Annotated in this window: 103 protein-coding genes and 1 tRNA gene (1 of these 104 cut by a window edge); 64 read left to right on the plus strand and 40 right to left on the minus strand. The window is 72.5% G+C overall.

Features of this window, described 5'->3' with window-relative positions; all coding sequences use genetic code 11:
- Positions 1 to 95: 95 nt before the first annotated feature.
- Together ACQ1X7_RS17860 and ACQ1X7_RS17865 are read right to left on the minus strand one after the other, a co-directional pair.
- The gene (locus ACQ1X7_RS17860; protein WP_432479585.1) at positions 96 to 1,610 is read right to left on the minus strand and encodes an endonuclease/exonuclease/phosphatase family protein; all 1,515 of its coding nucleotides are present in this window, start codon (positions 1,608 to 1,610) and stop codon (positions 96 to 98) included.
- 182 nt (positions 1,611 to 1,792) lie between these two features.
- A complete protein-coding gene (locus ACQ1X7_RS17865) occupies positions 1,793 to 1,960 on the minus strand; it encodes a hypothetical protein (RefSeq protein WP_432479586.1) in 168 nt (55 codons plus the stop codon).
- A gap of 246 nt (positions 1,961 to 2,206) precedes the next feature.
- Here ACQ1X7_RS17865 and ACQ1X7_RS17870 point away from each other — a divergent pair, with 246 nt between their 5' ends.
- The 3 genes from ACQ1X7_RS17870 to ACQ1X7_RS17880 all read left to right on the plus strand — a co-directional run bounded on the left by ACQ1X7_RS17870 (position 2,207) and on the right by ACQ1X7_RS17880 (position 5,560).
- Positions 2,207 to 3,460: an HNH endonuclease gene (locus tag ACQ1X7_RS17870; protein WP_432479587.1), complete on the plus strand. Its 1,254-nt coding sequence runs from the start codon at positions 2,207 to 2,209 to the stop codon at positions 3,458 to 3,460.
- A gap of 31 nt (positions 3,461 to 3,491) precedes the next feature.
- On the plus strand, positions 3,492 to 4,406 hold the full coding sequence (locus ACQ1X7_RS17875) for an FAD-dependent oxidoreductase (protein ID WP_432479588.1): 915 nt from the start codon (positions 3,492 to 3,494) through the stop codon (positions 4,404 to 4,406).
- 74 nt (positions 4,407 to 4,480) lie between these two features.
- Entirely contained in the window at positions 4,481 to 5,560 is a 1,080-nt protein-coding gene (locus ACQ1X7_RS17880; protein WP_432479589.1) for a sensor histidine kinase, read from the plus strand.
- Here ACQ1X7_RS17880 and ACQ1X7_RS17885 read toward each other — a convergent pair.
- Together ACQ1X7_RS17885 and nucS are read right to left on the minus strand one after the other, a co-directional pair.
- The gene (locus tag ACQ1X7_RS17885) at positions 5,520 to 5,861 is read right to left on the minus strand and encodes a DUF952 domain-containing protein (RefSeq protein ID WP_432479590.1); all 342 of its coding nucleotides are present in this window, start codon (positions 5,859 to 5,861) and stop codon (positions 5,520 to 5,522) included. The genes ACQ1X7_RS17880 and ACQ1X7_RS17885 overlap by 41 nt on opposite strands.
- Positions 5,862 to 6,548, minus strand: coding sequence for an endonuclease NucS (gene nucS, locus ACQ1X7_RS17890; protein WP_432479591.1), 687 nt, complete (start codon positions 6,546 to 6,548; stop codon positions 5,862 to 5,864).
- 174 nt (positions 6,549 to 6,722) lie between these two features.
- On the opposite strand from nucS, the gene ACQ1X7_RS17895 reads away from it, so the two are divergent.
- Entirely contained in the window at positions 6,723 to 17,675 is a 10,953-nt protein-coding gene (locus tag ACQ1X7_RS17895) for a putative Ig domain-containing protein (protein ID WP_432479592.1), read from the plus strand.
- Positions 17,676 to 17,764: 89 nt separating this feature from the next.
- Entirely contained in the window at positions 17,765 to 19,546 is a 1,782-nt protein-coding gene (locus tag ACQ1X7_RS17900; protein ID WP_432479593.1) for a 3-hydroxyacyl-CoA dehydrogenase family protein, read from the plus strand.
- 12 nt (positions 19,547 to 19,558) lie between these two features.
- On the opposite strand, the gene ACQ1X7_RS17905 is transcribed toward ACQ1X7_RS17900, so the two are convergent.
- Positions 19,559 to 21,973, minus strand: coding sequence for a LuxR C-terminal-related transcriptional regulator (locus ACQ1X7_RS17905; protein ID WP_432479594.1), 2,415 nt, complete (start codon positions 21,971 to 21,973; stop codon positions 19,559 to 19,561).
- 222 nt (positions 21,974 to 22,195) lie between these two features.
- Between ACQ1X7_RS17905 and ACQ1X7_RS17910 the strand changes: the two genes are divergently transcribed.
- From ACQ1X7_RS17910 to ACQ1X7_RS17925, 4 genes are read left to right on the plus strand one after another with little or no spacing between them, the layout of a single operon-like run.
- The gene (locus ACQ1X7_RS17910) at positions 22,196 to 22,369 is read left to right on the plus strand and encodes a hypothetical protein (protein WP_432479595.1); all 174 of its coding nucleotides are present in this window, start codon (positions 22,196 to 22,198) and stop codon (positions 22,367 to 22,369) included.
- A 47-nt stretch (positions 22,370 to 22,416) separates the two neighbouring features.
- Entirely contained in the window at positions 22,417 to 23,169 is a 753-nt protein-coding gene (locus ACQ1X7_RS17915) for a hypothetical protein (RefSeq protein WP_432479596.1), read from the plus strand.
- 42 nt (positions 23,170 to 23,211) lie between these two features.
- On the plus strand, positions 23,212 to 24,021 hold the full coding sequence (locus tag ACQ1X7_RS17920; RefSeq protein ID WP_432479597.1) for an endo alpha-1,4 polygalactosaminidase: 810 nt from the start codon (positions 23,212 to 23,214) through the stop codon (positions 24,019 to 24,021).
- A gap of 9 nt (positions 24,022 to 24,030) precedes the next feature.
- The gene (locus ACQ1X7_RS17925) at positions 24,031 to 24,819 is read left to right on the plus strand and encodes an alpha/beta fold hydrolase (RefSeq protein WP_432479598.1); all 789 of its coding nucleotides are present in this window, start codon (positions 24,031 to 24,033) and stop codon (positions 24,817 to 24,819) included.
- A 13-nt stretch (positions 24,820 to 24,832) separates the two neighbouring features.
- Here the strand turns inward: ACQ1X7_RS17925 and ACQ1X7_RS17930 are convergent, their stop codons facing one another.
- Complete coding sequence (locus tag ACQ1X7_RS17930) at positions 24,833 to 25,366, minus strand: CGNR zinc finger domain-containing protein (RefSeq protein WP_432479599.1); 534 nt, start codon at positions 25,364 to 25,366, stop codon at positions 24,833 to 24,835.
- 39 nt (positions 25,367 to 25,405) lie between these two features.
- Here ACQ1X7_RS17930 and ACQ1X7_RS17935 point away from each other — a divergent pair, with 39 nt between their 5' ends.
- Positions 25,406 to 26,356 (plus strand): EamA family transporter, encoded by a 951-nt coding sequence (locus tag ACQ1X7_RS17935; protein ID WP_432479600.1) that lies wholly within the window; start codon positions 25,406 to 25,408, stop codon positions 26,354 to 26,356.
- A gap of 12 nt (positions 26,357 to 26,368) precedes the next feature.
- Here the strand turns inward: ACQ1X7_RS17935 and ACQ1X7_RS17940 are convergent, their stop codons facing one another.
- The 4 genes from ACQ1X7_RS17940 to mce form a co-directional block, all read right to left on the minus strand.
- Positions 26,369 to 27,481, minus strand: a complete 1,113-nt coding sequence (locus ACQ1X7_RS17940; RefSeq protein ID WP_432479601.1) for an AI-2E family transporter — start codon at positions 27,479 to 27,481, stop codon at positions 26,369 to 26,371.
- Between the two features lie 5 nt (positions 27,482 to 27,486).
- Positions 27,487 to 28,770, minus strand: a complete 1,284-nt coding sequence (locus ACQ1X7_RS17945; RefSeq protein WP_432479602.1) for a hypothetical protein — start codon at positions 28,768 to 28,770, stop codon at positions 27,487 to 27,489.
- A gap of 117 nt (positions 28,771 to 28,887) precedes the next feature.
- Positions 28,888 to 30,228, minus strand: coding sequence for a crotonyl-CoA carboxylase/reductase (ccrA, locus tag ACQ1X7_RS17950; RefSeq protein WP_432479603.1), 1,341 nt, complete (start codon positions 30,226 to 30,228; stop codon positions 28,888 to 28,890).
- 90 nt (positions 30,229 to 30,318) lie between these two features.
- Positions 30,319 to 30,756: a methylmalonyl-CoA epimerase gene (mce, locus tag ACQ1X7_RS17955; protein WP_432479604.1), complete on the minus strand. Its 438-nt coding sequence runs from the start codon at positions 30,754 to 30,756 to the stop codon at positions 30,319 to 30,321.
- Between the two features lie 136 nt (positions 30,757 to 30,892).
- Here mce and ACQ1X7_RS17960 point away from each other — a divergent pair, with 136 nt between their 5' ends.
- The 9 genes from ACQ1X7_RS17960 to ACQ1X7_RS18000 all read left to right on the plus strand — a co-directional run bounded on the left by ACQ1X7_RS17960 (position 30,893) and on the right by ACQ1X7_RS18000 (position 40,003).
- Complete coding sequence (locus tag ACQ1X7_RS17960) at positions 30,893 to 32,089, plus strand: acetyl-CoA C-acetyltransferase (protein ID WP_432479605.1); 1,197 nt, start codon at positions 30,893 to 30,895, stop codon at positions 32,087 to 32,089.
- A 6-nt stretch (positions 32,090 to 32,095) separates the two neighbouring features.
- Positions 32,096 to 33,061: a methylmalonyl Co-A mutase-associated GTPase MeaB gene (gene meaB, locus ACQ1X7_RS17965; RefSeq protein WP_432479606.1), complete on the plus strand. Its 966-nt coding sequence runs from the start codon at positions 32,096 to 32,098 to the stop codon at positions 33,059 to 33,061.
- Between the two features lie 88 nt (positions 33,062 to 33,149).
- Positions 33,150 to 34,268: a glycosyltransferase family 4 protein gene (locus ACQ1X7_RS17970; RefSeq protein ID WP_432479607.1), complete on the plus strand. Its 1,119-nt coding sequence runs from the start codon at positions 33,150 to 33,152 to the stop codon at positions 34,266 to 34,268.
- Between the two features lie 83 nt (positions 34,269 to 34,351).
- Positions 34,352 to 36,400, plus strand: a complete 2,049-nt coding sequence (locus tag ACQ1X7_RS17975; RefSeq protein ID WP_432479608.1) for a sensor histidine kinase — start codon at positions 34,352 to 34,354, stop codon at positions 36,398 to 36,400.
- An 84-nt stretch (positions 36,401 to 36,484) separates the two neighbouring features.
- Positions 36,485 to 36,655, plus strand: a complete 171-nt coding sequence (locus ACQ1X7_RS17980) for a hypothetical protein (protein WP_432479609.1) — start codon at positions 36,485 to 36,487, stop codon at positions 36,653 to 36,655.
- A gap of 77 nt (positions 36,656 to 36,732) precedes the next feature.
- Positions 36,733 to 37,191: a PH domain-containing protein gene (locus tag ACQ1X7_RS17985; protein ID WP_432479610.1), complete on the plus strand. Its 459-nt coding sequence runs from the start codon at positions 36,733 to 36,735 to the stop codon at positions 37,189 to 37,191.
- A gap of 9 nt (positions 37,192 to 37,200) precedes the next feature.
- Positions 37,201 to 37,689, plus strand: a complete 489-nt coding sequence (locus tag ACQ1X7_RS17990) for a MarR family winged helix-turn-helix transcriptional regulator (protein ID WP_432479611.1) — start codon at positions 37,201 to 37,203, stop codon at positions 37,687 to 37,689.
- Between the two features lie 7 nt (positions 37,690 to 37,696).
- Positions 37,697 to 38,245, plus strand: coding sequence for an MmcQ/YjbR family DNA-binding protein (locus ACQ1X7_RS17995; RefSeq protein ID WP_432479612.1), 549 nt, complete (start codon positions 37,697 to 37,699; stop codon positions 38,243 to 38,245).
- A 39-nt stretch (positions 38,246 to 38,284) separates the two neighbouring features.
- The gene (locus ACQ1X7_RS18000; RefSeq protein WP_432479613.1) at positions 38,285 to 40,003 is read left to right on the plus strand and encodes an acyl-CoA mutase large subunit family protein; all 1,719 of its coding nucleotides are present in this window, start codon (positions 38,285 to 38,287) and stop codon (positions 40,001 to 40,003) included.
- A 12-nt stretch (positions 40,004 to 40,015) separates the two neighbouring features.
- Here ACQ1X7_RS18000 and ACQ1X7_RS18005 read toward each other — a convergent pair whose 3' ends face one another.
- On the minus strand, positions 40,016 to 40,786 hold the full coding sequence (locus tag ACQ1X7_RS18005) for a sulfotransferase domain-containing protein (protein ID WP_432479614.1): 771 nt from the start codon (positions 40,784 to 40,786) through the stop codon (positions 40,016 to 40,018).
- 98 nt (positions 40,787 to 40,884) lie between these two features.
- Here ACQ1X7_RS18005 and ACQ1X7_RS18010 point away from each other — a divergent pair, with 98 nt between their 5' ends.
- A complete protein-coding gene (locus ACQ1X7_RS18010; RefSeq protein WP_432479615.1) occupies positions 40,885 to 41,835 on the plus strand; it encodes a tetratricopeptide repeat protein in 951 nt (316 codons plus the stop codon).
- Here the strand turns inward: ACQ1X7_RS18010 and ACQ1X7_RS18015 are convergent.
- The 9 genes from ACQ1X7_RS18015 to ACQ1X7_RS18055 all read right to left on the minus strand — a co-directional run bounded on the left by ACQ1X7_RS18015 (position 41,832) and on the right by ACQ1X7_RS18055 (position 53,884).
- Positions 41,832 to 42,161: a universal stress protein gene (locus tag ACQ1X7_RS18015; protein ID WP_432479616.1), complete on the minus strand. Its 330-nt coding sequence runs from the start codon at positions 42,159 to 42,161 to the stop codon at positions 41,832 to 41,834. The two genes, ACQ1X7_RS18010 and ACQ1X7_RS18015, sit on opposite strands and share 4 nt — an antisense overlap.
- Positions 42,158 to 42,427: a hypothetical protein gene (locus ACQ1X7_RS18020; protein ID WP_432479617.1), complete on the minus strand. Its 270-nt coding sequence runs from the start codon at positions 42,425 to 42,427 to the stop codon at positions 42,158 to 42,160. Before ACQ1X7_RS18020 ends, ACQ1X7_RS18015 begins: the two co-directional genes overlap by 4 nt.
- A 32-nt stretch (positions 42,428 to 42,459) precedes the next feature.
- A complete protein-coding gene (gene ppdK / locus ACQ1X7_RS18025; RefSeq protein WP_432479618.1) occupies positions 42,460 to 45,159 on the minus strand; it encodes a pyruvate, phosphate dikinase in 2,700 nt (899 codons plus the stop codon).
- A 46-nt stretch (positions 45,160 to 45,205) separates the two neighbouring features.
- Positions 45,206 to 45,976 (minus strand): NUDIX hydrolase, encoded by a 771-nt coding sequence (locus ACQ1X7_RS18030; RefSeq protein WP_432479619.1) that lies wholly within the window; start codon positions 45,974 to 45,976, stop codon positions 45,206 to 45,208.
- Positions 45,973 to 46,311: a hypothetical protein gene (locus tag ACQ1X7_RS18035; protein ID WP_432479620.1), complete on the minus strand. Its 339-nt coding sequence runs from the start codon at positions 46,309 to 46,311 to the stop codon at positions 45,973 to 45,975. The genes ACQ1X7_RS18030 and ACQ1X7_RS18035 overlap by 4 nt, the downstream gene beginning before the upstream one ends.
- A gap of 182 nt (positions 46,312 to 46,493) precedes the next feature.
- Positions 46,494 to 48,686 (minus strand): 1,4-alpha-glucan branching protein GlgB, encoded by a 2,193-nt coding sequence (gene glgB, locus ACQ1X7_RS18040; protein WP_432479621.1) that lies wholly within the window; start codon positions 48,684 to 48,686, stop codon positions 46,494 to 46,496.
- On the minus strand, positions 48,686 to 50,083 hold the full coding sequence (locus ACQ1X7_RS18045; protein ID WP_432479622.1) for a maltokinase N-terminal cap-like domain-containing protein: 1,398 nt from the start codon (positions 50,081 to 50,083) through the stop codon (positions 48,686 to 48,688). Before ACQ1X7_RS18045 ends, glgB begins: the two co-directional genes overlap by 1 nt.
- Positions 50,080 to 51,855, minus strand: coding sequence for a maltose alpha-D-glucosyltransferase (gene treS, locus ACQ1X7_RS18050; protein ID WP_432479623.1), 1,776 nt, complete (start codon positions 51,853 to 51,855; stop codon positions 50,080 to 50,082). Before treS ends, ACQ1X7_RS18045 begins: the two co-directional genes overlap by 4 nt.
- 1 nt (position 51,856) lies before the next feature.
- A complete protein-coding gene (locus ACQ1X7_RS18055) occupies positions 51,857 to 53,884 on the minus strand; it encodes an alpha-1,4-glucan--maltose-1-phosphate maltosyltransferase (protein WP_432479624.1) in 2,028 nt (675 codons plus the stop codon).
- Positions 53,885 to 53,993: 109 nt separating this feature from the next.
- Here ACQ1X7_RS18055 and glgP point away from each other — a divergent pair, with 109 nt between their 5' ends.
- Entirely contained in the window at positions 53,994 to 56,573 is a 2,580-nt protein-coding gene (glgP, locus tag ACQ1X7_RS18060; RefSeq protein ID WP_432479625.1) for an alpha-glucan family phosphorylase, read from the plus strand.
- Between the two features lie 186 nt (positions 56,574 to 56,759).
- Here the strand turns inward: glgP and glgX are convergent, their stop codons facing one another.
- Positions 56,760 to 58,901: a glycogen debranching protein GlgX gene (gene glgX, locus ACQ1X7_RS18065; protein WP_432479626.1), complete on the minus strand. Its 2,142-nt coding sequence runs from the start codon at positions 58,899 to 58,901 to the stop codon at positions 56,760 to 56,762.
- 97 nt (positions 58,902 to 58,998) lie between these two features.
- Between glgX and ACQ1X7_RS18070 the strand changes: the two genes are divergently transcribed.
- From ACQ1X7_RS18070 to ACQ1X7_RS18085, 4 genes are all read left to right on the plus strand, one after another.
- On the plus strand, positions 58,999 to 59,787 hold the full coding sequence (locus ACQ1X7_RS18070; RefSeq protein ID WP_432479627.1) for an enoyl-CoA hydratase/isomerase family protein: 789 nt from the start codon (positions 58,999 to 59,001) through the stop codon (positions 59,785 to 59,787).
- A gap of 42 nt (positions 59,788 to 59,829) precedes the next feature.
- Entirely contained in the window at positions 59,830 to 60,201 is a 372-nt protein-coding gene (locus ACQ1X7_RS18075; protein WP_432479628.1) for a hypothetical protein, read from the plus strand.
- A gap of 156 nt (positions 60,202 to 60,357) precedes the next feature.
- Entirely contained in the window at positions 60,358 to 61,143 is a 786-nt protein-coding gene (locus ACQ1X7_RS18080; RefSeq protein ID WP_432479629.1) for an electron transfer flavoprotein subunit beta/FixA family protein, read from the plus strand.
- Positions 61,144 to 61,168: 25 nt separating this feature from the next.
- Positions 61,169 to 62,128 carry an electron transfer flavoprotein subunit alpha/FixB family protein gene (locus ACQ1X7_RS18085; protein WP_432479630.1) on the plus strand — a complete coding sequence of 320 codons (960 nt, stop codon included), beginning with the start codon at positions 61,169 to 61,171 and terminating at the stop codon, positions 62,126 to 62,128.
- A 75-nt stretch (positions 62,129 to 62,203) separates the two neighbouring features.
- Here ACQ1X7_RS18085 and ACQ1X7_RS18090 read toward each other — a convergent pair whose 3' ends face one another.
- Positions 62,204 to 63,760: a hypothetical protein gene (locus ACQ1X7_RS18090; protein WP_432479631.1), complete on the minus strand. Its 1,557-nt coding sequence runs from the start codon at positions 63,758 to 63,760 to the stop codon at positions 62,204 to 62,206.
- Positions 63,761 to 63,887: 127 nt separating this feature from the next.
- On the opposite strand from ACQ1X7_RS18090, the gene ACQ1X7_RS18095 reads away from it, so the two are divergent.
- From ACQ1X7_RS18095 to ACQ1X7_RS18145, 11 genes are all read left to right on the plus strand, one after another.
- Positions 63,888 to 65,144, plus strand: coding sequence for a glutamate-5-semialdehyde dehydrogenase (locus tag ACQ1X7_RS18095; RefSeq protein WP_432479632.1), 1,257 nt, complete (start codon positions 63,888 to 63,890; stop codon positions 65,142 to 65,144).
- A 43-nt stretch (positions 65,145 to 65,187) separates the two neighbouring features.
- Positions 65,188 to 65,328, plus strand: coding sequence for a hypothetical protein (locus tag ACQ1X7_RS18100; protein ID WP_432479633.1), 141 nt, complete (start codon positions 65,188 to 65,190; stop codon positions 65,326 to 65,328).
- Positions 65,329 to 65,369: 41 nt separating this feature from the next.
- Positions 65,370 to 65,954 carry a nicotinate-nucleotide adenylyltransferase gene (gene nadD, locus ACQ1X7_RS18105; protein ID WP_432479634.1) on the plus strand — a complete coding sequence of 195 codons (585 nt, stop codon included), beginning with the start codon at positions 65,370 to 65,372 and terminating at the stop codon, positions 65,952 to 65,954.
- Positions 65,951 to 66,328, plus strand: a complete 378-nt coding sequence (rsfS, locus tag ACQ1X7_RS18110; protein WP_432479635.1) for a ribosome silencing factor — start codon at positions 65,951 to 65,953, stop codon at positions 66,326 to 66,328. The genes nadD and rsfS overlap by 4 nt, the downstream gene beginning before the upstream one ends.
- Entirely contained in the window at positions 66,318 to 66,971 is a 654-nt protein-coding gene (locus ACQ1X7_RS18115) for a histidine phosphatase family protein (RefSeq protein WP_432479636.1), read from the plus strand. Before rsfS ends, ACQ1X7_RS18115 begins: the two co-directional genes overlap by 11 nt.
- A gap of 32 nt (positions 66,972 to 67,003) precedes the next feature.
- A tRNA-Ala gene (locus ACQ1X7_RS18120) sits at positions 67,004 to 67,079 on the plus strand.
- Between the two features lie 601 nt (positions 67,080 to 67,680).
- Positions 67,681 to 69,135, plus strand: coding sequence for a basic amino acid/polyamine antiporter (locus ACQ1X7_RS18125; RefSeq protein WP_432479637.1), 1,455 nt, complete (start codon positions 67,681 to 67,683; stop codon positions 69,133 to 69,135).
- Between the two features lie 21 nt (positions 69,136 to 69,156).
- The gene (locus tag ACQ1X7_RS18130; RefSeq protein WP_432479638.1) at positions 69,157 to 70,410 is read left to right on the plus strand and encodes an arginine deiminase; all 1,254 of its coding nucleotides are present in this window, start codon (positions 69,157 to 69,159) and stop codon (positions 70,408 to 70,410) included.
- 28 nt (positions 70,411 to 70,438) lie between these two features.
- Entirely contained in the window at positions 70,439 to 72,070 is a 1,632-nt protein-coding gene (locus ACQ1X7_RS18135; RefSeq protein WP_432479639.1) for an alpha/beta hydrolase, read from the plus strand.
- A gap of 46 nt (positions 72,071 to 72,116) precedes the next feature.
- Positions 72,117 to 72,488 carry a hypothetical protein gene (locus tag ACQ1X7_RS18140; protein WP_432479640.1) on the plus strand — a complete coding sequence of 124 codons (372 nt, stop codon included), beginning with the start codon at positions 72,117 to 72,119 and terminating at the stop codon, positions 72,486 to 72,488.
- Positions 72,485 to 72,883 carry a hypothetical protein gene (locus tag ACQ1X7_RS18145; RefSeq protein WP_432479641.1) on the plus strand — a complete coding sequence of 133 codons (399 nt, stop codon included), beginning with the start codon at positions 72,485 to 72,487 and terminating at the stop codon, positions 72,881 to 72,883. Before ACQ1X7_RS18140 ends, ACQ1X7_RS18145 begins: the two co-directional genes overlap by 4 nt.
- Here the strand turns inward: ACQ1X7_RS18145 and ACQ1X7_RS18150 are convergent.
- Complete coding sequence (locus ACQ1X7_RS18150) at positions 72,876 to 73,643, minus strand: SDR family NAD(P)-dependent oxidoreductase (protein ID WP_432479642.1); 768 nt, start codon at positions 73,641 to 73,643, stop codon at positions 72,876 to 72,878. The two genes, ACQ1X7_RS18145 and ACQ1X7_RS18150, sit on opposite strands and share 8 nt — an antisense overlap.
- A gap of 136 nt (positions 73,644 to 73,779) precedes the next feature.
- Here ACQ1X7_RS18150 and ACQ1X7_RS18155 point away from each other — a divergent pair, with 136 nt between their 5' ends.
- The 5 genes from ACQ1X7_RS18155 (at position 73,780) to ACQ1X7_RS18175 (ending at position 78,282) form a co-directional block, all read left to right on the plus strand.
- Positions 73,780 to 73,920 (plus strand): hypothetical protein, encoded by a 141-nt coding sequence (locus ACQ1X7_RS18155; protein ID WP_432479643.1) that lies wholly within the window; start codon positions 73,780 to 73,782, stop codon positions 73,918 to 73,920.
- Positions 73,917 to 74,510, plus strand: a complete 594-nt coding sequence (locus tag ACQ1X7_RS18160; RefSeq protein WP_432479644.1) for a GNAT family N-acetyltransferase — start codon at positions 73,917 to 73,919, stop codon at positions 74,508 to 74,510. The genes ACQ1X7_RS18155 and ACQ1X7_RS18160 overlap by 4 nt, the downstream gene beginning before the upstream one ends.
- Before the next feature lie 48 nt (positions 74,511 to 74,558).
- Complete coding sequence (locus ACQ1X7_RS18165; protein WP_432479645.1) at positions 74,559 to 77,381, plus strand: ATP-binding protein; 2,823 nt, start codon at positions 74,559 to 74,561, stop codon at positions 77,379 to 77,381.
- Positions 77,382 to 77,392: 11 nt separating this feature from the next.
- Complete coding sequence (locus ACQ1X7_RS18170) at positions 77,393 to 77,734, plus strand: antibiotic biosynthesis monooxygenase family protein (protein WP_432479646.1); 342 nt, start codon at positions 77,393 to 77,395, stop codon at positions 77,732 to 77,734.
- A 62-nt stretch (positions 77,735 to 77,796) separates the two neighbouring features.
- Positions 77,797 to 78,282 carry a hypothetical protein gene (locus ACQ1X7_RS18175; RefSeq protein WP_432479647.1) on the plus strand — a complete coding sequence of 162 codons (486 nt, stop codon included), beginning with the start codon at positions 77,797 to 77,799 and terminating at the stop codon, positions 78,280 to 78,282.
- A 37-nt stretch (positions 78,283 to 78,319) separates the two neighbouring features.
- On the opposite strand, the gene ACQ1X7_RS18180 is transcribed toward ACQ1X7_RS18175, so the two are convergent.
- Positions 78,320 to 79,429: an aminomethyltransferase family protein gene (locus ACQ1X7_RS18180; protein ID WP_432479648.1), complete on the minus strand. Its 1,110-nt coding sequence runs from the start codon at positions 79,427 to 79,429 to the stop codon at positions 78,320 to 78,322.
- Between the two features lie 248 nt (positions 79,430 to 79,677).
- Here ACQ1X7_RS18180 and leuS point away from each other — a divergent pair, with 248 nt between their 5' ends.
- The gene (leuS, locus tag ACQ1X7_RS18185; protein WP_432479649.1) at positions 79,678 to 82,161 is read left to right on the plus strand and encodes a leucine--tRNA ligase; all 2,484 of its coding nucleotides are present in this window, start codon (positions 79,678 to 79,680) and stop codon (positions 82,159 to 82,161) included.
- A 4-nt stretch (positions 82,162 to 82,165) separates the two neighbouring features.
- Here the strand turns inward: leuS and ACQ1X7_RS18190 are convergent, their stop codons facing one another.
- On the minus strand, positions 82,166 to 83,143 hold the full coding sequence (locus tag ACQ1X7_RS18190; RefSeq protein WP_432479650.1) for a GNAT family N-acetyltransferase: 978 nt from the start codon (positions 83,141 to 83,143) through the stop codon (positions 82,166 to 82,168).
- 103 nt (positions 83,144 to 83,246) lie between these two features.
- On the opposite strand from ACQ1X7_RS18190, the gene ACQ1X7_RS18195 reads away from it, so the two are divergent.
- The 4 genes from ACQ1X7_RS18195 to holA all read left to right on the plus strand — a co-directional run bounded on the left by ACQ1X7_RS18195 (position 83,247) and on the right by holA (position 88,248).
- Positions 83,247 to 84,113 (plus strand): DegV family protein, encoded by an 867-nt coding sequence (locus ACQ1X7_RS18195; protein ID WP_432479651.1) that lies wholly within the window; start codon positions 83,247 to 83,249, stop codon positions 84,111 to 84,113.
- Between the two features lie 80 nt (positions 84,114 to 84,193).
- Positions 84,194 to 85,069, plus strand: a complete 876-nt coding sequence (locus tag ACQ1X7_RS18200; RefSeq protein ID WP_432479652.1) for a helix-hairpin-helix domain-containing protein — start codon at positions 84,194 to 84,196, stop codon at positions 85,067 to 85,069.
- A gap of 4 nt (positions 85,070 to 85,073) precedes the next feature.
- Positions 85,074 to 87,257 carry a ComEC/Rec2 family competence protein gene (locus ACQ1X7_RS18205; RefSeq protein WP_432479653.1) on the plus strand — a complete coding sequence of 728 codons (2,184 nt, stop codon included), beginning with the start codon at positions 85,074 to 85,076 and terminating at the stop codon, positions 87,255 to 87,257.
- Positions 87,258 to 87,267: 10 nt separating this feature from the next.
- Entirely contained in the window at positions 87,268 to 88,248 is a 981-nt protein-coding gene (holA, locus tag ACQ1X7_RS18210; RefSeq protein ID WP_432479654.1) for a DNA polymerase III subunit delta, read from the plus strand.
- Between the two features lie 58 nt (positions 88,249 to 88,306).
- Here the strand turns inward: holA and rpsT are convergent, their stop codons facing one another.
- Together rpsT and ACQ1X7_RS18220 are read right to left on the minus strand one after the other, a co-directional pair.
- Positions 88,307 to 88,567 carry a 30S ribosomal protein S20 gene (rpsT, locus tag ACQ1X7_RS18215; protein WP_432479655.1) on the minus strand — a complete coding sequence of 87 codons (261 nt, stop codon included), beginning with the start codon at positions 88,565 to 88,567 and terminating at the stop codon, positions 88,307 to 88,309.
- A 127-nt stretch (positions 88,568 to 88,694) separates the two neighbouring features.
- Positions 88,695 to 89,645 (minus strand): hypothetical protein, encoded by a 951-nt coding sequence (locus ACQ1X7_RS18220; protein WP_432479656.1) that lies wholly within the window; start codon positions 89,643 to 89,645, stop codon positions 88,695 to 88,697.
- 38 nt (positions 89,646 to 89,683) lie between these two features.
- Between ACQ1X7_RS18220 and ACQ1X7_RS18225 the strand changes: the two genes are divergently transcribed.
- Complete coding sequence (locus ACQ1X7_RS18225; RefSeq protein ID WP_432479657.1) at positions 89,684 to 90,316, plus strand: TMEM175 family protein; 633 nt, start codon at positions 89,684 to 89,686, stop codon at positions 90,314 to 90,316.
- Between the two features lie 7 nt (positions 90,317 to 90,323).
- On the opposite strand, the gene ACQ1X7_RS18230 is transcribed toward ACQ1X7_RS18225, so the two are convergent.
- Positions 90,324 to 91,247: a DMT family transporter gene (locus ACQ1X7_RS18230; protein WP_432479658.1), complete on the minus strand. Its 924-nt coding sequence runs from the start codon at positions 91,245 to 91,247 to the stop codon at positions 90,324 to 90,326.
- Between the two features lie 104 nt (positions 91,248 to 91,351).
- Here ACQ1X7_RS18230 and lepA point away from each other — a divergent pair, with 104 nt between their 5' ends.
- Positions 91,352 to 93,220 (plus strand): translation elongation factor 4, encoded by a 1,869-nt coding sequence (gene lepA / locus ACQ1X7_RS18235; protein ID WP_432479747.1) that lies wholly within the window; start codon positions 91,352 to 91,354, stop codon positions 93,218 to 93,220.
- A 2-nt stretch (positions 93,221 to 93,222) separates the two neighbouring features.
- Here the strand turns inward: lepA and ACQ1X7_RS18240 are convergent, their stop codons facing one another.
- Positions 93,223 to 93,678: an XdhC family protein gene (locus tag ACQ1X7_RS18240; protein WP_432479659.1), complete on the minus strand. Its 456-nt coding sequence runs from the start codon at positions 93,676 to 93,678 to the stop codon at positions 93,223 to 93,225.
- 39 nt (positions 93,679 to 93,717) lie between these two features.
- On the opposite strand from ACQ1X7_RS18240, the gene ACQ1X7_RS18245 reads away from it, so the two are divergent.
- From ACQ1X7_RS18245 to ACQ1X7_RS18255, 3 genes are all read left to right on the plus strand, one after another.
- Entirely contained in the window at positions 93,718 to 93,843 is a 126-nt protein-coding gene (locus tag ACQ1X7_RS18245; RefSeq protein WP_432479660.1) for a hypothetical protein, read from the plus strand.
- 99 nt (positions 93,844 to 93,942) lie between these two features.
- A complete protein-coding gene (locus ACQ1X7_RS18250; protein ID WP_432479661.1) occupies positions 93,943 to 95,352 on the plus strand; it encodes an APC family permease in 1,410 nt (469 codons plus the stop codon).
- A gap of 77 nt (positions 95,353 to 95,429) precedes the next feature.
- Entirely contained in the window at positions 95,430 to 96,794 is a 1,365-nt protein-coding gene (locus tag ACQ1X7_RS18255; protein WP_432479662.1) for a DUF222 domain-containing protein, read from the plus strand.
- A gap of 227 nt (positions 96,795 to 97,021) precedes the next feature.
- On the opposite strand, the gene ACQ1X7_RS18260 is transcribed toward ACQ1X7_RS18255, so the two are convergent.
- Complete coding sequence (locus ACQ1X7_RS18260) at positions 97,022 to 97,171, minus strand: hypothetical protein (RefSeq protein ID WP_432479663.1); 150 nt, start codon at positions 97,169 to 97,171, stop codon at positions 97,022 to 97,024.
- Positions 97,172 to 97,411: 240 nt separating this feature from the next.
- Here ACQ1X7_RS18260 and ACQ1X7_RS18265 point away from each other — a divergent pair, with 240 nt between their 5' ends.
- The 3 genes from ACQ1X7_RS18265 (at position 97,412) to ACQ1X7_RS18275 (ending at position 99,095) form a co-directional block, all read left to right on the plus strand.
- Positions 97,412 to 97,678, plus strand: a complete 267-nt coding sequence (locus ACQ1X7_RS18265) for a hypothetical protein (protein ID WP_432479664.1) — start codon at positions 97,412 to 97,414, stop codon at positions 97,676 to 97,678.
- Between the two features lie 334 nt (positions 97,679 to 98,012).
- Positions 98,013 to 98,549 carry a hypothetical protein gene (locus tag ACQ1X7_RS18270; RefSeq protein ID WP_432479665.1) on the plus strand — a complete coding sequence of 179 codons (537 nt, stop codon included), beginning with the start codon at positions 98,013 to 98,015 and terminating at the stop codon, positions 98,547 to 98,549.
- A 126-nt stretch (positions 98,550 to 98,675) separates the two neighbouring features.
- Positions 98,676 to 99,095 carry a nuclear transport factor 2 family protein gene (locus ACQ1X7_RS18275; RefSeq protein ID WP_432479666.1) on the plus strand — a complete coding sequence of 140 codons (420 nt, stop codon included), beginning with the start codon at positions 98,676 to 98,678 and terminating at the stop codon, positions 99,093 to 99,095.
- A 37-nt stretch (positions 99,096 to 99,132) separates the two neighbouring features.
- Here ACQ1X7_RS18275 and ACQ1X7_RS18280 read toward each other — a convergent pair whose 3' ends face one another.
- From ACQ1X7_RS18280 to ACQ1X7_RS18290, 3 genes are all read right to left on the minus strand, one after another.
- Positions 99,133 to 99,498, minus strand: a complete 366-nt coding sequence (locus tag ACQ1X7_RS18280; protein WP_432479667.1) for a hypothetical protein — start codon at positions 99,496 to 99,498, stop codon at positions 99,133 to 99,135.
- A 69-nt stretch (positions 99,499 to 99,567) separates the two neighbouring features.
- Positions 99,568 to 99,750 (minus strand): hypothetical protein, encoded by a 183-nt coding sequence (locus tag ACQ1X7_RS18285; protein ID WP_432479668.1) that lies wholly within the window; start codon positions 99,748 to 99,750, stop codon positions 99,568 to 99,570.
- Between the two features lie 117 nt (positions 99,751 to 99,867).
- Positions 99,868 to 100,335: a nitroreductase/quinone reductase family protein gene (locus tag ACQ1X7_RS18290; protein ID WP_432479669.1), complete on the minus strand. Its 468-nt coding sequence runs from the start codon at positions 100,333 to 100,335 to the stop codon at positions 99,868 to 99,870.
- Positions 100,336 to 100,378: 43 nt separating this feature from the next.
- Here ACQ1X7_RS18290 and ACQ1X7_RS18295 point away from each other — a divergent pair, with 43 nt between their 5' ends.
- The 5 genes from ACQ1X7_RS18295 (at position 100,379) to hemW (ending at position 105,157) form a co-directional block, all read left to right on the plus strand.
- A complete protein-coding gene (locus ACQ1X7_RS18295) occupies positions 100,379 to 101,092 on the plus strand; it encodes an aminoglycoside phosphotransferase family protein (protein ID WP_432479670.1) in 714 nt (237 codons plus the stop codon).
- Positions 101,074 to 101,304, plus strand: a complete 231-nt coding sequence (locus tag ACQ1X7_RS18300) for a hypothetical protein (RefSeq protein WP_432479671.1) — start codon at positions 101,074 to 101,076, stop codon at positions 101,302 to 101,304. Before ACQ1X7_RS18295 ends, ACQ1X7_RS18300 begins: the two co-directional genes overlap by 19 nt.
- Positions 101,305 to 101,326: 22 nt before the next feature.
- Positions 101,327 to 101,977 carry an MOSC domain-containing protein gene (locus ACQ1X7_RS18305; protein ID WP_432479672.1) on the plus strand — a complete coding sequence of 217 codons (651 nt, stop codon included), beginning with the start codon at positions 101,327 to 101,329 and terminating at the stop codon, positions 101,975 to 101,977.
- Between the two features lie 95 nt (positions 101,978 to 102,072).
- Positions 102,073 to 103,890, plus strand: coding sequence for an AMP-dependent synthetase/ligase (locus tag ACQ1X7_RS18310; RefSeq protein ID WP_432479673.1), 1,818 nt, complete (start codon positions 102,073 to 102,075; stop codon positions 103,888 to 103,890).
- Positions 103,891 to 103,945: 55 nt separating this feature from the next.
- Positions 103,946 to 105,157, plus strand: coding sequence for a radical SAM family heme chaperone HemW (hemW, locus tag ACQ1X7_RS18315; protein ID WP_432479674.1), 1,212 nt, complete (start codon positions 103,946 to 103,948; stop codon positions 105,155 to 105,157).
- An 8-nt stretch (positions 105,158 to 105,165) separates the two neighbouring features.
- Here the strand turns inward: hemW and ACQ1X7_RS18320 are convergent, their stop codons facing one another.
- The 4 genes from ACQ1X7_RS18320 to ACQ1X7_RS18335 are packed head-to-tail and all read right to left on the minus strand — an operon-like array spanning position 105,166 to position 107,591.
- On the minus strand, positions 105,166 to 105,576 hold the full coding sequence (locus tag ACQ1X7_RS18320; protein ID WP_432479675.1) for a DUF4870 domain-containing protein: 411 nt from the start codon (positions 105,574 to 105,576) through the stop codon (positions 105,166 to 105,168).
- Complete coding sequence (locus ACQ1X7_RS18325; RefSeq protein WP_432479676.1) at positions 105,573 to 106,436, minus strand: DUF3097 domain-containing protein; 864 nt, start codon at positions 106,434 to 106,436, stop codon at positions 105,573 to 105,575. Before ACQ1X7_RS18325 ends, ACQ1X7_RS18320 begins: the two co-directional genes overlap by 4 nt.
- Before the next feature lie 52 nt (positions 106,437 to 106,488).
- Positions 106,489 to 106,692: a hypothetical protein gene (locus tag ACQ1X7_RS18330; RefSeq protein ID WP_432479677.1), complete on the minus strand. Its 204-nt coding sequence runs from the start codon at positions 106,690 to 106,692 to the stop codon at positions 106,489 to 106,491.
- A gap of 47 nt (positions 106,693 to 106,739) precedes the next feature.
- Positions 106,740 to 107,591, minus strand: a complete 852-nt coding sequence (locus tag ACQ1X7_RS18335; protein ID WP_432479678.1) for an MBL fold metallo-hydrolase — start codon at positions 107,589 to 107,591, stop codon at positions 106,740 to 106,742.
- A gap of 78 nt (positions 107,592 to 107,669) precedes the next feature.
- On the opposite strand from ACQ1X7_RS18335, the gene hrcA reads away from it, so the two are divergent.
- The 3 genes from hrcA to ACQ1X7_RS18350 are packed head-to-tail and all read left to right on the plus strand — an operon-like array spanning position 107,670 to position 110,642.
- Positions 107,670 to 108,674: a heat-inducible transcriptional repressor HrcA gene (gene hrcA, locus ACQ1X7_RS18340; protein WP_432479748.1), complete on the plus strand. Its 1,005-nt coding sequence runs from the start codon at positions 107,670 to 107,672 to the stop codon at positions 108,672 to 108,674.
- A 40-nt stretch (positions 108,675 to 108,714) separates the two neighbouring features.
- Positions 108,715 to 109,890, plus strand: a complete 1,176-nt coding sequence (gene dnaJ, locus ACQ1X7_RS18345; RefSeq protein ID WP_432479679.1) for a molecular chaperone DnaJ — start codon at positions 108,715 to 108,717, stop codon at positions 109,888 to 109,890.
- 11 nt (positions 109,891 to 109,901) lie between these two features.
- Positions 109,902 to 110,642 carry a 16S rRNA (uracil(1498)-N(3))-methyltransferase gene (locus ACQ1X7_RS18350; protein ID WP_432479680.1) on the plus strand — a complete coding sequence of 247 codons (741 nt, stop codon included), beginning with the start codon at positions 109,902 to 109,904 and terminating at the stop codon, positions 110,640 to 110,642.
- A 4-nt stretch (positions 110,643 to 110,646) separates the two neighbouring features.
- Here the strand turns inward: ACQ1X7_RS18350 and ACQ1X7_RS18355 are convergent, their stop codons facing one another.
- The 3 genes from ACQ1X7_RS18355 to ACQ1X7_RS18365 all read right to left on the minus strand — a co-directional run bounded on the left by ACQ1X7_RS18355 (position 110,647) and on the right by ACQ1X7_RS18365 (position 112,974).
- Positions 110,647 to 111,258: a hypothetical protein gene (locus ACQ1X7_RS18355; protein WP_432479681.1), complete on the minus strand. Its 612-nt coding sequence runs from the start codon at positions 111,256 to 111,258 to the stop codon at positions 110,647 to 110,649.
- A 118-nt stretch (positions 111,259 to 111,376) separates the two neighbouring features.
- Positions 111,377 to 112,417, minus strand: coding sequence for a Gmad2 immunoglobulin-like domain-containing protein (locus tag ACQ1X7_RS18360; protein ID WP_432479682.1), 1,041 nt, complete (start codon positions 112,415 to 112,417; stop codon positions 111,377 to 111,379).
- On the minus strand, positions 112,414 to 112,974 hold the full coding sequence (locus ACQ1X7_RS18365) for a SigE family RNA polymerase sigma factor (RefSeq protein ID WP_432479683.1): 561 nt from the start codon (positions 112,972 to 112,974) through the stop codon (positions 112,414 to 112,416). The genes ACQ1X7_RS18360 and ACQ1X7_RS18365 overlap by 4 nt, the downstream gene beginning before the upstream one ends.
- 78 nt (positions 112,975 to 113,052) lie before the next feature.
- On the opposite strand from ACQ1X7_RS18365, the gene ACQ1X7_RS18370 reads away from it, so the two are divergent.
- Together ACQ1X7_RS18370 and ACQ1X7_RS18375 are read left to right on the plus strand one after the other, a co-directional pair.
- On the plus strand, positions 113,053 to 113,421 hold the full coding sequence (locus ACQ1X7_RS18370; RefSeq protein WP_432479684.1) for a histidine triad nucleotide-binding protein: 369 nt from the start codon (positions 113,053 to 113,055) through the stop codon (positions 113,419 to 113,421).
- A gap of 64 nt (positions 113,422 to 113,485) precedes the next feature.
- Positions 113,486 to 113,677: the 5' end (the start) of a PhoH family protein gene (locus tag ACQ1X7_RS18375; RefSeq protein ID WP_432479685.1), read on the plus strand. Its footprint extends 849 nt past the window's final position; 192 of the gene's 1,041 nt are visible here — the first part of the coding sequence; it begins with the start codon at positions 113,486 to 113,488; its stop codon lies off the right edge, out of view.

A 113,677-nucleotide genomic window follows, 5' to 3' on the forward strand; every position in this document is an offset into this window, starting at 1 on the left:
TGCTCCCGTCGTCGGTCGGACCCTGATGTCCGCCCCTACCTACGCTACGAACAGCAGTCGCCCGACACGACACCCACGTGCGAAGGAGGTGCGATCTACTCCACCGACAGGTCGACGTGCCCCGCGGAGGTGTACTGATCGGAGAGCAGGTAGTGGATCCGGTAGTCGCCGGGGGGCAGCGGCCAGGGACGCCCCTGGGAATCGGGCCCCATCGTCATCGCCCCGAAGACCGTCGGGGGGAGCGCGCCCGCGTCGTGACCGCCGGTGTAGCCCCACAGCAGGAATTCGTCCTTCCCGGGGTCGGCCGCGTCCGCCCGATACACCCCGATCCAGTCCCAACGATTGGCAGGGCCGTCGTCCCACGTCACCTCGATCGGTTCACCCACGGCGTACGTCGGCGCGTCGGTCGAGAGGGTCACGTCCTCGTCCTCCGAGCGCACCCAGAAGGAGTTGCGTTCGAGCTCGGTCCCGTCCGCGCTCGACAGGACGACGTCGTAGCCGGCCGGGTCGAGGGCCCCGGTGTCGAACGACGTGGTGCCTGACTCGCCGGTGACGGTCACCGAGGTGAGCACGTCACCTGGTGTCCCGCCCTCGGGGAGGATCGAGATGGTGCTCTGCTCGCGCCCGGGTGCGTGGTGGAGAACGCCGAGCTCCTCGCCCTCGGTGAGCAGCCTGCGGTCGAGCGACAGCGTCTGTCGCAGCTCCACCGGCGTCACCTCGAACGTCGAGAGCACGGCACGGTGGTCGGACGTCCACGGCTCGTACTCGCGGTCGACGTCCGGCCCGCCGACCTCGCCGACGAGCTCGCTGGACTGCGTGACCGACGGTCCGCCGGCGTACAGGAAGTCGATCCGGTCCCCGAAGCCGCCCTCTGTGAAGTCGGGGTTGCCGTGGGTGAGCCCGGGGTTCTCCACCGGGTCGGGATGGACCTCGCGGAAGGTGTCGCGCAGGCCGATGTCGAGCAACGTCTCGCTGACCGGCCACGGGATCGCCTCCGTGACGCCCTTCCGCATGCCGACCGTCTCCTCGGTGTAGTCCAGGCTCGAGGGTTGGTCGAGGTCCCCGGTGAGGAAGACCGGGTAGCCCTCGTCGAGCAGGGTCTTCATGCTCGGGGTCAGCACCTCGATCGAGCGCGTGCGGACCTCGTCCTCGGATGCGAGGACGTCTGCCAGGGGCATCCCCTCCCGGTAGAGCCTCGGCCCGTACCTCACGTAGTCGAGGTGCGTGTTGAACATCGCCACGACGTGGCCCGGTTGCACCTCGATCAGCGCGTACAGGCCCTCGGCGCCCGAGGGCTCGTGGATGGGGTACTTCGACAGCAGCTGGAGGCCGAGGTTGTAGTAGGCGTAGCCGGTCTTCTCAGCGATCTCGGGGAGACGGTCGTACGACTCCAGGACCCCCACGACGTCGGCGTCGACGTCCTCGATCACCGCGTCGGTGGACCGGTCCCCGCTGTACTCGATGTTGTAGGTGAGGACGCTGAGCTCCATCTCCTCGCCTGTCGCCAACGCCGTGCGCTCGCGGTCGTCGGGCGAGTCGGTGCCGTCGGCGTTCGTGCACGCGGCGAGCACCAGTACGGCGAGCGTGGTCGCCGATGCTGCACCCAGCACGCGGAGCGAGCTCCGCCGCCGTCGCGGGAAGCAGGACAACGGGTGCTCCTCGGCTCGTGCCTGCCCGCGATCGTGGAGTGTCCCCAGGCGAGTTCATCCTAGGAACTGCCGGTGGCCGGGAGCCAGGGCTCGCCGGGCCAGCCGTGGTCGTGCGGATCTGCCCGGCAGCCGCCTCAGCCGGGTCAGCGGGGCTCGACGAGCGCTTCGACGTCGATGTCGTGCCGGGCCAGGAGGCCGCGATCCTTCTCCGTGTCGAGCACCTCTGGAAGGCGGTCCTCCACCTCCCACGCCTTCTCCAGGTCGCCCTGCCTCACCAGCGACTCGATGAGCTCCTGTTTCTGCAGCAACACGTGCCGAACCTCCTTCGCTGCGGGTCGTCCGGGCCCGCACCGAGCGGCCCTCGGTTCCGGGTGACCGCCACGCACGTCCGCCTTCCTCCTTCATTCGACCGTCCCTGGCACGGCCAGAGAATGGGTTCTGCCACCCATTTCCGCGGTGGACCTCGGGCTGCCTCGGGGTGGGGGCGCGCTCGGACGCTCTCCACAGGTGGCCGGCGACCCGTTGCGGTGTCAGCGGCGTGGCGTAGAATCGAACACATGTTCGACACAATCGAGACGGAGGTGCTGGTGCGGCTGACGGCCGCGCTGGCTGCAGATCCGGCGTGCTCGGACGACGCGGAGCGGGTGGAGCAGATCCGGGCCCTGGAGCAGCTCACGTGTGCGGCCGAGGCCCGGCAGGCGGCGCTCGCGGTCGAGCTGACCGAGAGCCGGGGCACGGCGCTGGAGCTCGCGCTGGCCCGCCGCGAGTCCCACCACCGCGGCCGTCAGCACCTCGGCCTCGCGCGGGTGGCGTCGCGGGAGCTTCCACACATCTGGGCGGCGTGGCGAGCCGGGCGGGTGAGCGAGTGGCGGGTGACCCTGGTGGCGCGGGAGACCGGCTGCCTGAGCCTGGCCGATCGGCAGCGGATCGACGCCGAGCTCGCGGCCGACCCGGGTCGGCTGGAGGCGATGGGAGACCGGGAGGTGGTCGGGTTCTGCCGGTCCCGCGCAGCAGCCCTCGATCCGGCCGCTGCGGTGGCGCGCCGCCGCAAGGCCGAGTCCGAGCGGTGCGTGACGATCCGGCCGGCGCCGGACTGCATGGTCTACCTGACCGGCCTGCTGCCCGTCTCAGAGGGGGTGGCGGCCTACGCGACGCTGGTCCGGGCGGCCGACAGCGCGAGGGTGGCCGGCGACCCACGGACGAGGGGCCAGGTGATGGCCGACACCCTTGTGACCGCGGTCAGGGGTGCCTCCGGACCCGCCGAGCGGCAGGGTCCGGCCGCGACCATCAACGTCGTGATGACCGACCGGACCCTGTTCGGCACCGCCGACGACCCCGCCTGGGTCGACGGCTACGGAGTGGCCGATGCCGACCTGGCCCGGGAGCTCGCCCACGGTGACCGGGTGTGGCTGCGACGGATGTTCGCCGACCCCGAGGGCGGTGAGCTGGTCGCGATGGACTCCCGGTCACGGATCTTCCCGGCCGGGCTCAAGAGGCTGATCCGGTTCCGCGACCAGTCCTGCCGGACCCCCTGGTGCGACGCCCCGGTGCGTCACACCGACCACCTCCTGCCCCGCGTGGACCACGGTGCGACCTCCCTCGGCAACGGCCAAGCGCTCTGCGAGGCCTGCAACCAGGCCAAACGGACGACCGGCTGGATCGCCCGACCGCGCCCCGGCCCCGGTCACACCATCGAGACCACCACCCCCTCCGGCCACACCTACCGGTCCCGCGCGCCCGCCCCACCCGGATTCCGCACGACGACCAGTCGGGCCGAGCTGACCTTCCGCGAGGTCGCCCTCGCCGGATGAGGTACGGCGCGCCGTCCGGCAGAATCGCGGCGTGCGGGTGATCGTGGTGGGTGCCGGGGTGGTGGGCCTCTCGTGCGCGGTGCGGCTGCTGGAGGCGGGGCACGACGTCGCCGTCCTCGCCCGGGACCTGCCTCTCGAGACGACCTCCAGCGTCGCGGCCGCGCTCTGGTACCCCTACCGGGCCCTCCCGCAGGACCGGGTCACCGCCTGGTCCGCCACCAGCTACGACGTGCTCCGCGACCTGGCGGCCGCCCCCGAGACCGGCGTCGTGCTGCGCCACGGGACCGAGGTGTTCCGCGAGGCCCAGTCCGACCCGTGGTGGGGCGCGGCGGTCCCGGACCTGCGCCGCGAGACGGACCTGCCGGCGCCGTACGTCGACGGCTGGAGCCTCGCGGCGCCTGTCGTCGAGATGCCGGTCTACCTCGCGTGGCTGGCCACCCGGGTCGTCGACCTGGGCGGGTCGGTCACCCGGATGGCGCTGGCCGCCCTCCCGCCCGGCGGCGACCTGGTCGTGAACTGCGCGGGCCTCGGCTCCCGACGGCTGGCCGACGACCCGACGGTGGTGCCGGTCCGCGGCCAGGTGGTGGTCGTCGGGCAGGTGGGCCTGGACCGGTGGTGGCTGGACACCGCCGCGCCGACGTACGTCGTGCCTCGGTCGCGGGACATCGTGGTCGGCGGGACCGACGAGGTGGGGGAGTGGAGCCGGACCCCGTCACCCCGTGCGACCGAAGGCATCCTGGCGCGGGCGACCGCCCTGGTGCCGGACCTCGCCGGTGCGCCGGTCCTGCACGCGCGGGTGGGGCTGCGGCCGGTGCGACCAGAGGTCCGGCTGGAGCGCGTGGACCGGGTCGTCCACTGCTACGGGACGGGCGGCGCGGGGATCACCCTGAGCTGGGGACTGGCCGCCGATGTGACGTCGATGGCCGCAGCGTCCACGAGTGGGTAACACCGTGTGCACGTGATGGGAACGATCGCCGGGATCGGTCGTGCGCCGGGCCTGCGGCTTCCTACGCTTCACCGGTGCCCATCCTGTCCGACCCCACGCCGGAGACCTGTCCGGGGATCGTGGACGCCGTCCCCGACGCCCTCGTGGTGGTCGACGACGCCGGAGTCGTGAGGTACGCCAACGCGCGTGCCCAGACCTTCTTCGGCATCGCGCTTCGCGAGCTCGTGGGCCGCAGCGTCGGCCCCCTGGTGCCGGGGCTCGACGTGGCGGTGCGGCAGGCGCTGGCCGAGTCCAGGCCCGACGAGCGGCTGGAGCTGAGCGCGGTCGTCGACGAGGCGGGCGAGCACCCCGTCGAGGTCTGGCTGGCGAGGGTCGCGGTCGGTTCCGACGAGATGGTGACCGTGTCGATCCGCGACGACTGCGAGCAGCGTTCGCTGCGCGAGGCGTCGACCCGGATGCGGGACGAGCTGTTCGCCGCCGTCTCCCACGAGCTCCGGACCCCGCTCACCTCGATCATCGGCTCGACCGAGCTGCTGGCGGAGATGGACGACGTGTTCCTCCCCGAGCGGGCGGCCCGGCTGATCCGCGTCATCGAACGCAACGCCGAGCGCGAGCTGCGCCTCGTCGAGGACCTGCTCACGCTGGCCTCGATCGGCGCCTCCACGCTCACCGTGCAGCCCGCCCCGACCGACCTGGCGGCGATCGCCGACGCGGTGGTCGCGGCCCACCAGGCGACCGCGGCGGAGGCCGACGTCGAGCTCCGCTGCTCCTCACCGGGGGAGGTGTGGGTGCAGGGCGACGCCCACCGGCTCCAGCAGGCCGTCTGCAACCTGGTCGGCAACGCCCTCAAGTTCACGCCAGCCGGCGGGCTGGTGACCGTCGCCCTCGACAGCGAGAGCCAGCACGGCGCGCTCGTCGTCGAGGACCAGGGGGTCGGGGTCTCCGCGGAAGAGCTGCCGCTGCTCTTCGAGGGACTGTTCCGTGGCACCCACGCGGTGGCGGCCCACCTGCCCGGGGCAGGCCTCGGGCTCCCCATCGTCAAGGGCATCGTGGAGGCTCACGGGGGCGAGATCGACGTGCAGAGCCAGCACGGTCACGGCACCCGGGTGCTGGTCAGGATCCCGCTCGCCGCGACGGAGCGGTCACCGGCCTGACGCCGACGACGGCCGCCGGGTCGAGCGCGCCGTACACGTGCGGGTAGGCCTCCCCGGTCCCCGACACCGCCTCCTCCACGACGTCGACGCCGAGCAGGTCGGTCTCGATCTCCAGCAGCACCAGGGGCTCGGCGCAGTCGGCGTGGTAGCGGGCCAGCACGTCCTCCCACTGGTGCGCGTGGCTCGCGTGCAGGAACCCCTCCTCCTCGAGGGTCACGCCGTACGTCGAGGTGGTGTAGCTGCCGGACGAACGGGCCGCCTCCCAGTCGGCGGCCGTGGCGACGTGGAAGATCCGGCTCACTCAGAACAACCGGGTCGAGGGGTCGTCGAGGCCGCGGAGCGCGTCGTAGTCGACGACGGCGCACGCGATGCCGCGGTCGCTGGCCAGCACCCGCGCCTGCGGCTTGATCTCCTGGGCGGCGAAGATGCCGCGTACGGCGCCCCTCCGGGTCAGGGCGGGGTCGCGGTTGAGCAGGTCGAGGTAGCGGGTGAGCTGCTCGACGCCGTCGATCTCGCCGCGCCGCTTGATCTCGACGGCCACGCTCACCCCCGTCGCGTCCCGGCACATCAGGTCCACCGGTCCGATCGCGGTGGGGAACTCGCGGCGGACGAGCGTCAGGCCGTCGGCCAGCGTCGCCGGGTGCTCGGCGAGCAGCTCCTGGAGGTGCTTCTCGACGCCGTCCTTCTGCAGCCCCGGGTCGACGCCGAGGTCGTGGCTGGAGTCGTGGAGCACCTCGTCGATCAGGATCCGCAGCGTGTCGTCGGACTTGGCGCCGGTGACGGTCCACTCGACGGCGCCCTCGTCGGTCACGCCCTCGCGCACCGTGCAGGGCGGGGACATCCAGTTGAGCGGCTTGTAGGACCCGCCGTCGGAGTGGACGAGGACCGAGCCGTCGGCCTTCACCATCAGCACCCGGGTCGCCATCGGGAGGTGCGCGGTCAGCCTGCCGGCGTAGTCGACCTGGCAGCGGGCCACGACGAGTCTCACGGAGTGGAACCTACCTCCTCGGGCGACCCCCCGCGCTCCGGGGGACTCATCCACAGAACGGTAACCAGACGTCAACAAAGGTTGCCAACGTCTACTAAACCGGCCGATCGCGTGTTCGACTTCGGCCGTCCGGTCGTGGGGGCCGGACTCATCACGTTTCGTGGGGGACTCAACGTGAATCCGCGCATCTCGCGACTGCTCATCTCCGTGCTCATCGGTCTCGGTCTCGTCGTCTCGGCGACGCCGCCGGTCCAGGCGGCCAACGACCGGCCCGTGATCCGGGCCATCGCCGACCGGACCGTGTCGGCCAACGACACCGTCCGCATCACGCCACGTGTCCGCGACGACGGCCCGGACGGCCGACTCCGGTTCGCGACGACCAGCCGGCCGAGCTGGCTCCGGGTGAACCGCCGTACGGGGGTGCTGCGTGGCACGGTCCCGGTGAGTGCCATGGGGCGCACGTTCCGGGTCGCCCTGCGCGTCTCCGACGGTCGCAAGCGCGACACCGAGGTCTTCAGGATCCGGGTGCGCGCCAACCAGCGGCCCACTCTGGACGAGCTGCCCGCCCAGCAGGTGGAGGTCGGTGACGACGTCAGCTACCGGCTGCCGGGCCGGGACGCCGACGGGCCCCGGGCGCTCCGCTACGACGGCAACGGGATGCCGGCCTGGCTCTCCCTCGACCGGGTGACCGGCCAGCTGAGCGGCACCGCGCCCGAGGACGCCGTGAACCGCGAGTTCACCCCGACCTTCCGCGTGCAAGACGGCCGCAAGACCTCTCCCGAGCGCACGCTCGAGATCACCGTCGTGGAGTCGACCGACAACTCCGTACCGACCGTGGCCGACCAGGAGCTCTCCGTGGAGGAGGGCCCGGCCGGCACCGAGGTCGGCACCCTCGAGGCCGACGACTCCGACGGTGACGACCTCACCTGGAGCCTGTCCGGTGTCGGCTCCGCCGACTTCACCGTCGACTCCGAGACGGGTGTCGTGACGGCTGCGGCCGACCTCGACCACGAGGACCGGGACCGCTACGACCTGCAGGCCGTCGTCTCCGACGGCACCGCCGACGCGACGGCCGACCTGGTCGTGCTGGTGACCGACGTCGACGAGCCTCCCGTCGTCACCGCGCTGCCCGACCGCACCGTGCCGGAGGACGCCCAGATCGTCCCGGTGATCGACGTCGAGGCCACCGACCCGGAGGGTGCCGACGTCACGGTCACCGTGACCGGCCTGCCCGCCGGAGTGTCCTACAACGACAACACCGGCGCGATCCAGGGTCGCCCGTCGCTGCCCGGGACCTACTCGGTGACGGTCTCCGCCAGCGACGGCGCCCTGCTGGGTGGCGAGAACTTCGAGCTCGACGTGACCCCGGTCAACGACGCGCCGGTCATCGCCAACCAGGACATGTCGGTCGCCGAGGGTGCCCAGGACGACACCGTGGTCGGAACCCTGGTCGCCACCGACGAGGAGGGCGACGACCTGACCTTCGCCGGCGGCACCGGAAGCTTCTCGGTGGCTCCCGACGGCGAGGTGAGGGTACGCGACGCGAGCGTGCTCGCCGACGGCGGTGGCCCGTTCACCGTCCCCGTCACGGTCACCGACGGCGACCTGACGGCCAACGCCGTGCTCACCGTGACCGTCGCGGACGTCGACAACCCGCCGGTCGCCGACGACGAGACCTTCGAGGTCGACGAGGACGCGGTGACCGGCACGGTGGTCGGCTCCATGAGCGCGACCGACGCCGACGGCGACAGCGTCTCGTGGGCGATCACCGGTGGCAACGCCGGCGGCGCCTTCGCCATCGACGCGGCGACCGGCGAGATCACCGTCGCCGCCGCCCTCGACCACGAGCAGACCGACACCTACGAGCTCGAGGTCGAGGCGTCCTCCACCACGCTCAGCGACACCGCGACCGCGACGGTCGAGGTCACCGACGTCAACGAGGCGCCGTCCGTCGCGCCCCTCGACGACGTGACCACCGCCGAGGACGCTGACCTGACGGCGATCGAGGTCGTCACCAGCGACCCGGAGGACGACGACGTGACGGTGTCCGTGACCGGGCTTCCGGTGGGCGTCACCTACGCTCCCGGACCGGGCACGATCGCCGGCACGCCCAGCGAGTCCGGTGAGTTCACGGTCGTCGTGACCGCCGACGACGGTGAGCTGTCCGCGGTCGAGGAGTTCGTGCTCGAGGTGACCCCGGTCAACGACGCCCCCGTGCTGACCTCGGTCGCCGACGTCACCCTGGAGGAGGACTCCGAGCTCGACCCGGTCCAGCTGGCCGCGACCGATGCCGACGGCGACGAGCTGGTCTACGAGCTCAGCAGCCTGCCGGCCGGCCTCGTCTTCGATGCCGACCAGGCCCGGATCACCGGGACCCCGACCGTCAGCGGGACCTACGTCGTCACGGCCACCGTCCGCGACGGCAACGGCGGCAGCGACCAGGACGAGTTCACGATCACCGTGACCGACGTCAACGACGCGCCGGTGGCCGGCCAGCCCGACCCCGCGCTCGTCTCGCTGGTGCAGGACGCCGACGTCGAAGTGGACGTCGAGGTCCCCGCCACCGACGAGGAGGGCGACCCGCTCACGTTCAGCGCCAGCGGGCTTCCCGCCGGCGTGACCGCCGAGGGCACCGAGACCGGTGTCGCGCTCGGTGGGGCGGCGACCGAGGCCGGCGAGTTCGAGGCCACCGTCACCGTCGACGACGGTCGGGGCGGCAGCGACACCGCCACGTTCGACGTGACCGTGGAGGAGGCGGCCGCCGACCCGTGCGCACCGCTCTCGACCCTCGAGTGCTCGGAGGTGCCGGTCTCCCTGCCCTTCGCGCTCGACTTCGACGGCACCGAGGGCGGGCTCGCCGACACCGGCTTCACGATGGTGGACCCGCCGTCGCTGCGCAGCGGCGTCGAGCAGGCGCCCGCGCCCGCGACGCCGTCCGTGGACGACGTGCCGGGCTACGAGCCGGGCCTGCTGACCGTCGACCAGGGCCGGCTGACGGTCACCGCGACCAAGGGCATCCAGTACCGCGCGCCGGGTCAGACCCCGGCGGCGACCATGCCCAACGCGCAGCTGAACGCGCTCGGGGTCGGCGTCGCCGGCTCGGAGGCCGGCTACGACCTGTCGACGACCGTGGTCGCCCCGACCTTCCCGGGTCCGGACAACGGTGCGCAGCAGGGTGGCCTCTGGTTCGGGCTCGGCGAGGACGACTACGCGAAGGCCGTCGTCAGCCGGGTCAGCGGGACCACCAACAAGGTCCAGCTGCTCACCGAGATCGGCGGTGTGGCCACCCCGGGCACGACGTACGAGATCAACAGCGCCCCGTTCCCGTCCGGCACCGACGTCACCCTCGACCTCGAGGTCGTCGACGGTCCGGGCGCGGGAGCCACCGGCGGCACGGTCCAGGTGTACTACCGGGTCGGCTCGGGCCAGCGCACGCTGCTCGCCGACGTGGCGACACCCACGCGGACCTCGCTCGCGGTCCCGCAGGAGTGGTTCGACGGCACGGCCGTCGGGAGCGAGGAGCAGCAGTCCTTCGCCGGGCTGTTCGCCACCAAGCGGAACGCGCAGCCGAGCCAGCAGCAGCAGGTCGCCTTCGGTGACTTCGCGGTCGACGCCCACCAGGTGCCCAACCGCGCGCCCGTGGTCGCGCCGGTCGACGACCAGTCGGCCGTCGAGGAGGAGGCGTTCGGCCCGGTCGAGCTGAGCGCCACCGACGCCGACGAAGACGAGCTGACCCTCGAGTCCGACCTCGACGTGGAGGGCCTGACCTTCACCGACGAGGGGGACGGGTCCGGCGCGATCGAGGGCACGCCCGCGGCCGGTACCGCCGGGACCTACGACGTCACGGTCAGCGCCGACGACGGCGAGGCCACCGGGTCCACCAGCTTCACGCTGGAGGTCGAGGCGGCCGGGGAGCCGGAGGCGCCGTGCGCCCCGATCAGCACCGACGGCTGCAGCACCGTCCCGGTGAGCACGCCGTACGCGCTGACCTTCGACGGGACCGAGGGTGGTCTCGACGACACCGGGTTCACGATGGTCGACGAGCCCTCGGCCCGGTCCGCCGTGGACCAGGCACCCGCGCCGGCGAGCCCGACGCACCCGGAGGTCCCGGGCTTCGAGCCGGGCCAGGTGGGCGTGGCCGGCGGTGACCTCGTCATCAACGCCACCAAGGGCATCGCCTTCCGCAACCCCGCTGGCAGCGTCGGCACCAACTCCCAGCTCAACACGATGGGCGTCGGTCTCGAGGGAGGGGCCGAGGGGCACGAGCTGCGCACGACCGTCGTGGCTCCGTCGTTCCCGAGCAGCAGTGGCGCGGCCACGTCGCAGAGCCAGCAGGGCGGGCTCTGGTGGGGCCTCGACGAGGACAACTTCGTCAAGCTCGCCGTCGTGCGGGTGACCAGCACGACCAACAAGGTGCAGCTGGTGAAGGAGGTCGGCGCGACCGCCACTCCGGCGACGACGTACGAGCTCAACTCGGCGCCGTTCCCGTCGGGCCAGGACGTCGAGCTGGTGCTGGACATCGACGCCTCGGGGGACACCCCCGTCGTGAGCGGCTCCTACCGGGTCGGGGCGGGTCAGCTGACCCAGCTCACCGACAGCGCCAACCCCGCCAGCCCGGAGCTGCCGCTGCCCGACGCGTTCGTGGACGGTGCCGCGCTGCCCGCCGGTGGCGGTGACCCGGTGGTCTTCGGTGGGCTGTACGCCACCAAGCGCAACGCCGCCGCGGCCGACCAGGTTGACGTCCGCTTCGCGTCCTTCGCCGCGGACACCACCGGCGGCTCCGAGGAGCCGGGGGAGCCGTTCGAGCCCGTCGACCTGCGCGTCAACTTCCAGTCCGAGGCGGCACCCGTGCCCTCCGGATTCCTGCGTGACTTCGGCCAGGCGTACGGCGAGCGGACCGGGGCCGACCAGGGTGACGGGTCGCTGCGCTACGGCTGGGTCCGGGCGAGCAGCGAGGAGACGCTCTCGCTGGTCGGCAACGGTCGCGACCGCGACCGGGCCGGGATCGCCCAGGAGCTCGACACGGTGCTGCACATGCAGTACGGCGACGTCCCCAATGGCAACTGCACGCCCTCCAGCAGCAACGTCTGCGAGGACGGCGACTGGCAGCTCGCGGTCGAGGACGGCACCTACGAGGTGACCGTGGCGGTCGGCGACCAGCAGGGAGCGACGGCGTACGACTCCCAGCACGCGATCAACCTCGAGAACCAGGCGCTGGTCGAGCAGTTCCAGGCGACCGCCGGCGAGGAGTACCGCACCGCCACGGCCCGCGTCGGCGTCGTGGACGGCGAGCTGACGGTGTCCGCGCAGGGCGGCACCAACACCAAGATCGCCTGGGTGCGCGTCCGTTCGGCGAGCACCGACGAGGCCGACCCCTGGCCCTTCATCGTCGACGTCCGGCCGGGCAACCGCTCCACCGGTGCGCTGCGCGACGAGGGCATCGCCACCGACCTGCACCTCGTGGGCACGACGGCCGACCCCGGTCCGGTCGACGAGTCCACCGTCACCACCGACACGGTCCGGCTCTTCAAGGTGCTGCCGGGCGGAGCCGCGGTGGCCGTCCCGGGCAACGCGAACACCTCCGGCGGCGGCGACACCATCAACTTCCAGCAGGCGGAGGCCCTCGACGCCAACAGCACCTACCGCTTCGTGGTCGACGGGGTCGAGGACGAGCTCGGCAACGAGTTCGTGCCCTTCACCTCGGTGTTCACCACCGGCACCACGACCGGCGGCGGGGGCGGTGATGAGTTCAGCCCGGTCACCGGGGTGAGCTTCGAGAAGGTCGACACCGGCAAGAACGGCCGCTACTTCGCCTCGCTGGTGGTCCACGAGGGCTACCTGTGGGCGACCACCATCGGGCAGGGGATGTTCCGTTACCCGATCAACGCCGACGGCACGCTCGGTGCCGAGCAGACGATCAACGCCTTCGCCGGGCGCGCCGCGGTGGGCCTGGTCTTCGACCGCGAGGACCCCGACGTGGCCTGGGTGACCAACGCGACGGCCAACCTGGGCAACGAGTCGGCGACCTTCGGCTCCAAGCTGACCCGCGTCGACTTCGGCAGCAGCGTCGCGAACCCGACGCTGACCGACGTCTTCGTCAACCTGCCGCGGTCGGCCAAGGACCACCTCTCCAACTCGCTGTCCTACGGTCCCGGGGGCGACCTGTACTTCCTCCAGGGCTCCAACCAGGCCGCCGGCGACCCCGACGGCGCGTGGGGCAACCGGGGGGAGACGCTGCTCAGCGCGGCGCTGCTCACCTTCGACCCCGACGAGGTCTGGGCGCAGGTGCAGGCGAACGGCCCGATCAACGTGCAGACCGTCGACAAGGGCGGCCCGTACAACCCGTTCGCGGCCGGTGCCCCGCTGAAGATCTATGCCACCGGCATCCGCAACGCCTACGACCTGGTCCACACCGACAACGGTCGGATCTACGTGCCCACCAACGGCACCGCCAGCGGCGGCAACAGCCCCGGGGTCACGGCGAACGGCGGCACGCTGACCCGGACCGGCCAGGTCCCGGGCCAGGACGTCACCGACGTCTGCCGGACCCGCCGGATCGACGGGACGCCGTACACCGCTCCGTCGGTGCCCGCGGTGACCAACCACTCGACGCAGCGGGACTTCCTGTTCGACGTGGAGCAGGGCGGCTACTACGGCCACCCCAACCCCAGTCGCTGCGAGTGGGTGCTCAACAACGGCGGGCTGCCGGAGGGTGCCGGGTCCAACGGGTCGCAGTACCCCGCGACCGTGCAGCCGGACCGCAACTACCGCGGGTGGGCCTACGACTTCGAGTTCAACAAGTCGCCGAACGGCGTCATCCAGTACCGCTCGTCCGCGTTCGGCGGGAAGCTGAAGGGCCGGCTGATGGTCGTCCGCTTCTCCAACTTCGACGACATCATCACGCTCCAGCCCGGCAGCGACGGCGAGGTCCTGGGCGGGCAGCCCGGCAGCACCATCGGCGGCTTCTCCGGGTTCGACGACCCGCTGGACATCGTCGAGGACACCGACACCGGCAACCTCTACGTCAACTCCTACGACCAGTCCGGCGGGGCGCCCAAGCTCTACCTGCTCCGGGTGCCGTCGGGTGAGCAGGCGGCCTCGCTGGAGTCGAGCACCGAGCGCCTGGTCGCCAACCAGCCGGTCGCGGCCGGCTCGCGCGGGATCGGGACGGTGACCTACACCAACACCGGCCAGCAGGACGCGACGGTCACCGGCGCCTCCCTCGGGGGTGCGGGTGCGGCGGCGTACTCCCGCACGGTCGACCGGTCGCTCCCGGCGACGGTGCCGCCGGGCGGTTCGATCTCGGTCACGGTGTCGTTCGACCCCTCGGCCGAGGGCGTGGCCGCGGGACAGCTGACCCTCACCACCAGCACGGGCAGCGTGGCCCCGGTGGCGCTGCGCGGGCTCGGGACCGAGGGCGAGGGAGGCTCGCTGGAGCCGTCCCTGCAGTACGTCCTCGACACCCTGCAGCTCGGCATCGACACCGGTGACGACAACGACGCGACGCCCGAGGTCCACTCGAACAGCGTCCAGCGGGTCTCGCCCACCCTGGGCGACGCCCTGGACGTCGAGACCTTCGAGCGCTCCTCCGACGGGCCGGTGACGGTCGAACCGCTGGCGGCGTTCGGCCCGGGCAACAACGACCCGGTCACCCAGGTGTCGTGGTACGGCGCCGACGCGCCGGGCGAGCCTTCGGCCCTGTTCTCGGTCGGCAACAGCCCCGCCCGGAACGCCCAGACGCTGCTGCCGACCACGTCCGGCGCCACCCAGTTCGACCCCGGGCAGGAGAGCTTCGGCTTCGTGTCGCGGTGGCCGTTCTTCGCCAACCGGATGGTCTACAGCCAGGACTCGCTCAACACCTTCACCGGCGCCATCGGCAACCACGTCCGGGTCTACCGGCTGGTCGAGGACGGCGCGACCGTCCCGAACGCGTACGTCGTCGCGACCGAGGAGCACACCTCCGGCTGGGACTACAACGACGTGGTGTTCGTCGTCCGCAACGTCCGGCCGGCGGGGGAGGAGCCCGAGCAGCCGCCGGGCGACGCGATCAAGGTCAACTTCCAGAGCGAGACGGCTGCGGTCCCCTCGGGCTACCTGCGCGACTTCGGGCAGGGGTACGGCGCCCGGAGCGGGGCCGACCAGGGCACCGGGCTGACCTACGGCTGGATCAACGCCCAGACCGGCGCCGCAGAGGGCCGGGTGGGCACGGGCCGGGACCGCGACCTCAACCCCGACCAGCGCTTCGACACGCTCATGCACATGCAGTACCAGCAGCAGGGGAACCCCAACTGCACCGCCAACAGCTGCACCACGGGTGCCTGGGAGCTCCAGGTGCCGGACGGGAGCTACCAGGTGACGGTCGGCGTGGGTGACCCGTCGACCAACCAGGACCCCGAGCAGCACCAGGTCCGGGCCGAGGGCGTCCCGGTGCTCGCACAGCCGCACGTTCCGAGCGGAGCCGCGGGCACCAGCGGGCACCACGCGCAGGCCTCGCAGGTGGTGTCGGTGACGGACGGTCGGCTCACCATCGACCCGACCGGCGGCCTCAACACCAAGATCGACTTCGTGGAGGTGCTCCCGGTGGAGGGGGGTGGCGGTGACACCGTCGCCCAGGTGAACTTCCAGCCAGCCGCGGCGGCGACCCCGTCCGGGTGGTCCGCCGACACCGGCGCCCTGTTCTCCGAGGGACGCGGCTACGGCTGGGTCCGCACCGAGGGCGGCGCCGCCAAGACGGCCGACACCCGTCAGCGGACCACGGGCGACCCGCTCGACAGCACCCTCGTCCTCGTCGACGACAGCGAGGTCACCACGGTGGTGGACGGTGAGTGGGAGCACGCACTGCCCAACGGCACCTACACCGTGACCGCGTCGGTGGGTGACCCCGACTACGCCGACTCCACCCACGGCCTCTCGGCCGAGGGGATCCCGCTGGTGACCGGCTTCGTCCCGTCCGCACCGGGCGACTACGACGTCGCCTCGGCGACCGTGGAGGTCACCGACGGGCGGCTGACCGTCGCGTCGACCGGCACCAACACCAAGCTCCAGTGGCTCACCATCGCCTCGGGCTCGGGCGTCGACGCGATCGCGCCGACGGTGGCCCTCGACGTCACCGGCGTCACCGGGCCCGACGGGTTCCTCAACCAGGCGACGGTCACCGCCGAGGTCGCCGACGCGGGCGGCTCGGGCATCGAGTTCGTCGACTGGAGCCTGGACGGTGAGGAGATCGAGCGCCCGCAGGGCGACTCGCTCGTGGTCGACGAGCTCGGGAGCCACTCCGTCGAGGTCACGGCCACGGACGCCGCCGGCAACGAGACGACCGAGGAGACGTCGTTCGAGGTCGTCGAGGGCGCGGTCTCCCGGATCGCGATCGCCAACCAGGACGCGCAGCGGGTCGGCGGCCAGCCGGTCCCGGGCATGGCCGACGACTTCCTGGTGATGCACCACCTCGCGAACGTCGACACCGGCGGCACCCATCCCCTGGCCGTGACCCACGACGTCGCGACCCTGAGGATCACCAACTCCGACCCCGCCGAGGACCTCGTGGTCTCGGACCTCGAGCTGGGTGCGCCCGTCGACCCGACCCAGGGCGTGCGGGCCAGCACCACCAACTTCACCCTGCCGGGCGTGCAGCTCCCGCTCCGGATCGAGCCGGGCCAGTTCCATGACCTCGAGGTGGACTTCGGTGGCTCGGGCTCCCGCGGCATCTACGGGGCCACGCTCACCATCGAGAGCAACGCCGCCAACGCGCCCGCCCTGCCGGTCCAGCTGCGCGGCTTCTGGCAGCCGCAGCCCGAGGGTGGCACCGAGCCGACCATGACCCAGGTCGCACGGACCTTCGGGTACACGACGGCCATCGGTGAGCCGCTCGAGGACGAGTACGCCGGCCCGCTGCAGGGCGACGAGGTCAGGTCGCTGCTGTGGAAGCGCCTCGACCCGTCCCAGCCCGTCACCGCTCGCCAGCTGACGGCCCTGCACGGGTGCTGCACGGCGGAGGACTCGATGGGCAGCCCGGTGTCCGGAGCCCACGACGGCGCGTGGGGGCAGTCCTTCTACCCCCGGGCCGCGCAGAGCGGGAACGCCACCGCGGCCGCGCCGTTCCGCCAGGGCACGGCCACCCCGGCCGGCAACTTCGCCCTGACCATCGCGGGCTACACCAGCAACAAGACGCCCACGCAGACCGACCCGGCCAACCTCGGGATCCGGGCCTGGCCGGTGGAGGTCGGGGGGACCGTCGTCCCCGGCGCCTACCTGGTCGGCCAGGACTTCGTCCAGAACGGCTGTGGTGGTGGAAGCGCCAACTGCGACTACCAGGACAACGTCTACCTGGTCACCAACATCGCCCCGGTCGCGTCGCAGGACACGACCGCGCCGACCGTGTCGCCGACGGGGGTCTCCACCCAGGTGCAGGGCTCGGACGTGCGGGTGGGCTGGAACGGCGTGGCCCTCGGAGACCTCGGCGGCTACGTCGTGGAGCGGCAGGCGGCCGGCGCCTCCGGCTGGACGGCGGTCAACACGACGCCGGTGGCCGGGACGTCCCTGGTCGACCGCGGGGCGCCCGGCAACACCCAGGTGTCCTACCGGGTCGTCGCCGTCGACACCTCGGGCAACCGGGGTGCACCCTCGGACACCAGCGAGGTCACGACGCCTCCGCGGCCCCAGGCCGCCGTACGGATCAACGCGGGAGGCCCGGCGGTCACGACCGGCGGCACGGCGTGGGGCGCCCAGCAGTACGGGACGGGTGGCAAGACCTACACCAACAACGTCGCCATCGCCGGGACCACCGACGACGTGCTGTACCAGACCGAGTACTCCACGTCGACCGGCAGCCTGGCCTACGACGTCCCGGTCGAGAACGGCCGGTACACGGTGCGGCTCCACTTCGCCGAGATCTACCACGGCGCTCCGGGCGGCGGGACCGGCGGCGTGGGCCGACGGGTCTTCGACGTCGCCGTGGAAGGCACCCTCCGCATCGACAACTACGACATCTTCGCCGACGTCGGGGCGGCCGCGGCCACCGTCAAGAGCTACTCGGTGGACGTCACCGACGGCAAGGTCGACATCGACCTGACCAGCGTGGTCGACCAGGCCAAGATCTCCGCCATCGAGGTGGTCCCGGCGGCGGCGTAGCGAGAGGTGCCGGCGCGGTCCTCGGGGGAAACCGGGAGGTGACCGGTCCCACATCCGGGGACGCGCCGGCGCGTGGCAGGATGCCCGCCATGGCACGTGAGTTCAGCAGCATCGGCGTCATCGGCCTCGGCACCATGGGGGCCGGCATCGCGGAGGTGTTCGCGCGCCGGGGCTTCACGGTCGTCGGCGTCGAGCAGAACGACGAGGGCGTCGAGCGGGGGCGCCAGCACCTCGAGCACTCGACCGGACGCGCGGTGAAGCGCGGCAAGATGTCGGAGGCCGAGCAGGCCGAGCTGCTCGGACGGATCAGCCTCACCACCGAGCTCAAGGACCTCGCCGAGGCCGACCTGGTGGTCGAGGCGGTGGTCGAGTCGCTGGACACCAAGAAGTCGATCTTCGCCGCCCTCGACGAGGTGGTGGCGCCCGACACGGTGCTCGCCACCAACACCTCCTCGCTGAGCGTCACCGAGATCTCGACCGCGAACTCCCGCCCGGGCCGGGTGATCGGCGTCCACTTCTTCAACCCCGCACCGGTGCAGAACCTGGTCGAGATCATCCGGACCGTGGTGACCGAGCCGGCCGTGCTCGCCGACGTCCAGGACCTGCTGCACACCCTGGGCAAGAACCCGGTCGTGTGCGGTGACAAGGCCGGCTTCATCGCCAACACGCTGCTCTTCGGCTACCTCAACCACGCGGTCTCGATGTACGAGCACCGCTACGCCTCCCGCGAGGACATCGACGCAGCGATGCGGTTCGGTTGCGGCTACCCGATGGGCCCGTTGGCGCTGCTCGACCTGATCGGGCTCGACACGGCGTACGAGATCCTGGACACGATGTACAAGCAGGGCCGCGACCGGCTGCACGCGCCGGCCCCGATCCTCAAGCAGTACGTCACCGCCGGGCTGCTCGGCCGCAAGTCGGGCCGCGGCTTCTACACCTACGAGGCCCCCGACAGCCCGGTCGTGGTCCCCGACAGCCACACGCCGTCGGAGGCGGACGCTCCCCGGCTCCACCGCGAGGTCCGTCGGGTGGGCGTCGTGGGCACGGGCACCATGGCCACCGGCATCGCCGAGGTCTTCGCCAAGGGCGGGTACGACGTGTGCTTCGTGGGTCGCAGCCCCGCCAAGGTCGACGGCGTGGTCGCCGGGATCACCCGGAGCCTCGACAAGCAGGTGCAGCGCGGGCGCGCCACCGAGGACGACAAGTCCGCCGCGCTGGGTCGGCTCACGGGCACCACGTCGCTCGACGACCTCGCCGACGTCGACCTGGTCGTGGAGGCGATCGCCGAGGACCTGGCCGTCAAGACCGCGCTCTTCGAGAACCTCGACGAGATCTGCAGTCCGGGCGCGATCCTGGCCACCACCACGTCGAGCCTGCCGATCATCTCGCTCGCCCGCGCCACCTCCCGGCCCCAGGACGTCGTCGGCATGCACTTCTTCAACCCTGCCGCGGTCATGAAGCTGGTCGAGGTGGTCTCGACCGTGGCGACGGCCGACGAGGTCGCCGAGACCGCGCACGCCCTGTGCGCCGACGTCGGCAAGGTCGCGGTCTCGTGCGGCGACCGGGCCGGGTTCATCGTCAACGCCCTGCTGTTCCCGTACCTCAACGACGCGGTGAAGATGCTGGAGGCCCACTACGCGACCGCCGACGACATCGACACGGCGATGAAGCAGGGATGTGCCTTGCCCATGGGGCCCTTCGAGCTGCTCGACGTGGTCGGCAACGACGTGTCGCTGGCGATCCAGCGCGAGCTCTACCTGGAGTTCCGCGAGCCCGGGTTCCACCCGGCCCCGCTCCTGGAGCACCTGGTCACGGCCGGCTACCTCGGCCGCAAGACCGGTCGTGGGTTCCGCGACTACGGAGCGGCCTGAGCCCCCCGGTCCCTACCGCTCGTCGACGACCATCGCGGCCAGCCGCGCGCGGGTGCTGATCCCGAGCTTGCGGTAGATGTGGGACAGGTGGGCGTCCACCGTCCGCGGCGAGATGAACAGCTCCTCGCCGACCTGGCGGCTGGTGAGGCCGTCGGCCACGCGGTCGGCGACCTGGCGTTCCGCGGAGGTCAGCACGTCGAAGCGCGAGGGCGTGTCCGCGGTGCTGGAGAACACCGCCTCCACGGCCTCGTGACCCTCCTTCGTGAGGTCTCCGTCGCGCAGCCAGCCGTCCGGGACCGCCCGCGCCGGGTCGACCGGGTGCCGCGCGGCGTAGCCCCAGGCGACCGCTCGCCGGGGCTGCCGGATGGCCGCCGCCGCCGCTGACAGCGCACGTGCCTCCCGTCGACCGTCGGCCTGGGCGACCGAGGCGAGCCCGTCGAGGGCGTCGGCGACCCGCAGCGGCATCGGCATCTGGTCGGCGTCGTGGAGGGCGCCCATGAACGTGCTGGCAGCCTGCTCGGAGTCACCCGCGGCGAGCAGGGCGCGGCCGAGCAGCAGCCGCGCGGCCACCGCGTCGCGACCCAGCCCCGCGCCGTCGGCGAGGGCCACCAGGTCAGCAGCCATGCGCGCCGCGTGCCGGACGTCGCCCGCGCGGAGCAGGTCCCGGGCGTCCTGGGCGAGCACCGGCAGCCGGACCGCCCACGGCAACGTCTCCCGGGGGACGTCGGACTGCACGAAGCTCGGGTCGAGGTCGCGCAGCAGGGTCCCGGCCAGCAGGCCGATGCGGTCCTCGGCGAGGCTCTGCGCCTCGACCACCACGGCCCGCGCGGCCGCTCGTGCCTCCGCCGTCCGTCCCTGCTCGACGGCGACCCGGGCCAGCAGCGTCCGCGCGGCGAGCGTGATCCAGCGCTCGTCGTTGACGTCCGAGGTCGGGACCGCCTCCCGCGCCGTGACCCCGGCCTCCTCGAGCCGGCCGCTGGAGACGTAGACGTCGGCCAGGGTGCGCGTCACCTGCCGGATGATGGACCCGCCGGGGTCGAGCTCCACGGCGCGCAGCGCCTCCTGCTCGGCCTGCCGCAGGTCGCCCGCGTCGAGGTGCATCTCGGCGCGGATCGAGGCGTTCTTGGCGAGCTGCTCGTCGGGACGGCTCGCCGTCTGGGCCTGCTGGTCGGCACGCTCGAGCAGCCACAGTCCCTCGTAGGTGCCACGCGACTCCGAGGCCGCGATGCCGGCGCGCCGGGCGACCTGGGCACCGATGGCGGGCGGGCCGTCGCCGCTGGTGACCACCGCCTCGAGGATCTCCACGGCGTCGCGGGTGCGCATCGAGGTGTACAGCGAGGAGAAGATCCGGTTGGCCAGCTGGTAGCCGAGGTCGCGGGTGTCCGGCGAGGCGCAGGCGGTGAGGACCGCGTGTCGCATCGCGGGGAGGTCGGTGAGCCAGGGCTCGTCGGCGGCGCCGAAGTTGTCGTGGTCGGGGGCCACCCGGTCGGCCCACCGGAGCAGGCCGCCGAGGGCCGCCGCGTGGTCGTCGTCCCCGGCCAGCCCGAGGGCGGCGTCGCGCACCGGCGACAGCAGGTCGACCCTGCCGTCGGACCACACCTCGACCAGGCTGCGACGAGCCAGGGCGGTCACCAGCCCGCCGGCGCGGTCGCGGGTCGTCCCGACCAGATGACCGACGACGTCGATCCCGACCGGGCACGGCATGCTCGCCACGGTGCGGAAGCACCGGCGCTGGCTGTCGTCGAGCAGGTCGTACGACGCGCGCACCGCCTCGGCCAGCGAGCTGCTCGGCGTCGCGTTGGCCAGGCCCACGACGGCGGCCTGCGCCGCTGCCTGCTCGACGAGGAGCGGGAGCCCGCCGGTGGCGTGCAGCAGCCGGTGGACCTCCCGGCCGTGCTCGTCGAGGTCGACCGGTGGCCCGCCGGCGGCCTCCAGCCTGGCCAGGAACAGCTCGACGAGCGGCCCGGTCGGTGGCCCGACCGGCCGGGGGAGCGGCAACGGACCCACGCGCACCACCCGCTCGTCCGGCTGCCCGGCCGTGGTGACGGAGGTGGCCACGAGCCGGGAATGCGCCGTGCTCTCGAGGAGTCGCTGCAGTCCGGGTCCCACGCCGGGGGTGTCGAGGTCGAGCCCGTCGAGCACCAGCACCGCTGCGGACCCGTCGAGCTCGCGGGCGAGCGAGACGTCGCAGACGTCGCCCGGCGCGGTCTCGGTGTCCAGCGCGTCGAGGGAGGCGGTGAGCAGCTCGTCGAGGCTGTGCAGGGCGCGGGCGTCGACCCAGACCGCCGGCTCGGGCTCGACGGCGTGTCCGACGAGCAGGGTCTTGCCGCAGCCGGGGGGCCCCACCACGGTCACCCACCGGGAGCGGGTGAGGGCGGCCGCCAGATGCCGCTGGACCTCCTCCCTCCCGAGACACGGTTTCAGCACAACGGGAAATCTACGGCAGCCGCGCCGCAAATACGTAGGTCTACGGATGCCGGGCGCGGGTCGTCTGCGCAAGGCTTGAGCCACACACGGACCGGCTGGACCTATCGGGGGAGGGCCCAGCCGGTCCGTAGATTTCGTGGGGGTGTCGGGCGCGGCCGGGAGTTCGCACGCCGCACACGCCGGCGCAACACCCCTGTCACCGGGAGAGCCGACGATCTGACCATGACCGACGTACGGACCTCCGACCTCGTTGCCGCCGCGCGCCAGGGGCGCGACCTCGCCCTCCAGAGCCGCCGGACCCTGGGCCTGGCCGACCTCCTCGAACGTCGCCCCGAGCTGCGCGGGGTGAGCTCCTGGGCCGAGGACGTGGCCGAGTACGTGCTCTGGTCGGCCTGAGCGCAACGACCGGGTGACCCCGTGGAGCCCCCGCGTATCCTCGGGACATGGACATGCTCCTCGGACTGCTGGTCATCCTCGGTGTGATCGCCGCCGTCGTGACCGTGACGGGGCGCACCCGCCGGGCCAAGGCGCTCGAGCGCAAGGAGGCCGAGCTCGAGCCGGTGCGCAAGCTGGTGTTCGAGGACATCACGGCGCTCGGCGAGGAGCTCCAGGAGCTCGACCTCGAGCTCGCCGGTCACGAGCTCGACGCCGGCATGAACGCCGACTACCAGCGCGCGCTCGACTCCTACGAGGCCGCCAAGACCGCGGGCGACCGGATCACCGAGCCCGAGCAGGTCAAGCACGTCACCGAGATCCTCGAGGACGGCCGCTACGCCATCGCCTGCGTCACAGCACGGGTGGCCGGCGAGCCGTTGCCGACGCGACGTCCGCCGTGCTTCTTCGACCCGCGCCACGGCCTGTCGGTCGCCGACGTGCCGTGGACCCCGCCCGGGGGCGCGCAGCGCGACGTACCGGCCTGCGCCCTCGACGCCGAGCGGGTCCGCGCCGGCGCCGAGCCCGACGTCCGCCAGGTCATGGTCGGGTCGCGGCGGGTGCCCTACTACGAGGGCGGCCGCGCCTACCAGCCCTACGCCATGGGCTACTTCGGCGCCTTCGGGCCGATGGAGTGGATGTTCATGGGCATGCTGTTCAGCGGCGGGTTCGAGGCCCTCGGCGGCCTGGCCGAGGGCATCGGTGACGGGATCGGCGAGATCGGCGGCGGCATCGGCGACATGTTCGACGGCTTCGACTTCTAGCGAACGGCGCCACCCGGCCCCCGGGCCGGGCAGGATCGGGCCATGCGACCGACGCTGCGCCGAGGCCTGCGGCTGGCGTCCGGGCTGGTGCTGGCCCTCGCGCTGCTCGTCGGGCCGGCCCCCGCTCTCGCGGGCGAGGTGGCGCCCGCGCCGCCGCCCACGGGTGTCGCCTGGGACTACCAGCTCGGTGGCGTGCGGGCCGTCCCCGACGAGGTGGACGTGGTCGTCCGCGACCGCCGGGCCGAACCGCTCGCCGGCGACGTCTACGACGTCTGCTACGTCAACGGCTTCCAGACCCAGCCCGACGAGAAGGGCTTCTGGCGGGACCACTGGCACCTGGTCCTGAAGCGGCACGGCAAGCCGGTCGTCGACGGCGACTGGGGTGAGTGGCTCCTCGACCTCCGGACCGCGGCCAAGCGGCGTGCGCTGGCCCGCATCGTCGGGCGCTGGACCGACCGGTGCGCCGAGGACGGCTTCGACGCCGTCGAGTACGACAACCTCGACTCGTTCACCCGCAGCCGGGGGTTGCTCACGGCCGCCGACGCCCGCGCGTACGCCGAGCGGCTGGTGGCGCGGGCCCACGACGCGGGTCTCGCGGCGGCGCAGAAGAACCGGGCGCAGTGGGACGGGACCCGGGTCGGCTACGACTTCGCGATCGCCGAGCAGTGCGCGCAGTACGACGAGTGCGGCGACTACGTCGACACCTACGGCGACCGGGTGCTCCCCGTGGAGTACCGGCGCCGACCGTTCCGACACGCGTGCCGCGACTGGGCCGAGCGGCTCCCCGTGCTGCGCCGCGACGTGGCCCTGGCGTCCGACGGCACCCGCCGGTGGTGCCCCGCGACCGGCTAGCCTCGCCGGGTGGCCGGACCTGCGAGCGACCTGCACACCACGACGTACGGCGAGGAGGGCGGGCTCGTCGTCTTCTGCCACGGTCTGTTCGGGCAGGGCCGCAACTGGACCCAGATCGCCAAGCAGCTGAGCGGGGACCACCGGACGCTGCTGGTGGACATGCCCGACCACGGCCGGTCGGCGTGGACCGAGCGCTTCGACTACCCGGGCGCCGCCGACCGGGTCGCGGGGCTGCTGTCCGCCGACGACCCGGCGGCGCTGGTCGGCCACTCGATGGGCGGGAAGATCGCGATGCTGGTCGCGCTCCGCCATCCCGAGCTGGTGGAGCGGCTGGTGGTCGTCGACGTCTCCCCGGTGACCTACCGGCACAGCGACGAGTTCCGGGTCTACATCGACGCGATGCAGTCGGTCGACCTGGCGACCCTCGACCGGCGGGGCGAGGCCGACGAGCAGCTGCGCGAGGCGGTCCCCAACGACTCCGTCCGGTCGTTCCTCCTGCAGAACCTGCGCCACGACCACGGGCAGTGGTCGTGGCAGCTCAACCTCGACGTGATCCGCCGCGACCTCGCGTCCCTGGGGGAGTGGCCGGAGGACCGGCTGGCCGGAGTGGCGCCGTACGACGGACCGGTGCTGTGGGTGGCGGGCGCCGACTCGCGCTACGTGCAGGACGACTACGTCGCGGCCATGGACCGGTGGTTCCCGTCGAACCGGCGGGTCACGATCAAGGGCGCCGGCCACTGGGTCCACTCCGAGCAGCCGCAGGTCTTCGTCGAGGTGCTGCGGCGGTTCCTCCGCTGACCTCGGCGACGGGTCAGCGTGCCTGGCGGGCGCGGTAGGCGGCGACGGCGTTGCGGTTGCCGCAGGCGGTGGAGCAGTAGCGGCGCGACCGGTTGCGGGACAGGTCGAGGACGACCCCCTCGCAGGTGTCGTCGGCGCACACCGACAACCGGGACGTCTCGTCGACGCGGACCACGTCGATCATCGCCATCACGGTCTCGACCAGGATCCTCTCGGCCAGCGGGTCGTCGTAGTCGACCGCGTGGAGGTGCCAGTCGTACTCGTCGTGGCGCACGAGCTGCGGTCGCAGCGACACCTCCTCGAGCATCCCGTTGACCAGCCCGGCCGCGTCGTCACGCTCGGCGACGAGCAGCTCGCGCAGCCGCGGCCGCACCGCCCGTACGGCGTCCAGCTCGGCCCGGGTCCGGTCCCGGCGGCCGGTGTAGCTCCAGCGACCGAGGAAGTCGTCGAGCTCCGCGGCGGTGGTCAGCGTGTCCGGGTCCTCGGCGGTGTTGACCAGCTCGACCGCGGACTGCAGGGCGATCTCGCTGTCATAGGCGAAAACCATGTTGACACCTTACATGCTCGTCGCGTAGCGTCATGCGTCATGGCGACGATGACTCATGACGCACCGGTGCTGCAGGCGCCGCCGTCGCGGTTCGCCACAGGCGTGCTCTTCGCGGTCGTCTCGGCGTTCGCGTTCGGACTCTCCGGCACGCTGGCCAAGGGACTGCTCGACGCCGGATGGACCCCGGCCGCGGCCGTCACGGCCCGCATCGTGGTCGGCGCCCTGGTGCTGCTGCCGCCCGGCCTGCTGGCGCTGCGGGGACGGTGGCACCTGCTCCGCGCCAACGCACGCATGCTCCTCGTCTACGGGCTGGTCGCGGTCGCCGGCACCCAGTTCGCCTACTTCAGCGCCGTCCAGCACCTCCAGGTCGGCGTCGCGCTGCTGCTCGAGTACACCGCGCCGGTGCTGGTCATCGGCTGGCTCTGGCTGCGCCACGGCCAGCGCCCCTCGCCGCTCATCGGCGTCGGCTGCGTGGTCGCCGGCGGCGGCCTGGTCCTGGTGCTCGACGTCGTCACCGGCGCCGGCCTGCACCCGGTGGGCGTTCTGTGGGCGCTGCTCGCCATGCTCGGGGTCGCCACCTACTTCGTGCTGTCGGCCCAGGAGGGCAACGGCCTGCCCCTGCTCGTGCTCGCCTCCGCAGGGATGGTCGTCGGCGCGGTCTCGCTGCTGGCCCTGGGTGCCGTCGGCCTGCTGGAGATGACGTGGTCGACCGCTCCGGCGACGTACGGCGGCACCGAGGTGCCGTGGTGGGCGGCAGCCGTCGCCCTCGGCGTGGTCACGGCGGCGCTGGCCTACGTCACCGGGATCGCCGCAGGTCGCCGGCTCGGCTCGCGGCTCGCGTCGTTCGTCGCGCTCACCGAGGTGCTGTTCGCGCTGGCCGCCGCCTGGCTGGTCCTGGGCGAGGTGCCGGCCACGGTGCAGTTCGCGGGCGGCGTGCTGATCCTCGTGGGCGTGGTGCTGGTCAAGCTGGGCGAGCCACGCGGCCGGTGACACCCTGCGGGCTCAGCGTGCGTCCTGGCGGGTCAGGAACACCTCGCGGTGGAGAAGCAGCAGCGCCGCCGCCACCGGGACGGCCAGCACGGCGCCGATGATGCCCATCAGGCTGCCCCCGACGAGCGCGGCGATGACCGTCACCGCCCCCGGCACCTCGACCGAGCGCGCCATGATCCGCGGGTAGATCAGGTAGGCCTCGAACTGCTGGTAGGCGATGTAGTAGATGAGGCTGATCAGCGCGACGGTGGGGGAGACCGTGAGGGCGAGCGCAGTGATCAGCGCACCCGAGATGAACGCGCCGACGACCGGGATCAGGCTGAACAGCCCCACCACGAACGCCAGGGCGAACGCGTAGTCGCCCAGGCCGACGATGAACGTGAAGACCAGGGTGCTGAGGCCGGCGCACACCGCCACGAGGAAGGCGCCGGCGACGTAGGCCCCGATCGAGCGGATGATCCGGTCACCGAGGTCGCTCACCCGGGGACGCCGGGACGCCGGGGCCAGGCGGTAGAGGGCACTCTTGATGCCGGGCAGCGAGCTGAGGAAGTAGATCATCAGCACCACCACGATCAGGGTGTTGGCGAGGGCCGACACGACCGCCAGGCCCACGCCCACCGCGCCGCCGAAGGCCTGCTGCCCGAAGTCCCCGCTGCTGACGTACTCCTCGACCTTGCTGACGATGTCGAACCGGTCGTCGAGCCGCTGGACCAGGTCGTTCGCCTGCAGCTCACGCAGCCAGCGTGGGGCGCTCTCGGTGATCAGGGCGATCTGGTCGCTGATCACCGGGGCGATCGCACCCACGAACAGCACGAGCACGGTCAGCACCATGGTCAGCACGACCAGCACCGCAACCCCCCGCCGCGCTCCGCGCCTCATGAACCACTCGACCAGCGGGTTGAGCCCGATGGCGAGGAACAGCGCCATCACCAGGAGGACCAGGATCGAGGAGATCGACTGCAGCTGCTGGGCCAGGAAGATCGCCACGACCGCGCCCAGCGCACCGAAGAACCCGACCGCGAACGGCGTGTGCTGGATCATGCTGCGGCCGCGACGCGGCTCCACGGGTGCCGGCGGAGCCTCCTCCTTCTTCGGCTCCTCCGGAGGCGGTTCCTCCACCCCCATCCCGGCTACTTGTCCTCGTCGTCGCCGAAGCCGGCGACCACGTCGCGCAGCGAGCTCAGCTGGGCCGAGATGGCGTCGCGCCGCTTCTCCATGCGCTCCACCTCGGCCTTGACGGCCGCCAGCGACCGGTCGGCCTCCGCCGTGCCGTGGGCGGTGATCGAGTCGGCCTGGCTGCGGGCGGAGGCGACGATCTGCTCGGCCTCGCGGCGCGCCCGGGCGAGGGAGGCCTCGGCCTCCGACTGGGCCTGCTGGCGGTACTCGCTGGCCTGCTTGATCGTGTCGCGGGTGCGCTGCTCGGCGGCCGCGGCCCGTTCCTCGGCCTCGGCGACCAGCCGCTGGGTCTCGGCCGTGGCGTTGTCGTGGTGGTCGGCGGCCTCCTTGGCGAGCCGCTCCTTCTCGACCGCCAGCGCCCGCCGCGCCTCCTGCACCTCGCGGTCGGCCGCAGCGCGGGCCGCCTCGGCCTCGCGCTTGGCGCCCGTCCGCAGGTCGTTGGTCTCCTGCTGGGCGGCCAACCGCATCTGGTCGGCCTCGCGCTGCGCCGAGGCGAGGGTGTCGGCGGCCTCGGCGCGGGCGAGCTCGCGCTCCCGCTCGGCCTCGTCGACCAGCCGCGCACGGGCGTCGTCGATCTCCTTCAGCTGCACCAGCCGGACGTCCTCGGCCTCACGGGCCGCGTCGGCGCGGACGGCGTCCGCGTCGTGGGACGCCTGCTCGCGGATCTCCTGGGCGTCGCGCTCGGCGGCGGAGCGGACGTCGGCCGCCTCCTCCTCGGCGAGGCGCAGCATGGCCGAGGCGCGGCCGCCGAGGCCGGCGTACGACGGGTTGAGGTTCTCCTGGAGCTGGGTGCGGGTCTCCTCGAGCTGCCGTTCCAGCTCCAGCACCCGCTTCTCGGACTCGGTCAGGCTCGACGACAGCCCGGCCTTCTCGCTGGCGAGCTGCCGGACCCGGGAGTCGACCGCGGACTTGTCGTAGCCACCCCTGCGGACGACCGGGAAGCTGACGGCGGCGGGAGCGGCCGGCGGGGCTGCGGCCGGGGGCGCGGGGGCGGCCGGGGCCTGCGGCTTCGCGGCCGGTGGATCGGCCGGCACGGCGGGCACCTGACGGGTCCGCTCAGCCGGTCGCTCGTCGGACGGCCCGGGGGCGGGCTTGCCCGACTTCCCGCCGGCGGCGGCGGTGCCGCCCACCGCGGGGATCACCTGGGTCGCCTCGCCGTCGGCGTTGTCCGTTCGCGCGTCGTCGGATCCCGGCTCCCGCTCGTCGTCGTCGAAGATGGACAGACCGCTGTCGCTCATGGGCGAAGTACCTCTTCCGCTGTGCTCGGGTGGGGCTCGTCCCCAGTGTCGCCGATGGAGGGCGCCGATCCCACCCCGGCCCGCGGGTCGGGCACCGGGTTTTCGGTCACGTGCCGGTCACACTCCGCGGAACCGGTTGATCGCCTCCAGGTGCGTGGCGCGCATCTCCTCGTCGCGGACGCCGAGCCCCTCGGTCGGGGCCAGGCAGAGCACGCCGACCTTGCCCTGGTGCTTGTTGTGGTGGACGTCGAGCGCGGCCCGGCCGACCTCCTCGAGCGGGTAGGTGCCGGACAGGGTCGGGTGGATCCTGCCCTGGGCGATCAGCCGGTTGGCCTCCCACGACTCGCGGTAGTTCGCGAAGTGGGAGCTGATGATCCGCTTGAGGTTCATCCAGAGGTACCGGTTGTCGTACTCGTGCATGTAGCCCGAGGTCGAGGCGCAGGTGGTGATGGTGCCGCCCTTGCGGGTGACGTAGACGCTGGCGCCGAAGGTCTCCCGGCCCGGGTGCTCGAACACGATGTCGATGTCCTCGCCGCCGGTGAGCTCCCGGATCTTGGCGCCGAACCGCTTCCACTCCCTCGGGTCCTGGGCCGTCCCCTCCTCGTTCCAGAACCGGTAGCCCTCCTCGGACCGGTTGATGATCAGCTCGGCGCCCATCGAGCGGCAGATCCCGGCCTTCTCGTCGTTCGACACCACGCAGACGGGCGTGGCACCACCGTTGAGGGCGTACTGGGTGGCGAAGCCGCCGAGACCGCCCGAGGCGCCCCAGATCAGGACGTTGTCGCCCTGCTTCATGTCACCGCCGTTGCGGCTCACGAGCTGGCGGTACGCCGTGCAGTTGACCAGGCCGGGGGAGGCGGCCTCCTCCCAGGTGAGGTGCTCCGGCTTCGGCATCAGCTGGTTGGCCTTGACCAGCGCCACGTCGGCGAGCCCGCCGAAGTTGGTCTCGAACCCCCAGATCCGCTGCTCGTTGTCGAGCATCGTGTCGTTGTGGCCGTCCGGCGACTCCAGCTCGACCGACAGGCAGTGCGCCACCACGCGGTCGCCGGGCCGCCACTTCGTGACCCCGGCACCCGTCCTGAGCACCACGCCGGCGAGGTCGGAGCCGACCACGTGGTAGGGGAGGTCGTGCCGCTTGGTCAGGTCCGAGAGCCGGCCGTAGCGCTCGAGGAAGCCGAAGGTCGAGACGGGCTCGAAGATCGAGGTCCAGACGGTGTTGTAGTTGATGGCCGAGGCCATCACGGCGACCAGCGCCTCGCCCGGCCCGAGCTCGGGCAGCGCCACGTCCTCCACGTGCAGCGACCGGCGGGGGTCCTTGTCCTTGCTGGCCTGCCCCTCGAACATGTCGACCTCGTCCTTCCGGACGAAGGCGGCCCGGTAGGCCTCGGGCACGGTCAGCTGGGCGAAGTCCTCGGCGGTGGCCTCGCTGGACTCGATGGCGTCCAGGATCTGCTGCACGGTCACTCCTCGGCGACGGGGATGGTGGCCCGAACATACCGACGGGTAATGCGCAGCGCAGCCCGGTGTGACGGACCCCATGCCACGGTCTCAAGCGGGCTGCACCAGCTCGACCAGCACGCCGCCGGCGTCCTTGGGGTGGACGAAGTTCACCAGGCTGCCGGCGGTGCCCCGGCGAGGCTCGTCGTACAGCAGCCGCAGGCCGCGCTCCCGGAGCACGGTGGCGACCTGCTCGACGTCGGTCACCCGGAACGCCAGCTGCTGCAGGCCGGGGCCGGAGCGCTCGAGGAACTTCGCGATGGTCGAGTCCGGCGACAGCGGGGCGAGCAGCTGGAGGCAGGTGTCGGTCCCGCCCACGGCGACCATCGCCTCGCGCACGCCCTGCTCCTCGTTGGTCTCCTCGTGGACCACCCGCATGCCGTAGGTGTCGCGGTAGAACGCGATCGCCTCGTCGAGGTCCGGGACGGCGATCCCGACGTGGTCGACGGCGGTGAACAGGTGCTCGGGGAGGTCCAGCGGTGCGTCCATGACGTCATGGTGGCGGGCGGGACCGCGGCGCGCGAGTCGGTGTGAGCAGTTCCTCACGGCAGGGGCCCTGCCGGGCGGCCGGGACGGTGGGTATCGTCACAAGGAGAAGTCACCGCCGGCGACGAAAGGCACCACCATGTCCGACCCCGCTCGACCCACCAGCGTCATCGTCGCCGGGGCACGTACGCCCATCGGCCGGCTGCTGGGCGGTCTGAAGGACCTCTCCGCCGCGGAGCTGGGTGGCGTGGCCATCAAGGGTGCCCTCGACAGGGCGGGCGTCCAGCCGGACCAGGTCGACTACCTCGTCATGGGCCAGGTGATCCTCGCCGGTGCCGGGCAGAACCCCGCCCGCACCGCCGGCATCGCCGCTGGGCTGCCGATGACGATGCCGTCGATCACGATCAACAAGGTGTGCCTGTCGGGCATCAACGCCATCGCCATGGCCGACCAGATGATCCGCGCGGGCGAGCACGACATCGTCGTGGCCGGCGGCATGGAGTCGATGACCCTCGCCCCGCACCTGCTGCCCAAGTCGCGTTCGGGCTTCAAGTACGGCGACACCACGCTGGTCGACTCGATGGCCTACGACGCGCTCTACGACCAGGCCACCGGGCAGGCGATGATCAACCTGACCGAGTCCTGCAACGCCGCCGGCGCCCACCTCACCCGCGAGGAGCAGGACGCGTTCGCCGCCCAGTCCCACCAGCGGGCCGCGCTCGCGTGGAAGAACGGGCTCTTCGACGACGAGGTCGTGCCCGTGACCATCAGCACCCGCAAGGGCGACGTGGTCGTGTCCGAGGACGAGGGCGTGCGCGGCGACACGACGGTCGAGGGGCTCGCCGGCCTGCGCCCGGTGTCGAAGGAGGGGACGATCACCGCCGGCTCGGCGTCGCAGATCTCCGACGGCGCCTGCGCGGTCGTCGTCATGAGCAGGGCGAAGGCCGAGGAGCTCGGCCTCACCTGGCTCGCCGAGATCGGCGCACACGGCCAGGTGGCCGGCCCCGACTCCACCCTCCAGCTGCAGCCCGCCCGCGCCATCGAGAAGGCGGCCGGCAAGGAGGGCATCGCGGTCTCCGACATCGACCTGTTCGAGCTCAACGAGGCCTTCGCCGCGGTCGGGATCGAGTCCGCCCGGCAGCTCGGGGCGTCCGAGGACCAGGTCAACGTCAACGGCGGCGCGATCGCGCTCGGCCACCCGGTGGGGATGTCCGGGGCCCGGATCGTGCTGCACCTCGCGCTCGAGCTCCAGCGGCGCGGGGGCGGCACCGGCGCCGCCGCGCTCTGCGGGGGCGGCGGCCAGGGCGACGCCCTCATCATCCGCGTCCCCGCCTGATCCGCGGTGGGGCGCCGTTCCTCCGGCAACGTCCCGGAGCTGGTCGAGCGAGCCCGGAGCGGTGACGCCCGCGCCGTCGCCCGCCTGATCTCCCTCGTCGAGGACGCCTCGCCGCTGCTGCGGGAGGTGATGGCAGGGCTGGTTCCCCACACCGGCAACGCGCAGGTCGTCGGGGTGACCGGCTCTCCCGGCGTGGGCAAGTCGACGTCCACCAGTGCCCTGGTCGGCGAGCTGCGCAGGGCCGGCAAGCGGGTGGGGGTCCTGGCGGTCGACCCGTCGTCGCCCTTCTCCGGCGGCGCCCTGCTCGGCGACCGGGTCCGGATGCAGGACCACGCCCTCGACCCGGAGGTCTACATCCGGTCGATGGCCTCGCGCGGCCACCTGGGCGGCCTGTCGTGGAGCACGCCGCAGGCGCTGCGCGTGCTCGACGCGGCCGGCTGCGACGTGGTCCTCGTCGAGACGGTCGGTGTGGGCCAGAGCGAGGTCGACGTCGCCGGCCTCGCCGACACCACGCTGGTGCTGCTGGCGCCGGGGATGGGCGACGGCATCCAGGCCGCCAAGGCCGGCATCCTCGAGATCGGCGACGTCTACGTCATCAACAAGGCCGACCGCGACGGTGCCGACCAGGTACGCCGCGAGCTGCGGTCGATGCTCGCCCTGGCGGACCGTCCCGAGGGCTCCTGGCGGCCGCCGATCGTCAAGACCGTCGCCTCCCGTGGCGAGGGCCTCGACGAGGTGGTGGCGGAGATCGACCGCCACCACGCGTGGCTGACCGATTCCGGTGAGCTCGAGGCCCGACGGACCCGCCGCGCACGTGACGAGATCGAGGCCATCGCCGTCACCGCCCTGCGGGAGCGCTGGGGCGACGTCCACGGCCGCAGCGAGCTCGACGGGCTCGCGGCAGCGGTCGTGGCGGCGGAGCGGGACCCCTACGCCGCGGCGGACGAGCTGCTCGCGACCTTCACCGACTGACCCGCGGTCACACGACGGGCGTCCACCGGTCGCCCGACACGCCCGCAGCGATCACCGACCGTTCACCCGGCGTCGCCACGGTGAGGCCGTGCGCATCGCCATCGTCACGGAGTCGTTCCTGCCCCAGGTCAACGGTGTCGCCAACTCGGTCCGCCACGTCGCCGAGCAGCTGAGCCGCCTCGGCCACCAGACCCTCGTGGTGGCGCCGGGCCCCGGGCCGACCCACCACCTCGGGACCCCGGTCACCCGGGTCCGGTCGGTCGGCCTGCCCGGCTACCGCTCGTTCCCGGTCGGCCTCCCGGATGCGGCCGTCGAGCGGTCGCTGGCCGAGTTCGCCCCCGACGTGGTCCACCTCGCCTCCCCGCTGGTGGTGGGTGCCGCCGGGCTGCGCGCCGCGAGACGGCTCGGGGTCCCGTCCGTGGCGGTCTACCAGACCGACGTCGGAGGCTTCGCCCGCTACTACGGAGTCCGCGCCGACCTGCTGCTCGACCGCTGGATCGGCCACCTGCACCGACGCGCGGACCGCACCCTCGTCCCCTCGCGTGCGTCCCACGACCAGCTGGAGCGCCTCGGCGTCCGTGACCTCCACGTGTGGCGCCGCGGTGTGTCCCTGGACCTCTTCGAACCGGACCGGCGCGACCCGGCCCGGCACGCCGTCCTCTCGCGCGGTGGCCGCGACCTGCTCGTGGGCTACGTCGGCCGGCTGGCACCGGAGAAGGAGGTACGGCGCCTGGCCGTGCTGTCGGAGCTGCCCGGCATCCGGTTGGTCGTGGTCGGGGACGGGCCGGAGCGTGAGTGGCTGGGTCGCCACCTGCCGGGCGCCCACTTCACGGGGCGGCTCGGCGGCTCCCACCTCGCGACCGCGTTCGCCACGCTCGACGTGTTCGTCCACCCGGGGCGCCACGAGACGTTCTGCCAGACCGTGCAGGAGGCCCAGGCCAGCGGCGTACCGGTGGTCGCGGCGGCGGCAGGCGGGCCGCTCGACCTCGTCGAGCACGGCCGGACCGGCCTGCTCGTCGACCCCGACGACCCGCTCTCGCTGTGGCGGGCGGTCGCGGCGGTGGCCCGCGACGCGCCGTTGCGGGCCCGGTTGGCCGCCGCTGCGCACGAGCAGGTGCAGGACCGGTCCTGGCCGCGCCTGGTCCACGACCTGGTCGAGCAGCACTACCGGGCGGTCCTGGTCCGGCACCGGCCGGCCGCGGCCTGAGCTTCCGGCTCCTTACGGCCGACCGGGGCACCATTCGGTGGATGCGCCCGCGGCGGACGCCCGCGCACGCGATAATCGCCTCCATGTCCCTCCGCGTCGGCGCGCTGCCGGTCGTGCCGGTCGCCGGCCACCGGGTCCGGGCGGCTGCCCCGGCGCGGTTCGGCGCATTCTCCGTCGCCGCCTACGTCGCCGGTGACATCGGCCGGCTCAGCTTCGACGAGGAGCTGGGCGTCAGCCTGGTGTGGCCGCTCTACGGCGTGGCGGTGCTGTGGCTCGCCACCGGTCGCCGCAGGACCTGGCCCTGGGACGCGGTCGGCCTCGCCGCCGCGACGGCGATCTCGCTGCTCGTCAACGGCAGCACCGGCCCGGAGGTCGTGGTCGCGGTGCTCCTGGCGCTGGTCGCCGGCGCGACCTGGGTCACCACCATGCGTCGGCTGGCCCCCGACGTGTGGGGAGGGGGCGGGGAGCGGCCGCTGAGCCGGCTGCGGGACCTGGCCGCCTTCGGCGCCGCCTGCGCCACCAGCGCCGCCCTGGTCGCCGTGCTGCGCGGCACCGGCCTGGGCCTGGTGCCCCCGCTCGAGGTGCAGGAGGTGTGGTTCACCGCCGTCCGGAACCTCAGCTGGATCATCGGCCTCGGTGCCCTGGGCCTCCTCGGCCTGCCGCGCACCGCGTGGACGTCGCTGCGGGGGTGGTTCGACCGCGAGCGCGCCGTCCACCCGACGTGGCGCGTCGTCGAGACCGTCGGCGTGCTGCTCGCCACCACGCTGCTGGCCTCCGCGGCATTCGCCCCCGACCCCACGCCGTTCGCCTTCACGCTGGTGCTCTGCACGGTGTGGGCGGCGTTCCGGCTGCCGCCGCTGGCGGCGGTGCTGTTCGCCTTCGTGCTCGGGTCGGTCGGCGTGGTCGCGACGCTCACCGGCCAGGGCGTGTTCCTCGCCGAGCCGGACCCGATGACGCGCGCCGCGATCGCCCAGGGGTTCCTCATCACCCAGGTGCTCGCCGCACTGGCGATCTCCCTCGGCACCGAGGAGCGGCGGGCCGCCGTCCAGCGGGCGCTGGCCGCCGAGCGCGAGGCCGACTCGCGGGCGGCCCTGTTCTCCGCCGTGATCGAGCACCTCGCCGAGGGCGTCAGCGTGATCACGGCCGACGACACCTACGCCGTCCGCAACCCCGCGGTGCACCGGATGACCGGAGAGGGGGGATTCCTGCACGCCGACCCGACCCGACCCGGCCAGCCCGTCCTGGTGTCCGAGTCCGGCGACCCCCTCGCGGTGCCGGAGATGCCCCACTCGCGGGCGCGCGACGGCGAGAGCGTGATCCGGGAGACCGTCCGGGTCCGCACCGGCACGGGGGAGCTGCGGACCCTCGAGGTCACCTCGGTGCCGGTGCACGGCCTCGACGGTGACCCGCGGCCGGTCGTGGTCAACACGCTGCGTGACGTCACCCGCGAGCACGAGGAGCGGGACCAGCTGGTGTCCTTCGCGGGCGTGGTGGCCCACGACCTCAAGAACCCCCTGACCGTCGTCCGCGGCTGGACCGAGAGCCTGCGCGAGGAGCTCGAGGCCGACGACGAGCCCGACGCCGCCGTGCTCGGTTCGATGCTGGCGCGGGTGCAGGGTGCCTCGGACCAGATGCACCACTTCATCGACGACCTGCTCGCGTTCACGGTCGCCCGCGACCGCCCGCTCGACATCGTCGACGTCGACCTCAGCGAGCTGGCCGACGAGGTGGCCGAGCTGCGGCGCGAGGGGGACACCCGGCCCCGGATCTCGGTCCAGCCCGGGATGCGGGTGCGGGCCGACCGGCCGCTGGTGCGCCAGCTGCTCGACAACCTGGTCGGCAACTCGGTCAAGTACGTCGCGCCGGGCGTCCGGCCGCAGGTCGCCGTCACCGCGGTGCCGGGAGAGGGCGTGCTGGAGGTGTCGGTGGCCGACAACGGGATCGGCATCCCGCCGGCCATGCGCCAGCGGGTGTTCGACAGCTTCGCGCGGGCACACGCGGTCGACTACAGCGGCACCGGTCTGGGCCTGGCGATCTGCGAGCGCGCGGTGAGCAGGCACGGGGGACGGATCTGGGTCGACGAGAGCCACGCTCCCGGCACCCGGGTGAGCTTCACCCTGCCGACCGCCTGACGGCGCGCCGCTTTGTGGCACCGACCGGCTCCCGCCATGATGAGGGACGACCTGTGCCCCCGAACAGGACGGAGCTCTCCCCCCATGAGCGCCAAGAAGGCTCTCCTTGCCGTGGTCGTGGTGTTCCTCGGCTTCTGGATGTTCACCGACCCCGGGGGCCTCGCCGGCGCCGCCAAGGCGGCCGCCGCCCAGACCTGGGAGCTCGCCGAGGACCTGTTCCAGGCCGTGATCCGGTTCTTCGGGGCGTTGCTCTGAGTCCCCGGATCCCGGGCGCACGGCGGCGCGCGGTCGACGACGACATCGGCCGCCACCTCCTGCGGGACGAGGGGGAGGTGATCGTCGACGTGGTGCACCACCACTGGACCGCGTACGTCGTCCCGCTGCTCGAGACGGTGCTCGCGGTGCTGCTGGTGGCGGCCACCTCGGTCGTCCCGGTCGACCTCTCGGCGGTCCCGCTGCTGCTCGCGATCGGCCTGTTCGCCCATGCCGGCTGGGGCTACCTCCGCGAGCACCGGGACCGCTTCGTGATCACGAACATGCGGGTGTTCCGGATCCACGGGGTGCTGTCCACCCGGCTCGCCACGATGCCCCTCCACCGGATCCTCGACATCACCGTGCACAAGCCGTTCCACGGCCGGCTGCTGGGCTTCGGCCACTTCGTGTTCGAGTCGGCCGCCCAGGAGCAGGGGCTGCGCGACATCCGGTACGTCGGTCGCCCCGACGAGCGGGACCTCGCCATCCAGCGCGTGGTCCAGCGGTCGGGCCTCCGGGGGCCCCGCGTCGTGAACTAGGGTCACCGCATGGCGCTCGCCTTCGACCCGATCGACGAGGCGGCCCGGCAGTGGGGCCGGCGCTGGGACCGTGTCCCGGCCATGCACGCCGTCACCTCGCTGATGCGCGTCCAGCAGCTCGTCATCGGCCGGCTCGACGCGATCCTCAAGCCCCACGGGCTCACCTTCGCGCGCTACGAGGCCCTGGTGCTCCTCGTCTTCTCCTCCCGCGGCTCGCTGCCGCTCGGCAAGATGGGGGAGCGGCTCCAGGTCCACCCGACCTCGGTCACCTCGATCGTGCAGCGGCTGGAGGCCTCCGGGTTCGTCGCCCGACGTCCCCACCCCGACGACGGTCGGGCGGTGCTGGCCGAGATCACCCCGGAGGGGCGGGCCGTCGTGGAGGCCGCCACCCGCGACCTGGTGGGTGACGACTTCGCCCTGGGCGCCCTCGACGACGGACAGCTGCGGGCGATCTCGGAGCTGCTCGCGCCGGTCCGGCACGCGGCCGGCGACTTCTGAGGCGTCCGTGGTCACCTCCGACGACGTACGCCGGGTGGGGCTGGCGCTGCCGCGCACCTACGAGGCGGAGGTCCGGAGCCAGTGGAAGCTGCGGATCGGGCAGATCGTGTACGTCGCCTTCTCGCGGGACGAGCGCGACATGGGCTTCGGGTTCCCGAGGGACCAGCGCGACGGACTGGTCGCCTCCGACCCCGAGACGTTCTTCCTCCCACCGACCTCGGACCTGCGGTTCCCGTGGGTGTGCGCCCACCTCGACCGGCTCGACCCCCAGGAGATGCGGGAGCTGGTCACCGACGCCTGGCGGATGTGCGTGCCGCGGATGCTGCACGAGCTGCCGGAGCAGCCGTCGCCCACGGCGGCGGCCTGGGCGGCGATCGACGCGGGGGAGTGGGGCGAGCTCCGTCCGCTGCTGCACCCCCACCTCCACTGGACGGACCGCGACGTCCACCTCCGCGGCCGCAGCAGGGTGCTCGAGCACCTTCGGGCCCACCCGCGTGCGCGGCCTCCCGCGCAGGTGGAGGTGCGGGACGGTCAGGTCTACCGGTGGGTACGCTGACGGCTTGGTGGATTTAGTAGGACGTCCTACTATTCGACCATGAGCGACGAGGTCACCACCGCCGAAGGCGCGCGTGCGCGCTGGCAGTCCCGCTACGAGGCCGCCCAGGACGCCGGCCGGGTCCGGGACGCCGACTTCACGACGCTGTCGGGCCTCGAGGTGGAGCCCGCCTACGGCACCGACACGTCCGAGTGGCCGGGGGAGTTCCCGTTCACGCGCGGCCTCTACCCGACCGGCTACCGCGGCCGGACCTGGACCATCCGGCAGTTCGCCGGGTTCGGCAACGCCGAGCAGACCAACGAGCGCTACCACATGATCCTGGGTCGCGGCGGCGGCGGGCTGTCGGTGGCCTTCGACATGCCGACCCTGATGGGGCGCGACTCCGACGACCCCCAGAGCGTGGGGGAGGTCGGCCACTGCGGCGTCGCCGTCGACTCCGTCGCCGACCTGGAGACCCTGTTCCGCGGCATCGACCTCGGCGCCGTCACCACGTCGATGACCATCAGCGGCCCGGCGGTCCCCGTCTTCTGCATGATGCTGGTCGCTGCCGAGCGCGCGGGCGTCGACACCACGACCCTCAACGGCACCCTCCAGACCGACATCTTCAAGGAGTACATCGCGCAGAAGGAGTGGCTCTTCGAGCCCGAGCCCCACCTGCGGCTGATCGGCGACCTGATGGAGTACTGCGCCGAGAGGATCCCGGACTACAAGCCGCTCTCGGTCTCCGGCTACCACATCCGCGAGGCCGGCTCGACGGCTGCGCAGGAGCTGGCCTTCACCCTCGCCGACGGGTTCGGGTACGTCGAGCTCGGCCTGTCCCGTGGGCTCGACGTCGACCGGTTCGCCCCGGGCCTGAGCTTCTTCTTCGACGCCCACGTCGACTTCTTCGAGGAGATCGCCAAGTTCCGGGCCGCGCGCCGGATCTGGGCGCGCTGGCTGCGCGACGTCTACGGCGCGCAGACCGAGAAGGCCCAGTGGCTGCGGTTCCACACCCAGACCGCGGGCGTCAGCCTGACCGCGCAGCAGCCCTACAACAACGTGGTCCGCACCGGCATCGAGGCGCTCTCGGCCGTGCTGGGGGGCACCAACAGCCTCCACACCAACGCCCTCGACGAGACGCTGGCCCTGCCGAGCGAGCAGGCCGCCGAGATCGCGCTGCGGACCCAGCAGGTGATCATGGAGGAGACCGGTGTCGTCAACGTGGCCGACCCGCTGGGCGGGAGCTGGTACGTCGAGGCGCTGACCGACCGGATCGAGGCCGAGGCCAACGCGATCTTCGACCGGATCCTGGCCATGGGAGGGAGCACGCTCACCCACGCCGACACCGAGGCGCTGGCCGAGGCGACCCGCAACGACGAGAACCCCGTCACCCGCGGCCTGCTGCGCGGGATCGAGGACGGTTGGTTCATGTCCGAGATCGCCGAGGCGGCCTTCCAGTACCAGACCGCGCTGGAGAAGCGCGACAAGAGGATCGTCGGCGTCAACTGCCACGAGCACTCGGTGACCCACGAGCTCGAGATCCTGCGGGTCAGCCACGAGGTCGAGGTCGAGCAGGTCCGGATCCTCGCCGAGCGGAGGGCCGGGCGCGACCAGGACTCCGTCGACGCGGCGATCCGCCGGATGGTCGAGGTCGGCCGGACCGAGGACAACATGATCGAGGCGATGCTCGACGCCTGCCGCGCGGAGGCCACCCTGGGTGAGATCTGCGACGCGCTCCGGGCCGAGTGGGGCGAGTACCGCGAGCCGGCCCGGTTCTGAGCCGACGGCGGCTCAGGGCTGTTGCCAGGCCGACAGGTCCCGACCGAGGAACTCGGCGAGCCGGGCGTTGGACCCGGCGTAGACATCGGTCAGCCGGGCCCGGGTCTCCGGGGACATGGGGGTGTACTCGACCGACTCGGTGGTGCCCTCGTCGGTGGTGACCCGGTAGGGGTTGCGCTTGCGGACCTCGAGCGTCTCGGCCGGTCCCGGGTCGACGTCGAGGAACTCCAGGAGTGACCGCATGGTGGCCACCCGGTCGCCGACGAGGTCGTCGAGCAGCAGCACGTGGACGAGCTCCCGGTCGTGGCGGGCCACCAGGTCCTCGATCTGGTCGATGTAGTGGCCGCGGTCGACGTACGCGAAGCCGATCCGGGCCCGGACGGCGTCGCGGGCGCGCCGCTCCGGCTCGGCGGCGATCGCCTCCTCGAACGTGGGCAGGGGCTCGTCACCCAGGCGGCGCTTGTGCCAGTAGTGCGAGTAGGCGCGGTCGACGGGGTTGCGGAGGATGATCACGATCCTCGCGTCGGGCAGGGTCTTTGTCAGGCGCTCGCGGGCGGCCGCGTCGTACATGTAGGCGGGCGTCGCCTCGCCCACCTGTGTGTGGTGGCGCTTCGGTGTGAACTGCGACTCGTACCAGTCGAGCCCGCGGTCGAAGCGGCGGTCGAAGAAGTGCAGCTCCTTGCGCCGCGAGAGGTGGACCTCCGGATGCTTCCGCACCGCCCCCGCCAAGGAGGTCGTGCCGCACTTCTGGGCGCCCGCGATCAGGAACGTGGGCAAGGTCATGGCAGTCCTTCCGGTTCGGCATCCCTGCCGGGTCCGGGACGCCACCCTACGGCACCCCGACCCGCCGCCGGCGGGCGTGTCGTCCCTAGGATGTCGGCATGACCCAGCAGCCCTTCAGCCGTCCCGGTGCCGTCGACCTCTCCGGCCTCGGTCAGGCCTCCGCCTCCGGGCCGGGAGCACCCGGCGCCCCGGCCGGCGGTGCCCCGGGGGGTGCCCTCTCGGCGTACGCCGTGACGGTGACCGAGCAGAACTTCCAGGCCACCGTCGAGGCGTCGATGACGGCCCCGGTGCTGCTGGCGTTCTACTCGCGCAGCCGCTCGCCCGAGAGCGCCCGTCTGGCCGACGACCTCGAGGCGCTCTCGGGGGAGTTCGAGGGCCGGTTCCTGGCCGGGCTGGTCGACATCGACGCCACCCCGCAGATCGCGCAGGCCATGCAGATCCCCTCCGTGCCCCTGGTGGTGGCGGTGCTCGACGGCCGCCCGATGCCGTTGCTCCAGGACGCCGTGTCGCGCGAGGAGCTGCGCACCGCGCTCACCCAGGTCCTCCAGCAGCTCACCGCGCAGGGCGTCACGGGGCGGCACCAGCCGCGCAGCCCCCAGCCGCAGGCCGCCGGTGAGGACGCGGAGCAGCCCGCCGTCGACCCCCGGTACGCCGCCGCGCAGGCCGCGCTCGAGAACGACGACGTCGACGGCGCCGTGGCGGAGTACCAGAAGCTCGTCGACGCCAACCCCGCCGACGCCGAGGCCGCTGCCGGCCTGGCGATGGCGCAGGTGCTCCAGCGCACCCGGGGGGTCGACCTCCAGCAGGCCCGCGAGGCGGCCGCCGCCGCCCCGGACGACGTCGCCGCCCAGACCCTCGTCGCCGACCTCGACCTGCTCGGCGGTCACGTGGACGACGCGTTCAACCGGCTCGTCGAGCTGGTGCGTCGTACGTCGGGCTCCGAGCGCGACGCCGCGCGCGAGCACCTGCTCGGGCTGTTCGGGGCGGTCGGCAACGACGACCCGCGCGTGCTGAAGGGTCGGCAGAACCTGGCCTCGGCGCTGTTCTAGCCGGGGTGCTCCTGCGGCACGCACAGCACGGGTCGAGTGCTGAGGTGCAGCAGCTTGTGCGGCGTGGAGCCGATGATGGCTGCCCTGAGCGGGCTCTCGCCCTCGGTCCCGACGACCACCACGCTCGCGTCGTGCTCCTCGGCGACCGCCACCAGCGCCTCGGCCGGCTTGGCGTCGACGACCGCCACGGTGGCCGTGACCCCGGCCGCCTCGGCCCGGCTCAGGGCGTGCTCGAGGGCGGTGCGGCCGATCTCGCGCAGCGCGTCCAGGTGCGCCGCGAACTCCTCGCCGACGGCACCGGGCGGGCCGGCGCCGTACACGATCACGAGCGGCTCGCCGAAGCGAAGGTGGTGCCGCAGTCCTGGTCGACTCGGTTCAGGTAGAGGAAGGCGGTCGCGATCAGCGCCATCGGGACGAAGCTGGCGAGCAGCACGCCGGGCGCGTAGACGCCCACCAGGGCCGCGATCGGGCCGATCACGGCCGCGAGCGAGTACGCCGGTGAGGTGGCAGCGAGGCCGATCACCAGGGCGTCGACGAAGCCGATGGCATCGGCCTTCAGACTGGCCGGCTTGCCGGGCTCGGTCGTGACCACGGGCGCCCCCCTCTCGCACCGCCGGCGGGCGGCTAGCGTCGCGCCAGCACCGAACGCCCCGCCTCGAGCCGGGCCACGGGGACCCGGAACGGCGAGCACGAGACGTAGTCGAGCCCGACGGCGTCGAAGAAGTGTATCGATCGCGGGTCGCCCCCGTGCTCGCCACAGATCCCGACCTTGAGGTCCGGCCGGGCCTCGCGGCCCTTGGTGGTGCCCATCTCGACCATGCCGCCGACCCCGAGCTGGTCGAGCGACTCGAACGGCGAGACGTCGAAGATCCCGTGGTCGAAGTAGCGCGAGAAGAACGCCGCCTCGACGTCGTCGCGCGAGAAGCCCCACGCCATCTGGGTCAGGTCGTTGGTGCCGAAGGAGAAGAACTCCGCCGAGGCTGCGATCCGGTCGGCGAGGAAGGCCGCCCGGGGGAGCTCGATCATGGTGCCGACCTTGAAGTCGACCCGGACGCCGCGGTCGGCCTGGACCTGGTCGGCGACGGCGAGGATGTCGGCCTTGACGACGTCGAGCTCACGGACGCTGGCCACCAGCGGAATCATGATCTCGGGCAGTGGTCGGCCGCCCTCCGCGGCGTAGTCGGCCGCAGCCTCCAGGATCGCCCGGGCCTGCATCTCGAACAGGCCGGGGATCTGGATGCCGAGCCGGACGCCTCGCAGCCCGAGCATCGGGTTCTGCTCGTGGAGCCGCCGCACGTGCTGCAACAGCACCCGGTCGTGCTCGAGCTCCTCGGAGCCCCCACCCCCGTCGTCGGCCTGCTCGGCCTCGGCCAGCGCGACCTTGACCGACAGGTCGGTGAGGTCGGGCAGGAACTCGTGGAGCGGGGGGTCGATCAGCCGGATCGTCACCGGGAGGCCGTCCATGGCCTCGAAGATCTCGGTGAAGTCCTGCCGCTGCAGCGGCAGCAGCTCGTCGAGGGCAGCGGTCTGGCTCTCCTCGTCCTCGGCGACGATCAGCTTCTCGACGAGCTCGCGGCGGTCACCGAGGAACATGTGCTCGGTGCGGCACAGGCCGATGCCCTGCGCCCCGAAGCGACGAGCCCGCGAGGAGTCGTCGGGGGTGTCGGAGTTGGCGCGCACCCGCAGCCGGCGGGCGCCGTCGGCGTGGGCCATGATCCGGCCCACGGCCGCCACCAGGTCGTCGTCGACCGACTCGCCCTCGAAGTGCCGGACCACGAGGGAGTCCGACACCGGCACCTCGCCGGCGAACACCTCACCGGTCGTGCCGTCGATCGACAGCACGTCGCCCTCCTGGATGGTGTCGCCGTCGCGGACCCGGACCTCCTTCCGCTTCGCGTCGACGTCGAGCGACTCGGCTCCGCACACGCAGGTTCGGCCCATGCCGCGCGCGACGACGGCGGCGTGCGAGGTCTTGCCGCCGCGGCTGGTGAGGATCCCCTTGGCCGCGACCATCCCGCGCAGGTCGTCGGGGTTGGTCTCCTTGCGGACCAGGATCACGTCCTCCCCACGCTCGGTCCACGCCACGGCCGTGTCGGAGTCGAAGACCGCCTTGCCGACCGCGGCACCGGGCGAGGCGTTCATGCCCGTGGCGATCAGGTTCCGGTCGGCGGTCTCGTCGAAGCGCGGGAACATCAGCTGGGCGAGCTGGGCGCCGGACACGCGCAGCACCGCCTCGTCCATGTCGATCAGGCCCTCGTCGACCATGTGGATCGCGATCCGGAACGCCGCCTCCGGGGTGCGCTTGCCGACCCGGGTCTGCAGCATCCAGAGCTTCCCCCGCTCGACGGTGAACTCGATGTCGCACATGTCGCGGTAGTGGCGCTCGAGCCGGGTCATGATCCGCATCAGGTCGTCGTAGGACCCCTGGTCGACCTTTTCGAAGTCGGCCAGCGACACCGTGTTGCGAATGCCGGCGACGACGTCCTCGCCCTGCGCGTTCTGCAGGTAGTCCCCGTAGACGCCCTGCGACCCGCTCGCCGGGTCACGGGTGAACGCGACCCCGGAGCCGGAGTCCATGCCGAAGTTGCCGAAGACCATCGCCTGGATGTTGACGGCGGTGCCGAGGTCCTCGGGGATCCGCTCCTGGCGGCGGTAGAGCCGCGCCCGGTCGGTGTTCCACGAGTCGAAGACCGCGTGGACCGCGAGGTCGAGCTGCTCGCGCGGGTCCTGCGGGAACGGCCGGCCGGCGTACTCCTGGACGATCCCCTTGAAGTCCTCGACCAGCGAGCGCAGGTCGTCGGCCTCGAGGTCGAGGTCGTTCTCGGTCCCCTTCGCCTTCTTGGCGGCGTCGAGCGCCTCGGAGAAGTGCTCGGAGTCGATGTCGAGCACCGTGGCGCCGAACATCTGCAGCAGCCGGCGGTAGGAGTCCTGGGCGAAGCGCTCGTCCTCGCTCTGCTTGGCCAGCCCCGAGACCGACTCGTCGTTGAGCCCGATGTTGAGCACCGTCTCCATCATCCCGGGCATCGAGAACTTGGCGCCCGAGCGCACGCTCACCAGCAGCGGGTCCTCGGCGTCGCCCAGTCGGCGTCCCATCCGCTCCTCCAGGGCCGAGAGGTGGTCGGACACCTCCGACGCCAGCGCGTCGGTCTCCGCCTCCTCCGGGCCTCCCTCCTGCAGGTAGGCGCGACAGGCCTCGGTGGTGATCGTGAAGCCGGGGGGCACCGGCAGCCCGAGGTTCGTCATCTCGGCGAGGTTGGCCCCCTTGCCGCCGAGCAGGTCGCGCTGGTCCTTGTTGCCCTCTGCGAAGTCGAAGACGTAGCCCATGGGGGGATGATTCCGCGTCGGGCGCGACTTGGCGAGGGGCAGCCGATCAGCGCCCGGACTCGGTGTACCCGGGTCCGGACGGATCGAGCGCCGCGTGGACGCGGCGCGCCGTGAACTCGGCGCAGCGTTCGGCGACCTGCTCGGGCGTGCAGAACTCGGCGTGCCGGATCTCGCGGGGCTGGGTGACCATGCCGTCCAGCAGGGACGGGTCGTGGCGGCCGCCGTCGAAGACGAGGCACAGCGCGTCGTCCCACCCGCTCCACGGCGGGAGCCAGTCGGTGAGCAGGAGCCGGCCGGCCGGCAGCTCCAGGCCCAGCTCCTCCGACACCTCGCGGGACACCGCCAGCTGCGGTGACTCACCGACCTCGACCACGCCCCCGGGCAGGTCCCAGTCGGGCTTGTACGTGAGCTGGCACAGCAGCACCCGGTCGTCCCGGTCGCGCACGAGGAGCTGGCTGATCGCCCGCTTGCGAGGCAGGAAGGAGTTGAGGAGCGCGCGGAACCCCTCGGGCTCCGTCGACGGCGGGTCGTGCGCGAGGCGTGCGAACACCACCCGGTCGCCCTCCGCGACCGCCCCGCGCATCACGCCCTCGCGCCGCAGTCCGCTCCAGGTGGCGATCCGCTGCCCGGCGACGTCGTCGGGCCCGACCCAGGCCTCGACCCGCACGTGGACGTCGAGCGCTGCCTCGACCTCCGGCGCCACCCGCTGCACCGCCTCGCGCAGCCCCTGCCGGGTCACCTCGTCCCCCCAGCTGATCCGAGCCACCCCGTCGCCCACCGTCTCCACGGTCGGCTGCTGCGGGGGAGTATCGGTCACTCCGTCACCCTAGCCGGGCACCAGCGCTGCACCGTGCGGGTCAGGGCGGCCACGGCCTCGTCGGGCGTGAGCTCTCCCAGGCACACCCCGAGCGTCAGCCCGGAGAGCTGTGTGCGCAGGTCGCGCTCGCACTCCACGCGATCGACGCCGGATCCGAGCAGGTCGACCGCGTCGTGGACGAGGGCGGACACCGTCGCGTCGGTGTTCACCGACGTGCCGAGCGCATCGGCCACCGCGCGGCGGCTCAGGGCCGCGACGCCGTGACGCAGCACCACCTCGAACGCGCCCTCGCGCAGGAAGTCGAAGCGCACTGCGTAGTCCACGAGCTTGGGCACGAGGTCGTTCTACCTCGTCACCCGTCGGTCGGGTGTCGTCTGTCCACAGGGGCATCCAGAGGGGGAGATGGAACGGTTCGTTCCGCCGACGGGGGTGGGGGCGCGGCACGTTGTGGAACACGCCGTTCCACCACGTGCTGCCCGGGCACCCCCGGTTGCGGCGCGGCGTGTTCCGGAACCGGTCAGGTGCGCTGGCGGAACCACACGGTGGCCAGCGGCGGGACCACGATGTCGGCGTGGGCGGGGAAGCCGGAGTGCTCCCCGTCGACCGCGGCCACCGTGCCGAGGTTGCCGACGCCCGACCCGGTGTAGGACTCCGCGTCGGTGTTGACGACCTCCTCCCACGCGCCGGCGGACGGCAGGGCGAGCCGGTAGTCAGGATGGGGCTGGGCGGCGAAGTTGGCCACGCACACCAGGTCGGGCTCGCCCGGGGCGCGCCGGACGAACGAGAAGGTGTTGCGGGGCGCGTCGTTGGCGTCGATCCACTGGAACGTCGCGGGGTCGGCGTCGGTCGCCCAGAGCGCCGGGGTCTCGCGGTAGACCCGGTTGAGGTCGCGGACCAGCGACTGCACGCCACGGTGCTCGGGGTGGTCGAGCAGCCACCAGTCGAGCTCGCGGGCCTCCGCCCACTCCGACTCCTGGCCGATCTCGGCCCCCATGAAGAGCAGCTGCTTGCCGGGGTGGGCCCACATGAAGGCGAGGTAGGTGCGCAGCGTCGCGAGCTGCTGCCAGCGGTCGCCGGGCATCTTGCGCAGCAGCGAGCCCTTGCCGTGGACGACCTCGTCGTGGCTGATCGGCAGCACGTAGTTCTCCGACCACGCGTAGACCAGCGAGAAGGTCATCTCCCCGTGGTGCCAGGACCGGTGGACCGGGTCGTGCTCGACGTACCCCAGGGAGTCGTGCATCCAGCCCATGTTCCACTTGAAGCCGAAGCCCAGGCCGCCGTCGGAGGTCCGGGTGGTCACTCCCGGCCACGACGTCGACTCCTCGGCGATCGTCATGGCGCCGGGGACCCGCTTGCCGACCGTGCCGTTCATCTCCTGGAGGAACTGCACTGCCTCGAGGTTCTCGCGGCCACCGTGGACGTTCGGTGCCCACTGGCCCGGCTCGCGGGAGTAGTCGAGGTAGAGCATCGAGGCGACCGCGTCGACCCGCAGGCCGTCGACGTGGAACTCCTCGAGCCAGTACAGCGCGTTGGCCACCAGGAAGTTGCGGACCTCGCGCCGGCCGAAGTCGAAGACGTAGGTGCCCCAGTCCGGGTGCTCGCCGCGGGAGGGGTTGGGGTCCTCGTAGAGGGGGGTGCCGTCGAAGCGGGCGAGCGCGAACTCGTCCTTCGGGAAGTGCGCGGGCACCCAGTCGACGAGCACGCCGATCCCGGCCTGGTGGAGCCGGTCGACCAGGTGGCGGAAGCCGTCGGGGTCGCCGAAGCGCGCGGTCGGCGCGAAGTACGACGTCACCTGGTAGCCCCACGAGCCGCCGAACGGGTGCTCCATCACGGGCAGGAACTCGACGTGCGTGAAGCCGAGATCGGTGAGGTAGGGCACCAGCTCGTCGGCCAGCTCGCGGTAGGTCAGAGGGCGGCCGTCCTTCTTGCGCCACGAGCCGAGGTGCACCTCGTAGGTCGACATCGGCCGGGTCACCGCGGGCTCTCCCTCCGCGCGCCCGGCCATCCAGGCCTCGTCGCCCCAGGCGTACGTCGACTCGAACACCACCGACGACGTGGCCGGCGGCACCTCGGTGTGGAAGGCCATCGGGTCGGCCTTCTCCCGCCACTGGCCGTCGGCGCCGAGCACGGCGAACTTGTAGCCGGTGCCGGTCCCGACGTCGGGGACGAACAGCTCCCACACCCCCGAGGTCCCGAGCTGGCGCATCGGGTGCTCCCGGCCGTCCCAGCTGTTGAACGACCCCTTCACCCGGATCCCGCGCGCCGACGGTGCCCAGACCGCGAACGACGTGCCGGTCACCTCGTCGCCCAGGGGACCGGAGTAGTGGTGCACCCGGGCGCCGAGGACCTGCCACAGGTTCTCGTGCCGGCCCTCGTTGATGAGGTGCAGGTCGACCTCGCCCAGTGTCGGCAGGAAGCGGTAGGGGTCGTCGAGCCGCGTCGGCCCGGCGTCGTAGGCCACCTCGAGCCGGTAGTCGGGGACCTCGGCCACCGGCAGCACGCCGACCCACACACCTTCGTGCTCGTGCTCGAGCGGTACCCGTTCCCCGTCCCAGGTGACGACGACCGACGAGGCGAGCGGCTTGAGGACGCGCACCGTCACCGCATCGTCGTGGGGGTGCGGTCCGAGGACCGCGTGCGGATGGCCGTGCTCGCCGCGCACCAGCTGGTCGAGCTCCTCGCGGGGGACGGGCAGGACGGTGGACGTCATCAGGGCCTCACTCGGGAGATCGCGTCAAGGGGGATCGACACCCAGGTCGGGCGGTTGCGCGCTTCGTACACGGTCTCGTAGACCGCCTTGTCGGCGACGTACGCCGCGAGCAGCAGGTTCTCGTCCTCGGTCAGCGGGCGGTCGGCATAGGCGTCGAGGAAGGCGGACCGGTTCCGCTTTGACCACTCCGCGGCCCGGTAGGCCCGCTGCTCACCGGCCGAGGGGTCGGCGTCGTCGAAGGTCTGCTCGACGACCCGGGGCGCGTAGTCGAAGGAGCGCAGCATCCCGGCCACGTCGCGCCACGGGGTGTCGGGCAGCTGCCGCTCCGCGAGCGGCCGTGCCGGCTCGCCCTCGAAGTCGACGATCTTCCAGCCCTTGACGGTCCGCAGGGTCTGGCCGAGGTGCAGGTCGGCGTGGATCTGCTGCACGGGTACGCCGTCGAGGTCGGCGGTCGCCTCGAAGACCTTGCGCACCCGGCCGGCGTGATCGGCCAGCTCGGGCACGACCTCGACGGCCGCGTCGAGCCGCGCCCGCATGCCCGCCGCCACCTCGGCCTGCTCGGTCCGGGAGCGGGTGCGGGTGGGGAAGTTCGCGGCGAGCGTGTCGTGGGTCTCGCGGAGGGCGACCCCGAGCCGCGCGGCCTCACCGGCGAAGTCGCCGCCCACCTCGTCGGCGTGGAGGTCGGCCTCGGCGAACAGGTTTCGGACGCTGGACAGCGCCAGCTCCCACCCGTCGCTCGCAGTGCGCAGGAACTGCTGGAGCATCGCCAGCTGGAGCACCTCGCCCTCGACCAGCGAGTCGGACTCCAGCCAGCCGTACAGCTCCGCGACGTGGTCGGACCCGGCCCGGGTCAGCACGTCGTGGACCGTGATGTCCGGGTTGCGGCCCGGCGTGATCTTGCGGAACATCTTGAGCAGCGCGTCCTCCCCGAACGCGACCGAGGAGTTGGACTGCTCGCCGGTGAACAGGCTGGAATGGGTCGTCAGGTCGAGCTCGTGCCCCGGGAGCCGCTCGAACCGGAGGGGGCCCGACGACGGCGGCCGGTCGAAGGCCTCCAGCAGGTAGGCCATGGCCAGCCGGTCGTGCACCGCGTCGTAGGCGTGGACGGACCCGAGGTCGGGGTCGTCGGCGACCCCGATCAGCGCGTGCTCGAGCACCTCGACCGGGCCGGCGTAGCAGGACAGCGGCACCTGGTAGTACTCCGTGCCGCCCGCCGCATCGGCGTACTCCACGGTCACCAGCTCGAGCACCAGCGAAGGCTGCTCCGTGGTCGGGCGTGCGGGGCCCAGCGTCCCCAGCCGCCGGGTGCCGGCGACGGCCAGCGGACGTCCCTTGCCGCCGAACCAGCGGGCGCCGGTCAGGTGGGTCGTGAGCTGGGTCGTGAGGTCGGGCGTCACGCGGGTGCCCCCTCCGTCGTCGGGTGCTCGTGGGCCGGTCGGGTCAGTCGGAACCAGTAGAAGCCGTACCCACCCAGCGTCAGGAGGTACGGCAGCTCGCCGATCGGCGGGAACGGGACGCCGCCCAGCAGCTCCACCGGCACCCGGCCCTCCCAGTGGCGCAGGTCGAGCTGGACCGGCTGGGGGAACCGGGACAGGTTGTTGACGCACACGATCACGTCCTCACGGCCCCCTCCGCCCGCACTGTCGTCGGTGTGCTCGCGGACGTAGGACAAGACGCTCGGGTTCGAGCCGCCGAGGTCGTCGAAGGTCCCGAGCCCGAACGCCGGGTGGTTGCGGCGGGCGTGGATCATCCGGCGGGTCCAGTGCAGCAAGGACGAGGTGTTCTCGAGCTGTGCCTCGACGTTCACGCTCTGGAACCCCGTGACCGGGTCCTGGATGAGCGGCAGGTGCAGCCGGCCGGGCGTCGCGGCCGAGAAGCCCGCGTTGCGGTCCGGCGTCCACTGCATCGGCGTCCGGACGCCGTCGCGGTCACCCAGCCAGATGTTGTCGCCCATCCCGATCTCGTCGCCGTAGTAGAGGACCGGCGACCCCGGGAGGGACAGCAGCAGCGCGGTGAACAGCTCCATCCGGTTGGTGTCGTGGTCGAGCAGCGGGGCGAGCCGACGCCGGATGCCGATGTTGGCCTTCATCCGGGGGTCCTTGGCGTACTCCTCCCACATGTAGTCGCGGTCCTCGTCGGTGACCATCTCGAGGGTCAGCTCGTCGTGGTTGCGCAGGAAGATGCCCCACTGGCAGCCGTCCGGGATGTCGGGCGTCTGCTCCATGATCTCCGAGATCGGGTACCGCGACTCGCGCCGGACCGCCATGAAGATGCGCGGCATGACCGGGAAGTGGAAGGCCATGTGGCACTCGTCGCCGCCGACCGCCGGGTCGCCGAAGTACTCGACGACGTCGTCCGGCCACTGGTTGGCCTCGCACAGCAGCACGGTGCCGGGGTACTTGTCGTCGACGAACCGGCGCACCTTCCGGAGGAACTCGTGGGTCTCGGGGAGGTTCTCGCCGTTGGTGCCCGGGCGCTCGTAGAGGTACGGGACGGCGTCGAGCCGGAACCCGTCGAGGCCCATGTCGAGCCAGAAGTCCATCGCCTCGATCATCGCGTCGTGGACCGCGGGATTGTCGAAGTTGAGGTCCGGCTGGTGGTGGAAGAACCGGTGCCAGTAGTACTGCCCGCGCACCTGGTCGAAGGTCCAGTTCGACGGCTCGGTGTCGACGAAGATGATCCGCGCGTCCTCGTAGAGCTCGTCGGTGTCCGACCACACGTAGAAGTCGCCGTACGGGCCCTCGGGGTCGCGCCGCGACTCCTGGAACCACGGGTGGGCGTCACTGGTGTGGTTCATGACGAAGTCGATGATCACGCGGATGCCGCGCTTGTGCGCCTCGTCGAGGAGGTGGTGGAAGTCCTCGACCGTGCCGCACTCGGGGAGGATGTCGGTGTAGTCGGCGACGTCGTAGCCGCCGTCCCGCAGCGGGGAGGTGAAGAACGGCGGCACCCACAGGCAGTCGACCCCCAGCCACTGGAGGTAGTCGAGCTTCTCGACCAGCCCGAGGAAGTCGCCGGTGCCGTCGGCGTTGGAGTCGCGGAAGGACCGCACCAGCACCTCGTAGAACACGGCCGTCTTGAACCACTCGGGCGTGGTGTTGAGGACCTCGAGCTGCGGATGGTCGTCGGCGATCACCTCGGTCCCGGGCGCCTTGGTCACTGCGCTCATCTCAGCGGGGGCTCCTGACGGTCAGCACGTGGGCGGGTTCCTCGAAGGGGTCGAGCCGGACGTAGTCGTGCTCGCTCCACGTCCAGGTCTGGTCGGTCAGCTCGTCGTGGACGGTGAAGGAGTCCCCCCAGTCCAGGCCCAGGGCCGGCAGGTCGAGGTGGACCATGGTCTCCCTCGTGCCGTGCGGGTCGAGGTTGAGGACCACCACCACGACGTCGTCCGCGGCCTCGGAGGTTGAGGTGCGAGCGGAGCGAGCCTCGAAACCCCCGCCGGCCGAACGCTTGCTGAAGCACAGCACGTGGTCGTCGTCGGTCCGGTGCACGGTGAGGTGGCGCAGCTGCTGGAGCGCGGGGTGGGCGCGCCGGATCTCGTTCAGCCGGGTGAGGTACGGCGCGAGCGACCGCCCCTCCGCCTCGGCGGCCTCCCAGTCGCGGATCCGGATCTGGTACTTCTCGGAGTCGAGGTACTCCTCGCTGCCCGGCCGCACCGCGACGTGCTCGAACAGCTCGTAACCGGCGTAGACCCCCCAGCTCGGCGACCCCGTCGCCGCCAGCGCCGCGCGGATCTTGAACGCCGCCGGGCCGCCGTACTGCAGGAACGCGTGCAGGATGTCGGGGGTGTTCACGAAGAAGTTCGGCCGCATCAGGTGGTCGGTCTCGCGGGCGAGCTCCCGCAGGTAGTCCTCGATCTCGCCCTTGGCCGTGCGCCAGGTGAAGTAGGTGTAGGACTGGTGGAACCCCACCGCCCCGAGGCCTCGCATCATCGCGGGCCGGGTGAAGGCCTCCGAGAGGAACACGACGTCGGGGTCGGTGGTGCGGACCTCGCGCAGCAGCCACTCCCAGAACGCGACCGGCTTCGTGTGGGGGTTGTCGACCCGGAACACGCGCACCCCGTGCGCCATCCAGTGCCGCACGATCCGCAGCACCTCGGCCGCGATGCCGGACGGGTCGTTGTCGAAGTTGAGCGGGTAGATGTCCTGGTACTTCTTGGGCGGGTTCTCGGCGTAGGCGATGGTGCCGTCGGCGCGGGTGGTGAACCACTCCGGGTGGCTGGTCGCCCACGGGTGGTCGGGCGCGGCCTGGAGCGCCAGGTCGAGCGCGACCTCGAGTCCCAGCTCGCCGGCGCGCGCGACGAACGCGTCGAAGTCCTCGATCGTCCCGAGGTCGGGGTGGACGGCGTCGTGGCCCCCGTCCTTGCTGCCGATCGCCCAGGGTGACCCGGTGTCGTCCGGACCGGGCGACAGGGTGTTGTTGGGCCCCTTGCGGTTCACCGCGCCGATCGGGTGGATCGGGGGCAGGTAGATCACGTCGAAGCCCATCGCGGCCACTGCGTCGAGCCGCTTCGAGGCGGTCCGGAAGGTGCCGGTCGTCACCTTCCCCGTCCTCTGGTCGCGGAGCGCGCCCTCGGACCGGGGGAAGAATTCGTACCAGCTGCCGAACAGCGCCCGCTTCCGGTCGGCGTACGCCGGGAACGGACCCTCGACCGTGACCAGCTCGCGCAGGGGGTGCGCGTGGAGCACGGCGGTCAGGTCGGGCGCCTCGAGCGTCGCGAGCCGGGCCTCGACCGGCCGCGAGGTGTCGGCGGCGGCCTCGAGGCCGCCCTGCACGAGCTCGCGGGCCCGCTTCTCGGCGGCCGGGAGGTCGGCGAGCACCCGCTCGAGCAGCAGCCGCCCCTCGGTGAACATCAGGTCGACGTCGACGCCTGCGGGGATCTTCAGGCCGGCCGCGTGCTGCCAGGTGGCCAGCGGGTCGGACCACGCGTGGAGCTCGAAGGTCCAAGCGCCCTCGGCGTCCGGGGTGACCCAGGCGATCCACCGGTCCGGGCGGTCTCCGCCGTCGGGCTCCATGCGGACCGGTGGCCGCCTCCGGCCCTCGGGACCGATCATCACGACCTCGGCGCCGAGCTTGTCGTGACCCTCCCGGAAGACCGTCGCGGTCACCGGGAAGGACTCACCGAGGGTCGCCTTGGCCGGCAGCCGACCGAGGTCGACCACGGGCATGACGTCCATGATGGGGATGCGTCCGACCATGCCTCCACACTTGCGAACGCGGGGTGGCCCACGCAAGCCGGGTCTCAGGGCGTCCCCGCCGGGACGCCGCGGGTTGGATCGTTCACATCGCAGGCGCTACCGTCCTTCCGTGCGCGCCATCCGTCGTTTCACCGTCCGTCCCGTGCTGCCCGAGGCACTCGCCTCGCTGGGGGTGCTCGCCGGCAACCTGAGGTGGTCCTGGCACCCGCCCACCCAGGACGTCTTCGCCGCCGTCCACCCCGAGCTCTGGGAGTCCACGGGGCGCGACCCGGTCCGGCTGCTCGGCGCCGTCGACACCGGTCGGCTCGACGAGCTCGCACACGACCGCGGGTTCCTCGACCAGCTGGAGGCCGCCCGCAGCGACCTGGACGCCTACCTGTCGGGTGAGCAGTGGTACCAGCGGCGCGGGGGCGACGACGCCCCCCGGGCGATCGCCTACTTCTCCCCGGAGTACGGCATCACGGCGGTGCTCCCGCAGTACTCCGGTGGCCTCGGCATCCTCGCGGGGGACCACCTCAAGGCCGCCTCCGACCTCGGGGTGCCGCTGGTCGGCGTGGGCCTGCTCTACCGGCACGGCTACTTCAAGCAGGCGCTGTCGCGCGAGGGCTGGCAGCAGGAGACCTACCCGGTCCTCGACCCCGACGAGCTGCCCCTGTCGCTGCTGCACGAGCCCGACGGCTCGCGGGCGAAGGTACGGATCACCATCGACACCGACGCCGAGCTGGTCGCCCGGATCTGGGTCGCGCACGTGGGCCGGATCCCGCTGCTGCTCCTCGACACCGACGTCGAGGAGAACCCCGACCACTTCCGGGCGGTGACCGACCGGCTGTACGGCGGCACCAGCGAGCACCGGCTGCGCCAGGAGCTGCTGCTCGGCGTCGGCGGCGTCCGCGCGCTCCGCGCGTACTCCCGGATCACCGGTGCCCCCGCCCCCGAGGTGTTCCACACCAACGAGGGCCACGCCGGCTTCCTCGGCCTCGAGCGGATCCGTGAGCTGTCCGCGGCCGAGGGCGGCCCCGGGCTCGACTTCGACACCGCGCTCGAGGTCAGCCGGGCCTCGACCGTGTTCACGACCCACACGCCGGTCCCGGCCGGCATCGACCGCTTCGACCGCGAGCTCGTCGAGCAGTACTTCGGCGGCGCCTCGCCGGTGCCCGGTGTGCCCGTCGAGCGGATCCTCGGGCTCGGTGCCGAGGACTACGAGGGCGGCGACGCCGGCGTCTTCAACATGGCCGTGATGGGCTTCCGGCTGGCGCAGCGTGCCAACGGCGTCTCCCGGCTCCACGGCCACGTGTCCCGCGAGATGTTCAACGGGCTCTGGTCGGCGTTCGACGAGGCCGACGTCCCGATCACCTCGATCACCAACGGCGTGCACGCCCCCACCTGGGTCGGGCGCGAGGTGTTCGAGCTGGCCGCCGGCCACGGCGCCGACCTCCACCGGGGCGACGACGGCTTCTGGGACGTGGTCGACAAGGTCCCCGGCGAGGAGATCTGGGCGACCAAGCGGCTGCTCCGCGAGCGGCTGGTCAAGGACGCCCGCAAGCGGCTGGCGAAGTCGTGGAGCAAGCGGGGCCTGGCGCCCGCCGAGCTCTCCTGGATCGACTCCGCGCTGGACCCCGACGTGCTCACCATCGGCTTCGCCCGGCGGGTGCCGTCCTACAAGCGGCTGACACTGATGCTGTCGGACCCCGAGCGGCTCAAGCGGCTGCTGCTCCACCCGGAGCGACCGGTGCAGCTGGTGATCGCGGGCAAGGCACACCCCGCCGACGAGGGCGGGAAGCGGCTGATCCAGGAGATGGTCCGGTTCGCCGACGACCCCGAGGTGCGGCACCGGATCGCGTTCCTCCCCAACTACGACATCGCGATGGCGCAGCCGCTCTACCCGGGCTGCGACGTCTGGCTCAACAACCCGCTGCGCCCGTACGAGGCATGCGGCACCTCCGGCATGAAGGCCGCGCTCAACGGCGGCCTCAACCTGTCGATCCTCGACGGCTGGTGGGACGAGTGGTACGACGGCTCCAACGGCTGGGCGATCCCGTCCGCCGACGGTGTCGACGACCCGGAGCGGCGCGACGAGCTGGAGGCCACGGCCCTCTACGACCTGATCGAGAACGAGGTCGCCCCGCGCTTCTACGACGTCGGCCCCGACGGCGTACCGGCCCGGTGGCTGGAGATGGTGCGCCACACCCTCAAGTCGCTCGGCCCGAAGGTGCTGGCGACCCGGATGGTGCGCGACTACGTGCGCCAGCTCTACACGCCCGCCGCGGTCACCGGGCGACGGCTGAACACCGACTGGACCGGCGCCGGAGAGCTCGCGGCGTGGAAGAAGCGGGTCCGGACCGGCTGGGACGGCGTCCGGGTGGAGCACGTCGAGAGCAGCGGCGTCGGTGACGCGCCCCAGATCGGCACCGTGCTGACCGTCCGCGCGTTCGTGTCGCTGGGTGAGCTGTCGCCCGACGACGTCGACGTCCAGCTGGTGCACGGCGTCATCGACAGCGACGACCAGCTCGTCGGTGCCGCCACCGAGTCGCTGTCGGTGGGGGAGTCCTACCAGGGCGGCCGGCACCGCTTCGACGGCACCGTCGCCCTCAATCGCAGCGGCGCCTTCGGCTACACCGTGCGCGTGGTGCCGAGGAACGACCTGCTGGCCTCGCCCGCCGAGCTCGGCGTCATCGCCCTCCCCGGCTGACGGCACCGGAGGTTGAGGTGCGAGGCGCCCCGGCGCCGAGCCTCGAAACCCCGCAACCGTGGGCAGTGCCGCGACCACCGCCCTGCCCCCGTGCGGGGGTTTCGAGGCTCAGGCCTTGGCGGCCTTCGCACCTCAACCTCCGAGGGCGATGACGTCCGGACCTCCGAGGATGGTGACGTCGGCGACTCAGCTCTGTCGGAGCACGACGACGGACAGGCCGCCGAGGGTGAGCCGGTCGCCGGCGGCGACGCCGGTGCCGTGGGCGAGGTCGGGGTCGGTCGAGAGCACGACCTCGCCGCGCTTGACCCAGTCGTTGTCCGGCAGCACCACCTCGACCGGCTGCTCGTCGGCGTTGAACCACATGAGGAACGACGCGTCGCGCTGCTGCTCACCCCGGGGGCCGGGGGAGCGGAGCGGGTCGCCCGAGACGAACATGCCGACGGCGTGCAGGGTGTCGTCGTACCAGTCCGGCTGCTCCATCTCGCGGCCGTCGGGGTGCACCCAGGCCAGGTCCTTGGGGCCGCCGTCGATCGTCGGTGAGCCCGCGAAGTGCCGCCGCTGCCGCAACGCCGGGTGCTCGCGCCGCAACCGGAGGGCGGTCTTGGTGACCTCGTAGAGGTCGAGCCAGGCGTCGTCGGGTCGCCAGTCGACCCAGGAGACCTCGTTGTCCTGCACGTAGGCGTTGTTGTTGCCCCCTTGGGTGCGTCCCCGCTCGTCACCAGCGGTGAGCATCGGCGACCCGCTCGACAGGCAGAGCGTCGCCATCATGTTCGCGGCCGCCTGGCGGCGTCGGCGAACTGTGGCCGAGGAGGGGTCGGCCTCACCCTCGGTTCCCCAGTTGTGGGAGCGGTTGTTGTCGGTGCCGTCGCGGTTGCCCTCGCCGTTCGCCTCGTTGTGCTTGCGGGCGTAGGTCGTCCAGTCGCGCAGCGTGAAGCCGTCGTGGGCGGTCACGAAGTTGACCGAGGCGTACGGCGACCGCCCGTCGTCGGCGTACATGTCGGAGCTGCCGGCCAGCCGGGAGGCGAGGTCGCGGACCGATCCGGCGCCCGGCCGCCAGAAGTCGCGCAGCGTGTCGCGGTAGCGGTCGTTCCACTCCACCCACGGTGGGGGGAACGAACCCACCCGGTAGCCGTCCATCGAGGCGTCCCACGGCTCCGCGATGAGCTTCACGTGCCGCAGCACCGGGTCCTGGCCGATGGTGGTCAGGAACGCGCCGTGCATGTCGATGTCGTGGCCGGTGCGCGCCAGCGCCGACGCCAGGTCGAACCGGAACCCGTCGACGTGCATCTCGGTCACCCAGTAGCGCAGCGAGTCAAGGATCAGCCGCAGCGCCCCCACGTTGGTCGTGTCGACGGTGTTGCCGCACCCGGTGACGTCCCAGTAGTGGTCCGCCCCGGTGCCGGCCCGCTTGTAGAAGCCGAGGTCGTCGAGCCCGCGGAAGGAGTACGTCGGCCCGTCCGGCCCGCCCTCGGCGGTGTGGTTGTAGACCACGTCGAGGATCACCTCGATGCCGGCCCGGTGGAAGCTCTTCACCATCTGCTTGAACTCCGTCACCTGCTGCCCGAGCGACCCGGAGGCCGCGTAGGAGGCGTGCGGGGCGAAGAAGCCGATCGAGTTGTAGCCCCAGTAGTTGGCCATCCCGCGGTCGGCCACGAACGGCTCGGTCAGGAAGTGGTGGACGGGCAGCAGCTCGACCGCGGTCACCCCGAGGTCGTTGAGGTAGCGGGTCACGGTGTGGGTGCCGAGCCCGGCGTAGGTCCCCCGCAGCTCCTCGGGCACCTCGTTGTGCAGCCGGGTGTAGCCCTTCACGTGCAGCTCGTAGATGACGGTGTCGCGCCAGCGGGTGCGCAGCTGGGTGTCGCCCTCCCAGTCGAACTCGTCGTGGACCACGACCGAGCGGGGCACCGCGGGCGCGGAGTCGCGGTCGTCGCGCACCAGCGGGTCCGACCCGTGGGCCAGCGGCAGCGGGCCGGGGGTCACCTCGCCGGTGATCGCCCGGGCGTAGGGGTCCAGCAGCAGCTTCGCCGGGTTGAAGCGGCGGCCGTGGCCGGGGTCCCAGGGGCCGTCGACGCGGAAGCCGTAGCGCTGCCCCACCGGGACGCCCGGCAGCTGCCCGTGCCAGACCCCCAGCGTGTGCTCGGTGAGCCGGTGGCGGGCCTCCTCGCCGGCGTCGTCGAACAGGCAGACCCAGACGGCGGTCGCCTCGGGTGCCCACACCGCGAAGTTGGTGGCCTCCGGCCGCCAGGTGGCTCCCAGCTGCTGGTGGTAGCCGGGCCAGACGGGTGCGGTCTCGTCGTGGTGCCTCCAGCGCCAGGTGTCACGGCTCACCCGGCCCATCCAATCACCGTGCAGCGACGGGCGGGTCGAAATCCCTGGGCATACGCTCGGGGCGACCCGACGACGTCAAGACGACCAGGAGTGCTGGATGACCGACGCAGAACAGTTCGTACGCCTCGAGGTGGACGGGGGCGTCGGGACGATCCGGCTGGACCGGCCCAAGATGAACGCCATCAGCATCGCGGTGCAGGAGCAGCTGGCGGCCGTGGTCGCCGAGGCGGTGGAGCGTGACGACGTCCGGGCTGTCGTGCTGTACGGCGGCGAGCGGGTCTTCGCCGCCGGCAACGACGTCAAGGAGATGGCCACCATGTCGCACACCGACATGGTCAAGCGGTCCGGTCCGCTGCAGGGCGTGGTCACCCAGGTGGCACGCATCCCCAAGCCGGTCGTGGCCGCGGTCACCGGGTACGCCCTCGGCGGTGGGTGCGAGCTCGCCCTGGCCGCCGACGTCCGGTTCGCGGCGGACGACGCGGTGCTGGGGCAGCCCGAGGTCCTGCTCGGCATCATCCCGGGGGCCGGCGGGACCCAGCGGCTGTCCCGGCTGGTCGGGCCCAGCGTCGCCAAGGACCTGGTCTTCACCGGCCGCTTCGTCAAGGCCGACGAGGCGCTCCGGATCGGGCTGGTCGACAAGGTGGTGCCGGCCGACCGGGTCTACGAGGAGGCGCTGGCGTGGGCGCGGCAGTTCGCCGCCGGGCCGGCGTACGCCCTACGGGCCGCCAAGGAGTCCATCGACCGCGGTCTCGAGGCCGACCTGGAGACCGGGCTGGAGATCGAGCGCCACCAGTTCGCGGCGCTGTTCGCCACCGAGGACCGGACGGCGGGCATGCAGTCGTTCCTCGAGCACGGCCCCGGCAAGGCGGAGTTCCGCGGCCGCTGACCGGCCGCCGGCGGCGCTCCGGCGCTGGCCTATGATCCGCGCATGTCCCGAAGCACGGCCCGGCAGGCCGACGACAGCGACACCCCGGAGCGCAAGGCCCACGGCGCCGGTGTCGTCGCGACCGTCCGCACCCGCGTCGCCCAGCTGGTGTGGCTGGTCTGCGTGGTGTGCGCGCTGCTGCTCGCCGTCGGGGCGCTGCTGGTGGCCTTCGACGCCAACAGCCAGAACGCCCTGGTCCGGCTCGTGCTCGACGGCGCCGATGCCGTCGACCTCGGGGTGTTCTCGCGTGCGAACGGCATCAAGGAGTTCACGGGCGAGGACGCCGAGGTCAAGAACGCCCTGCTCAACTGGGGGCTGGGGGCCGTCGCCTACCTCGTCGTGGGCAGGATCCTCGACCGGGTGATCCGCCCCTGACCGGCGCCCGGACGGCGCGACGTGACCCACGCCATGCTGTGAGGCACCCCACCGCCGCCCCGGTTCCCGAACATGTTTCCCACGAGTAACCTCGAGACCGACCCGAGTGCACAGGAGGGGCCAGACCGGCCGACCACCATGAACATTGTCGTCTGTGTGAAGTACGTGCCCGACGCGACCGCCGACCGGCAGTTCGAGTCGGACAACACCGTGGACCGCGAAGGCGTCGACGGGCTGCTGTCCGAGCTCGACGAGTACGCCGTGGAGCAGGCGCTCCAGCTCAAGGAGAAGGCCGAGGACCCGGAGTCGGTGACCGTGACCGCACTGACGGTCGCCCCGGAGTCGGGCGTGGACGCGGTGCGCAAGGCCCTCCAGATGGGCGCCGACCAGGGCGTCCACGTCTCCGACGAGGGGATCGCCGGCTCCGACGCCGTGGCCACCTCGCTGGTCCTCGCCAAGGCCTTGGACAAGATCGGCGAGGGTGGGGCCGTCGACCTGGTGGTGTGCGGCATGGCCTCGACCGACGGCTCGATGAGCGTCGTCCCGGCCATGCTCGCCGAGCGGCTCGACCTGCCGCAGGTCACCCTCGCCTCGGTCATCGAGTCCCAGGGCGACCAGGTCCGGATCAAGCGCGACGGCGACACCGCGACCGAGGTGATCGGCGCGACGATGCCGCTCGTGCTGTCGGTGACCGACCAGTCCGGCGAGGCCCGCTACCCGTCGTTCAAGGGGATCATGGCGGCCAAGAAGAAGCCGCTGGAGACCTACTCGCTGGGCGACCTGGGCGTCGACGCCGACCAGGTGGGCCTCTCGGTCGCCTGGACCGAGGTGCAGGAGACCACCGCCCGGCCCCCGCGCAGCGCCGGCGAGATCGTGACCGACGAGGACGGCTCGGGCGCCGCGGCGCTCGTGGACTTCCTCGCGTCGAAGAAGTTCATCTGAGGCCCAGAAGGAGAGAGTGCCGCCCATGTCTGAAGTTCTGGTCCTGATCGACCACGCCGACGGCGAGGTCAAGAAGCCCACCTACGAGCTGCTCACCCTGGCGCGCCGGATCGGCGAGCCGTCGGCCGTGTTCATCGGCAGCGGCGACCAGGGAGAGGCGGTGGCCGAGAAGGTGAAGAAGTACGGCGCCGCCAAGGTCTACGTCGTCGACGACGCGGACATCAAGGGCTACCTGGTGGCGCCCAAGGCCGAGGCGCTGGAGCAGCTCGTCCAGAAGGTCGGCGAGGACCTCGCGGCCGTCCTGGTCCCGTCGACGTTCGAGGGCAAGGAGATCGCCGGCCGGCTGGCCATCAAGATCGGCTCCGGGCTGATCACCGACGCCGTCGACGTCGCCGACGACGCCACCACGACCCAGTCGGTCTTCGCGGGCAACTACACCGTCACCGCCAAGGTCACCAAGGGGACGCCGATCATCACGGTCAAGCCCAACTCGGCGACCCCGGAGGAGGCCGAGGGTGCCGGGGAGGTCGAGGAGTTCACCGCGTCGGTGTCCGACTCCGCCAGGAAGGCGCAGATCGTCGCCTCGCAGCCCCGCCAGGCCAGCGGCCGTCCCGAGCTCACCGAGGCGGCGATCGTCGTCGCGGGCGGTCGGGGCACCGGCGGCAAGTTCGAGCCGGTCGAGGCCCTCGCCGACGCGCTCGGCGCCGCCGTCGGCGCGTCCCGGGCCGCGGTCGACTCCGGCTGGATCCCGCACTCCTTCCAGATCGGCCAGACCGGCAAGACCGTCTCGCCCCAGCTCTACGTCGCGGGCGGCATCTCCGGCGCCATCCAGCACCGCGCCGGCATGCAGACCTCGAAGACCATCGTGGCCGTCAACAAGGACGAGGAGGCCCCGATCTTCGAGCTCGTCGACTTCGGCGTGGTCGGTGACCTCCACACCGTCTTCCCGACGACCGCGGAGAAGGTCACCGAGCGCAAGGGCTGACCGCCAGGCGCACCACGGCAGAGGGCCCCGCCACCGTCCGGTGGCGGGGCCCTCTGCGTGCGGGTGGGAGCGTCCTCAGCGCGCGAGGCGGAAGTTCTCGAACCCGGACTCCTCGATGATGCCGACCTGGAACGGCCTCACGAACCGCTTCCCGTTGGCCCGGGTGCCGATCCGGACCTTCCGGAAGGAGTCGTTGTTGTCGTAGCCGAGCTCCTGCAGGTTGCGGCCGTCGGCGTCGTCGGGGTTGGCCTCGACGCCGATGTAGTAGATGCCGTCCTCGACGTTCTTCAGGCGGAACGCCTGCCCGGTCCGGAACTGGTGGTAGGTGTCACCGTGGCCGTTGGCCAGCACCTGCCGCAGCATCCGGGCGTTGGCGCCTCCGCACTGGCTGCCGAGGTCGGTGTACTCCGGACGCATGTCGGCGTTCGGCACGGTCAGGTCGACCGCGTCGGTGGCGACCAGGCAGAACGACGCCTTGGTCGACCTCACGACCACGTCGTCGAGACGGTTGCCCTCGGCGTCGGCGCCGTAGAGGTTGTAGCGGGCGAAGTCCTCGAAGTGCCAGTGGTTGTGGTTGCCCTCGTGGAAGTTGAACTCGCCGACCTGGTCGTACCCGGTCTGGTTGCCGTTGCCGTCGAAGTAGTACTGGTAGGCGGTCATGTGCTCGGAGTGCTCGTGGCCGGGGTCGTGGCGGGTGGCCTCGTCCCCGTGGTCGTCGCGGAAGCCCTCGATCACCATCGGTCCCGCGCCGCCGTTCCACACCGTGGCTCCGAAACGCAGCGCCGTGCCCTTGGAGTTCACGCTGATGTCGAAGGCGGGCAGCGAACGGAGGTCGGGGGCGAACTCGTCGGCGAGCGCGCCGGCGCTGTCAGCCGTGGGGGCCTCGGTGGTGGCCTCGAGGTCGTCGACCCCGCGCTGTGCCGTCGGCGGGGCGCTGGTGCGCCGCGCGGCCGGCGTGGCGCTGGTCCGCCACCGGTTCTGGCCCTTCTTGACCACGAGCCTGGTCGTCACCTTGCCGTCGGCGTCGCTGATCCCCAGCCGCTCGCGCCACTCGGGGGTGATGAACGCGACCAGCTGGTAGCGGCCGGGCTTCACCCGGAACCCGGTGCCCCACCGGGGGAGCAGCAACGCGGAGTAGTCCTGGGCGACGCCCATGACCGAGCCGAGGGTGTAGGGGTTCCAGGGGCAGCCCCACGGGTAGGGGTTGGACGCGGGCCCGGCGGGGCCGACCTTGCGGGCCGACCCGTTGAAGCACCCCGCAGCCGTGATCCACCGGTCCCTGCCGGGCTTGATGATCCGGACTCGGGCGAACCTGTCGAGCCCGGCCCACGAGGACATCTCACCGAGGTCGACGTCGCCCGACTCCCGCTTCCAGGTGGCGGTGATCGGACCGTCGTAGGTCTCCGGCCGGGTGGCCTGGATCTCGAAGTCCTCGCCCTGCGCGGTCATCCGGATGCCGAGGCTCGCGAACACCTGGTGGTCGTAGGCCCGGACCGTCACCTGGTCAGGTGCCTCGAGCACCAGCGGGGACTCGGGGTCTGCGGCCTGGGCCGGGACGTTGGTGGCCGCGAGTGCGCCGCCGAGGGCGACGGAGGCGCTCGCGAGGGCTGCTGTCAGGGCACGCCGATGCATGGAATTCCTCTCCGGGACCGGGGGACCCAAGCGCCCCCGCTGCATGGGAGACGCGCGGGACCGCCGATCGGTTGCCTGCCCCGCGCACCTTTTCCGAAGATCCCCTCGGGCCACTAACCTCGAGGGCGTGAACGGCTCGCCCGAGGACGTGGTGCGTGACCTCGCGACCGGCGCCCGCCTCGCCTCGCGGTCACTCGGTCTGGCGACCCGCGCCGACAAGGACCGGGTGCTGCAGGCCATGGCCGACAGGCTCCGTGACCGGTGCGACGAGGTGCTGCGCGCCAACGAGGAGGACCTGGCCGTGGCCTCCCACGCCGGTACTCCCGACCACATCCTCGACCGGTTGCGGCTGACCGACGCGCGGGTCGCGGGCATGGCCCAGGGACTCCGCGACCTCGCCGGCCTGCCCGACCCGGTCGGCGAGGTGGTGCGCGGCCGGACGCTGGCCAACGGCCTGGAGCTGCGTCAGGTGCGGGTGCCGTTCGGCGTCGTGGGGATGGTCTACGAGGCGCGGCCCAACGTGACTGCGGACGCCGCCGGCATCTGCCTGAAGTCCGGCAACGCCGTGCTGCTGCGCGGCTCGTCGAGCGCCTCCCGCTCCAACCGGGCCGTGGTCGCGGTGCTGCGGGACGCGGCCGCCTCCGGGGGACTGCCCCCGGACGTCGTGCAGCTGGTGCCGGCCGACACCCGCGACACCGTCGTCGCGCTGATGCGGGCCCGCGGGCTGGTCGACGTCCTCGTGCCACGGGGCGGAGCCGGGCTGATCCGCTCGGTCGTCGAGGGCTCGACGGTCCCGGTCATCGAGACCGGGGTCGGCAACTGCCACGTCTACGTCGACGCGGCGGCCGACCTCGACCAGGCGCTGGCCATCGTCCTCAACGCCAAGACCCAGCGAACGTCGGTCTGCAACGCGGCGGAGTCGCTCCTCGTCCACGAGGACGTCGCGCCGGACTTCGTGCCGCGCGTCGCGAAGGCCCTGCAGGAGGAGGGCGTGACGGTGCACGGCGACGCCGCCTTCGCCGCCGAGGAGGGCGTCGTCCCGGCCACCGACGCGGACTGGGGGACCGAGTACCTCTCGCTGGACATCTCCGCCCGGGTCGTCGCCGACCTCGACGAGGCGATCGAGCACGTGCACCGCCACGGCAGCGGCCACAGCGAGGCGATCGTGACCCGCGACCTGGGTGCGGCGCGGCGCTTCACCACCGAGGTGGACGCCGCCGCGGTCCTGGTCAACGCCTCGACCCGGTTCACCGACGGCGGGGAGTTCGGCTTCGGCGCCGAGATCGGCATCAGCACCCAGAAGCTGCACGCCCGTGGCCCCATGGGACTGCCCGAGATGACCACGACCAAGTACGTCGTCACCGGGGACGGACACGTGCGGTGACGCGCGTCCGCCCCGGGGACACGCCACCGGTAGCATGGCCCGCATGTCGATGACCGTGGTGGCCGCCGAGGAGCACGAAGTCAGTCAGGCCCTCAGCTGGGGCGTCGGGATCGGGATCCTGCTGATCCTCGTGCTGCTGCTGGGCGCGCTGGTCGCGTTCGGCGGGGGACGCGAGCACAGCTGAACGCGCCCACCGCAGCGTCCCCGCCCCGCCGCGTCGGCGTGATGGGCGGGACCTTCGACCCGATCCACCACGGCCACCTGGTCGCCGCCTCCGAGGTGCAGGCCTGGTTCGGCCTCGACGAGGTGGTCTTCGTCCCCACGGGCGACCCGTGGCAGAAGTCCGACCGGGTGGTGTCGCCGGCCGAGCACCGCTACCTGATGGCCGTCATCGCGACCGCCGCCAACCCCCGGTTCTGGGTGTCCCGCGTCGACGTCGACCGCGACGGGCCGACGTACACGATCGACACGCTGCGCGACCTGCGCGTGGCCCTCCCCGACGCAGAGCTCTACTTCATCACCGGCGTCGACGCGCTCACCGACATCTTCACCTGGCGCGACGCCCAGCAGCTCTTCGAGCTGGCCCACTTCGTGGGCTGCACCCGCCCGGGCTACGGGATGGACGCCTCGAGCCTGAGCGGGATCCCCGACGACCGGGTCACCCTCGTGGAGATCCCGGCCCTGACCATCTCCTCGACCGACTGCCGCTCCCGCGCCGAGCGGGGCGAGCCCGTCTGGTACCTGGTGCCCGACGGCGTGGTCCAGTACATCGCCAAGCACCGCCTCTACCACCCGCAGAGAGACACATGACCGCCACCGACCGTGCCGTGGAGCTCGTCCACGCCGCTGCCCGGGCAGCCGCCGACAAGCTCGCCACCGACCTCCTCGCCTTCGACGTGAGCGAGCAGCTCGTGATCACCGACGCCTTCCTGCTCGCCTCCGGGAGCAACGACCGGCAGGTGCGCGCCGTGGTCGACGAGATCGAGGACGCCCTCCGCGAGCTGGGGGCGAAACCGGTCCAGCGGGAGGGGGAGCGGGACGGGCGCTGGGTGCTGCTCGACTACGGCGAGGTGGTCGTCCACGTGCAGCACGAGGAGGAGCGACAGTTCTACGCCCTGGAGCGGCTGTGGCGGGACTGCCCGACCATCCCGCTCCCCGCCGACGTGGTGTCGGGTGAGCGCTGACGGCGGCAGCGGCCGTCGCCTGGTGCTGCTGCGGCACGGCCGCACCGCATGGAACGCCACCGGCCGCGCCCAGGGCCACGCCGACGTCGAGCTCGACGACACGGGGCACGCACAGGCGAGCGCCGCGGCCCCCTGGGTAGCGGGCTTCGACCCCGTCGCGCTGTGGTCCTCCGACCTGGCCCGGGCGCGCCAGACGGCGGCGTACGTCGAGAAGGAGACCGGCCTGGAGGCCCGCCTCGACCCCCGGCTCCGCGAGTTCGACGTGGGGGCCCGGACCGGGATGACGATGGCGGAGTTCGCCGCCGACCACCCCGACGAGCACGCCGCGTGGGTGCGCGAGCGCCGCGCCGAGCTGCCCGGCGCCGAGGACACGACCGAGGTCCTGGCGCGGACCCTGCCGGCCTACGACGACGTCGTGACCGCGCTCCCGCCGGCCGGGACCGCCGTGGTGGTGACCCACGGCGCTGCGCTCAAGGTCACCGTGCTGGACCTCCTGGGCTGGCCGCAGCACCACACCCAGCAGCTGCGTGGGCTCGACAACTGTGCGGTCGCGATCCTGGAGACGGACGGCCCTGCGGCGGGCTGGCAGCTGCTCGCGTGGAACCTGCGACCCGATTTCGTCCCGGACGAGGCAGGCCGTTAGTATCTCTCTCCGTTGCCGTACGGCAGCGACCTGGGGCTGTGGCGCAGCTGGTAGCGCATCTGCATGGCATGCAGAGGGTCAGGGGTTCGAGTCCCCTCAGCTCCACCAACTTCGAGAGCCGGGCCGTGACCGCCCGGCTCTTGTCGCGTCTAGCCGGAGGTTTGAGGTGCGAGGCCGCCCGCGGCGGTCCTGACCGGTGTCGGAGGTTGAGGTGCGAGGCCGCCGGCCGCGGTCTTGATCCGTGTCGGAGGTTGAGGTGCGAGGCCGCCGGCCGCGGTCTTGACCGGTGTCGGAGGTTGAGGTGCGAGGCCGCCGGCCGCGGTCTTGACCGGTGCCGGAGGTTGAGGTGCGAGGCCGCCCGCGGCGGTCTTGACCCGTGTCGGAGGTTGAGGTGCGAGGCCGCCCGCGGCGGTCTTGACCCGTGTCGGAGGTTGAGGTGCGAGGCCGCCGGCCGCGGTCTTGATCCGTGTCGGAGGTTGAGGTGCGAGGCCGCCCGCGGCGGAGCCTCGAAACTCCGGGACGGTGGGCAGGGCCGGGGCCACCGCGGTCGCCACCCTTTCGGAGTTTTCGAGGCTCAGGCCTGGCGGCCTTCGCACCTCGACCCCGGGCCGGAACTCCCCCGATTGTCGTGAGGCGGACCCGTCCGGTCGACGGCCACCGTGGGCAGCGCCCTCGACCACCGCTGGTGCGGGGGCAGAGGAGGTGGCCGGTGAGCGCGCAGACCGAGGCCGAGCCGGGCGGCGCCGTCGCCAAGCTGAGCATGCCGACGCTGACCGCGATGGTGGTCGGCGGGATGGTGGGGGCGGGGGTCTTCTCGCTCCCCGCCCGCTTCGGCGTGGCGACCGGCATCCTGGGCTCGCTCATCGCCTGGGCGATCGCCGGGGCCGGGATGCTGATGCTGGCCTTCGTCTTCCAGAACCTCGCGATCCGCAAGCCCGAGCTGGACTCCGGTGTCTTCATCTACGCCAAGGCAGGCTTCGGCGACTACGCCGGCTTCAACTCGGCGATCGGCTTCTGGGCCAGCTCGGTGGCGGGCAACGCCTTCTACTGGGTCTTCATCGGTGCCACCCTCGGCGCCTTCTTCGACGGCTTCGGGGACGGCGACACGGTGCTGGCCGTCGCCGTCTCCACGGTCGGGGTGTGGCTGTTCCACTACCTCATCGCCCGAGGGGTCCGCGACGCCGCGGTCATCAACCGGATCGTCACCGTGCTCAAGATCATCCCGATCCTGGTGTTCATCGTGGTGGTGCTGTTCGCCCTGGACCCCGAGGTCGTCGCGGACAACTGGACGGCGTACGGGTACGGCGACCTCGGCAGCCTCGACGAGCAGGTCCGCAACACGATGCTGATCACGACGTTCGTGTTCATCGGCATCGAGGGCGCCAGCGTCTACTCGCGCTACGCCAAGCGCCGGGAGGACGTGGGCCGGGCCACCGTCCTCGGCTTCCTGAGCGTGCTGTCGATCTTCGCGCTGGTCACCCTGTCCAGCTACTCCGTGCTGCCGCAGCCGGAGCTCGCGGACACCCGCCAGCCGTCCATGGTCGGCGTCTTCGAGTACGTCGTCGGCGACTGGGGCGAGGTCTTCATCAGCGCCGCCGTGGTCATCTCGGTCCTCGGCGCATACCTCGCCTGGACCCTGATGGCGGCCGAGGTGATGTACATCCCGGCGCGGGCCGACGACTTCCCGGCGTTCCTCGGCCAGGAGAACTCCCACGGCACGCCGATCACCGCGCTCGTCGTCACCTCGCTCGGGGTCCAGGCGCTGCTGGGGCTCACCCTCTTCGTCAACGACGCGCTGAACTTCATGCTCGACCTCGCCACCAGCCTCGCCCTGCTCCCGTACCTGCTCGCGGCGGCGTACGCGCTGAAGCTCGGCCTGACCGGGGAGTCGTACGAGGAGGTGGCTCCCCGGGTCCGCCGCAAGGAGACGCTGTTCGCCGGAGCCGCCACGGCGTACACGCTGTTCCTGTTCGACGCGGCCGGGCTGAAGTTCGTCCTGCTGATGACCGTCCTCCTCGCGCCGGCCTCGCTGCTCTACGTCAAGGCCCGCAGCGAGCACGGTCGTCGGCTGTTCACCCCGGCCGAGATCGGCCTGTTCGCGCTGATCGTCACCGGCGGCGTGTTCGGCGCCGTCGGGCTCTGGACTGGCAGCATCACCCTCTGAGCACCCAGAAAGGGCAACGACATGACCGAGAGCGTCTCCTCGACCTACGGCGTCCACTCCGAGGTCGGCCGGCTCCGCAAGGTGCTCGTGTGCCGGCCCGGCCTGGCCCACCGCCGGCTCACGCCCAGCAACAACGACGAGCTGCTGTTCGACGACGTGATGTGGGTCGAGAACGCCCAGCGCGACCACGCCGACTTCGTCAACAAGATGCAGACCCGCGGGGTCGAGGTCGTCGAGCTGCACGACGTCCTGGCGCGGACGATGGCGATCCCCGAGGCCCGCGACTGGTTGCTGGACCGCAAGATCGTGCCGAACCGCGTGGGGCTGGGCCTGGTCGACGTCACCCGCGGCTACCTCGAGTCGCTCGAGCCGCGCGAGCTGGCCGAGCTCCTGATCGGCGGCCTCTCGACCCACGACCTGCCCGAGGACTTCCGGACCACGTACGTCGAGCTGGCCCGGGAGTCCACCGGCGCGCGGGAGTACCTGATGCCGCCGCTGCCGAACACGCTCTACACCCGGGACACCACGTGCTGGCTCTACGGCGGACTGACCATGAACCCGCTCTACTGGCCGGCGCGCAAGGACGAGACGCTGATCTACAAGGCCATCTACCAGCACCACCCGGACTTCCTCGGGTCGACCGTCTGGTGGGGGGACCCCGACCAGGACTGGGCGCAGGCGACGTTCGAGGGCGGCGACATCATGCCGGTCGGGAACGGCGTGGTCCTCATGGGCATGAGCGAGCGCACGTCCCGCCAGGCGATCACCCAGGTCGCGGCGGCCCTGTTCGCCCGGGGGGCGGCCGAGCGGGTCGTGGTCGCCGGCATGCCCAAGCTGCGCGCCGCGATGCACCTCGACACCGTGTTCACCTTCGCCGACCGCGACATCGTGACCCTGTACCCGACGATCATGGACGCCGTCCACACGTTCACGCTGCTGCCGGCGGACAACGAGCTGGGGCTGGACGTGGTGGACGAGGGGTCCACGCCGTTCGTCGACGTGGTCGCCCGGTCGCTGGGGCTCCCGGAGCTGCGGGTGATCGAGACGGGCGGTGACGTCTACCAGTCCGAGCGCCAGCAGTGGGACAGCGGCAACAACGCCGTCGCGCTCGAGCCGGGGGTCGTCTTCACCTACGACCGGAACACGCTCACCAACACCCTCCTGCGCAAGGCCGGCGTCGAGGTGATCACGATCGTGGGCGCCGAGCTCGGCCGGGGCCGGGGCGGCGGCCACTGCATGACCTGCCCCATCGTCCGGGACCCCGTGGACTTCTGATGCCCGCCCACCACCACGCGGTGGTCGGGTGAACCGGCTGCGGCGGCTCCGTTACGACCTCGCCGGCCTCTGGCCGGCCACCGTGCTGGCCCTCCTCTCCTTCACGCCCTCGTTGCTGCCCCGCAGCTGGGGCTACCAGGGGGCCGTCGCGGGCATCAGTGCCGCGGTCGGGTACCTGGTGGGCGTGACGGCAGCGGCCCTGGTCCGGGAGCTGCGCGACCGGGACCGACGTGAGACCCGGCCACGCTCGTGGCGGGCCTACCTCGTCGTCCTCGCGGTCGGGACGCCGGCAGCCCTGGTCGCAGGACTGGTCTGGAACCGGCAGTCCAGCGCCCTGATCGGGGTCGACCCGGTCAACCCGGTGCTGGCCCTGCTGCTGACCCCCGTGGTCGCCGCCGCCGTGTTCGTGGCGCTCGTCGGGCTGGGCAGGCTGCTCCGCAGCCTCTACCGGCGTACGGCGGGCTGGCTGGAGCGCCACACCAGCGCACGCGCCGCCCGGGCGCTCGGGCTGGGTCTGGTCGTGGTGCTCACGGCCCTGGTGTTCAGCGGCGTGCTGCTCCGCAGCGTCGTGGTGGTGATGGACCGCTCGGCAAGCGTCGGCGACCTGCTCACGCCGCAGGGTGTGGTGCAGCCGGACACCCCGCTGCGGTCCGGCAGCGACGAGTCCCTCGTCGACTGGGACGGCCTGGGCCGCGAGGGACGCACCTTCGTGGCCGGCGGTCCGGACGCGGCGCGGATCACGCGGCTGACGGGGGAGCCGGCCGAGGAACCCGTCCGGGTCTACGCCGGCGTCGCCAACGCCGAGGACACGCGGGAGCGCGCCGACCTCGCCGTCGAGGACCTGGTCCGCGCCGGCGGCCTCGAGCGCGAGAACCTGCTGGTGGTGACCACGACCGGGACCGGCTGGGTCGAGCCGAGCTCGGTCTCCTCCTTCGAGTACCTGTCCGACGGCGACTCCGCGATCGTCGGGATGCAGTACTCCCACCTGCCGTCGTGGCTCTCCTGGTGGGTCGACGCCGAGCGGGCGCGGGACGCGGGCCGGGCCCTGTTCGACGCGGTGTACCGCGAGTGGTCGGCGCAGCCGCCCGAGGACCGGCCGCGGCTCTACGTGTTCGGGGAGAGCCTCGGCTCGTTCGGGGGCGAGGCGGCCTTCAGCGGTGACGTCGACATGTCCAACCGGCTCTCCGGGGCGCTGTTCACCGGCCCCCCGAGCTTCAACCCGCTCTACCGCGGGTTCATCGACGAGCGGGACCCCGGCAGCCCCGAGATCGAGCCCGTCTACCGCGACGGCGAGACGGTCCGGTTCTCGCTCGACCCGACGACGGAGGCGCCGGGCGACGCGCCGTGGGACGGGTCGCGGGTCCTCTACCTGCAGCACGCCTCCGACCCGGTGACGTGGTGGAGCCCCGACCTCCTGCTGACCCGGCCCGACTGGCTCGAGGAACCGCGTGGTCCGGACGTCGACGACGCCATGACCTGGATCCCGTTCGTGACCTTCTGGCAGGTCACGGCCGACCTCGCCCTGGGGTTCGGCACTCCGCCCGGGACCGGCCACATCTTCTCCGGCCAGCACGCCTACGGGTGGGACCAGGTCCTCGGCACCCAGTGGCCCGACGACCGGCTGGCCGAGCTGTCGCGGCGTACCGGTGGTGCGGGCTGAGGACGCACCCGAGCAGCGACGGAACCGGCCGGATAGCCTCCACCGCGTGGTGGTGAGCGCATGGGTGCTGGCGGGAGTCCTGGCGTGGGCGGCGGTGCTCGCCGTGGCCGCCACCCGGTTCCCCGCCCTCGAGCAGCCGGTCCGGATGGCGGTGACCCCGCTGGTGATCGTGGTGGCGGTCCTGGTCGTGGCCGACATCGGGCTGGTGCTGAGCGCCGAGCCCGAGGACCGCCCGGAGAGCATGCTGACCCACGTCGGCTACGCCGTCGCAGCCGTCGGCCTGGTGCCGCTGCTGACCACCCGGCGCCCCCCGCCCGACGACCCGGAGGCGCAGGTCGAGCCGGCGCCGCTGTGGGTGGTGGCGGTGGCATTGCTCGCGGTCGCGGTCTGCGTCGTGCGCCTGGTGCAGACCCGGTGAGCCGCCCCGGGTCGACCGGACGGCAGGTGCTCGTCGCGCTGTACGCCGTCTTCGCCGTCGCGGCGGGGGCCCGGTCGCTGGTGCAGATCTCGACCCGTTTCGGCGAGGCGCCGCTCGCGTACTCGCTCTCCCTCGTCGCCGCGGTCGTCTACCTGGTCGCGACCTTGGCCCTGCGCCGGACCTCGGCGACCGCCCGCCGGGTCGCCTGGGCGGCGCTCGCGTTCGAGGCGGTGGGCGTGGTCGTCGTGGGCACGGTGTCGCTGGTCAGCCCGGAGCTGTTCCCCGACCAGACCGTGTGGTCGGACTTCGGCGCCGGCTACGGCTTCGTGCCGCTGGTGCTGCCGTTCGCGGGCCTGTGGTGGCTGCGCCGCCACGGCGCCGACGACCTCAGGTGATCGTCATCCCGCCGTCGACCGGGAGCGTCTGGCCGGTGACGTAGCCCGCGGCGTCGGACGCGAGGTAGACCACGGTCGCGGCCAGCTCACGCGGGTCGCCCTTGCGCCCGGCCGGGATCCGCTCCTGCTGCGCCTCGAGGTAGCCGTCGGGGTACTGGTCGGTCATCTCCGAGGCGAAGAACCCCGGCGCCACCGCGTTGACCCGGATCCCCTTGCGCCCGGTCCACTGCTGGGCGAGGTCCCGGGTCAGGCCGATCAGGGCCGCCTTCGACGAGGCGTACGCCGCCTGCGGGAGCCCGGCCGTCGTCAGGCCGAGGACGCTGGAGACGTTGACGATGCTGGAGCCGGGGCCCATCACCCGACCGCAGGCCTGCGCCATCCAGTAGCAGCCGTTGAGGTTGACGTCGATGACCCGCCGGAACTCCTCCGGCGTCTCGCGGGTGGCGGGGACGGCCGTCCCGACGCCGGCGTTGTTGACCAGGACGTCGACCCGGCCGAGCTCCTCGAACGCGGTGTCGACCAGCGCCTGGCACTGCGCCGGGTCGGCGACGTCGGTGACCACGGTGACCACGCGGCGTCCGGCGTCGCGCACCAGCCGCGCGGTCTCCTCGAGCCGATCGGCCCGACGCGCCCCGAGCGCCACGTCCGCCCCGGCCTCCGCCAGCGCCTGCGCGAAGGCGCCCCCGAGGCCGCTGGACGCCCCGGTCACGATCGCCACCTTGCCGTCGAGCCGGAACAGGTCGAGCACTCCGTCGGTCATGCCGCGACCCTAGTGCGCCGCTGAACGGGGTCGCCTCCGTGCCTCCCGGATCCTTCCCCGGGCCGGAAGGTCGCGGGAAGGCGCCCGCCGCACCCTCCTCGGGACACCTGCACACCACGAGCACGAGGAGGCCGCCATGACCTACCACCTGAACGAGTACGTCGCCCGGGACAAGATCGCCGAGATCGAGCGCACCGCGTCCGACCCCGGACGGCTGATGGCCCACGAGCTGCGCCTGGCCCGCTCGCGCCGGCGTCGCCCGAGGCGGGCGAGGTGAGCACGCTCGTCGCTGCCCGCGGCGTACGGACCCCGCTGCCGGGCGGCGGCGTCGTCCTCCTGCGCCCGCTCGGCCCGGGGGAGTCGGCGCCGCTCGAGGCCGTGTTCGCGGCCATGTCCGCGGAGTCGCGCCACCACCGCTACCTCACCGGCCTGCCCCGGCTGCCGGCCCCGATGCTCGCCGCGCTCACCGACGTCGACGGCCGTCGGCACGTCGCCTGGACCGCCGTCCTCGACGGCCGACCGGTGGGCCTGGCCCGCTACGTCCTCGAGGAGCCGGGAGTCGCGGAGATCGCGTTCGAGGTCGCGGACGCCCACCACGGGTCCGGGATCGGGTCGGCACTCGTGGACGCGGTCACCACGGTGGCCGCGGCCCAGGGCGTCCGACGCCTCCGCGCGGTGGTGCAGCCGGGCAACCGGGCGTCTCAGCGGCTGCTCGGCCGGGTGGGGGTCCCGCTCACCGTCAGCGGAGGTCTTCTCGAGGGGGAGGGACGCCTGCAGCTGCTGGACCCCGCGCTGGTCGACCGGGCCGCCGTGGTCCACCTCGCGCGGGCCGGCGCTTGGCGGATCCACCCCGGGGTGGTCGGATGAGACCACCCGGCGCGGGACCCGCCCTCGCCGGTCGGGGGCGGAGGGGAGATGCGGGTCCAGGTCCGGCTGCTGGGACGGTTCGAGGTCGAGGTCGAGGGCCGGCCCGTGCCTGCCCCGGCGTGGCGCCGGCAGTCGGCGAGCCGACTGGTCGCCCTGCTGGCGATCCAGCCGTCGCACCGGCTGCACCGGGAGCAGGTGATCGACGCGCTGTGGCCCGACCTGCCGCCCGAGACCGGCGCCGCCCGGTTGCACGCTGCCTCCAGCTACGCCCGGACGGCGCTCGACGACCGGCGGACGATCGTCGTGTCCAAGGGGTCGGTGACGCTCCTGCCCGGGGCGGACGTCGAGGTCGACGTCGCCCGCTTCGAGACGGCCGCTGACGCTGCGCTGGAGCAGGACTCGCCGCGGGCCGCGGCCGCGGCGGCGGCGCTGTACGCCGGACCGCTCCTCCCGGACGACCTCTACGAGCCCTGGACCGAGGAACCGCGGGCCCGGCTGCACCTGCGCTACCGGGAGATGCTGCGGGCCGCAGGTCTCCACGACGCCCTGGTGGCCGACGACCCGCTCGACGAGGACGCCCAGATCGGCCTGGTCCGCGAGCTGGTCCGCCAGGGCCGACGGCACGACGCCGTCCAGGCCCTCGACCGGATGGCCGAGGTCTTCGAGCGCGAGCTGGGCGTGCAGCCGCCCGAGGAGGCCCACCGGCTCCGCGAGGCGGCGCTGGCCCTCCCCGCGGGGCCCGCCACGGGACCCTCGCCGTACGCCGGCGCCATGGCGTCGCTCCCGGCGCCGGCCGTGCTGCCGGCTGCCCGGACCCGACTGATCGGGCGCGGAGCCGATCTCGACGAGGTGGCCGCGCTGCTGGAGCGCCACCGGGTCGTCACCCTCACCGGGCCGGGCGGCGCCGGGAAGTCGACCCTCGCCCTGGCGCACGCGCGGCGGGCGCAGTCCGAGGGTGGCCCGGACGGCGAGGTCGAGGTCGTCCTCGCGGAGCTCGCTCCGGTCCAGGAGGCAGAGGCGGTGACCCGAGCCGTCGCCGAGGCCGCCGGCGTCCAGGGGGAGGGCGCGCTGCGGACGGACGCACTGGCGCGCACGCTCGGGCCACGACAGGTGCTGCTCGTCCTCGACAACTGCGAGCACCTCCTCGACGCCAGCGCCGCCCTCGTCGACGCGATCCTCGACGCGGGCGCCGCGGCCCGGGTCCTGGTGACGAGCCGCGAGCCGCTGCGGGTCGACGGCGAGGCGGTGCACCCGCTCGGGTCGCTGGGGAGCGGCGCCGTCGAGCTGTTCGCCGAGCGCGCGGCGGCCGCGGCGGGTGCCGAGGTGGCCGCCGTCGACGACCCGCGCGTCGCGCTGCTCTGCGAGCGCCTGGACGGTCTCCCGCTCGCCGTCGAGCTCGCCGCCGCACAGCTGCGGCACCTCGGCCTCGACGAGCTGCTGCACCGGCTCGACGACCGGCTGACCCTGCTGGTGGGCGGTCGTCCCAAGGCAGGGGCCCGGCACTCGGCGCTGGCGACGACGATCGACTGGAGCTACCGGCTGCTCTCCGTGCCCGCCCGCGAGGTCTTCGAGCGGCTTGGGGTGTTCCCTGCGTCGTTCGACCTCGAGGCGGTGGTCGCCGTCACCGGGAGCCGCGACGCCGCCGAGACGGCCAACCTGCTCGGCGACCTGGTCGCCAAGAGCCTCGTCGTCCACGAACGGGCCGCCGGGCGCTACCGGCTGCTCGAGACGATCCGGCTGTTCGCCGCGCAGCGGCTGGACGAGGACGGGGGTCGGGACGAGGCGGTCGGGCGGCTGCGACGCCACGTGGTGGCCCGCGCGACGGCGACGTCCCGCACCGGCGCGTGGCTGTCGACCTCCCTGGCCGCCCGCAGCCGTGACGACCTCGACAACGTCCGGCTCGCGTTCGACGCCTCGCTCGCCGCGGGCGACGTCGCGGGAGCGCTGGACGTGGCCATCGGGATCAGCACCCTGTGGCGCAACGCCGTGTCGTACGCCGAGGGGCGCCGGTGGGTCCGCGACCTGCTCGCCCGCGACCTCGACGACGCCGACCGCGTCTGGGCGCACCTGCTGTGGGCCGACGTCGGCCTCGGTGCCGGCGACGTCCGCACCATGCGCGACGGCACCATCGCGGCCATGGGGCTCGCCGACCGGGCGGCCGAGGCGGGCGCCGCCGTGCTGGTCGCGGTGTACGAGGCGATGGTCCACCTCGACGACCCCGCCCGGGCGACGGGGCGCCTCGAGGCCGCCGCCCGCCGGGCCCTGGAGGTGGGCGAACCCGCCCTCGCCCGGCTCGCGCGGGGCTACCGGCTGGTCACGGTCCGGATGCAGGGGCCCTCCGAAGCGCTGCACGCAGAGGTGCGCGACCTCGTCGACTCGGCGGGCGAGCGCGACTACGACCGCTACATCTGCCACTGGGCGGGCACCTTGCTGGCCCTCGCCGACGGCGATGCGTCGCAGCTGCGACGGCTGTACGACCAGCAGCTGCTCGACCTCGCTGCGACCGGCCTGCGGGAGAACTGGCTGACCATGTACTGGGGTGCCCTCGCCCTCATCGTCGAGGGCCGGGACTACCGGGGACAGCTGGTGCGCTCCCGCGGACGCGCCGACGCGGAGGGCCGGGAGGTCGACGCCGACTTCGTCCTCGCCCTCGCCTGCGCGGCGGGCTACCGGGACGACTGGGAGCGTGCCGCCGAGCTGGTCGGCGCGGCGTCCGGGACGTTGCTCCACGACACCGCGGGGTTCATCCACCTCACCCTGGTGCGGGACCAGATGGTGCGTCCGCGGCTGGACGCCACGACGTTCCGGGCGGCCCTCGAGCGGGGAACCCGGCTGGATCTCGCCACGGTCCTCCACGAGCACGGCGTGTGAGACTGACCGGCATGACCACTCCCGACGGTCCGGTCGCGGGCCAGGTGATGACGGTGTTCCGGTCCCGGCTCCGGACCGAGGGTGCCGCGGCGTACGCCGCGCACGCAGCCCGGATCAGCGCCCTGGCCCGGACCATGCCGGGGTACGTCGAGCACAAGGTGTTCACCGCCGACGACGGGGAGCGCGTGACGCTGGTGCGGTTCGCCGACCGCGCCAGCCACGACGCCTGGGCACGCCACCCCGACCACCGCGTCGCGCAGCGCGCCGGGGTCACCGACTACTACGAGGAGTACTCGATCGCGGTCGGCGACGTCGACCGGACCCACGCCTGGCATCGCGAGCCCGCCGGCTGACGCGTCGACAGGCCGGGGGCCCGCGGCGTAGCGTGCGGAGACGGCCACGAGGGGGAGGCGTCATGACGGCCGAGGAGTGGGTCCTGGCGGTGATCGTGTTCTTCTCGGGGCTCGCGTCCGGGCTGCTGGGGATGCTGTGCACGATCATGCGGCCGATGCTCACCGAGCTGGACGGCGCGGGGTTCCGCGGCTTCATGGAGGGATTCCTCCGGTTCGCGGACCACGGACTGGGCAAGCTCTACAACCTCGCCTGGTCGCTCGTGATGTTCCTCGGACCGGTCCTCGCGCTCGCCCTGCTCTGGGACGACCGCGGCTCCGTCGCGTTCGTGCTCACCGCGATCGGCTTCGTCCTCGTGCTCGTGGGCGTGATCGTCGTCTCGAACGTGTGGAAGACGCCGCACTACCGGGTGATGCTGGCCTGGGACCCGGCGACCATGCCGGCGGACTGGGAAGCCGGGCGGCAGAAGTACTTCTCGATCAACTGGCTCCAGATGGGGGCGACCTGGTCGGCGTTCGCGGTGTTCATCGGCGCCCTGGTCGCTCTGTGACGCAGCACCGGTCGGATCCTGGCCCGGGGTTCGGACGCTACGAGCGGGGGCGCGTCTTCTCCGTGTCGTAGAGCGGCAGCACGTCGACCTGCGCCGAGACGACCCCGCCGCCCAGGCCCACGGCGAGCGTGTTCCCCACCCGCGCCTGCTCGCTCACGACGACGGCCAGCCCGATCTTGCCGAACCTCGGGCTGTCCGCCGGGCTGGTGAGGACCCCCACCTCCTCGCCGTCCCGGGTGACCGCCGCCCCGTACTCGGGGAGCGCGTCGGCCTCGTAGCGGAGCGTCACGAGGCGGTGGGGTGGGTCGGCGGCCACGGTGCGCAGCATGTCCTCGCCGACGAACCCGAGCCCGGCGTCGATCCGCACCATGCGGTCCAGGTTGACGTCGTACGGCGTGCGCTCGTGCGGGTCGTAGTCGTAGCCGGTCACGATCAGCCCGGCCTCGACCCTGGCGACCTCGATGGCGTCGGTGCCGACCGGCGTCACACCGGCGTCGACCACCGCGTTCCAGAGCGTCCCGGCGTCGGCCGCATCGCAGAGGAACAGCTCGTAGCCGAGCTCACCGCCGTACCCGGTGCGGGACAGGTGCACGTCGACACCCGCCACCCGGACCGGGCGCGGGATGAACCGGAAGTAGCGCAGGGATCCGAGGTCCTCGTCCGTGAGCCCCTGCACGACCTCGCGCGAGCGCGGGCCGATCACGCCGAGGTGCGGCATCGAGGGCGTGACCCACTCGACCTCCACGTCGAGGTCGTGCCACGCCTCCGCGAAGTGCTCCTCGTGGTCGCGGCCGTTGGTCATCACCCAGCAGTGGTCCTCACGCCCGGTGTTGAACACGGTCCCGTCGTCCACCATGAGCCCGTCGGCGTCGAGGAACGCGCCGTACCGCACCTGTCCGACCTCGAGCCCGAGCGCGTCGTTCGTGAACACCCGTTGCGCGGCCCTCAGCGCGTCCGCTCCCCGGAGCTCCCACTTGTTCAGTGGCGAGACGTCCCACACCGCCACGCCGTCGCGGATCGCGGCGTACTCCCGGGCGAGGTCGCCGAACCCCTCGAGCCACATCCACCCGCCGTCCTCGACGTGCGAACCGCCCTGGGCAGCGGTCACCTCGTGGAACGCGGACCTGATCGCGTCGTTCTCGTCCACTCGCGCCCCTCCGGTCGACGCGCATTCTCCCACGGGGTTGAACCACCGTTCAAGACCAGGACCGGGGCGGGCGACCGGGCCCGGGGACGGTGGGTTCGCTACCATGGGCGCATGCGCAGGTCCCTGCTCCTTACCTAGCCGCGTCGGTGAGACACCCCCGACGCGGCTGCCCCTCGTGCACGAGGGGCTTTTGTTTGTCCGAGCAGTCGTGTCCGGCCCCCGATCGAGCAGGGAAGACGAGAAAGACGATGAGCCAACAGAGCGAGCGGACGTCCTACGACGTGCACGCTGTCGAGACCAGGTGGAAGCGCGTCTGGGAGGACCTGCAGCCCTACGTCGCCGACGACGAGGCGGTGCTGAGCGGGCAGCGGGAGAAGCGGTACGCGCTGACGATGTTCCCCTACCCCAGCGGCGACCTGCACATGGGGCACGCCGAGGTGATGGCGCTGCACGACGTCATCGCGCGCTACTGGCGGCAGCGCGGCTACGAGGTGCTGAACCCGATGGGGTGGGACTCCTTCGGCCTGCCCGCCGAGAACGCCGCGATCCGCAACGACGAGCATCCCGCGACGTACACCTACGGCAACATCGACACCCAGTTCGAGTCGTTCAAGCACTACGGCATGAGCTTCGACTGGACCCGGCGCTTCAACACCAGCGACCCGTCGTACTACCGGTGGACGCAGTGGCTGTTCCTGAAGTTCCGCGAGCAGGGACTGGCCTACCGCAAGAACTCACCGGTCAACTGGTGCCCGCGGGACCAGACCGTGCTGGCCAACGAGCAGGTCGTCGACGGCCACTGCGAGCGCTGCGGCGCCGAGGTCACCAAGCGCGAGCTGACGCAGTGGTACTTCAAGATCACCGACTACGCCCAGGAGCTGCTGGACGACCTGGACGTGCTGGCCCCCACCTGGCCGGAGCGCGTGATCACCGCTCAACGCAACTGGATCGGCCGCTCCGAGGGTGCCCACGTCGACTTCGTCGTCGAGGGCCGCGACGAGCCGCTGACGGTGTACACGACGCGGCCGGACACGCTGTTCGGCGCGACGTTCATGGTGGTGGCGGCCGACGCGTCCCTGGCCGACCAGCTGGTGACTGACGGTCATCGGGCGGCGTTCGAGGACTACCGCGAGCAGGTCCGCAAGCGGACCGACATCGAGCGGCAGTCGACCGACCGGCCGAAGACCGGTGTCGACCTGGGGGTCCGGGCGGTGAACCCGCTGACGGGCGACCCGATCCCGGTCTACGCCGCCGACTACGTGCTGGCCGACTACGGCACCGGCGCGATCATGGCCGTGCCCGGCCAGGACCAGCGCGACTGGGACTTCGCGAAGGTGTTCGACCTGCCGATCGTGCGGACCGTGCAGCCGCCGGACGACTGGGAGGGCGAGGCGTACGTCGGCGAGGGCCCGGCCATCAACTCCGCCAACGACGACATCGACCTGTCCGGGATGGGCGTGGACGAGGCGAAGCGGACCACCATCGGCTACCTGGAGCAGCAGGGGCTGGGCCGCGGGACCGTGAACTTCCGGCTGCGCGACTGGCTGCTGAGCCGGCAGCGTTACTGGGGCGTGCCGATCCCCGTCATCCACTGCGCGGCCTGCGGTGAGGTGCCGGTGCCCGAGGACCAGCTGCCGGTGGAGCTGCCGGAGCTGCGCGGCGCCGACCTGAAGCCGAAGGGCGTCTCGCCGCTGGCCGCCGCGGAGGAGTGGGTCAACGTCGACTGCCCGCAGTGCGGGGGGCAGGCGAAGCGCGACTCCGACACGATGGACACCTTCGTCGACTCGTCCTGGTACATGTTCCGCTACGTGTCCCCGAACGACGACACGCAGGCCTTCGACCCGGTGCTGGCCAACGCCTGGATGCCGTGCGACATCTACGTCGGTGGTGTCGAGCACGCCGTGCTGCACCTGCTGTACGCCCGGTTCTTCACCAAGGTGCTGGCCGACATGGGGCTGATCGACTTCCGCGAGCCGTTCAAGGCGCAGCTGAACCAGGGCGTCGTCATCAACCAGGGCAAGAAGATGAGCAAGTCGCTGGGCAACGGCGTCAGTCTGGGGGACCAACTACGTGAGTTCGGAGTGGACGCGGTCCGGCTGACCCTGGTCTTCGCCGGCCCGCCCGAGGACGACATCGACTGGGCCGACGTCTCGCCGGCCGGGTCGCTGCGCTTCCTGCAGCGCGCCTGGCGGCTGGCCGGCGACGTGTCGTCGGCGCCCGGCGTCGACCCCACGACCGGTGACGCCGCGCTGCGTGCGGTCACGCACCGGACCGTGCGCGAGGCCGAGGGGCTGATCGAGGGCGGCTACCGGTTCAACGTGATGGTCGCGCGGGTGATGGAGCTGGTGAACGCCACCCGGAAGGTCATCGACACCGGCGCCGGTGGTGACGACCCGGCCGTCCGGGAGGCCGCCGAGGCGGTCGCGGTGCTGCTGAGCCTGGTGGCGCCGTACACGGCGGAGGAGATGTGGGAGCGGCTGGGTCACCAGCCCACGGTCGCGAACGCCGGCTGGCCGGCCGTCGACGAGGCACTGCTGGTCCAGGAGACCGTCACCTGCGTGGTGCAGGTCAGGGGGAAGGTCCGTGCCCGGCTGGAGGTCTCGCCCGAGGTGTCGGACTCCGACCTCGAGGCGGCCGCCCTGGCCGACCCCGGCGTGCAGCGCGCCATCGACGGCGCGACGGTACGCAAGGTGATCGTGCGCGCGCCCAAGCTGGTCAACATCGTGGTCTGAGGGGTCATGCGGAATCGCGCGACAGGGTCCGCGCGTACGCCCAGAACGCGGTCCGCACCTCGAGGCCCGCGCGCCGGTAGACCGACGGTGCGGAGTGGGCGTTCTCGCTGTCGACGTGCAGTGCGAGCTGCGCCAGCCCTTCCCGGGCGGCGATCTCGAACCCGTGCGCGAGCAGCGCCGCCGCGATCCCGCGGCGGCGGTACCTCTCGAGGGTGGCCAGCTCGCCGACGTACATCGCGTCCTGCGACTCGAGGCGTCGCGACAGCAGCATCACGGCGGCGGGGTCACCGTCGATCGTCGCCAGGTAGCGCAGGTCGGGGTCGAAGCCGGCCATCGCCTGCTCCAGGGACAGCCAGTCCTCCAGGGTCGAGGGCGTGAACCCGTAGTGACCGACGAACGCCTCGTTGAGGACCCCGTGCATCGTGGCCACGTCGTGGCTCGCCTCGATGGTCAGTCCGGGGACGTCCGGGGCCGTCCGGTGGTCGTCGGTGACGGGTCCGAGCATCTCCCAGAAGGTGCGCCGCCGGGTGAACCCTCCCTGGGCCAGGTGGCGCGGGTTCGCCACGCTGTCGGCCGGGCACCCGGAGTGCACCTGGATCTCGCCGTCGACGCCCTCGGGCGGGTGGGCGCGGACCCAGGCGAACATCTCCTGCCAGCCGGCCCGCGCCAGCTGGTCGGACGCGTCGTCCGCGAGCGACGGGTGGGTGGTGATCACCGTGTGCGTGATCGGGTCGCCGGGCGGGCGGATCGCCACCCACCACTGCACCACGGAGCCGTCGCCGTCCCGGACCAGACGCTCGTGGCTCGGAACGGTGGCGGGCACTTCCAGGAAGGAGCGCACGTCCTCCTCGGTGTCGGCGCAGAACCCGAACGCCGCCGTCTGCTCCGCGGAGACCAGCGCGAAGACCTCGGCCACCTCGTCGCCGGTGGCCGGCTCGAGCGTGAACCCGGCGGGCAGTCCCGCCGGTGTCAGGACGGACACGCTGCGAGTGTCTCCCCGAGGTCCGCCGACGGCAACCCGATTACGTCGCCCGACGCGGTGCCGAGGTGGCCGGCGGGCGTGGCGCCCCCGGTAGCCTGCCGCCATGCCTGGGACCGTCGTCGTCACCGACTCCACGGCCTCGCTCCCCGAGGACCTGGTGACGGCCCTCGGGATCACGGTGGTCCCGCTCCAGGTCGTGGTGGGGGCGACGCCGTACGAGGAGGGGGCCGAGGGGGCCACGCCCGACACCGTCGCCGAGGCGCTGCGCGAGTTCGTCCCGGTCAGCACCTCGCGTCCGGCCCCGGCCGCGATGCTGGAGGTGTACGAGCGGCTGGCCGCCGACGGCGCGACCGAGATCGTGTCGGTCCACCTGTCCTCGGAGATGAGCGGCACCTACGAGTCCGCCCAGCTGGCCGCCCAGCAGGCGCCGGTTCCGGTCGTCGCCGTCGACAGCCGACAGGTCGGGATCGCGACCGGGTTCGCCGTGGTGACCGCGGCCGAGGTCGTGGCTGAGGGCGGGGACGCCGGGGCCGCCGCCGAGGCGGCGAGACGGCGGGCGAGCGAGACGACGTCCCTGTTCTACGTCGACACCCTCGAGCACCTGCGGCGCGGTGGCCGGGTCGGCGCCGCGGCGGCGCTGCTCGGCGGCGCGCTGGCCGTGAAGCCCCTGCTGGCGATCGAGGACGGGCGGGTCGTCAACCGCGAGAAGGTGCGCACGGCTGCGCGGGCACTGGCGCGGCTGGAGGAGCTGGCGGTCGCGGCAGCCGGCGAGCGACCGGTCGACGTCGGGGTCGCCCACCTGGCGAGCGAGGAGCGCGGCGCCGCGCTGGCCTCCCGGCTGGCCGAGCGGCTCGCCGACAACCTCGAGGGCCGCGACGTGCACTGCGGCGAGGTCGGTGCCGTCCTCGGTGCGCACGTCGGGCCCGGCATGCTCGCGGTCTGCGTCGCGCCGCGCCTGACCGTCCCGTAGCGGCCGCCCACGCAGCCGGTTGTCCACAGGCGCCGCCCGGCCCCCTTCCGCGCGGACCCGCAGGTTCCTAGCCTCCGGCCATGCCGAGTCGTCCGTCCCGCGCCGACCACGAGGCCGCTGTCGCCCGGCGGCTGGAGCAGCTCACCGCCGAGCTGGCCGGCGTCCGCGGTGGCCCGGCGGGGGAGTCGCGGTCGACCCCTGCGGCCGAGCCCGTCTCCGCCGTCCCGCCCCCGCCGCCCGACCCGCCGCTGGTGCCCACGCCGGGTCGGCACGCCGCCCGCAGGAGGGGCTCCACCGCTGACGGTCTCGTGCCCGAGCCCCTCCGCGGCCGGGTGGCCCTCGGCCCGGCGCAGGTCGCCGTGGTCGCGGTGCTGGTGGCGGCCGGGCTCGCGGTCACGGCCTGGTGGGTGGTGCGCAGCGACCCGGCCCCCGTCGCCCCGGTGGCCCCGACGGCTCCGGCGTCCGGGTCGGTCCTCGCCACCCCCTCCGACGACGCGACGCCGACGGCGGGCGGTGACGGTGCGCCGGTCACCGTCGACGTCGCCGGGAAGGTACGCCGTCCCGGCATCGCCGTCCTCGACGCCGGTGCCCGGGTCGTCGACGCCCTCGAGGCGGCGGGTGGGGCCCGTCCCGGTGTCGACCTCAGCGGCCTCAACCTGGCGCGGCTGCTGGTCGACGGCGAGCAGATCCTGGTCGGGGTCGCCGCTCCGGCGGCGGCGCCGCCGGTGTCCGCCTCGCCGGGTGACCCCGCCGCGACGGGTGGACCACTGGTCAACATCAACACCGCAGGCCTCGCCGAGCTCGAGACGCTGCCCGAGGTCGGACCGGTGACCGCCCAGGCGATCATCACCTGGCGCGACGAGAACGGCGGCTACACCGCGGTCGACGAACTGCTCGAGGTGGACGGGATCGGGGAGGCGACGCTCGAGGCGATGGCGCCGTTCGTGACGGTGTGAGCCGGTGGAGCGCACCGACCTGCGGATGCCCGCGTTGGCGCTGGCGGCGTGGGCCGGGGGCCTCGCCGGCCACCTGCTCCCCGCGTGGGTGGCGGGGGTCGCGGTCGTCGTCGGGGTGGCGGTGTCCGGCCTGCGACGCAGCCTCGTGCTCGCGGCCGCCACGCTGGTGCTGGCCGCGGTCGCCGCGAGCGCGCTGCTGCGGCAGTCCCAGCTCGACCGTGCGCCCGTCGCCGTCCTCGCCGACGAGCGGGCGCAGGTGGCGGCCGAGGGCGTGGTCGTCGGCGACCCGCGCGCCACCCACGGCTTCCAGGAGGGGGTGGCGGTCCGGGTCTCGCTGCGGGAGGTCACCGGACGCGGCACCACCCACCGGTTGCGGGCGCCGGTGCTGGTCTTCGGCGACCCCGCCTGGTCCGACGTCCGGCTCGGGTCCCGGGTGCGGCTCGACGGCCGGCTGGCGCCCGCCGAGGGGTCTCACGAGGCGGCGGTGCTGGCCGCGACGTCGGCCCCGGTGCTGGTCGAGGGGCCGGACGCCTGGTGGCGTGGCGCGGAGGCGGTACGGGCGTCGCTGCGGGCCTCGGTCGCCCACCGGCCCGACGACCAGCGCGCGCTGGTGCCGGCCCTGGTGGTGGGCGACGACAGCTCGCTCGACCCGCGGCTGGCCGAGGACTTCCGGGCCACCGGGCTGACCCACCTGCTCGCCGTGTCCGGCACCAACCTGACGCTCGTCGTCGGCTTCCTGCTCGTGCTGGGCAGGTGGTGCGGGGTCCGCGGCCGCGGCCACTACGTCGTGGGCGCGGTGGGGATCGTCGGCTTCGTGCTGCTGGCGCGCACCGAGCCGAGCGTGGTCCGGGCCGCGGCGATGGGGGCGGTCGCGCTGGTCGGGATGGGGGTCGACGGCCGCCGCCGCGGACCGCGGGCGCTCGGGGTGGCGGTCGTCGTGCTGCTGCTGCTCGACCCCGGGCTGGCCACCACGGTGGGCTTCGCGCTCTCGGCCGTGGCCACGGCGGGCATCCTGATGGTGGCGCCCGGCCTGCGTGACGCGCTCGCCCGGTGGCTGCCCCGCTGGGTCGCCGAGGCCGTCGCCGTACCGTTGGCGGCGCAGCTGGCCTGCACGCCGCTGGTCGCCGCCATCTCCGGCCAGGTCAGCCTGGTGGCCGTCGCCGCCAACCTCGCGGCAGCGCCCGCCGTCGGCCCGGCGACCGTGCTCGGGCTCGCCGGCGGACTCGGCGGGCTGCTGGCGGAGCCGGTCGGCAGGGTGCCCGGGACGGGGGCGGCCTGGTCGGCGGCCTGGCTGGTCGAGGTCGCCGAGCGCGGAGCAGCGCTGCCCGTGCCGTCGGTCGGCTGGGGGACCGGGCCCGTGGCGCTCGGGCTGCTGACCATCCTGGTCGTCGGCCTCACCCTCGCGCTGCCGCCCCTGCTGCGACGCCCCGCGACCGGGCTCGGCTGCGGGTGCCTCGTGGCGGTGCTCGTGCTGGTCCGGCTGCCGGTCGCGGGATGGCCGCCCGACGGCTGGGTGCTGGTGGCGTGCGACGTGGGGCAGGGCGACGCCCTGGCGCTGCGCACCGGGCCCGGCAGCGCGGTGGTGGTCGACGCAGGTCCCGATCCCGCCCTGGTCGACCGCTGCCTCGACCGGCTGGGCGTCGAGCAGGTGCCGCTGCTCGTGCTGACCCATCAACACGCCGACCACGTCGACGGGCTGGCCGGGGTCGAGGAGGGTCGGGAGGTCGGGCAGGTGGAGACCGACGGCGACGCGCCGTACGCCGCCACCCGCGTCGTCGGCGAGGCGACTGTGCAGGTGCTGTGGCCGCCGCCCGGCCACGAGCCCGACAACCCCAACGACGAGAGCGTGGTGCTGCTGGTCGAGGTCGACGGTGTCACGATGCTGCTGACCGGCGACATCGAGCCGCCCAGCCAGCTCGCCGTCGCGCGGACGTGGCCGGGCCTGACGGTCGACGTGGTCAAGGTGCCCCACCACGGCAGCCGGTTCCAGGACAGCGGATGGCTGCTCGGCCTCGGAGCACGGCTGGCGATCGTGTCCTCGGGCGCCGACAACGACTACGGCCACCCGGCGCCGGAGACCCTCGCCGCCCTCGAGGGGGGCGGGCTCGAGGTGCACCGCACCGACCTCGAGGGTGACGTCGCGGTCGTGGTCGAGGACGGCGGGATCGCTGTCGCCACCACTCGGTAGGGTCCGGGTCATGCCAGGTCCACGCGCAGCCGACGTGCTCGGCCGGGTCACCCTGGTCACCGGCAAGGAGGAGTTCCTGGGGGAGCGGACCGTCGAGGCGGTCCGCGCCGCCGTGCGCGCCCACGACGCCGAGGCCGAGGTCTCCGACTCCCGGGCCAGCGACCTGACGCTCGCCTCGCTGGGTGAGCTCACCGCGCCGTCCCTGTTCTCGGCCACCCGGTGCGTGGTCGTCCGGGGTCTCGAGGAGCTCCCCGACGAGTCGGTCCCGGCGCTGCTCGACTACGGCGCCGCTCCGGTGCCCGACGTGGCCCTGGTGCTGGTCCACGGCGGGGGCCAGAAGGGGAGTGGGGTCCTCACCCGGTTGCGCAAGCTCGACGCGGTGACCGAGGCGAAGTCGACCGAGCTCCGGGCCAGCGACTACCCCGGGTTCGTGGCCGCCGAGGCGCGGGCGGCCGGGGGGAGGATCGACCAGCCGGCGACCGCGGCCCTCGTGCAGGCGGTCGGGCAGGACCTGCGGGGCCTCGCCGCGGCGGTGTCCCAGCTGGTCGCCGACTTCCCGGGCGAGACCATCGGCGAGGACGAGGTGCGCAAGTACTTCGGCGGCCGTGCCGAGGCCAAGTCGTTCGCGGTCGCCGACGCCGCCTTCTCCGGCCGGCGCGCCCAGGCGCTCGAGGAGCTGCGCTGGGCGCTCGACACCGGCACCGCCCCGGTGCTGGTGACCTCGGCCTTCGCCGGCACTGCCCGGGGCCTGGCCCGCTACCTGGGCGCGCCACGCGGGCTCCGTGAGGCCGACCTGGCGCGTGAGCTCGGCGTCCCACCGTGGAAGGTCCGCACCGTGCGCGACCAGTCACGCGCGTGGTCGGAGTCCGGGATCGCGCGGGCGATCCGCGCGGTCGCGCAGGCCGACGCCGACGTCAAGGGGGCGGCGGGCGACGCGTCCTACACCCTCGAGCGGCTGGTGCTGACCGTCGCCGGCCTGCGGGAGCGCTGAGCCGGACCGGACATGCAGAAGGACCCGCCGAGGCGGGTCCTTCACGGTGCGGCTGCGCTCAGAGGGAGGCGGCGCGCTTGGAGATGGCCGACTTGCGGTTGGCGGCCTGGTTCTTGTGGATCACGCCCTTGGACGCGGCCTTGTCGAGCATCTTGTTGGCGTCGCGGCCGAGCGTGATCGCCGCGTCCTTGTCACCTGCGTCGGCGGCCTCGCGGAACTTGCGCACGGCGGTCTTCAGGCGGGTCTTGACCGCCTTGTTGCGCTCGTGACGCTTCTCGTTCTGCTTGTTCCGCTTGATCTGGGACTTGATGTTCGCCACTGATGAAGCCTTCGGGTCGGTGGATCGGATCCTGTGAGTCTGGGGGCGCAGACACACCTGTCCGCGCGACGAGCAAGGCTAACAGCGCTGCCTCATCCGCCCCAAATCGCAGGTCAGGGGTGGTCGGTCACCACCCGCGCCGTTCGCACAGCCAGTCCCAGCAGACGTCGCCCTGCCACCGCTGGTGGTCGCGGAGGTGGGGAGAGGTCGACGGGACCGGGTCGTCGGCCGACTTCCAGAAGTAGCCGGTGACCAGCGCGAGGACGGCGTCGAGCGCGTCGGGAGTGACGTCGCGGAGCAGGGGGCGGGCCGCGATCACCGCCTCGACGTCGACTCCGTCGCCGCGCGGCCCGATCAGCATCAGCAGGGAGTCGAGCCAGTCGGCGCCCACGACGGGCAGGTTCCAGTCGCAGAACCATGCCTTGCCGTCCCCGTCGATCAGCGCGTTGTCGTCGCGTACGTCGGTGTGGACGACCGTGTCCCCGGCGGTCACCTCGGTGAAGCGCGTGGCGAGCACGGCGGCCTCGTCGAGGTGCGGAAGGGCTGGGCGGGTCGCGGCGATGTGCCGCCACAGCTCCGGGAAGGAGGCGAACGCCTCGGGGAACGCTTCCAGGGCGAGTGAGGCGGGTGCCGGGGTGAGCTGTGCGGCGACCTGCTCGAGGCTGTCGAGGCAGGCATCGAGGTCGGCGGGCCGCCAGGGACGGTGCGGCGGCCGTGCGTCGACGTGCTCGATCCCGAGCACCACCCAGTCGTGCTCGATCGTCCACAGCAACCGCGGCGCCGGGACGGAGGAGGGCAGGACGGCGAGCTTGCGCGCCTCCTCGCGGTAGAACTCGGCGATGGTGCGCTGCGCCCTCACGGACGCGGCCTTGACGAAGTGCCGGGAGCCGTCGTCGCAGACCAGCACCGACGCGAAGCCGGGAGTGAAGCCGGAGTCCCGGGAGACCGCCTCGGCCACGGCTGAACCGCAGTGTTGCTCGATCTCCGCCCGCAGGGCCGGCGGCAGGAAGGGCCACTGCAGTCGGTTCGCGGTCCGCCCGTGCGGCGTGCTCGACGGGAGGCGTGCGGCGGAGCTCATGCGCACCATCCTCCACGACCGGTCAGTACGCTTCCGCCGTGGTGGCACGGGAGCGGGAGCGCGGGTTCGAGCGGTTCATCACCTTCGTCGACGCGATCGTCGCGATCGCGATCACCTTGCTGGTCCTGCCCCTGGTGGAGCTGACGGCGGAGCTCGACGACTACGGGTCGGTGAGCGGGCTGCTCCGGGAGAACCAGGCCGAGATCTGGGCGTTCCTGCTGAGCTTCGCGGTCATCGCCCGGCTGTGGTTCGTCCAGCACGACGCTGTGGAACACGTGGTCGCCCACGACAAGCGGGTCGAGCGGCTGCTGCTGCTCTGGGCGCTGACCATCGTGTTCCTGCCGTTCCCGACCTCGCTGGTGGCCGAGGCCCCCGAGGAACCGGCGACCAAGCTGCTCTACATCGGGTCGATGGTGCTCTCGACGATGCTGCTCACGCACATCGATCTGCTGCTGGTCCGGCACCCCGAGCTCACGGACGGGAACGGCGACGCGGATCCGGTCGACGGCGCCGCCAACGTGGCCATGCTGGTGCTCGCGCTGCTGATCACCCTGCTGGTGCCGGCCACGCACTACTTCCCCCTGCTGCTCCTGCTGGCGGCCGACCCGGTGGCCCGGGCCTGGCACCGGCTCCGCGGTGGCGGTTCCCGGTCCGCACGTGAGGGCGACTGAGGATCGGTCACGGCGGGCGAGCAGGCTGCCGCGTCCGGGTCGCGGCCCCGACGCCGACGACAGCCACGGCCAGGCCGACGAGCTCGCGAGTACCCAGCGTCTCGCCCAGGATCAGCCAGGCGAGCACGGCGGTCACGGGTGGTGACAGGAAGAACAGGCTGGCCGCCGCGCCCGAGCCCGCGCGGCGTACGAGCAGGGCCAGCAGGGCCAGGCCGAGCAGCGAGTTGACGACGACCTGGTATCCCAGGGCGACCGCGGTGACCGTCGGGTCTTCGACGGGGAACGCGCCCTCGGTCAGGTAGCCGAGGAGCAGCACCGGCGGCGCCGACACCGCGAACTGGACCACGGTCGACCAGAGCAGGTCGGGCTCCTCGCCGATCCAGCGCTGGCCCAGGGTGCCGATGCTCAGCATCAGCATCGCCGCCGCGCCCAGCGCCACCCCCGCCACGCCGCCGGCCTCCTCCACCTCGGGACCGAGCACCACCAGGACGCCCGCGACGCCGAGCAGGAACCCGCCCACCTGGAGCAGGCTGATCCGCTCGTGCAGCAGCAGCGCGGCGAGCAGCGCCGTCAGCACCGGGCTGAGTGCGTGGAACAGCGATCCCAGCACCGCGGGGAGGCCACGGTCGAAGGCGAGGAACATCATCGAGAACTGGACGGCGTTCATGGCCAGGCCGATCACGGCCACGCGCACGAGCACCGGCCTCGAGATCCGCGGTGAGCGCCGCAGCGCCAGTGCGACCAGGGCCCCGAGGGCGGCCGCGAGCACGAACCGCCACCCCAGCACCGTCAGCGGCGCTGCCGCGCGCACGGCTGCGGGCCCGGCGATGTAGCCCGAGGACCACACGAGGACGAACGCCGCGGCCGGGAGCAGCGGCATCGCCCGGGTGCCGACGGCGACCTCGGACGTCGTGGGGGCGGCGGGGGGCACCTCCGGGACGCTACCTGCGGTCGCGCGAGTTCCGGTCGGCGAGGCGCCCCGTGGAACAATGAGCGTTTCCCGATCCCACCTCACGGAAGTACGACGTGCCCTCGATCCCTGCGCCCCCGAAGCCCGGCCACACCGACCCGTCGGTGATCCGGAACTTCTGCATCATCGCCCACATCGACCACGGCAAGTCGACTCTCGCGGACCGGATGCTGCAGCTCACCGGCGTCGTCGACGAACGCTCGGCGCGGGCGCAGTACCTCGACCGGATGGACATCGAGCGCGAGCGCGGCATCACCATCAAGAGCCAGGCCGTCCGGATGCCGTGGACGGTCGCCGAGGGCAACGCCGGGACCGCCGAGCCCGGCACCTACGTGCTCAACATGATCGACACGCCCGGCCACGTCGACTTCACCTACGAGGTGTCCCGGTCGCTGGCGGCGTGCGAGGCGGCGGTGCTGCTGGTCGACGCCGCACAGGGGATCGAGGCGCAGACCCTGGCCAACCTCTACCTGGCGATGGGCGCCGACCTCCACATCATCCCGGTGCTCAACAAGATCGACCTGCCGAGCGCCGACCCCGAGAAGTACGCCGCGGAGCTCGCCGGCCTGGTCGGCTGCTCCCCTGCGGAGGTGCTCCGCGTGAGCGCCAAGACCGGCGAGGGGGTCGAGGCGCTGCTCGACGAGATCGTCGCGCAGACCCCGCCGCCCGTCGGCCACGCCGACCGGCCGCCCCGCGCGCTGATCTTCGACTCCGTCTACGACACCTACCGCGGCGTGGTCACCTACGTCCGCGTCATCGACGGCCAGCTCAACCACCGCGACCGGATCAAGATGATGTCGACCGGCGCGACCCACGAGATGCTCGAGGTCGGCGTGATCAGCCCCGAGCAGGTCAAGGCGGGCGTGCTCGGGGTGGGTGAGGTCGGCTACCTGATCACCGGCGTGAAGGACGTCCGGCAGTCCCGGGTCGGCGACACGGTCACCACCCAGCACCACGGCGCCGACCAGCCGCTCGGCGGCTACGAGCACCCCAACCCGATGGTCTACGCCGGGCTGTACCCGATCGACGGCGACCAGTTCGGCGACCTGCGCGAGGCGCTCGAGAAGCTGCAGCTCAACGACGCCGCACTGGTCTACGAGCCCGAGACCTCCGGCGCGCTGGGCTTCGGCTTCCGGATCGGCTTCCTGGGCCTGCTCCACATGGAGATCACCCGCGACCGGCTCGAGCGGGAGTTCGGCCTCGACCTGATCTCGACGGCGCCGAACGTGGTCTACGAGGTCCTCATGGAGGACGGCACCGAGCACGAGGTCACCAACCCCAGCGAGTTCCCCGAGGGCAAGATGGCCGAGGTGCGCGAGCCGGTGGTCAAGGCGACGATCCTCAGCCCCGCCGACTTCATCGGCACGATCATGGAGCTCTGCCAGGCCAAGCGGGGCAGCCTGCAGGGCATGGACTACCTGTCCGAGGACCGGGTCGAGATGCGCTACACGCTGCCGATGGGCGAGATCGTGTTCGACTTCTTCGACCAGCTCAAGTCGCGCACCAAGGGCTACGCCTCGCTCGACTACGAGCGCTCGGGCGAGCAGGCGGCCGACCTGGTGAAGGTCGACATCCTGCTCCAGGGCGAGCCGGTCGACGCGTTCTCCGCGATCGTCCACCGCGACGCGGCGTACTCCTACGGCGTGATGATGGCCGGCAAGCTCAAGGACCTGATCCCGCGCCAGCAGTTCGAGGTCCCGATCCAGGCCGCCATCGGCGCCCGCGTGATCGCCCGCGAGAACATCCGGGCCATCCGCAAGGACGTCCTCGCCAAGTGCTACGGCGGCGACATCACCCGGAAGCGGAAGCTGCTGGAGAAGCAGAAGGAGGGCAAGAAGCGGATGAAGATGGTCGGCCGCGTCGAGGTCCCCCAGGAGGCGTTCGTCGCCGCGCTCTCCACCACCCAGCCCGTGGAGAAGTCCGGCAAGAAGTAGGCTCAGCGGCCGCGCATCGGGCCGCCGGACCGTCCGTAGGACTCCGCCACCACCTCGGCGACGACCGAGAGCGCGATCTCGCCCGGCCCCTTGCCTCCGAGGTCGTGGCCGGCCGGCACGTGCAGACGCGACGTGTCCACGCCCTCCCCGGCGAGCTCCTCCAGCAGTCCGGCCGCGCGACGTCGGCTCGCCATCATGGCAACGTACGCCGCGTCGCCCGCGAGCGCGGATCGCAGCACCGCGGCAGCGTCGGGGGCGTCGTGGTCGCAGAGCACGACCGCGTCACCCTCGCGGGCCACGATGCCGGGACCTCCGTCGTCCTGGGCGACCACGACCACCTCGCGTCCGACCGTGGTCGCGAGGTCCTGGATCGCCCGCGCGATGGGGTTGTCGGTCAGCACCAGGATCCGCCCTTGCGGCACGGACTCGTCCGACCAGGGCTGCTCGCGATCGGTCATGGCAAGAGCCTGCCACGCTGGTCGTGCATCATCGACGCCATGGCCACCTGGCGCGACCTCGAGCAGATCGCCTCCCGCCTGCCCGGCGCCCGCCCGGGCGTCGCCCACGAGGGGTCGCCGACGTACGACGTGGGGAGACAGTCGAGGAGCTCGCCGAGATCCTGACCGGCTCCCACCGCGCCCGCCGCCGGATCAGGGGCTGACGCTCCCGACCCCACGCCCTAGAGTGGCGAGGCGCCAGCCTCGTCGTCACTCGGGAGACACATGACCACCACGCAGGCCAGCTTCGACCGCGTGCTCCGGCGCGGCGACGTCCTCGCCATCGCATTCGGCGCGATGATCGGCTTCGGCTGGATCGTGCTGACCGGACAGTTCCTCTCCGACGCCGGCACGCTCGGCGCCGCCCTCGCGTTCGCGATCGGGGGCGTCGTGGTCGGGTTCATCGCCCTCACGTACGCCGAGCTGGTGTCGGCGATGCCCAGCGCCGGCGGGGAGCACCACTACGTGCTGCGGGCCATGGGGTCGCGCTCGGCGTTCGTCACGTCCTGGGCGCTGGTCCTCGGCTACGTCTCGGTCGTCGCGTTCGAGGCCGTCGCCCTCCCGCAGACGATGCTCTACCTGTTCCCCGACATGCTGAGCGTCCGGCTCTGGACCGTGGCCGGCTACGACGTCTACCTCTCGTGGGTGGCGGTCGGCGTGCTCGGGTCGATCGTGATGACCTACCTCAACTACCGCGGCGTCCGGCCGGCCGCCGCGTTCCAGGCGATCGCGGTCCTCTTCCTCGCGGCCGTCGGGATCGTGCTGCTGACCGGCTCGTTCGTCGGGGGCGAGGCCTCGGACATGGCCCCGCTGTTCACGGGTGGAGCCGCAGGCATCATCGCGGTGCTGGTCGCCACGCCGTTCCTCTTCGTCGGCTTCGACGTGATCCCGCAGTCGGCCGAGGAGATCGATGTCCCGTTCCGCCAGATCGGCCAGCTGCTGCTGGTGTCGGTGGGCCTGGCCGTCCTCTGGTACGTCCTGATCATGGTCACCGTCGGGTCGGCACTCCCCGCCTCGGTGCTGGTCGAGTCCGACCTCGCGGCGGCCGACGGCATGACCGCCCTCTGGGACAGCGAGACGATGGGGACGATCCTGGTGCTCGGCGGCATCGCCGGGATCCTCACCTCGTGGAACGGCTTCCTGATCGGGGCCAGCCGACTGGTCTACGCGATGGCCGCCTCCGGCATGCTTCCGCCCTGGTTCGCGAAGATCCACCCCCGTCACCGGACGCCCGCGAACGCCGTGCTGTTCATCGGGGGGCTGGCCACCCTCGCGCCGCTCTTCGGGGAGCAGATGCTGGTCTGGCTGGTGGACGCCGGCGGAGTCAGCCTGATCGTCGCCTACATCATGGTCGCGGTGAGCTTCGTGGTGCTCCGGCGTCGTGAACCCCAGATGGACCGGCCGTTCCGCACCCCTGGCGGCACCGCCACCGGAGTCGTCGCAGTGGTGCTGGCCGCCGGGCTCGGCGCGATGTTCCTCCCGGGCATGCCGGCGGCACTGATCTGGCCGTACGAGTGGCTGATCCTGCTGGGCTGGGCAGTCGCGGGCGCCGTCCTCATCGGCCGGATCCCACGCGTCGGCCGCGGCGCCGACGCCCACGACGAGCTCGTACGACGGGTCGGCGCCGAGGGCTGAGGTCGGCCCCGGAATCCCCTGTGGACAGGGCGTTCCACGCCCCGACGGATGTCAGTGGTCGCTGGTTGGGTGGACCCATGAACAGCCCCGCTGCGAGCAGCCTCCCGGACACCGCGTCCGGGTTGCTCGCGCGGTCGCGGTCCCAGCGGGCGGTGGCAGACAGGGCCGAGGCCGACCTGCTCCGGACCGCGTTCGAGTGGGCGGCGCTGCACGAGGCCGAGCACCTCGACGATGCCGAGTGCTACGGCCGCCCGGGTCGCTTCGGGGGAGAGCGAGGGTTGCCGCTCGCCGGCCCGGGAGCGCCGCTGGTCGCGGAGTTCGCGACAGCCGAGCTCGCCGCCGCACTGAGGCTGGGTCCGGAGGCAGGGAAGCGGTACGTCGGCCACGCGCTGGAGCTGGCCCACCGACTGCCGAGGCTGTGGGCCTCCGTGCAGGCCGGTGGTCTGGCGGCGTGGCGGGCGAGGCGGGTCGCGGAACAGACCATCAGCCACGCCCTGACCCCCGAGGCCGCTGCCTTCGTGGACGCTCAGGTCGCAGCGGTGGCGGGCCGGATCGGTCCCGCTCAGCTGGACCGGCTGGTCGACGAAGCGAGGGGCCGGTTCATGCCGGAGGCGGCGGAGGCCGAGCGTCGTCGCGCCTCGGATTCACGGCGGTTCGACATCGACCACGACCAGGTCTCCTTCGCCGGCACCTCGTACGTGTCCGGGGAGCTGGACCTGGCCGACGCCCTGGACCTGGACGATGCGATCCGTGGGGTCGCGGGCCAGCTGGCCGATCTCGGTTGCGCGGAGTCGCTGGACGTGCGGCGGTCGCTGGCGGCCGGGGAGCTCGCCCGCCGCCAGCTCGCCCTCGACCTGGCGGCCTCGGAGGTTGAGGTGCGAGCGCAGCGAGCCTCGAAACCCCCGGTGCGGAAGACCGTGCTGTACCTGCACGTCTCCGAGGTCGCCCTGACCGGTGGGGAGGGTGTCGGCCGGTGTGAGAACACGAGGTCTCCGGTGACCGCGGAGACCATCCGGGAGTGGTGCGGCCACCCCGAGACCGACCTGGTGGTGAAGCCGGTGATCGACCTGGCCGACCACGTCCACACCGATGCCTACGAGGTCCCCGACCGGATCAAGGAACGGATCGCGCTCAGGGACCACACCTGTGCGTTCCCGTGGTGCACGCGCCCGGCCCGGAGACTGGAGCCCGACCGGCACGGCTGCGACGCCGACCACGTGACGCCGTACGACCCCGGCGGCCCGCCGGGGCAGACCTGCAGCTGTCGGCTCGCGCCGCTGTGCCGAACCCACCACCGGCTCAAGACCCACGCCGGCTGGACCTACACCGCGATCGAGCCCGGGACCTACCTGTGGCGCTCGCCCCACGGCTACCGGTTCGTCCGCGACCACACCGGCACCCGCGACGTCTCCGTCGACCGCCGGCCATCATCCCGAGATTGACCCCGCCCCACACCCCGCCCATCCCGGGCGGGGCCATCGGCACGCCCGCTCATGCCGATGAGCGTGCCGCGGTGATCCTCCGCGCTGTGTGACCTCGACCGGCGATCGGGCGTGCCGAGCCGCGCGGTCGGGTACAGGATGCTTTTCGGCAGTCTCGACGTGGAGCCCGACCCCGGTCGACGCGGTCGTCGCGCCCAGCCACGAGCCTGCGAACGTCGCCGGGCGAATTAGCCGGAGATCCGTACCACCTCGGGGCTGCCGGGAATGTTCGTGGAGTCACCCTCGCCGCCGTTGAGCAGGTAGATGGCCAGCATGATGCCGCCGCCCACGACGAAGAAGCCGAGCAGCACGAGGGCCACCTTCTGTACCGTTGCCATGCCCCCGTCGTACCCATGGCACGTTCGGCCAAGCATTACGAGACGCGTTGGCGCGCGAACTCCTGTTCACGAGGTGGGCCGGGCGGACCATCGGTTGACCGACTGTCGATCGTCCGCCCAGACGAGTTGCTAACCGGATGCGGCCAGCCGGGGGCGTTGACAACCGTCCGCTCATGCAGCCGCTGTCAGTTCACGGCAGAACCACCTTCGCGGACCACCCATGTGTGGCACCCTTCGGCCGTGAACTACTGGATCACGCCCACGATGATGTTGCGGTGGTCTGGCCTCGGCCTCTTGGGTTGTCTGCTCGCTATCGGGGCCTACAGCATGCGCGCACGAGACGCATGCTGCCTCTCCGTGTCTGCGGAGGAGGGCTACGCGACGGCTCTCCACCTCGGCATGTGGATTGCCGGTGTCTCGTTCGCCGTCGTGGGAATCGGCATGCTCACGGCGAAGGCCCCGGTGACCCTGCAGCCCCAGAATGAGAGCATCGGCCACCGATCCTGACGTTCGCAGGCTCATGCCGCCATGCGTGCGGTTGTGCCGATGAGCGCTACCACTGGATCCGACGCCGCAGGCGGGTAGTGGCCCACCCCGGCCCGAGGTCCAGACCCATGGGTCAGTCCGGCCGACGGTCAGACCTGACGGCGTCCCATGGGCCTGGCACGACCCGGGTTGTTCGACACCAGAACGTCTCCGGATGGCAGCTCGGTGGGTGGGTCTCCTCACCAGCCCGAACCCTTGGGACCACGCTGCGCCGGCAGTAGACCGGACCACGTGTTGCTGAAGCCATCGGTTGCACATTCCGAAGAACGCCAACAACGCACGGAGGAATGAGCACATGAACAACCTCAAGCGCACGACCACTGCCCTCGCTCTGGCTGGCGGCCTCTCACTGGCCGCGGTCGCACCGGCGATCGCCGACGACGGTGACCAGCAGCGCACCGACGTCGTCCACGACGTGCAGGGCAACAGCGGCCCCACTCAGCTGCTGCTCGACGGGCTCCTCAGTGACATCGAGGCACAGAAGCTGGTGCTGGCTGACGACGCCACCAGCACCGGGGACAACGCCCTGGGCAACCAGGTCGAGAACCTCGCCGGCAACGAGACCGCGAACGGTTCCGGCAACGGCAACGGCTCGGGCAACGACCTCGGCGGTGTTGGCAGCAACAACGACACCGAGGCTGGGAACGGCGACGTGAACGTCGACCCCGATGTCGACGTGGACCCGCAGGTCGACCCCAAGGTGGAGAACCACGGCGGGAACGACGGCGACATCGTCGACGACGACTCCCAGGAGTCGAACCACGACTCCAGCAATCAGGAGCCCGGCGAGGACGACCACGAGGAGGACGGCCTGCTGGGCGGGCTTCTCTGAGTCGACGCATCACGGCAGAGGGCGTGGAGCGCCGCTCCGCGCCCTCTGTCATGCCCGTGGCCACCTCGGCTCTGCCCTTTCCGGCCCTGGTGCGCGATGCTGGGGCGAGCGGACCGGGAGGGGACCATGACCACGGACACCAGGGAGGATCGTCGACGTCTGTTCGACCACCTGCAGAGCGCGTCCACGCAGGGTCAGTTCTTCGCACGTGTGGCGGAGGACGTCGACTGGACGGTGCAGGGGACGCATCCGCTCGCCGGGCGGTACCGCAGCAAGCGGGAGTTCACCGAGCACACGTTCGCTCGACTGGCGGGCGTGCTCCGGGAGGGCGCCGAGCTGGTCGTCGAGCACCTGTACGTCGACGGCGACACGACGATCGCAGAGCTGCGCGCCACCTCGACCACCAACGAGGGTGCGGCGTTCGCCAACCTCTACTGCTGGGTGTGCCGATTCGACGGCGACCTCATCGTCGAGGTGCGTGCGTACCTGGACTCGATGATGGTCGCCTACACGGTGCTCCGGAACGAGCTCGCGGCGCCGGGCTGATCGGGGACGCGGACGCTGTCCACGCCGACGCGGCCGCTCACGACGAGCGGCCGTCGGGCAGGCCCGGAGGCGCGGGGTACCCGTGCCCCTCCGCCCAGCGGAGGTACAGGTCGCGGATCACGCCGACGTAGAGGTCCACGAGGGCGCCCTCGGCGTCGGCGCGGAAGACGTCTGCCGACGGCAGCTGCAGGGAAGCCCCCGAGGGGGTCTTGCGAAGTCGGCGCTGGTCCAGGTCCTCGCGGACGGCGAGGTACAGGAACGGGGACGTGGGAACGCGAGTGGTCCGCACCCACGCCCGCCACGCCTCGTGCACGACCAGCAGGTCCCAGGCGTCCTCGAGAGCGAGCATCTGCCGGGAGCTCACACGATGGTCGAGCCAGGCCACGTTGACGGAGTGCGACATCCGGTACCGGTGCCAGACCTGGGGCGGGGACGTTCCGTCGCACATGGGCCGAGGAGGGCAGGTGCTCGACTACTCGGACGGACCGACGGGCGAGGGCGTCGCCGCGCTGTTCTCCCGGTGGAGCCGGTGCAGGTCGAGCATGGCGGACTCGACCCAGGCCGCGCCCGCGTAGTCGTCGTCGGTGAGTGCGGCGGTCAGCTCCTCCTGCAGCAGGGACAGCCGACCCTGGACGATCTCGTCGAACTCTGACATCGCGTCCGCCTCTCGTCGGCCGGGGCCGATGCACCCGGTACCCATGGAGACGCGCCAGGCCGCCGGATGGTTGCCACGCAGCGTGCCGGACCCGCGTGAGGTCCCCGGGTCCGACCGTCAGCCGCGCGGCTCCAGCACCACGACCGGGGTGACGGTGGATCGCCGGCCGGCGTACCCGTCCAGGTCACCGTTGACGGCGACCCAGCGCTGCCAGAGCCGGTCCCGCTCCTCGCCCAACGCTTCACGGGCGCGCACCGGCCGCGGTGCACCGCCGGAGATCCGGACCGTCGCCTCGGGGTTCGCCCGCAGGTTGAGCCACCAGGCCGGATGCCCCTCGTCCCAGCCGTTCATGGCGATCGCGACCAGGTCGTCGCCCTCGTCGAGGTACCCGATGATCACGCTGCGCTCCTCGCCGGAACGGCGGCCGACGGTGGTGAGGTGGAGCGCGCCCCAGCCCCGCTTGTCGGCCGGCGTCCAGAGGAAGCGGCCACCGCTGAGCCGGTAGAGCGCTCGGTGCACCCGCCAGGCGGTGTGCACGAACCAGGCAGGCGGGACCCTGGGGGGTCGAGGCGCGTCAGTGGTCATGCCGGATCCTCCCGGGTCGTGCAGCACGACGATAATGCGTCGCGTGACCACCGGGATCCCGTCGGGGCTGGAGAGCCAGCGTGACCTGGGTCCCGAGTGGTCGGACTGGCTCGACCGGCTCCCCGGACTGCGGGACGAGCTGGTCGGGGAGTGGGGCCTCACCGTCGACGGCGCGCCCCGGCACGGGTTCTGCTCCCTGGTGCTGCCCGTGCGCGACCCGGCGGGGGTGCCCACGGTGCTGAAGGTCGGTCTCCCCGACGACGAGTCCGAGCACGAGGCGCTGGCGCTCCGGCACTGGCACGGCGACGGGACGGTCCGGCTGCTCCGGGCCGACCCCCGGCGACGGGCGATGCTCCTGGAGCGACTGCACGAGCACGACCTCTCGGACCTCTGGGACGTCGAGGCGTGCGAGGTGGTGGCGGGGTTCTACGCCCGCCTCCACCGGCCCGCGCTGCCGCAGCTGCGCCCGCTGACGACGTACGTCGGCCGCTGGCTCGACGGGCTCGACGAGGTACGGCGCGAGATGCCGGTGCCTCCACGGATGGTCGAGCAGGCGCTCCATCTCGGTCGGGCGCTCGTGGCCGACCCGGGCAGCACCGGCGTGCTGATCCACGGCGACCTCCACTTCGAGAACGTGCTGGCCGCGGACCGGGAGCCGTGGCTGGTCATCGACCCCAAGCCGATGAGTGGCGACCCGCACTTCGAGCCCGGCCGATGCTCCAGAACCGCTGGGAGGAGATGGCCGACGGACCCGTGAGCCTGCGCGACGCGATCCGCCGCCGTTTCCACGTCCTGGTCGACGCGGCCGGGCTCGACGAGTCCCGGGCCCGCGACTGGGCCGTGGTGCGGATGGTCCTCGACGCCTCCTGGAGCGTGCTCGACGCGAGGCGCGCTGGTCGAGGCCTCACGCCGGAGGAGCGTGACTGGGTGACGCGCTGCGTGGCGATCGCGAAGGCGGTGCAGGACTGAGCCTCCGTGATGGGATGGGCTCGTGAAGTTCACCATCCGCTCCGTGAACGTCGGCCGGCCCCGCCCCTGGCAGTGGGCCGAGATCGGGCGCAGCTCCATCCAGAAGCACACCGTCCCGGGCCCGGTCGAGGTGCACCGACTCGGCATCGCCGGCGACCAGGTGTCCGACACCAGGCACCACGGCGGGGTCGACCAGGCGGTCTACGCCTTCGCCCGCGAGGACCTCGACTGGTGGCAGGGCGAGCTCGACACGAAGCTCCACGACGGCCATTTCGGGGAGAACCTCACCACGAGCGGCTACGACGTCAACGAGGCCGAGATGGGGGAGCGGTGGCGGGTCGGCAGCGCACTCGTCGAGGTCGCGTCGGTCCGGACGCCGTGCAACGACTTCAAGGGCTGGCTCGGCGAGTGCGGCCTCGACAACGCCGGCTGGGTCAAGCGATTTGCGGCGCAGTCCCGTCCCGGCCCCTACCTCCGTGTCCTGGAGGAGGGTGAGGTCAGCGCCGGCGACGCCGCCGAGGTCGTGCACCGGCCCGGTCACGGGATCACCGTGACGTTCGTCTTCCGCGCCCTGATGGGCGAGCGCGAGCTGCTGCCCCGGCTCCTGGGCGTCGAGGGGCTGGCCGAGGAGGCGCGTCGCACGGCCGAGAGGTACGTCGAGTCCGGCCGGTAACGGTTCGGGCGTCCGTTCGGTGGTGGTGCTACCGCCGCGTAACCGGGTGATCTAGGTTACGCACCACACGATCTCGCCCGAAGCCAGGAGTGCCCGTGCCCATCACCCACGACACCAGCTTTCTCGACACCATGCCGGCCAACGTGGCCGTGCAGTTCCTCGACCGTGTCGAACGCTCGGCCGACCTCGAGGCGTTCCGCTACCCGGTGGGCGAGACCTGGGAGTCGGTGACCTGGCGGCAGGCGGGCGACCAGGTCCAGGGGCTCGCGGCGGGCCTGCTGGCGCTGGGGATCGAGCCGGAGCAACGGGTGGGCATCGCCTCGGGCACCCGCTACGAGTGGATCCTGGCCGACCTGGCCATCATGTGTGCGGGAGCAGCCACGACCACCGTCTACCCGACCACCAACAGCCGCGACACCGGCTACATCCTGGGTGACTCCGAGTGCCGGGTGGTCTTCGCCGAGGACGACGACCAGCTCGCCAAGCTGGTCGAGCACAAGAGCGAGCTGCCCCACCTCGCCAAGGTCGTCACCTTCGACGGCAAGGCGGACGGTGACTGGATCATCACGCTCGACGACCTGGCCGAGCTCGGCAAGGCCCACCTCGCCGACCACCCGGGCGCGGTCGAGGAGGTGGCCCGCGGCATCTCCCCCGACCAGCTCGCCACCCTGATCTACACCTCCGGCACGACCGGCCGCCCCAAGGGTGTCCGCCTCAAGCACCGCTCCTGGGTCTACGAGGGTGAGGCGATCAAGGCGCAGGACATCCTCCACGAGGACGACCTGCAGTTCCTGTGGCTCCCGATGGCGCACTCGTTCGGCAAGGTGCTGCTGTCCACGCAGATGGCCTGCGGCTTCGCGACCGCCATCGACGGCCGGGTGGAGAAGATCGTCGACAACCTGGGCGTGGTCAAGCCGACGTTCATGGGCGCCGCACCCCGCATCTTCGAGAAGGCACACGGCCGGATCGTCACCATGACCGCCTCGGAGGGCGGCGCCAAGGAGAAGATCTTCACCCAGGCGTTCAAGGTCGGCCTCGAGGTGGACCGCCTCGAGCGCGAGGGCAAGCCGGTGCCGCTCCCGCTCAAGGTGCAGCACGCGCTCTTCGACCGGCTGGTGTTCAGCAAGGTCCGCGAGCGCTTCGGCGGCCGGGTGCGGTTCTTCATCTCGGGCGCCGCGGCGCTCAACCGCGACATCGCCGAGTGGTTCCACGCCGCCGGGATCCTGATCCTCGAGGGCTACGGCCTCACCGAGAGCTCGGCCGGGTCCTTCGTCAACCACCCGCTGGACTACCGGTTCGGCACGGTCGGGCCCGCGGTGCCCGGCACCGAGGTCCGGCTCGGTGAGGGTGACGAGATCCAGATCAAGGGGCCGGGCGTGATGGACGGCTACCACAACCTCCCCGAGGAGAGCGCTGCGACGCTCACCGACGACGGCTGGCTCCGCACGGGCGACAAGGGGTCGGTCGACCCCGACGGCTACCTGACCATCACCGGGCGGATCAAGGAGCTCTTCAAGACCTCCGGCGGCAAGTACGTCGCCCCGCCGGCCATCGAGTCGAAGTTCAAGGCGATCTGCCCCTACGCCAGCCAGTTCATGGTGTTCGGCAACGAGCGGAACTTCTGCGTCGCCCTGGTCACGCTCGACCCGGACGCGATCGCCGGCTGGGCGGAGGAGAACGGCGTCAGCGGCGACTACGCCGACATCGTCGCCTCCGACACGTGCCGCACCATGGTGCAGGGCTACGTCGACGAGCTCAACAGCAACCTCAACCGCTGGGAGACCATCAAGAAGTGGGAGCTCCTCGACCACGACCTGAGCGTCGAGTCGGGCGAGCTGACGCCCTCGATGAAGGTGAAGCGCAACGTCGTCGAGGACAACTACAGGGAGCGGCTGGACGCCTTCTACGCCTGAGGCTCTTCCCGCAGCTGACCGGGGCGCCTGGCGGGGGGTGTGGCAGCATGGTCCGGTGCCGTCCGCCCCGCCCCCGGGGGACCCGGCGCCCCCCGACGGCCGGCTGCCGGAGGAAGCGCTGGCCGACCTCGGGAAGCAGCCCTTCGGGCTCTACGTGCACGTCCCGTTCTGCCGGGTCCGGTGCGGCTACTGCGACTTCAACACCTACACTGCCGACGAGCTCGGGTCCGGCGTCTCGCGCGCGACGTACGCCGAGTCGGCGATCACCGAGATCCGGATGGCCCGGCGGGTCCTGGGGCCCGTGGACCTGCCGGTCTCGACGATCTTCCTCGGCGGAGGGACGCCCACCCTGCTCCCGCCCGCCGACCTGGCGGCGGTGCTGGCGGCGGCGGCAGCGGAGTTCGGGCTGGCCCCCGACGTCGAGGTGACGACCGAGGCCAACCCCGACTCGGTGACCCGCTGGGACCTCGACGAGCTCCGCGAGTCCGGCTACACCCGCATCTCCTTCGGGATGCAGTCGGCCGTGCCCCGCGTGCTCGCCACGCTCGACCGGACCCACGACCCGCTCCGCGTCCCGGCCGCGGTCGGCTGGGCACGGTCGGCCGGCTTCGAGCAGGTCAGCCTCGACCTGATCTACGGCACCCCCGGGGAGTCGGTGCGCGACTGGGAGACCTCCCTGGACGCCGCGCTCGACTGCGCGCCGGACCACGTGTCGGCGTACGCGCTGATCGTCGAGGACGGCACCGCGCTGGCCCGAGCCGTGCGCCGCGGCGAGCTGGCGGCGCCGGACGACGACGACCTCGCCGACAAGTACCTCCTCGCCGACGAGCGGCTCGCGACGGCCGGCCTGGACTGGTACGAGGTCTCCAACTGGGCGCGTGACGAAGCAGCGCGGTGCCGGCACAACCTCCTGTACTGGACAGGCGCGGACTGGTGGGGCGTCGGTCCCGGCGCGCACTCGCACGTCGGTGGCGTCCGGTGGTGGAACGTCAAGCACCCCGCGGCGTACGCCGAGCGGCTCGGTGCGGGAGCCAGCCCTGCCCATGCGCGGGAGACGCTGACGGGGGAGGAGCGCCGGGTCGAGCGGGTGCTGCTGGAGACCCGTCTGGCCGCCGGTCTGGACCCCGCCGTCCTGGACGACGCCGGTCGGCAGGCGGTGCCGGGGCTGGTCGCGCGGGGCCTGCTCGCGGAGGCCCCCGGCCGGCTGGTGCTCACCCGCGAGGGGCGGCTGCTGGCCGACGCCGTGGTCCGCGACCTGCTGCCCTGAGGCGAGGCCTAGGAGATGAACCGGATGGTCAGCGGGTAGCGGTAGTCCTCGCCGTTGCCGGCCTTGACCGTCGCCATGATGATCAGCACCAGGACCGCGATCGCCAGCACGATCACCAGGGGCACGAGGACCACGAGCCCGATCCCGAACGTGGCCACCGCCAGCACGAACGCCACGATCGCGCCCACGATCGAGTAGATCAGCAGCGAGATCTGGAAGTTCAGCGACTCGACCGCGTGGCGCCGGACGAACGGCGACGCGTCGCCCTTCACCAGCATCACCAGGAGCGGGGCGAGGAACCCGAGGGCGATGTAGGCCGCGACCAGGGTGCCGATGTGCGCCACCAGCGCCCAGGTCTTCTCCTCCTGGGTGAGGGCCTCGGGGGGCTGGCCCCAGGTCGCACCGCCCGGCTCGCTCATGGCTCCAGCGTAACGAAGTCGATGAGCTCCTCGACCCGTCCGAGCAGGGCCGGGTCGAGGTCCTGGAAGCCGCGGACGCCGCCGAGGACGTGCTGCCAGGCGCGGGCGATGTCGGCCTGGTCCCGGTGCGGCCAGCCGAGCCGCTGACAGGTCCCGGTCTTCCAGTCCTCGCGCCGGGGCACCTCGGGCCAGGCGCCGATGCCGAGCCGTGCCGGCTTCACCGCCTGCCAGACGTCGATGAACGGGTGCCCGACTACCAGCACGTGCGGTCCGACGGGGGAGCGGCGTACGGCGTCGGCGATCCGGCTCTCCTTCGAGCCCGGCACCAGGTGGTCGACCAGAACGCCGACCCGGCGGCCGGGGCCCGGCCCGAAGTCGCGCAACTGCTCGGCGAGGTCGTCGACGCCGCCGAGGTACTCGACCACGACCCCCTCGACCCGCAGGTCGTCGCCCCAGACCTTCTCGACCAGCTCGGCGTCGTGGCGGCCCTCGACGTAGATCCGGCTCTGCCGCGCCACCCGGGCCTTCGCGCCGTGCACGGCGACGGACCCGGACGCGGTGCGCGTCGGCCTCGCGGGCGCAGCCGTCGTCGGGGGCGCGACCAGGATCACGGGACGCCCCTCGAGCCGGAACCCCGGACCGAGTGGGAAGGTCCGGCGCCGCTGCCGGCGGTCCTCCAGGGTCACCGTGTGGAGGTCGCGGTCGACGGCCACGATCTCGCCGCAGAAGTCGGTCTCGACCTCCTCCACCACCTCGCCCCGGGTCGCCGGGGCCTCTGTCGCGCGCCCCTTCCTCGGCGCCCGCCAGTCGGTGGCGAGCACATCGGAGCCGTAGCGGTCGGGTGCGGCCGGAGGAGTCACCCGGACACGCTAGGAGCGCGGCGAGGTGAGGCCCGGCAGGGCGCGCCGGTGACTACTGATCCGCGTCGTCCGCGGAGTCACCGCTCTGGTCGTCGGCGCTCTCCTCGGGGGTCTTGCCCCCGTGCAGGTCGAGCTCGTCGCGGTCGACCTCGTCGGTGTCCACGGACTCGGCGAGCGGGTTGTCCTCGCCGGGCTGCAGGTCCTCGGGGAGGTCCTCGTCGCGGATGCCGCCCTGCTCTCCCTCGGATTCGCTCATGCCCCCGAACCTAGCCGCCGCCGGGTCCGGGCCACACACCCCAACGGCTACAGGAGGGGCAGCCGCTTCTGGCTGCGCGGCAGCTGCTCGTAGCCGCGCACCACCGCCTGCTCCAGCAACCCCGGCTCCCAGGGCCAGTCGGCGGCGCCGATCGCCCCGGCCGCCGGCACCCCCCGCGAGGCGAGGTCGCGCACGGTCTCGGCGACGATGCCGATCTCGTTGCGCTGCACCTCGACGTAGTCGCGGTCGACCGGTGCGCCGTGCCCAGGCACGACGACCGAGCCGCTGGTCGTCAGCCCCAGCACGATGTCGAGGCTCAGCGGCCACTCCAGCGGGAAGCAGTCCGACCCGTACGCCGGCGGGGCGGACTCCTCGACCAGGTCGCCGGCGAGCAGCACGTCGGCATCGGGGACCCGGACGACGAGGTCACCGGCCGTGTGCCCGCGCCCGGGGTGGACCAGCTCGACCGCACGGTCGCCGAGGTCGAGCACCCTGGCGGAGGAGAACGTGTCGTCGGGCAGCACGACCCGGGTGGCCAGGACCTCGTCCCGGTGCGGGTCGTCCGGGGAGTCGGCGTACCGCTGGCGGATCTCCTCGCCGCGTCGTGCCAGCTCGTCGGCCGCGTCCTCGTGGGCGGTCACCGGCGCCGCCGGCCACGCCTCCCGGAAGGCCTCGTTGCCGAACGTGTGGTCGAAGTGCCAGTGGGTGTTCACCACCCCGACGACCTCGCCGGCACCGAGCCGGCTTACGTCGTCGACCACGGTGCGTCCGGCCGCCGTGGAGCCGTGGGTGTCGACCACCAGCAGACCGCGGTCGCCGCCCAGCACCGTGACGTTGGCGTCGAACCACTCGTAGCGCGCCACCCAGACCCGGGACGCCACCTCGGCGAAGTCAGCCATGGAGCAGAGGCTAGTAGGCTTGGCACTCAGCCGAAGTGAGTGCCAGAGGGTGCCCGACGAGTCAGGGAGGTGGCGAACGTGCAGGACGAACGCAGGCTCGCCGTGCTCCGGGCGATCGTCGAGGACTACGTCGCCACCGAGGAGCCGGTCGGCTCCAAGGCCCTCGTCGAGCGGCACCGGCTGGGGGTCTCGCCCGCGACGGTCCGCAACGACATGGCGGCGCTGGAGGAGGAGGGCTTCATCACCCAGCCCCACACCAGCGCCGGGCGGGTGCCGACCGACAAGGGCTACCGGCTCTTCGTCGACCGGCTCACCACCGTCAAGCCGATGAGCGTGGCCGAACGTCGCGCGATCACGACGCTGCTCGACGGAGCCGTCGACCTCGACGACGTCGTCCACCGCTCGGTGCGCCTGCTGGCCCAGCTGACCCGCCAGGTGGCCGTCGTCCAGTACCCCACCCTCAGCCGGAGCACGGTCCGTCACGTCGAGCTGGTCGCGCTCAGCCCCAGTCGGCTGCTGACGGTGCTGATCCTCAGCACCGGCCGGGTCGAGCAGCGACTGGTCGAGATGACGACGACCCTCACCGACGACGTGCTGTCCGACCTGCGGCTCCAGGTCAACCGGGCCGCGACGGGCCAGACCATCGCCGACGCCGTGACCGCGCTGCGGGCTCTGGCCGCCGACGTCGCGACCGCCGCCCCGGTCGTCGAGGCCCTCGCGGAGGCGATGGACGACCACCGGTCCGACGAGCGCATCGTCGTCGGCGGGGCCGCCAACCTCGCCCGCTACGGCGACAGCTTCGACTCCGCGGTGCGCCCGCTCCTCGAGGCGCTGGAGGAGCACGTCGTGCTGCTCAAGCTGCTGGGCGAGGCCAGCGGCGACACCGTCACGGTCCGGATCGGTCACGAGGGCCCCTACCAGGAGCTCGCCTCGACCAGCGTGGTCGCGACCGGCTACGGCCCCGGTGACGAGGCGCTCGCCGCCCTCGGCATCGTCGGCCCCACCCGCATGGACTACCCCGGGACCATGGCCGCGGTGCGCGCGGTTGCGCGCTACGTCTCCCGGATCCTCGACGAGGCATGAGCCACCCCGACCACCCCACGGACGACATGAAGGAACACCGTTGAGCCAGGACCTGTACGACCTCCTGGGCGTCACCCGCGACGCGGACGCCGACGACATCAAGAAGGCCTACCGAAAGCTGGCGCGCCAGTACCACCCCGACGTCAACCCGGACGCCGCCTCGCAGGAGAAGTTCAAGGAGGTCTCCCGCGCCTACGAGGTCCTCTCGGACCCGCAGAAGCGGGCGGCGTACGACCGCGGTGGTGACCCGTTCGCAGGGATGGGCGGCTTCGGTGGCCAGGGTGCGGGTTTCTCGTTCACCGACATCATGGACGCGTTCTTCGGGGGCGGCGGCGCCGCGCCCGGAGGCGGGCGTGGTCCGCGGTCCCGCGTACGCCGCGGCCAGGACGCCCTGATCCGGATCGACGTCGAGCTGGCCGAGGCCGCCTTCGGCGTCACCCGCGAGCTCAAGGTGGACACCGCGGTCGTCTGCACGACCTGCGGTGGCGAGGGAGCGGCCCCCGGGAGCCACCCGGTGCCGTGCGAGACCTGCCGGGGAGCCGGCGAGGTGGCCCACGTCCAGCGGTCGTTCCTGGGCGAGGTCCGGACGCTGCGCCCGTGCGCGGCCTGCCGCGGCTTCGGCACCATCATCCCGGACCCGTGCCGCGAGTGCTCGGGCGACGGACGGGTCCGCTCGCGCCGCACGCTGACCGTCAAGATCCCTGCCGGCGTCGACACCGGCACCCGGGTCCAGCTCGGCGAGCAGGGGGAGGTCGGCCCGGGCGGCGGTCCGGCGGGTGACCTCTACGTGGAGATCAACGTGGCCGCCCACGACACCTTCACCCGGCAGGGCGACGACCTGCACTGCACCATCACGCTCCCGATGACCGCGGCCGCCCTCGGCACCACGCTGACCCTGCCGACCCTCGAGGCCGACCTCGACCAGGGGGCGGGGTCCGGGGTCGAGACCAGCTTCGACCTCGAGATCCGGCCCGGCACCCAGTCGGGCGCCGAGCAGGTGCTCCGCGGCCGTGGGGTCCCGGGACTGCGGGGTGGCGGACGCGGCAACCTGGTGGTCCACACGGTCGTGGAGACGCCGACCCGCCTCGACCCGCGGCAGGAGGAGCTGCTGCACGAGCTGGCCGCGCTCCGCAGCGAGGAGCAGCCGACGGGGCAGGTCCGGCCGGCGTCGAAGTCGGTCTTCGGACGGCTCCGCGACGCGTTCAACCCGCACTGATCCCGGCACCGATGAGCCTCCCCGTCCACCTGGTGCCGTCGCTGGACGGCGTGGCGCCGGGCTCGACGGTCGCGGTGACCGGCGACGAGGCCCACCACGCCGTGGCCGTACGGCGGCTGCGCGCCGGTGAGCAGGTGGTGCTCACCGACGGCGTCGGAGCCGCGGCCACGGGCGCCGTGGTCTCGACCGGCAAGCGGGTCTTCGAGGTCGCGGTCGACGACGTCCGCCACGAGCCGCGACCGGAGCCCGAGCTGGTCGTGGTCCAGGCCCTGCCCAAGGGCGACCGCGGCGAGCGCGCGGTCGAGGTGCTGACCGAGATCGGCGTCGACACCGTCGTGCCGTGGGCAGCGTCGCGCAGCGTGGCGGTCTGGCGCGGCGAGCGCGCCGCCCGGTCGCTGGCGAAGTGGCGGGCCACCGCCCGGGAGGCCGCCAAGCAGGCACGTCGCACCTGGCACCCGCAGGTCGCGCCGCTCGCCTCGACCGCCGACGCGGCGGACCTGGTGGCCGACGCCGACCTGGCGCTGGTCCTGCACGAGGACGCGACCACGACCCTGTCCACGGTCGAGGTGCCCGCGACCGGCACCGTCGTGCTCGTGGTCGGTCCCGAGGGCGGGCTGACCGACGAGGAGGTCACCGGGTTCGTCGACGCCGGGGCCACGCCGGTGCGGCTCGGCGCCGAGGTGCTGCGGACCTCCACCGCCGGGCTCGCGGCCGCGGCGGCCCTCCTCGTCCGTACCCCGCGCTGGGGCTAGCGCGTCACGCCTTCGACGCGAACCACGGGTGGTGCAGGTCGTGGAAGCTCAGGTCGTGGACCATCCGGTCCCAGCTGGCCATGGCGTCGTGCATCGGCCCGGAGTCGGGAACGGTCCGCGACTCCGCCTCCCGGGCGGCCGCCTCGCTGGTGAAGGCCACCGTCTCGGTGAAGGTGCCGTCGGGCTCGATCGCGAACGTGGCGCCGATGATCTCCGGCCGCGCTTCGTGGAGCAGCGTCTCCATCTCCCGCATCCCGGACTCGAGGGCATCGGGGTCGTCGAGCCGGCCGCGGATGACCTGGACGAAGCCGGCCTGGTCGGACCCGCCCTCGAGCATCATCACGACGCGGTCGCAGTCGTGGAACTCGACCGGGCCGTCGAAGCAGGCCTCCATCCGGCTCCACCACGCGCCCTGCTCCTCGCGGGCCGAGTTGGCCATCGCTGCCTCGCGCGACTCGAAGCGGACGACCGCGACCAGCTGGCCGTCGTCGGTGAAGCCGTAGGTGCCGCCGAGCCACCCGACGGCGCCGGGTGCGATGTCGGCGAGCCACTCGTCCATGAGCCGTCGGCACTCGTCCTGGCGACGGCAGCTGCCCTGGATGATCTGGATGAACATGAGGTCCCCCTGCTGTCCGGGGACGCCCGAGGGTGGGCACCGCGCCTCGCCCCCGTCTGGTGACGTTACGACCGGCCCCGGAGGGGGTCAAGGGCCGCCGGAAAGAGGGCGGACCCGCTCACTCGACGACGATGCGGCGGGTGTCGGAGAAGGCGCCGGGCCCCTCGGCCCCGCCCGTCGGGTCGTCGGTGGTGACCTCGAGGGTGTAGGTGCCGGGCTCGACGGAGGAGAGGTCGATCCTGCCGCGGAACGGATGGAGCTGCACGCCCATCGACCCCTTCGCGGTGAAGAAGCCCTGGTCCACCGTCTGCCCCGCCTCGTCGGTCAGCGTCCAGGGGACGTTGCCCTCGAAGGAGCTGGCCACGCCCTCGACGGACATCCGGCCGGAGACGGCCTGTCCCTCGTCGGGGGCGCTCAGGTTGACGTGGGACAGGATGTCGATGGGGGTCGCCGCGGTCTGCGGCTCCACCGACGCGGTGCCGAGGACCTGGTCGACCGGCCCGTCGGTCGTCGTGAACTCCACCGGCAGCCGCTGCTGGGCGTACGCCTGGAGCGTGTAGACGACCTGCTGCACCGAGGCCCGCGCCTCCTCCTCCGTCATCGACTCGGGGAGATCCTCCAGCGAGGGGTCGGCGAGCTCGACGGTGATCCGGTCGTCACCCACCTCGGCTCCCGCGAAGGCGCCGTCGGGCCACTCGGTGCGGTAGTCGGGGTCCGCCGGAGCGGTGGTCAGCAGCCGGACCGACGCGTCGGGGCCGTCGTCGGCGGACTCCACCGACCGGAACTCGCGGTAGAGGCGTACGCCGGCCGGCGTCTCGCCGAGGTAGTAGCCGGCCACGGCACGGGCCGCCACCGGCGGGGCGCTCGACTCGGCGTCGGCGTCGTCGGACGCCGCGCCGGGCGAGGAGGCCACCGGCGGGTCGACCGGGTCGTCGTCACCCAGCAGCTCGGGCCCGACCGCCACCGCGGCCACCGCGGCACCGCCCGCGAGCGCGGCCCCGGCGAGCGCGACCAGGGCCGCGCGTCGACGGGGCGGTCGCGACACCCGGGCGCGCAGCTCACCGAGCCGGTCGTCGGGCTCGATCCCTGACACGGCTCCGCGCAGCAGCTCGCCGAGCCGGCGGTCGAGCTCGGGGTCGAGCTGGTCGCGGGGGCTCATGTGCGGTCCTCGAGGTAGTCGGAGAGGGACACCCGCAGCGCGGCGGCCCCACGTGACGCGTGGCTCTTCACCGCACCCCGGCTGATGCCGAGCGCGTCGGCGATCTCGGCCTCGGAGAGCTCGGAGTAGTAGCGCAGGGCGAGCACCTCACGCTGGCGCGCGGGCAGGGCCCGGAGCGCGTCGAGCACCCGGTCGCGGCGGTCGTCGGACATCACGGCGTGGTCGGCGCCGGGCAGCGTGGTCACCGGGCGCTCCCGCTCGGCGTGCCGCTCGACGACGGCCCGGTGGCGCAGGGCCGATCGGCCCCGGTTGACCACCGTCTGACGGAGGTAGGCCAGCGCCCGGTCGGGGTCCCGCAGCCGGCGCCAGCGGCTGTGCACGGCCACGAAGGAGTCCTGGACGATCTCCTCGGCGAGCGACACGTCGTGCACCAGGAGCACGCCGAGGCGGACCAGCGAACGCCAGTGGGCGGCGTACAGCTGGTCCAGCGCCTGGTCGGCGTCCCAGGTCGTCGGGCCGCTCACGAGGAGCGGTCCGGCGTAGAGGGTCGCATGCATCAGCACGCTAGTAGCACGCGTCGCCGCCTCAGGTGGTTGACACCCGTCGAACCCGGATTCCTCTCCTACAGTGGCCCCATGACCTCCGAGAGCCGTCAGGTCGACACCGATCCGGACTGCCTGTTCTGCAAGATCGTGGCCGGTGAGATCCCGGGCGACCTCGTCCTCACCACCGACCACGTGGTCGCCTTCCGCGACGTCAACCCGGTGGCGCCCACCCACGTGCTGGTCGTCCCCCGCCACCACCGGCCCGACGCGGCGGCGACCACCGAGGCCGATCCGGAGGCGGTGGGACGGCTGGTGGCGGCCGCGGCCGAGGTGGCGGGCCGCGAGGGCCTGAGCGACTACCGGCTGGTGCTCAACACCGGTCCCGGGGCCGGTCAGAGCGTCTTCCACACCCACCTGCACCTGCTCGGCGGGCGGGAGCTGGCCTGGCCCCCCGGGTGAGGGACGCCGGGGGCCCGAATCCCGGTGGGCCCGGCGCGGAGCCCCTGCGTAGCATGGGAGGCCCATGACCGACACTCCGCACTCCACCGATCGCGGTGCCGACTCGGCGGTCGACCGCACCGCGACCCGGCACACCGTCGTCGTCCCCAACAGCATCGACCTCGTCAGCCTGCTCGGACCCGCTGACGAGCACCTCGCCCTGCTCGAGAAGGCCTTCGACGCCGACATCCACGTGCGCGGCAACCGGATCACCCTC

Source organism: Nocardioides sp. GXQ0305, from assembly GCF_050880345.1.
Lineage (GTDB): Bacteria > Actinomycetota > Actinomycetes > Propionibacteriales > Nocardioidaceae > Nocardioides.

Coding starts and splice junctions, on each gene's coding strand:
- ACQ1X7_RS17915 (WP_432479596.1), top strand. CDS start 22,417: ATGGACATGCTCCTCGGACTGCTGGTCATCCTCGGTGTGATCGCCGCC.
- ACQ1X7_RS18355 (WP_432479681.1), bottom strand. CDS start 111,258: ATGTTCATCCAGATCATCCAGGGCAGCTGCCGTCGCCAGGACGAGTGC.
- ACQ1X7_RS18055 (WP_432479624.1), bottom strand. CDS start 53,884: ATGGTCGGACGCATCCCCATCATGGACGTCATGCCCGTGGTCGACCTC.
- ACQ1X7_RS18285 (WP_432479668.1), bottom strand. CDS start 99,750: ATGTCAGAGTTCGACGAGATCGTCCAGGGTCGGCTGTCCCTGCTGCAG.
- ACQ1X7_RS18085 (WP_432479630.1), top strand. CDS start 61,169: ATGTCTGAAGTTCTGGTCCTGATCGACCACGCCGACGGCGAGGTCAAG.
- ACQ1X7_RS18075 (WP_432479628.1), top strand. CDS start 59,830: ATGTCCCGAAGCACGGCCCGGCAGGCCGACGACAGCGACACCCCGGAG.
- ACQ1X7_RS18100 (WP_432479633.1), top strand. CDS start 65,188: ATGTCGATGACCGTGGTGGCCGCCGAGGAGCACGAAGTCAGTCAGGCC.
- ACQ1X7_RS17910 (WP_432479595.1), top strand. CDS start 22,196: ATGACCGACGTACGGACCTCCGACCTCGTTGCCGCCGCGCGCCAGGGG.
- ACQ1X7_RS18240 (WP_432479659.1), bottom strand. CDS start 93,678: ATGACCGATCGCGAGCAGCCCTGGTCGGACGAGTCCGTGCCGCAAGGG.
- ACQ1X7_RS18005 (WP_432479614.1), bottom strand. CDS start 40,786: ATGACCTTGCCCACGTTCCTGATCGCGGGCGCCCAGAAGTGCGGCACG.
- leuS (WP_432479649.1), top strand. CDS start 79,678: ATGAGCCAACAGAGCGAGCGGACGTCCTACGACGTGCACGCTGTCGAG.
- ACQ1X7_RS18000 (WP_432479613.1), top strand. CDS start 38,285: ATGAGCGACGAGGTCACCACCGCCGAAGGCGCGCGTGCGCGCTGGCAG.
- ACQ1X7_RS18175 (WP_432479647.1), top strand. CDS start 77,797: ATGACGGCCGAGGAGTGGGTCCTGGCGGTGATCGTGTTCTTCTCGGGG.
- ACQ1X7_RS18130 (WP_432479638.1), top strand. CDS start 69,157: ATGACCGAGAGCGTCTCCTCGACCTACGGCGTCCACTCCGAGGTCGGC.
- ACQ1X7_RS17975 (WP_432479608.1), top strand. CDS start 34,352: ATGTCCCTCCGCGTCGGCGCGCTGCCGGTCGTGCCGGTCGCCGGCCAC.
- nadD (WP_432479634.1), top strand. CDS start 65,370: ATGGGCGGGACCTTCGACCCGATCCACCACGGCCACCTGGTCGCCGCC.
- ACQ1X7_RS17980 (WP_432479609.1), top strand. CDS start 36,485: ATGAGCGCCAAGAAGGCTCTCCTTGCCGTGGTCGTGGTGTTCCTCGGC.
- ACQ1X7_RS17940 (WP_432479601.1), bottom strand. CDS start 27,481: ATGGGGGTGGAGGAACCGCCTCCGGAGGAGCCGAAGAAGGAGGAGGCT.
- ACQ1X7_RS17930 (WP_432479599.1), bottom strand. CDS start 25,366: ATGGTTTTCGCCTATGACAGCGAGATCGCCCTGCAGTCCGCGGTCGAG.
- holA (WP_432479654.1), top strand. CDS start 87,268: ATGCCAGGTCCACGCGCAGCCGACGTGCTCGGCCGGGTCACCCTGGTC.
- ACQ1X7_RS18195 (WP_432479651.1), top strand. CDS start 83,247: ATGCCTGGGACCGTCGTCGTCACCGACTCCACGGCCTCGCTCCCCGAG.
- ACQ1X7_RS18250 (WP_432479661.1), top strand. CDS start 93,943: ATGACCACCACGCAGGCCAGCTTCGACCGCGTGCTCCGGCGCGGCGAC.
- ACQ1X7_RS18070 (WP_432479627.1), top strand. CDS start 58,999: ATGACCGACGCAGAACAGTTCGTACGCCTCGAGGTGGACGGGGGCGTC.
- ACQ1X7_RS17960 (WP_432479605.1), top strand. CDS start 30,893: ATGTCCGACCCCGCTCGACCCACCAGCGTCATCGTCGCCGGGGCACGT.
- ACQ1X7_RS18335 (WP_432479678.1), bottom strand. CDS start 107,591: ATGGCTGACTTCGCCGAGGTGGCGTCCCGGGTCTGGGTGGCGCGCTAC.
- ACQ1X7_RS18010 (WP_432479615.1), top strand. CDS start 40,885: ATGACCCAGCAGCCCTTCAGCCGTCCCGGTGCCGTCGACCTCTCCGGC.
- ACQ1X7_RS18330 (WP_432479677.1), bottom strand. CDS start 106,692: ATGAGCGAATCCGAGGGAGAGCAGGGCGGCATCCGCGACGAGGACCTC.
- treS (WP_432479623.1), bottom strand. CDS start 51,855: ATGAGCGCAGTGACCAAGGCGCCCGGGACCGAGGTGATCGCCGACGAC.
- ACQ1X7_RS18360 (WP_432479682.1), bottom strand. CDS start 112,417: ATGAGCCCCCGCGACCAGCTCGACCCCGAGCTCGACCGCCGGCTCGGC.
- ppdK (WP_432479618.1), bottom strand. CDS start 45,159: ATGGGCTACGTCTTCGACTTCGCAGAGGGCAACAAGGACCAGCGCGAC.
- ACQ1X7_RS18200 (WP_432479652.1), top strand. CDS start 84,194: ATGCCGAGTCGTCCGTCCCGCGCCGACCACGAGGCCGCTGTCGCCCGG.
- ACQ1X7_RS18300 (WP_432479671.1), top strand. CDS start 101,074: ATGGCCGACGGACCCGTGAGCCTGCGCGACGCGATCCGCCGCCGTTTC.
- ACQ1X7_RS18155 (WP_432479643.1), top strand. CDS start 73,780: ATGACCTACCACCTGAACGAGTACGTCGCCCGGGACAAGATCGCCGAG.
- ACQ1X7_RS18290 (WP_432479669.1), bottom strand. CDS start 100,335: ATGACCACTGACGCGCCTCGACCCCCCAGGGTCCCGCCTGCCTGGTTC.
- ACQ1X7_RS18220 (WP_432479656.1), bottom strand. CDS start 89,645: ATGAGCTCCGCCGCACGCCTCCCGTCGAGCACGCCGCACGGGCGGACC.
- ACQ1X7_RS18350 (WP_432479680.1), top strand. CDS start 109,902: ATGAGCCTCCCCGTCCACCTGGTGCCGTCGCTGGACGGCGTGGCGCCG.
- ACQ1X7_RS18170 (WP_432479646.1), top strand. CDS start 77,393: ATGACCACTCCCGACGGTCCGGTCGCGGGCCAGGTGATGACGGTGTTC.
- glgB (WP_432479621.1), bottom strand. CDS start 48,686: ATGACGTCCACCGTCCTGCCCGTCCCCCGCGAGGAGCTCGACCAGCTG.
- ACQ1X7_RS17870 (WP_432479587.1), top strand. CDS start 2,207: ATGTTCGACACAATCGAGACGGAGGTGCTGGTGCGGCTGACGGCCGCG.
- ACQ1X7_RS17900 (WP_432479593.1), top strand. CDS start 17,765: ATGGCACGTGAGTTCAGCAGCATCGGCGTCATCGGCCTCGGCACCATG.
- ACQ1X7_RS18280 (WP_432479667.1), bottom strand. CDS start 99,498: ATGTCGCACTCCGTCAACGTGGCCTGGCTCGACCATCGTGTGAGCTCC.
- ACQ1X7_RS17935 (WP_432479600.1), top strand. CDS start 25,406: ATGGCGACGATGACTCATGACGCACCGGTGCTGCAGGCGCCGCCGTCG.
- ACQ1X7_RS18260 (WP_432479663.1), bottom strand. CDS start 97,171: ATGGCAACGGTACAGAAGGTGGCCCTCGTGCTGCTCGGCTTCTTCGTC.
- mce (WP_432479604.1), bottom strand. CDS start 30,756: ATGGACGCACCGCTGGACCTCCCCGAGCACCTGTTCACCGCCGTCGAC.
- ACQ1X7_RS18275 (WP_432479666.1), top strand. CDS start 98,676: ATGACCACGGACACCAGGGAGGATCGTCGACGTCTGTTCGACCACCTG.
- ACQ1X7_RS18365 (WP_432479683.1), bottom strand. CDS start 112,974: ATGCATGCGACCCTCTACGCCGGACCGCTCCTCGTGAGCGGCCCGACG.
- rsfS (WP_432479635.1), top strand. CDS start 65,951: ATGACCGCCACCGACCGTGCCGTGGAGCTCGTCCACGCCGCTGCCCGG.
- ACQ1X7_RS18150 (WP_432479642.1), bottom strand. CDS start 73,643: ATGACCGACGGAGTGCTCGACCTGTTCCGGCTCGACGGCAAGGTGGCG.
- ACQ1X7_RS18255 (WP_432479662.1), top strand. CDS start 95,430: ATGAACAGCCCCGCTGCGAGCAGCCTCCCGGACACCGCGTCCGGGTTG.
- ACQ1X7_RS17990 (WP_432479611.1), top strand. CDS start 37,201: ATGGCGCTCGCCTTCGACCCGATCGACGAGGCGGCCCGGCAGTGGGGC.
- ACQ1X7_RS18090 (WP_432479631.1), bottom strand. CDS start 63,760: ATGCATCGGCGTGCCCTGACAGCAGCCCTCGCGAGCGCCTCCGTCGCC.
- ACQ1X7_RS17920 (WP_432479597.1), top strand. CDS start 23,212: ATGCGACCGACGCTGCGCCGAGGCCTGCGGCTGGCGTCCGGGCTGGTG.
- ACQ1X7_RS18320 (WP_432479675.1), bottom strand. CDS start 105,576: ATGAGCGAGCCGGGCGGTGCGACCTGGGGCCAGCCCCCCGAGGCCCTC.
- ACQ1X7_RS18370 (WP_432479684.1), top strand. CDS start 113,053: ATGACCTCCGAGAGCCGTCAGGTCGACACCGATCCGGACTGCCTGTTC.
- ACQ1X7_RS18270 (WP_432479665.1), top strand. CDS start 98,013: ATGAACAACCTCAAGCGCACGACCACTGCCCTCGCTCTGGCTGGCGGC.
- ACQ1X7_RS18245 (WP_432479660.1), top strand. CDS start 93,718: ATGGCCACCTGGCGCGACCTCGAGCAGATCGCCTCCCGCCTGCCCGGC.
- ACQ1X7_RS17945 (WP_432479602.1), bottom strand. CDS start 28,770: ATGAGCGACAGCGGTCTGTCCATCTTCGACGACGACGAGCGGGAGCCG.
- ACQ1X7_RS18165 (WP_432479645.1), top strand. CDS start 74,559: ATGCGGGTCCAGGTCCGGCTGCTGGGACGGTTCGAGGTCGAGGTCGAG.